A 115,343-nucleotide genomic window follows, 5' to 3' on the forward strand; every position below is an offset into this window, starting at 1 on the left:
TGGCACTGATGCAAGATGATTTGAAACGTCTACTTGCTTATTCTAGTATCAGTCAAATGGGATATCTTTTGTTTGGAATTGGTTCAATGTCTGCACTTGGTCTTACTGGTGCAGAAATGATGTATGTAACACACGGAATTGGAAAAGGCATTCTTTTCATGATGGCAGGAGTTATCATTGTTAAAGTTGGCACAAGAAGCATTTCCAAATTAGGAGGATTGGCAGGAAAGATGCCAATAACTGCAACATGTGCAGTTATTGGTGCTTTAACAATAATGGGTGTTCCTCCAACAAGTGGTTTTATGGGTGAATGGATTCTATTTTATGGTGCATTAGAAACTGCTATTGAAGAGGGATCCACACTTCGAGCAGTAACATTTGGTTTAGGTCTTGTTGCCACTGCACTTACAATGTCTTACATGCTTTGGATGTTAAAACGTGTGTTCTTTGGAAAAACTCCAGAACATTTGGAAAATGTGAAAGAAGGAAGTTGGTACATGACTGCACCCATGATGGTATTAGCAGGATTTTCAATTGTGGTTGGAATTTATCCAGACATTTTCTTGAAAACAATTATTCCATACATGAATGGAGTGTTGGGGGTTTAGATTATGGCCATTGAATCTTTAGGATTACCATTTGAAGTTGGAGCAGCAAGTGCCTGGTTAGTTTGGATTTTACCTTTTGCTGCTGCAATGATTATTCCAGGAGTTGGTAAATTATCAAAACATGCGACTGGTTATGTTGCAGTTGCATTTGCTTTGATGAGTGCATTATCTGCAGCATCTCTTCTTCCAATGGCTTTGGAGGCTCACGAAATACATGATCAAATAATGTGGATTGAGGCAATTGGTCTTAAAGCAGGTGTATTGGCAGATCCACTTTCAATAATTATGGCTAATGTGGTTGGCTGGATTTCATTCCTCATTATGATTTACAGTACTGGTTACATGAAAGGTGACAAAGACATTACAAGATTTTGGTTCTGGATGATGTTCTTTATTGGTTCAATGCAATTAATCGTATTATCTGATAATTTACTCCAAGTCTTCTTTGGTTGGGAAGGTGTGGGTCTTGCATCATATGCTTTGATTAGCTTTTGGTATCGCGATAAAAAGAAAGATCATGTTGGTGTTGAAGGACGTACAGTTCTTGGAATGTTAGATTACTATGCTCCAACACATGCCGGAATGAAGGCATTCATCATGACTAAAGTTGGTGATGTGATGATGATTGCTGGCATGCTTTTGATATTCTTGTTTGCTGGTACATTTGGATTCAAAGAATTAATGCATGAAACTGAATGGGCTACTGCAATGGCTGCTCAGGGATTATTAGTTCCTGCATTTGTTTTACTGTTCGGTGGTGCTATAGGAAAGTCAGCACAATTTCCACTAAATGAATGGCTCTTAGAAGCAATGACTGGTCCAACTGCAGTTTCTGCATTGATTCATGCAGCAACAATGGTAAAAGCAGGTGTATTCTTGGTTGCAAGAATTGGTCCACTTGTATTTGCTTTAGGTGCCGCAGGGATTATGGCTGATCAATTCTTTGAGATTGTTGCTTGGGTTGGTGCAATTACTGCATTATTACTTGCAACACAAGGTATGGTCAATAATGAAATTAAGAAAGTTCTTGCTTATTCTACTGGTTCTCAAATCGGTTACATGATGATGGCCTTGGGTGTTGCAGGACTATCTCATCAATATGTTGACGGTTATACAGCAGGATTTTTCCATTTAATTTCTCACGCAATGTTCAAGGCTTCATTATTCATGGCAGCAGGTTCATTATTACACATTGTTGGTTCTCGATTCATGAGCGATATGGGTGGATTGAGAAAACATATGAAGAAAACTTATGCGTTCATGTGGGCCGCAGGTCTTGGTCTAATGGGTGCACCATTCATCACAACAGGTTTCTGGAGTAAGGATGCAATATTTGCTGCAGTCTATACATCTGGAAATGAGTGGGCTTTACCACTTTATGTAATTGCTGTACTAACTGCAGTTATCACTGCATTTTATACAACAAGAATGATTGGATTGGTCTTCTTTGGAAAGAAGAGCAAACACATCGAAAAGATGGAAGAAGAAGGACATCACATTCATGAAGCATCGTTATCTATGTGGGTTCCATATGGTATTCTCGCAGTACTTACAATTGGTATTGGACTTATTGGATTGTCTACTGAAGAAGGATTACATCATTTGTTTACTGAATATCTTGAACATTCATTTGGTATTCATACTGAGCATGCAGCAGCTGAAGCATCAATCTTACCGGAATTCTTACAAGGACTCAATCCAGTTGCACTTGGTTCATCATTAGTAGCATTTGCTACAGGTATTGGACTTGGTTATATCTTCTATATTGGAAGATGGGTAGATCCTGTGAAATTTATTAATTCAAATATCTTCTTTTACTCAATTCACAAAGTCATCTTAAACAGATGGTATCTAAATGCCATAATCTATTGGTGTTTTGTAGTGGCGCCACTATGGTTGGCAAGAGGAGTATTTCGATACTTTGAAAAGACCGCTATCGATTACGGTATGAATGCTGGAGTCCAAAAAGCGGTCGGATGGAGTGCTAGAGTCATTCAAGGAACTCAATCTGGTGTTTCACAATCATATTTGTTCGTATTTGGAGCAGGATTACTATTCGTAGTTCTGATATTATTGATATAGGAGAATGATGAAATGTTAGAAATTACTTCAACTCCATTGGTATTAATTGCAATTTTAGGAACTGTAGGAATTCTTCTTCCAATAATTAGTATTGCAAGAAAAGAACAAGGTTCAAATTCATTTTATGCTGTAATTGCATTTGCAGCACTAATTGTATCGATGGGTTATGTTGGATACCAGTTCATCAATGACAATATCGCAGCATCTGCTCTTTTCTCTGACGATGTGATAGTTGATGATGCATTTGGTGGATTCTTTGCAATCGCAATGTTGATTGTTGCAATTTTCACCACTGTTGGCTCTTTCAACTATATGAGAAAACATAATTCTCCTGCTGTTTACTATTCGTTAATTTTACTTGCAACTATTGGTATGGTTCTAGTTGCATATTCTACAGACCTGGTAATGTTATTTGTTGCATGGGAGCTCATGAGTATTCCAACATACATTTTAGTTGGCTATATGAAAAAGAATCCAAGCTCAAATGAGGCTGCTCTGAAATATTTCTTGTTTGGTGCGTTGTCATCTGCAATTATTGTTTATGGAATTTCAATTTCTTATGGATTGACAGGTTCTACAAATATTGGAGAAGTAATTCAAGGTTATTCCACACTTGATCCCTCACTGCTACCTCTTGCACTACTTTCTGTAGGTATGTTCATTGCAGGATTTGGATTCAAAATGGGACTCGTACCATTTCATCAATGGCTTCCAGATACCTATGACGGAGCTCCTCCAACAATCACTGCATTATTAGCTGCTGCAACAAAGAAGGCTGGATTTGCTGCAACAATTAGAATTGTCGTTCTTGGAATGGTGGTTCTTAATCTTGATTGGACATTAGCTCTTGGGATTATTGCAGTAATGACTATGACTATTGGAAATGTTGCCGCAATCATGCAAAAGAGCATCTCTCGTATGTTGGCATATTCAAGTATTGCCCATGCTGGATACATTTTGATTGGACTTGCAGTTGCACCACACAGTTCTCTTGGATTACAAGGTTCTTTGTATCAGATTATGAATCACGCAGTAATGAAAGGTGCTGCATTTATTGCAATTGCAGGTATTGTTACAACACTAGCTGTAACTCATATTGATAAACTCAAAGGATTGGGAAGAAGAATGCCTATCACTGCATTAGGTTTAGTAATTGCACTCTTTGCCTTAGCTGGTGTACCGCCACTTTCAGGATTCTGGAGCAAATTAATGTTATTTGGTAGTGCATTAGATGCAAGTTCTACATTATGGTGGGCCCCATGGCTTGCAATTGCGGGTGTGCTTAACAGTGCACTATCTCTTGCTTATTATGGTTGGCTTACAAGAAAGATGTACTTTGAGGGAGAAACTGAAAAGAGAATTGCAGAACCAAAATCTATTATTGCTGTAATGATTTTTTCAACAATATTCTTGGTAGGATTTGGTGTATACCCAGAACCACTGCTTAAATTTGTAGAATTTGCAACACCTGTAATTAGTTTAGGCCTTATGCCTTAAACGAAGTAAATCTAATTAAATTATCTAGATTCATCTTTGCGTCGTTATCTGGAATCTTTCTCAAACCAGCTCTTGCTTTTTCTGAATATTCTTTTAACAACTCTTCCATTTTATTGAAAACATCTCTTGGATCGGAGCTTTTCTTGATTAGTAGATTGAATAATTTATCTTCATTTTTCCAATCTAACAAATCATCTCTAATTTGATATGCTATTCCGATGTTTTTTCCATATTCAGTTAGTGCTTCAATTTGTTCTTCTGTTCCATTTGCAATAATTGCTCCTGTTCTAGCTGCAACCTCAAATGCTGTAGCTGTTTTGTATTCAATCACTTTAAGATAATCATCAAATGTTACATCTTCGCTAGTCTCTAATCTATTTTCGATCATCTCTCCTTCACTCATAAGCATCGCAGTAGTGGCCAAATCTTTTGTTATTCTGGCATTGTCTAATCTTGATGATATAGCGAGAATTAATCCTAAAACAAAATCCCCAGTAAGCACACTTGTGTTGTATCCATATTTGATATGGAATGGATCCTTTTGTCTTCTCATTGTTTCATTATCAATAATGTCATCATGTATGATTGATTCCATGTGTAGAAATTCGATTGCACATGATGCTGCAAGTACATTTTCATCAATTTTACCCACACTCTCAGCCGATAAATTCAAAATAATAGGTCTAATTCGTTTGCCTCCATCTAAAGAATATTTCAATGGTTCAATAAATTCGGATTCTGAATATATGGCAAGCTCGTTTTCTAAAGCTTGATCTATTCTTGCAATATACTTTCCATATGTTTCAAGTAAAGGATTTATCTCGATATTTTTCCTGTCCAAGATGAGCCTGATCAAAAAACTTTTCCATTAGTAAATAAATCTTGGTGCTCCAGCCGGGATTTTCATCGTTTGATTTTGAACCCGGGATCACTGCCTTGAAAGGGCAGTATGCTTGACCGGTCTACACCACTGGAACCCATGAAAATTCTGTATTTTGACCATAAAATCTTTTGTAAACCACAAAGATTTTTTTATTGGCGATATTGGAGATGATTCATGAGTATAATAAAAAAAATTGATGAAATGATTGAAGAAAGAAGTTTACTAAAACATCCATTTTACCAAATGTGGTCTGATGGAAAATTAACACAGGAATCTCTTGCAGGTTATTCTAAAGAATATTTTCAACTTGTCAAAGCAGTTCCATCTTTCATGACTCCTATTATTGAAAAGTCCCATGATTCTGTAGTTGATGAATTAGTTGAAAATCAACGAGAAGAGTCCGAACATGTTAAATCATGGATTACTTTTGCTGGTGAACTTGGAATTTCTGAGGATGAACTCATTTCATATTCTGGAACATCCAAAACTTGTAAAGCAGTATCTGATCTGAATGTGTTGATGAACACATTTGATGGTGGAGCATGTGCTATGTATGCTTTTGAAAAAGAAATTCCAAAAATTAGCCAAACAAAACTTGATGGGTTGGCAGAATTTTATGGAATGACAAGCAATGCTGCTACTGAATATTTCAAACTTCATACAGAAGCTGACATAAGACATGCCGCATCCTGGAGAAACATACTGGAGAAATCTTCAGTAGACTCAAACAACTTGATAGAAATTGCAGACAAGTCTATCTCTGCACAAAACTTGTTGCTTGATAGCTGCTATGAAGAATATTGTTAATCTCATAACATTTTAAACCTGAGAAAAAATTCAATTGTTTAGGGCCCGTAACTCAGCTTGGTAGAGTAACCGGCTCATAACCGGTGAGCCAAGGGATCGAAGCCCTTCGGGCCCATTATTTTCCATTAGTTTTAAAATGAGCCAATACAAAATTATCTGGCTGCAATGAAGAATCAGAGTTATATCTGAATTGATGATTGGAAGGCATTTGTCTGAGCTGCCAATAATCACTTGCCGATTTGTTTTTTCACTTTTTCTAAAATAGTCACATCGATAAGACTCTGTTCGTACAGTATCTCTGTTATTTGTAAAATATTTAGAATTGAATGCATTTTAACTCCTAATTCTAACAATGCATTGTCTGCTCCCTCCATTCTGTTTACTATAACATATGCATCTTCTATGAAAATATTTACTTCTTTTAATGATTTTATTGCATTTACTACAGAACCTCCTGTAGTTGCAACATCGTCTATCATCACTACTTTCATTCCGTCGTGAATCTTCCCTTCTACTGATTTTGATGTTCCGTACTCTTTTGGTTTGCTTCTAACATAGATTAGAGGTTTGACTATTTCAATTGCCAAAGCTGATGCGATTACTAAACCTCCTGTTGGTACTGAAACAATAGAATCAAACTTGTCCAATCCAACCTCTTGTGTAATCTCATTTTCAAGATATTTTACCATTTTTCTAAATTCATGAGGATAGCTAGGAACTAATCTTAAATCTACATAATATGAGCTCTTTTTCCCACTGGCCAATGTAAAATCTCCAAATTTTATAATGCCATTTTTGTGCAAAAATGTTGCAAACTCTTTCACAAACTCCATACCAAAGTTAACTACACTGGATTTATTTTGGTTTGTATTGTGTAGTAATTATGCCTGAAATCTGGTTAAATTATGGTATTACTGATGTTGTTTTGGATATAAAGGCAGAAAATTTAGAGCAAAAAATTGATTCTGATGGCAAAATCTTGGAAGATGTACAAATCAATGATAAACTAAATACCCTTGACTTGTCAAAACCTATGGAACTTGTAGTTTTACATAATTCAAAATCTATTCAAAAAATTATTGCTTCACTATTTACTTTATGTGAACAAAAATCAAAACCATTCCCAAAAATTCTAGCTGAGAAAAGAATTCTAAATTTGGTAAAATCGGGTTTACCTGAAGGTAGTTCAATTAATGAATTTGATGATGTTGAATTTTCAAATGCTAATCTTGTATTTATGGGTGAAATGGAGTTTAATGGATTATTTGGTTATGAGACTATTTCTACACGTCTAATCAAAAAATTTGGTCATGAATCCATGTTGTCTGCATATGCAAAAAGATCAGGTAATCTTCCTGTATCAGGTCAATACCCAGAAAGCTTAACAGAAGCAAAAAAATTTACAGATAATTTTGAAATTCAAGGAATTGAAATCATTGCAAATTCTGAAGGAATAATGGATTTCACAATTGGGCATCCTTCAGAAACTATTTCATCTACAAAATTTTTAGAATCTAACTCTATCAAAGATGTTGGTAGACATAAAACAATGGTAATTAGTACCGGTAAAGACGCAAGCAATGATAATCTTGGAACTTCGCTTTCATCGCTTTGGAATTGTTCTAATGCAATTCAAAAAGATGGTCTTGCAATTTTAGTAGCTGAATGTAAGGGTGGATTAGGCTCTGATGCACTACAACAGTACATTGAAGATAGACTAAGTTTGGAGCAACTACGAAATCCTACAAAATATGTTAGTGGAATGGAAGATTTGCTTTTTCTATCAGAAATACAAAAGAATTTTCAAATTGCGCTAGTATCTATTATGCCTGAATTTTATGCCAAAAAACTTAACATGATATCTATGCAAGGCATAAAATATTCTATGGATTATATTCTTAAAACACAAGGAGCAAGACAAAAAGTTGCAGTAGTTACAGATGGCGCAAGACTTTTGTTAAGATAAAAGACTAGGCAAAAAATTTGCTGGTAATGGTGCACATAGAATTGCTAATCCAACAATTCCAATGTATGATAGTTTTCTTTTTCTTGAAAGTGGAGACACATCATCTAGTGGAGATGCACTAGGATTCTTTGAACTCATAATAAGAATTAAAATCGCCATTGGCCAATAGTTTAGCAAAACAAGAATTCCTATACTTCCAAATGTTGCATATCTGTGTAGTTTTGGACCCATTAATGTTCTTGCCATATGTCCACCATCTAATTGCCATGCTGGAAGTAAATTCAAAAATGTAATTAAAAATCCAATCCAAGCTGCAAACATAAATGGTGTCATAAGTATAACTTGTCCAAACAATTCTCCTTTACCAAACATTGCTAAACTTGCAGTCATTAGTAATGGTTCTCCAAGACTCCAATCACTTAATCTGGATTGAGCAAACAATTCATCTGCAATTACCTGATCTAGTACGGGAGCTGTATATGCTCCATAAATTGACACTATGATTGCAACTATTAATCCTGCAATAGGACCTGCTATAGCAACGTCATACAAAATTTCTCGATTGATTGTTAACCCTCTTGATTGGATAAATGCACCAAATGTTGGAATTCCATACACAGGTATGCCTGGTAGGAAATATGGCCAAGTAGTTTTTAGTCTGTGTATTTTTGCGGCAACTATGTGACCTAACTCATGAATTCCTAAAATTCCAATCACTGATAATGTGTAAAAGGCTGCCGTTTCTAGGGGCTCTCCAATATCTACAATAGAATTTGTAAATGATGTTCTGTAATACCCATCAAACATCACAAAACCGATGACAACTGCAAATAATATTCGAGGAGTCCATGCTGATTTCATTATTTTACCTTGTTTTCTAAGGGCAAATTTTTGAACAATTACAAATATCCCGTCATCTGTTTCTTCTAATTTACAAGCGTAACTCATATCTTCTAATTTTCTTGCTAGCCCTTCAAATTTTGATTTGAAATCGCTATCTTCTATTTTAAATTCTAAAGAAAATTCTTCCTTTGTAAAATCACTGACTAGAAATATAGAATTCACTAATGAAATAATTTCTTCTTGTGAAGGTTCTTCCATCTCTTTAAGGCTTGATTTTTCCATTAAATGGTCTTTTGGTTTAAAATTAAATATTGATGCTTCTAATACTAAACCATGCAAGTTATCCTTAGACAACTAGGTAATTGTAACATTAGACGAGCAGAGCCAAGCGATCTAATCTCAATTATGGAAATTAACCTGAAAACTCTTCCCGAGCACTATTCAGATTATTTCTATGAAAGTTTACTTGCAGAACTTCCTGAAGCTTTCATAGTTGCCGAAATTGGAGGAAAACCTGTTGGATATATTATGTGTAAAACTGAATTTGGTTTCTCAAATTTTAAGAAATTAGGTTTTGTAAAAAAAGGACATGTTGTGTCTATAGCTGTACTTGAAGAACATAGAAAGAAAGGTATTGGAAATGTACTTGTTGAAGAATCCGTTAATGGTGTCAACTTGAGAAAATGCGATGAATTCTATTTGGAAGTGAGATGCAGTAATAATGAGGCTGTAAGATTATATGAAAAATTAGGGTTTGTAATTAGACAACAATTAAACGCCTATTATAGAGATGGTGAAGATGCATATCTTATGGCCATTGAATTAAATTAGTTCAAAGCAATAAATAACTCACAAAAAATTCTTCGCCATGGATAAACGAAAGGGAATGGGAATTACCATTTTTGTACTTTGTATTGGTGGTTTTTTTCTCTATGCATACTTGTTGATGTTATCTGAATGGAGTCCAATTGTATTACAATTATCTGTACTAATGATTGCTGGAGGAATTTTAGGAGTTATCGCATGGATTGGATATGTTATGGCAACAACAAAATCTTCTACTGCATCTGTTACCTCAGACGACTAATCTATTTGAAAATTTTTACATCTACAACTGTTTGGTAGTATCTAGGACCTACTGCTCTTACAATTTTTGATTTTAATATTTCTGATTGTACCGGAGTGATTTTAAGATAGTGCTCTTCTGAAAGTTTTCCTGCATCTGATTTTTTATCTGCATGAATGTGTGAATAATAATGAATAATTCCACCATTCTTGGTTGTGTTAATTGCAGATTGTAAAAATTCATCTGATCTTTCAGGCAGCAACATCAATGTTCTATCTGATTTATCGATTAATTGATTTTTGATAATTTCTGATGCATCTCCGTTTATTGAAATCACTTCACCAATCATCTTGTTTAATCCAATATTTTTCTCACACAGCTTTGAAGCCACTGGATTAATGTCAATGCTGTATACCGTACATTTTTTCTTTTTTGCAGCCATTATGGAAAACATTCCAATTCCTGCAAACATGTTAGTGACTGTTTCACCATTTTGAATCAAATTGGCAATCCTTTCTCTCTCTGTAGAAAGCCTAGGTGAAAAAAATGCATTTTTGACATCAACTGTAAATTTACAGCCGAATTCTTTGTATTCTGTTTCTGTATTGTCCTCTCCTGCAAGGATCTCCAGATCTCTTGTACGAAAATCTCCCTCAACAGATGACGTTTGATAGAATACACTCCTAGCAATTTTTACCTGATCCAATAATGATTGACCAATAATCTTTTTCTTAGATAACAATGATTCTGGAATTCTTACTATGATAATATCTCCTATCTGATCAAATGCTGAAATTAACTCATCACTTTCTTTTACAGTAAGCACATCTTCTAGCACTTTTTTTAACATCCGAGTCAATGCTTGTAATAGAAATTTCCAGATGTTTTTTGATCCTTGTCTAATCTACTATCTATCTTGTTTACTCGAGGTCTAAGACTTCTTTCATCTCTTCTAAATGACATGTCTAGTGATTTTAGAAATCTATTCATGGCCTCTGCTTTTTTCATGGGTGCAGTAGCTATACCTTTTACTCCTGATTCTCCTTCAAAAATGATCATTGTATCTGAAACTAAATCCATTAATTGCAAATCATGATCAATGATTATTGCAGACTTTCCAAAAGAACGAACAAATTTTTGTATGAATTTTGCAACAGCTATTCTATCTTCTACGTCCAAAAATGCTGATGGTTCATCTAATGCATACAGATCAACTTTTTGCAATAGACATGATGCTACAGCAATTTTTTGTAATTCTCCTCCAGAAAGATTTTTGATGGACTTATTGTATAGTTTTTTAATTTTTAATGGTTCTAGTATCTGTTCTTCTTCCATACTTCCTTCAATTTGATTACCATTTGCTTTGTCTAATACTGAAATGACTTCTACATCGATATCATTTTGAAGATATTGTGGTTTGTATGCTATTTTGATTTTCTTGTCAATCTCTCCAGAATCTGGTTTTTCTACACCTGCAATCATTTTCATCATTGTTGTTTTACCAAGAGCATTAGCTCCCATTACGCCTACAACCTCTCCTTTTCTTATTTGACCCGACTCAATTGTAACAGAAAATGAAGGATATTTTTTAACTAGTTTTGGATATTTGACAATCGTATTCCCTTCTTCAAAAATATCTGTCGTTGATGACGATACATCAAAAGAAAATTTCTTGTCTCTAAACCTAACATTTTCATTTGGTAAATATCCATCAAGAAATACATTAATTCCAACTTTTGTAGATAGTATAGTTGAAACAATGCCATAAGCTGATGGTTCTCCATACAATACTTCAATATAGTCACTTAGAAAATCAAGTAATGTTAAATCATGCTCTACAACCATGACGCTTTTTCCATTTCTCGCTAAACTTTGAATCACACGAGCTACACCTGTTCTTTGAAAAACATCATTGTATGATGATGGTTCATCAAAAAAATAAAATTCTGCATCTTTTGACGCAGCGGCAGCTACAGCAATTCTTTGCAATTCTCCACCACTTAATTCATTCAAACTCTGTTCTAGAGAATTTTCTAATCCTAATTCTTTGATTAATTCTCTTGACACACCACGTTCGTCATATTTGTCAAGAAGTTCTTTTCCTGTTCCGTTAAATGCTTGTGCAATGTGATGAACTTGTTGAGGTTTTATTGATGCACGAATTTGCTTTTGTTCAATTTTTTCAAAATGTTGTTTAAGCTCTGTTCCACTGTAATGTTTTAAAATCTCATCCCACTCTGGTGGATTTTCATATCTTCCTAAGTTGGGTTTTAAATTTCCAGATAGTATGTTTACTACTGTACTTTTCCCCATTCCATTTCTTCCCAACAATCCTACAACTTCTCCTTTTTTTGGTGTAGGTAATTTGTAGAGCCTAAATGAATTTACTCCATATTGATGAATTTTATCAGTAGCTAATTCACTTGCAAGATTTACTATTGTTATGGCATCAAATGGACATACTTTGACACATATTCCACAACCATTACAAATATTCTCGTCGATCTGTGCTTTCTTTGATTCCTCATTTATGATAACACATTCTGCTCCTGATTTGTTTACTGGGCAGTATTTTATGCACTCCAAGCCACATTTTTGTGGTTGACATAGATCTTGATCTAATACAGCTACCCTATGTGTCATATTATAGTCGGGTATTTTCTTTGCTTTATACCTATTTTGAATCCTCTTCTGAATCTGGCGTTACGTTAATAGATGAGAATTTAACATTAATTTTCAAGCCGGCCATAGCGTTAGGGTGCGACCCAATCCCTTTCCGAACTTGGAAGTCAAACCTGACGTCGCTGTTGTGCTACTAAGATGCGAGAGCTCTTGGGAAGCAACAGTGCTGGCATTTTCTAATTTACAATCAATGTTTTAATATCGAATTAGTTGGATTGCTGTGAATTAAATGCCAAATTGTAGTGTTTGTGGAGAAATATGTGATAATGATATCAGATTACTAAATCACATGATGGATAAACATGGATGGAGAAATCCCAATGTTGGTACACCTGACAGAAATAGTAGAGGCTATTGATTCTATAAATTTTGTAAATAATCTAAAATTAGTCTTACACCAAAACCTGTTGCACCTTTTGGGTTATACGATTTTTCTTTTGTTGCACCCTGTATCCATGCAACTCCTGCAATATCGATATGTGTCCATGGTGTTTTTTCAACTGCATTTTTTAAAAATGCTGCAGCAGTGATAGTTCCTGCAGCTCTTCCAATACCTACATTTTTCATGTCTGCAACATCTGATTTTATCATGTCCATATAGTCTTGATTTAATGGAAGCTCCCATACTTGTTCAGTGGTTCTTTTAGAAGATTCATTGATTCTTTTTGTTAGTTTATCATCGTTTGATACAATTGCTGCTATATTAGTACCGAGTGCTACAATACATGCACCTGTGAGAGTTGCAAAATCAATAATAGCTTTTGGAGTATATTGTTTTTCTCCATATGCCAGCGCATCAGCCAGAATCAATCTACCTTCTGCATCTGTATTTAGGATCTCTGCAGTTTTTCCACTATACAATTTTATGATATCTCCCGGTCTGTATGATTCACCACTTGGCATATTTTCAACTGAAGGAATAATGCCAACAACATTGATGGGCAGTTTCAATTCTGAAACTGCCTTCATTATTCCAAGAACTGTACATCCTCCACACTTGTCAAATTTCATTTCGTCCATTTTATCTCCTGGTTTTAAAGAAATTCCACCTGTGTCAAATGTTACAGCTTTTCCTACTAACACAACAGGTTTTTCATTTCTAGGTCCATGAGTGTGTTCTAAAACAATTAACTTTGGTTCATTTTTACTTCCTTGTCCTACTGCTGAAATCCCTCCGAAACCTTTCTTTTTTAATTCCGGTTCTGAAATAACATGACATTTCATTTTATTTTTTTTTGAAATCATTTTTGCAAAATTTGCCAATGTTGTGGGAGTACATTCGTTTGGAGGTAAATTGGCAATACTTTTGGTGAATATTGCACCCTCTGATACAATCTCAGCTGTTTTGATAGCGTGTAAAATTCTACTTGATTTAGAAACTATTATTGTTAAATCTGGTGACTTTTCTGCTTTTTCTGCTTTAAATTTGTCAAATTTGTATAGTGACATTTTACAACCTTCAATGATTTGTGTAACTGAAGAAATTGAATCCATTACAAAACTTGGAGGTGTGATAATTGAAAATTCTTTTAATTTTAATTCTCTTGATTTTTGTGCAATTTTACCTGAAACATGTCTGATGGTGTCATTTGTCAAATTTTCTTTTTTACCTATTCCTGCAAGTAGAATTCTTTGAGCAGGGTTTTTTCCTGGCATTGGAATTAAGCTTATTCTTCCCAATTTTCCTTCCATGTCTTTTAAAGATTGATTAATTGCAGAAGTTGTTTTAGCATCGTATTTACCTAATCCTAAAATATTGTTAGAATTCTCTAACACAAATCCACATAGGAGACTAGTCTTTATTTTTACAGAATTTTCAGTTCTAATCTTCATAATTTATTCTGTTTTTTGCTGTGATATTTAGATTTGCTAAAAATCTATTTTTTTACTATTTATGAATAAACTTGCTGATCTTACAAATACTGCTTTGACTGCTTTACACTCCTGTTTACATTCATCATCTGATTTGATAATTGTTGGCACTTTGGTATTTTTAGTTATCATTGTTTTTATTAATGGATATAGTGCTGCTCTTCCACCATAAGCTCTTTTTTTACTAATGAACCAAAACATTTCAAGAGCCGATTCATCTAAAATCTCATTTCTTATCTTTTTTCCAAATTCTGAATAATGTCCTACTATCATGATTTTACCTCTAGCAAAAAAACTAACATATTTTGCAAATTTTGTACACAAGTAACATTGATTATCAAATAACATGATTGGGATATTTTCTTCCACTTTCATAATATTACAAAGTATGGATCGCATTAAAATTTTGCAGAAGTAGATTTTTATTCAATTTCTAAGAATAACGATCGAGATGGGGCTTAATTATTATCAAATTAAGAAGAATATTCTTAGATCTAGAAAATTAGTGATTAAAGGTACAAATGCTGCAGGCTCTGGTCATCCCGGTGGTTCTTTTTCTATGGCAGAAATTCTTGGTTGTTTGTTTAACAAATATTTGAAATTTGATCCTAAAAATCCTCAATGGGAAGATAGGGATCGTTTGGTTTTATCAAAAGGTCATGCAGCACCCGGACTGTTTTCTAATATGGCAGTTGCTGGTTATTTCCCTGAATCTGATATTGAAACTCTACGAAAATTTGGCAGTAAACTTCAGGGACATCCTGATCTCAAATGTCCTGGTGTAGAATTCTGTGGAGGTTCTTTAGGTACTGGATTATCTTATTCTGTTGGAATTGCACTGGCTGCAAAACTTGACTCTAAAAATCATCATGTTTACACAATTATTGGAGATGGAGAGTCTGATGAAGGCCAAATTTGGGAAGCTGCCATGACTGCTGCAAAATACAAAGTTGATAATCTCACTGCGTTTCTTGATAGAAATTTTATCCAACAAGATTCTTACACTGAAAAAGTCATGCCCCTTGATGAAAAATTGGAAGGAGATGATCTTTCTGAAATGTGGAAAGATGCATCACGTTGGAAAACAGGTGATAAATGGAGATCTTTTGGTTGGAATGTAATTGAAATCGATGGACACAGAATTGAACAAATCGATGCTGCCATTGCAAAAGCAAACGCAACAAAAGGAGTCCCAACCATGATAATTGCTAGAACAATTAAAGGAAAATCTGTAGAACATATGGAAGATAATCCTCAATGGCATGGAAAAGCTCCTGATTCTGATGTGGTTCCAATAATTAATCTTGAATTAGATTCACAATTTATGATTGCACCATCAATCATTGCAGGAGATATGACAAATTTAGAAAATGAAATTAAGCGATGTGTAACTGGCAGAGCAGATTATATCCATCTTGATGTCATGGATGGTCAATTTGTTCCAACAAAAACATTTGATCATAATAAAATCAAAGAGCTAAGACCACTTACAGTAATTCCATTTGATACACATCTGATGATTAATGACCCTGTGAAATATGTCAAAAACTATGTTGATGCTGGTAGTGATATAATTACAGTTCATGCTGAAGTAACAGATGAATCTAGCTTTGGAGAAATTCATGACATATTAAAACAAAATCAAGTTGGTGTTGGTTTTTCAATTAATCCTGACACTGAATTACCTGAATGGTCTTACAAATTCCTTCATTCACTTGATCAACTAATTGTTATGTCTGTAATGCCTGGAAAATCCGGTCAAAAATACATTGAAGAAACACATACAAAAATGGCAAGATTAAATTCTATATTAAAAGAACATAATTTTTCAGGCTATATTGAGGCTGATGGGGGTGTTAATCTCGAAAATATAGGATCCATATTTGCTGATGGTGCGCGTGCTTTTGTTGGAGGCGGTGCAATTATTGGTCAGCAAGATGTTCGAGATGCAATTAGATCTTTTAGATCTGAGGTTTTAATATCAAGAAGGTATGGATTACTTGCAAAAGCAAACGAACTTGGTGGAAGTGATTTAGTAAACAAATGGATTGGCTTACACATTATTGGTGAAAAGAAAGAACAAATTAGAAAAATTGCACAGGAGGCTGGATACATTTGAATGAACCAGTAATGACTGATATGCGTTCGGAATATTCTAAATCTTTAGTTCAATTAGGAAAAGAAAATCCAAATATTGTTGTTTTAGGTGCGGATACAACTGATTCACTAAAAATTTCTGCATTTGGAAAAGAATTTCCTGATAGATTTTTCAATGTTGGTATTGCTGAAGCTAATCTTGTCACAATGTCTGCTGGATTAGCTATATCTGGAAAAATTTCTTTTGCTAGTACTTATGCTATATTTTTACCAGGTAGAGCAGTTGATCAAATTCGAAACAATATTGCATATCCATCACCTCCTGGGAAAAAAGGCCTCAATGTGAAATTAGTTACATCTCACGGCGGTTTGTCAGTAGGTCCTGATGGAGGTTCACACCAACAAATTGAAGATATTGCTATAATGAGAGTCATACCTAATTTTCGAGTCTTTATCCCTGCAGATACTATTGCAGTTTCAAATTTGACTAGACTAATGGCTAGAGAGTATGGCCCATTTTACATGAGAATGGCAAGATCTACCACTCCTCTTGTTCACTCTGATTCTCAAGAATTTCAAATTGGAAAAGGAATTGTACTAAGAGATGGTTCAGATTGTACTATTGCTGCATGTGGTATTACTGTTAGACTAGCTTTAGAAGCTGCTGAATCATTACAACAAGAAGGAATCTCTTGTAGAGTTTTAGATATGTTTTCCATTAAACCAATAGATAATGAAATTTTAGAAAAAGCAGCTAGAGAAACTGGTTGTATTGTTACAACTGAAGAACATAACATCATAGGTGGAATGGGTTCTGCTGTAGCAGAATCTGTTTCTGAATCTTATCCAGTACCTATTAAGAGAATTGGAGCCCAAGATATGTTTGGTGAATCTGCACGTGACAATGAAATTCCATTACTATTGGAGAAACATGGAATAACATCTTTTAATATGGCAAAACAAGTTAAAGAAATCAGGCGCAAAAAAATATGAAGATTTTTCTTGATACTGCTAATCTTGAATCTATTAGAAAATTCAATGATATGGGCTTGTTAGATGGAATCACAACCAATCCCTCACTAATGTCAAAAGAAGGTGGTAATCCAAAAGATGCCATGGAAGAGATTACAAAAATTATCAAAGGTGATGTGAGCTTAGAAGTTGTTAGTACTGAATATTCTGGAATGATAGAAGAGGGAAAACGTCTTCGTCAATACGGAAAAAATGTTGTAGTTAAAGTTCCTATGACTCCTGATGGTCTAAAAGCATGTAAGTCATTATCTTCTGAGGGAATTCCTGTTAATGTAACTTTGATCTTTTCTGCAAATCAAGCTTTACTTGCTGCAAAATCTGGTGCAAAATATGTTAGTCCATTTATTGGAAGGTTAGATGATATTGGTCAAGATGGTATGCATCTAATTAAAGAAATCAAAGAAATTTTTTCCAATTATGATTTTGGAACTCAAATTCTTGTTGCAAGCGTTCGTCACCCAATACATGTAATCGATGCTGCAAAAATTGGAGCTGATGTTGTCACGTTACCACCTGCAGTTTTAGATAAAATGTTGGAACACCCATTAACAAAAATTGGATTAGAAAATTTCTTGAAAGATTGGGAAAAACTTAAAGCTGGAAATCCTGATATTAAAATATAACATTCACTATAAATAAAATTATAAAAATTAAAAATTAAGGTTTTGCTATCCTGAACCTTTGTTTGTACTCTTTCTTGAACTAGTTCCTCTACCTGTACTTCTAGTCATTCCTTCAGTTGAAGGTCTTTCTTTAGGTTCAGGCATATCTCCTAATCTTCTTGAACCAGTTCCGCGGCCAGTGTGAACCATTCTATTTGCTGTTGCTTTTTTTCTTGCTTCTTGGATCTTTCTGAATTCATCGCCAGACCATTTTGAAGCATCTTCGTCAACTTCAATAGTTCCTGTACCCCTGCCTGTTCTAATTCTAATTTTCCCCATACTTTAGATTAAATCCTCTGGTATTTATCTAAGCTCATTCTTGTCCAAGAAAATGATATTTTATATCTTAAATTGAAAATTTTATAAAAAATCTAGCATTTCTTAAAAATCTTAATCAAAACAATCTTAATTGATTTTCAAGTGTTATGATTAAATGAAAAACTTTCTCTATTTTATACTTCCAATAATTGCATTTACGTTGATATTATTGAATGCATTTTTTGGACATTTGATCTTTAGTTCTCCATATGATCAGGCCATTAACAAATATTCTATCTATATTCATATGCAAGAAGAATGGAACAGCTATCCTGGAAATATCATTTTTGATGTAACAAATGTTTGGTTTAATCCAAATTCTGATAAAAATATCTATTCTGCAGATCCTTCTGATATTTCCACTCTTACAAATTACAATTCAAATCAATTACAATATCAGAATGATAAACCGTATGTACAACTACAACATGAATTTAGTGCTTGTGAATCAAGCTGGAAACCAATGCTGTATAGATATGTAATTGATACAATTCGCAATAAAATTGAACTATTTCAGGGAACTCAATTAAATGATGATCCATACGTTTCAATTTTTCCTAATATTTCTGTAGGAAAACAAATTGCAGTGGAATCATATGCTCAATTCATTCCTATATGTACATACAAAGAGAATACATCATACGAGTATTCTATATCAATCAACGATGAAGATGCATGGTTTGATGTCTATTTTGTACATTCTCAAAAACAGTTTGAGAATTATCTAAATTCTGATACTTTTCATTATTATATTTCAGAAGGTTGTTCTGCTCATAATTATCAAAGTTTTAGTAGTGTTTGCAGTAATGTTGGAACTAATTCTGGACTCTTAATCATACTGCCTGATAACTTGAATCAATCTTTAACCAAAGTCCGTGTAACTCTTCATGAAATTGAATGATTACTATCTCTCAATCACTAATCCAACCTAGTTTCTTGAAATAAGCAAACATCATAATTGCAGGTATTGCTGATGCAATGATAATTATGATAAAAACTGTATATGGCCCAAGAATAAGTGAATTATTTCCAATCCCACCTGGTAAATTTACATTCATTCCGTAAAATGTTCCTATCACTGTAGATGGAATTGCTAATGTAAAGATTATAGTCAATACTGCAAGTACTTTGTTTGTTTTTTCAGTGCTTAATACAAAATCTGTGTCTTTGTAAATTTCCATAGTCTCTCTTGATTCCTCTAATGTTTCTATTACTTTGTCAATGTGATCAATTACATCATCATAGTACAATACAAGCTCTTCATCTTCAGAAAACTTTTTGACATTTCTTGCAATTTCTGCTACAAATTTCTTTAATGGATTTACAATTCTTCTTAATCTGTTAATTTCTCTTCTGAGCAATGCTATACTTCTTGCAACTGATTTTGTTTCATCAAATACTCCATCTTCTATTTCATCTAGATTTGCAATTATTTTTCTTGATGTATGTAATAGATCATCTACTAACACATCGATGATTTCATGAAGTAAAAGTCCAGATGATTTTCCAAGCAATCTTTCTTTTCTGTGTTGGTCTGAATCTGTCTTGCATATATTTACTAATTCTACTAAAGGACCAAGATCACCTTGATGTACTGTAACTAGAAAATCTTTACCTACAAATATGGATAATTGGCTGTTTTTTGATATTCCAGTTTTCTGTACTAATGGCGGGAATTGTAAAATTACAAAGAAATGATCATCATAACTATCTAATTTTGGAAGCTCAAATTTTGTCATACAGTCTTCTATGTTTAATGCATTGAAATGGTATTTTTCAGCTAATTTTTCAATATTGCTTCTATCTGGATTCTGTAAATCTATCCACACAAATTTTTCCCCTTGTATGGTCTCTATCTTATTTTCAATAGTGTCCTCTTCTGATTTTTTATGCGAACGCAATCTATTGGCAATGAACCCTTTTTTCAAGTTGAAACATACCCTAATTCAACAAATTTAAAGCGATCGCTGTTATCTCATCAAAAATTATTATCCAAAATGAAATAATCTGCTTTTAAAAATGGTATATTTCAAACTGTTTGCTATAACCAAGGTAGAAAGTAATTTACTCCAACCCATATGACACCTATTGTTATTCCCATTCCAATCCACCATAAGCGCATAATTTGGTTCGCACGTGGTTAATAATAAATCTACAGTATAATTTTCAGTAGAATCTTAAAGATTATTACTGGATAAACAAGTTTATTTTTTTGTGGCCTTCGTAGTACAGTGGTTAGTATAGAGGATTGTGGATCCTCGGACAGGAGTTCGATTCCCCTCGAGGGCCCTCTGATTTTATTTTCAGATCCCACATTTCATTCTAGAAACTCAAAATTGTTTTGAGTTTGGGGGGATCTTGTTTATGCATAGTTGGCATTTGCATGCCTTCGTTTTACATATGCATAAACTGAGTAGATCTGTTTTTCTCAATTTTGTGGACAAATCTCGTGATTCTTAAAAAATACAATTTACTAGCATCAAGAATCTACAATTGTTTTAAATAACTAATTTGATGGTTTCATATTATGTACAAGACAATTCTTGTTCCACATGCAGGAACTATTGGAGGGGATGTGGCATTAAAACATGCAATCTTTACAGCAAAATACTCTTCTTCTAAAATTATCTTACTGCATGTTGTAGAAGAAATCTCACACCCGCCATCATTTGCATTATCTTCCTCTGAGCGAGAAAAATTATTGAAAAGTATCACTAATGCAAATGATGAAATGAGAATTGCAATGATTTCTGAGATGGAAAAACGAACAAAAATATGCAAAGAAAATGGCATTGAATCTAGTGTTAAAGTAGTAATAGGTTCAGCAGCAGAAGAAATTCTTAAAGTAATTCAAAAAAATAATGTAGATCTGATAGTTATGACAAAAAGAAGAAAATTAAAAGGAATCAAAAGTCTTCTTACCCTTGGTAGTGTTTCAAGAAAGATTGTGGAAAATACATCTTGTCCTATTTTATTGATGGATGCTGAGAAAAAATGAGTCTTATCTTTGCACACATATTGATTCCCTACACTACATGTGCTAGATTTTAATTTTTAATATCATAATCACATCTATTTTGTTGGGATTTTTGACAGGTTATATCAAAGTCTGTTTTGTTATTTTAAAATATGCCAAATTTACTAGATTCCATCTCTTCTTTGATTGCAAGCTTGAATCTAGGAGATTTATTCTCAATATTTTTTGTAAGCCATGTGAGAAATTTTTTTTCTGTTCCTTTACCTTTTAATTTTTCAAAGTCTGGCCCCATCATATCTGTTAATTTCTCGATTAATGATCTATTCACACTTAATACAAAAAAATGCCATCCAAAAGCAAATTCTGAATCTGTCATCACAAAATCTTCTTGACCGTGAACCATCTCTTCTAACAGCGATAGCTGATGAGTTAGTGCTTTGCTAGTTTTGTCATAATCTACAGCAGAAACATTGATGTTAATTTTCCCGTCCATAATATAATTAAGTAAAAACAAAATAAAAGGATTACATCTATTCTTCATTTAATAGATGTTCAAAATCAATATCGAAATGCATTTTCATGATGTTGATATATGTTTGAATAGATTCTGGAATTTTATCTCCACATGCCACTCCTAATTTTTTTGCATTAATCCAAATTATTAACGTCTGTATGATGGTCAAAAATCGATCGTTTTTAATTTCAGGCGAACCTAGAGATTTGGTATATCTTTCTGCAAATTCCCATGCTGTGATAAAATCTACACACTTTACGCCAAAAATTGCTAGTAACTGATCTTGCATATTTTGTGTTTTTCTAAATGGTGTTTTATTGATAATATATGGAAAATTTACCTCATCTGGAAGACAGTCTGGAAGTGGTCCCCAAATTGTAATTATTTTTGTTCCTGGTTTGAGTCTTTCAAATTTTTCTAACATTTGATTTCTCACAGTTTCATTTGTAAACCAGAATAAAATTACAGATGCATCAGAAATATCTGATTCTTCGATATTTTGACATCTAAATTCTGCTTTGGTATTTGCAAAAACTTTTTCTGCTTGTTTTATTTTTTCTTGATTGTTATCTATACCTACAGCTTTTCTAACTTTGAATTCATTAATTGCAATCTCTATCCCTTTTTCGTTACTACAACCTAAATGATAAAAAATATCACTTTCATCCAATTTTACAAATTTAAAAATCTCTCTAAATGATTTTTCTGGTAATTGAACATCTTCACCACTCAGTAAATTACTTGGAAGAGTTTCTAGGTAATCTTCAATTTTCATTAGTTTAATTGTAATAAATGAGAATTTATTCTCTTATGCTTTCAAGTTTCGAAACTGCTTGCCATAACTGTGTTCTTACATATGAGGGTAAGTTCGGGTCTTGTGTAACGTCATCTAGTAAACTAATTGTATTTGCAGCTCTTACGGATAATGAATTTTCTTGATTATTCAGATCTGTAATCAAATCTGTTATTGATTTTTTTATTGTTTTTGGAGTTGAATTACTTGATGCAATTTGGTTTAATGTCTCTATTGCTTCCTTCATTGATTCTTTATTTTGTGCGTCGTTTGTCATTTTTACATCTTTTATTGAAATTAGTGGTATATAGTTACATCTCTACAAAAACGTTGTCTGATTCTATTACAACATTATACGATGTTAAATCTCTAATTTTTGTTGGGAATTTTAGTAATTTTCCACTCTTGCAATCAAACTCTGCTGCATGCCATCCACAAGTAATTGTACTCTCATTCAACTTGCCTTCCGATAAACTAGAGCCTGAATGAGTACAAGAGTCATCCGTTGCAAAATACTCTCCATTGATATTTGCAACTAAGATATCTCTCCCGTCTATAGACACTTTGATCATTTTTCCAGGTAGAATATCTACTGTTTTACAAGCTATAATTTTTCCCATCGAAATTTTTAACTAATCATTCTTAATATTTTTTCGTATATGAAAAAGACAGTTATTAGAGATGCTACTGTTTCTGATAAAACATCTATTTTGAAATTTTGCCAAAATACTTTTTCTTGGGGTGATTATGTGGAACATGTTTGGGATTTTTGGTTGTCTGAAGGTTATTTGTTTTTAGCTGAAAATCAAAATCAAGTTGGAATTTGTCATGCATTTTTTTCATTAAATCAAATCTGGATTGAGGGAATTCGCATCAATCCTAAAAATCGTCGTCAAAAAATTGCATCTGATCTTGTAACCCATGCTGAAAATATTGCAAAAGAAAAAAATATTTTGTTTTCTTATATGTTGATTGATACTAAAAATACTGCATCTTTTTCTATGGCTAATTCTCTAAATTATGATGTTTTTCAAACATGGAATTTTTACTCTCTTGATCCAAAAATCAACTTAAATCATAACATTTCTTTTGAGCAGACTTTTGATCTACAACTTCATCACCATTATGTCAAGTCTTGGCGTTGGTTACCAATTGACGATGCAACTATATCGTTATTGGCTGAACAAAACAGAATTATAAAATCTACTTTATCTGACAACAATTCATTTGCAATTTTAACTACTTCTGATCATTTTAATAAAACACTGATTGTTACACTGTTTTCACATTCTAATGATTCTGCATTCCAAGTATTATCATTTTTGCAAAACTATGCGATGAATAATAATTATGAACGAATTCAAATCTTAACTAAAGAAAAATTACCTCTTTTCGATTCATTAGACTATAAAATTTCATTTTATTTGATGAAAAAATCGTTAACTTAATTTGATTTTACAATTCTTATTGTATTGTTTAAAATTCCCAAATTCTCAATTTCCATTTCTACTTTATCGCCATCTTTCAAAAATACTGGGTTTGGTTTGTTTAGCATTACTCCTGCAGGCGTTCCTGTTGATATGATGTCTCCTTTTTCCAGTGTCATAACTCTGGAAATTTTTGAAATAATTTCTGGAATTTTGATGAACATATTGTTAGAATTAGAGTTCTGTCTGATTTCACCATTAATTTTGGTGGTCATCTTTAGATTTTGAGGGTCTTGTATTTCATCAACTGTAGTTATCCATGGTCCACAAGGTGCAAATGAATCAAAACTTTTTCCTCGTGTAAACTGCTTATCTTTGAATTGAATGTCTCTTGCAGATACATCATTAAATATCATGTATCCAAATACTGCATTTGCAGCATCTACTACGCTAATATTTTTGCACACTTTTCCAATGATCAAGGCTAATTCTATTTCATAATCTAATTGTGTTACAAAATCTGGACATATGATATCTGAATTTGTACCGTTTAATGTCGTTCGTGGTTTTATCACAATTGCAGGATCTTCTGGTGCTTGTAATCCTTGCTCTTTAGCATGATCTACATAATTAAATGCAAGACAGATTATTTTGTTGGGATTTGGAATTGGTGACAACAATTTGAATTTTGAAATATTTTCATCGTATGGTAAATCACTAATTTTGCTTTTAATTTCATCATACCATCCATCAAAAAGAAAATCTTTTACATTTTGAGGAATTGGTACTCCTGTCAAGTAAGTAATCTCATCTTTTGTAGATACTTGATCTCCTTTTATGAAACCATATGTTTCATTATTATCATACAACAATCGTGCTATCTTCATAATTGTTCACTTGTGTGTAAAAATTGCTTGATTTTGTGAATCTTTTCTACAATATCCAAATCTAACAAATTGAATCTCTTCCCCTTCTTTTAATTGTAGATAATGTGGTTCTGTATAAACGTCCAATTCTTCTAAACTGTCTTCATTAAATTCATCCCCATTAAACAATGTTTTAGGAATGATCATCTTTATTTCATGCGCTGTTTTCTGTGGTACCCATTGAATTTTTAGAATATCTGTCTTCTCATTGTTTTTAACAAAGTCTCCTTCCATCTCCACTCCTTGTTTAGTAATGGATACATTTCCTAAACCTAAAAGACGAATTTGCATACCTTCTTTGATACTTTGTGCATCGTCTCCTGAAATATAGAAATTTTCATCTATCTCTATGGTTCTTTTTCCCATATCTTTTATCGGATGATTTTGGATTTCGATGGAAGATACTGGTAAATTTTTTACTCTGAGTTTTTTTGCATTGTTTACCATGAACAATCTAATACTGTCTGCATCAACAAATTTTCTGTTAAACGATTCTAATGCATCAAATGGTGCTAGTGTATTTGCCTTGGTTAATCCTAATGACATGATGAATTTTCTAATTGCTTCTGGTTTTATTCCTCTTCTTCTTAATGCCTCTAAAGTTGGTAATCTTGGATCATCATACCATGAGACTTTTCCTTCTTCAATCAATGGTTTGATAATTCTTTTTGATATTGGCATTCCTTTGAATTCCAATCTAGAGAAAAACCCCTGTGCTGGTTTTCTCATGTTTAATGCATCTAAAATTGCATCAATTAGCTCTTTTCTTAACTCAAATTCTTTTGAACGAAAGGCATGGGTAACTCCGTCTATACTATCTTCTATAGCAACTGCCATGTCGTAACTTGGCCAAATTCGATATTTTTCTCCCAAAGTGTAATGTTTCTCTTCAATGATTCTAAACAAAACAGGATCTCGCATAACTGCATTATCTGCTTTCATATCTCCACGAAATCTTACAATGGCATCTCCTGGTTTGAATTTCATTTGCATCTTTTCCCAATTTTTATTATTTTTTTCAATATCTCCTGTACTACACTTGCATGATTTTCGTTCTCTTCTGTTTTTACTAATATCTTCTCTTTTACAAGTGCAAACGTATGCTTTTCCTGAATTAATTAATTCCATTCCTTTTTCATAAAATAATTCCATATCATCTGATGTATTTTTTACAACATCAAATTTTATTCCTAACCATTCCAATCCTACTTTTATGGCTGCATGATACTCCATTCTTTCTGCTTCTGGATTTGTATCGTCCATTCTTAGAATGAATTTACCACCATACATCTTTGCATATTCTGAATTAATGATAGCTGCTTTTGCATGACCGATATGAGGATAACCGTTAGGTTCTGGGGGAAATCTAGTTATGACCTTCCCTTGTTCTGCATCTTTTAGCTCTGGAAGTCCTTCTCTTTCTTCAATTTTTTCTTTAGGTGCTAAAATTTCCGGAAAATTTTCTTTAATCTCTTTTTCTTGTTCTTCCAATGATAATTGATTTACTGTTGAAACTATTTCAGAAATATCTCCAGAAATCTCTTTTACTTTGTTTCTAAATTCTGGTTTTGTTCCTAGTATTTTTCCTAAAATTATTTTATCCCTAGTTTCCCCATCATGCTCAAAAGCATTTTGGAGAGCCATTTTTCTTATTTCTTTTTTTAATTCGTCATCCATTTCTAATTCATACCTTTGACAACTATATGCTTCGTTTAACTACAAAATCTAATAATGATATCAACTCTATCCTTGCTGGACCTGAATAGGTCCCTAATGATTTTTCAGCTCTTTCTGCGTATTTTAGTGCCTGTTTTCTAACATTTTCTTCTATTCCTAAAGATCTGATGACATCTACAGCTTTATTTAGATCTTTTTTTGAAATTTTTGAATTTCCAAATGCTTTTAGAATTATTTTTTTATTGTTCCCTTTTGCTAATTTTATTGCCATTAAAATTGGAAGTGATTTCTTTCCTTCTCTTAGATCATTTCCTACTGGTTTTTTTGTAATCTTAGGATCACCCATCACTCCAATAAGATCATCAGTTATTTGAAAAGCAATTCCTAAATTTCTTCCAAATGATGAAAGATTTGAGATATCTTTTATTTTATTTGTTGCACAAATTGCTCCCATAGCACAAGACACATCAAACAACGCCGCAGTTTTCTTACCGATCATTGTAATGTATTCTGCCTGTGCTGGAATTTCTCTCTCTTCTGCCATTTTAATATCTAGTAATTGACCTTCACATACATCTACACATGCTTTTGCAAGTCTAGATACGAGTTGAGTTGTAGCATTTGTAGATAATTTAGAATCAGTTATGACTTGAAATGCTTTTGAAAATAAAACATCACCTGCAAGTATTGCAATTGGCATACCAAATTTTTTATGTACTGTAGGCACCCCATGGCGCATCTCATCATTATCCATAATATCATCATGTACTAATGTAAAGTTGTGAACCATTTCTACTGCACTCGCAGCAGGCATTGCATTAGAAACATTGCCTTTCAGAATCTGACAGCTTTTGATCACCATATACGGCCTAAGTCTTTTTCCACCATTAACGATTAGATGTCCTGCTGCATCATAGAGCTTTTTAGGATTTCCTTTTAGTTTTGAATTTAGATATTTGTTAACTGTTTTTGCATTTTGCTCCATTTGTTTAGTTTTATTCATTTACTAATCTCCATTTGTCATTTGGCAGGTGAATTTCAATTGCTTTTTGCAATTCATTATGAATTTCACTGCTCATCCATGTAGATAAGATATTTGCATATTTTTTAAGCATGGCTTTATCTGATTTATCCAATAATTTCAACGCAATAAGCATCCATGGACAATAGATTTGTGGATTAGTCTTTATCTCCAAAAGTAATTCAATTGCTGAAATCCATTTAATTTCGTCAATTTCACCTTCAATCTCTTTTAATTTTGTTGACTTGTCAATCACCCCAATTAGAGTTCCGCATATTTCATTTTCAGATCCTACATCTTTGTATGGAACATGATACTCAAATTTATGTAAATAATCTAATGTACTGTTGATTCCTAATTCTTCTGGCATTCTTCTTTCTCCAGATGAAACATACGTTTCTGATTCTCTTGGATGACTTGCAAATGTCCCATCCCAATCATTTGGCCACAACATTTTTCCTTTTGCTCTTCTTGTAAGAACTAATCTTCCATCATTATCAAACAATAGTGCAGTAAATGCTCTATGTAATTTTCCATTTGGTAAATGACACTTTACTTTCTCCTCACTACCGATAGGATTGTCATTCTCATCCACTAAAATTACAAATTCTTCAGACAATTCTTTTACCCCTAAACAATGTTCCTTCAAAGATCCTATTTTTAACCGCTTTTACAATTCTTTCTGGTTTATTTCCATTCACAAAAAATACGCTGATTCCCATCTTTGCAATTTTTGATGCTTCTTCAACTTTTCTAGTCATCCCTCCAGTTACATCCATTTTATTTTCAGATATTGATGGACGTTCACCTTGTAATTCATAAATCAGTTTTTTTGTTTTTAAATCAGAATACAATCCATCTTCATTTAGAGCAAAAATACACAATCTAGGTTTCAAGATTTTTGCAAGATGTGTCATGATTTTATCTCCAGACAAAATGTATGTTTTTTTCTGACCGTACCATAATGCATCTCCATATGTGACTGGAATCAGGTCTGAATTTGCAATTTTTGCAATTTCTTTAATTTTTTTAGTTATGGGCTTATTTCCAGACATAAAATCAGTTGGAGGAAGACAATATGGATTTAATTTATTTTTCAGTAATGAATCCAAAATAACTTTGTTTAATTCAATCATTGAATTTTTAACAGTTGCAACTCCTTTTGGATCGTATCTTTTTTCTTTTGTATGCATATCGTATTTTACAGACCAATAATGTCCATAAGACCCTCCTCCATGAACAATGATGACTGGCTCATTAATCTTCCTTAAACTTTTAGAAAGATTTTCAATTGTTTTTTTCCTGGGAGATACTGGTTTTTCTTTATTTGTAATAATGGATCCACCTAATTTTATTAGAATCATATCCTTCAAAATTATTTGATCAATTAAAAAGTATCCAGACCTTTAAAATCAATTTTAACTGCAAAACAATCAAAATTCTTATCTTTGAATTGATTCATAGTATGTTCAAGATTTGATTCATCTGTAAGAGCGTAGATACATCCTCCTCCCCCAGCACCAGTAATTTTTGCACCAAATGATTCAGTTTGACCTATTTGAATCATTTCTCTTAATTTATCATTTGAAATTCCTATAGTTTCTAAATATTCTTGATTCTCTTTTATTTTAATTCCTAATTTTTTGATGTCATTTACTTTTAATAATTTTAAGACTTCTTTAACTAATTTTGATTCCATGTTACATAGAGATGAAAATTCTGCTTCGTCTTTTTCTTTAAATTGTCTTACTTTGTCTACCACCATTTTTGTAGAGTGTTCAATGTTTGAATTGGCAATAACTAGATGGAAATTAGGCTTGGATTCTATTTTATGAAATCCTTCTTCTTTGTCATACTCCATTATGCCACCATAAGTACAAACAGTACAGTCTGCTCCAGACGTATTTTCAAAAATTGTCTTTTCTGCTTCTATTGCTAAATCAAGAATTTCTTCTTTAGATGTTTTTTTGAATAATCTGGATATTGCTGCAGCGCCTGCAACACAACATGCAGATGATGAACCTAAACCCACTCCTAATGGAATGTTTGATTCTACAACTATTTCAATTCCTGTACTTTGATTTTCTATAATTTTATTAGCTAAATAATAAAATGGTTTTAGCGGAGACTTGATTTCTGAAATTGGTTTATTTGGAGGTAATACAAGTTCACCTATATTTGATCTGATGGATATTTTTTTATCGTCAATCTTTTCTGCTGTAACGTTAATTCTTTTGTCAATTGCACACAGTATAGCTTTTACACCGTACACTACAAAATGTTCCCCAAAAAGAATTACTTTTCCTGGTGCAGAAGCTTTAGATTTCAATTGAATGCATTAATTTTTTAAATAATTTATTCGATTTCCTCTTCGGTAATCTTTGTTTCGAAATCATCAATTTCCTCTTTCATTGACTCGCCTTCTTTTAATTCACCTCTTTCGATTAAGACTTGACGTACTAATAACCAATAAACTGTTGCTAGTGCTTTTCTTCCTCGGTTGTTTGCTGGAATGATCACATCTAGATTTGATGTGATGTTATCTGTATTTGCAATTCCTATTATTGGAATTCCTGCATTTGTTGCTTCTATAATTGCTTGTTCATCTACTTGAGGGTCTGAAATTAAAACAAGTTTTGGTTCAATGTAATATGGTAATGAAGGATTAGTCAGGGTACCTGGCATGAATCTATTTAGCAGTTTTTTTGAGCCTAATGCTTCACAGAATTTTTCAATCGGCGTTTCTGCATATTGTCTACCTGAACATACTATTAGATTCTCTGTTCCTAATCTGTTGATAAATTTGGCGGCTGTTTGAATTTTTTCTAATGTAATGTCTAAATCTAACATGTAAAGTCCCTCTGGACTGGCTTTTGTGATAAACGATCTCATGAATTTTGTCTTTACTTGCGTACCCACTCTTATTCCGGTTGCTAGAACCTTCTTTTTGATATCCGTGCTCTCAGTTTGTTGGCTCATGACGATTTTAAATCTCTGCCATACCGCGTATTAAATCATGCTCTGATAGGCGTAATAATTCATTTAGCTTTGCTACTCTTTCTCCACCAACAATGCCAACTTTGAGCATTTTTGACTTTGTTGCCAAACCTATATGGGAAATTTGTGAATCTGTGGATTCTCCAGATCTATGTGATGTGATTAATCGTATGTTGTTTTTGGTTGCTTCATCTGCAAATTCTAAAGCATCAAAAAGACTTCCTGCCTGATTAACTTTTAGAATTGCGGCATTACATGATTTTTTCTCAATTGCTTTTTTCAAGATTCCTTTATTTGTCACAGTTAGATCGTCCCCTGTAATCAATGTCTTTGGAAACTTTGTAGTTAGTTCTGCCATATCTTCAAATGCTTCCTCATGAACCGCATCTTCTGCATAAATTAATTTGAATTTTTCAATAATATTTGCTGCAAAATCAATCTGTTCTCCAGTAGAATTTTCAAATCCTGCTCTACTGTATACGTATTTTGATTTTTCTTCATTCCATTGTGTTGATGATGCAAAGTCTACTCCTAATGATACTTCTTTTCCTAAAGTAAATCCTAAATTTTCACATGCTTTTGCAGAAATCTCTAATGCTTTTTGATTTTCCAATTTTGGTGCCCAACCTCCTTCATCCCCTCGTCCATTTGTGAAGCTTGGATCTTCTTTCTCCAAAACACTTCGTAATTCTTTATGAACTGATAAATTAGTTTCAATGGCGTCTTCAATTGTTTTTGAGCCTGTAGCACAAATCAATATTTCTTGAATGTCTGGAGTTCCAGGTCCTGCATGCGCTCCTCCACCTAATATGTTTCCTAAAGGAAATGGAAAATTAAATGATGATTCTGATGATAAGATTTGAAACAATGGTTTGTCTAATGCCTTTGCCGCTGATTCCATAGCTGCAATTGACACTGCAAAAGCTAATGCTCCTCCAACCTTTGAATAATTTGTTGTACCATCTAATGTTTTCAGAACATTGTGAATCGCTTTTAGATCTGATGATTCTAAACCTATAAACTTTTGAGAATTTTCTTTTAAAATTCTAAGACTTTCTTCTGGACTATTATTTGGAAAACTAACTGCTTCATATTTCCCTACGCTTGCACCGGATGGTGCACATACTCTTCCTAGAAATTTATTATCTGTTTTAACATCTACTTCTATTGTTTTACTTCCTCTACTATTGTATAGAATCCGTCCTTCAATAGAGGAAACCCTGGCCAAGTTATTCTAACTCAGATTGAACTTCTTGTTTTCTTCTCTGAATTGCTTCGTAGAATGGAATCACTTGTTGTATTGTTTCAACACTAGTCAAAAGCATTCTTCTACAACAATATCTCTCAAAACCTAAAGAATCAAGAGTTTTTGTAGGATCTTCCCCTGCTTTAATTTTATTTTGATAATCATCAAATTTATCAGCAATTAATTTTCCACATGTCAAACATCTAACTGGAATTAACACGATTGAAAAAGTAATCAAGGATTATAAAAACCATGAATGGAAGTTCTGTTGCGGGCGTCGCCCAGCCTGGCCAAAGGCGCTAGCTTGAGGGGCTAGTCTCTTAGGAGTTCGTGGGTTCAAATCCCATCGCCCGCACTGTATTTTAGATTATTTTTCTAATTTTTGTAAAATTTTGATTAGTTCTGTCCTTCTTTTCTCTTCTGTTATTACAGATCTAACATCGTCTACTAGAATTCTATTAACGTCTATTTTCCTTCTTGCCTCCTTTACAACTTTATCATATAATGAAAAAGTATACAGTTGAAGATACAAGTTCTCCATCACTTCAAAAATTCTTGTTGCTTCATCAATTTTTCCAACTCTAATTTTATCAAACACTTGCCGTTTCAATTCTCCTACACAATCAAGTAATCCTAAAACATATGATTCTGGCATAACTGCCAATTTTTTATCTGATGGTATTTCTTTTTGTTCAACAATTGCAATCAAACATGTAGCTTCTACAAATTCTTGTTCTGGGATGATCAGATATTTTCTTAATTCTCCTGTCGCTTTTTTCTTATATTTGTTTAATAATACACTTGCTTTCTTAAGATTGGTTTTTCCAGTTGTTATGTCTCCTTTATGAACTGCAATAATTGATTTACTACAGAGAATAATTATCTCTCTTGTGTTTGTAAGCAGGAATTCTCTAGCATCTTGAACTTCCCCTAAGGATTTTGCAATTTCATTCAGTGACTGCTTTACATTTTTCAATGTCATGATTATCGATGTTAAAAATCTAGGATAAAGCCGTTTGCTAAACTCTTATTTTAGATATAATTTCATGGTAGATATGGAAATTACTGTTGATCAAATGTACAATATTGAAAATAAAGGTCATGCTATGGGATTTTTAAAAAAATTCATGATGGAAAATGCTGGGGCTGCAGCAGTCAGACGTTTAATAGAAAAAGTTGGGAATGTAGAATCAAAAAATATTTTAATTTTTGCTGGATTAGGAAATAATGGAGGAGATGGATTGGTAATGGCTAGACATCTTGCTGGTCATGGGGCAAAAACAACGGTTATGCTTCTTGGTACTCCTGACAAAATTAAAACAGAAGAAAGCACTTGGAACTGGTCCATTTTAGAAAAAATGCCATCCATAAAACTAGTAACAGGAGATTCTTTTAATTTTGATTTCACTCCTGATGTGATAATTGATGGAATATTGGGTACAGGTATAACTGGTGAAATTAGAGAACCATATGCTTCTGCAATAAACTACATCAATCAAACTGATTGTTACAAATTTGCAGTTGATGTTCCATCTGGTTTAGACCCACAAACTGGATTAACTGCAAATATTTTTACAAAGTGTGATATGACCGTAACTTTTCACAAAATGAAACAAGGAATTCCTAAACGAAAAGATCTGACTGGAGAATTATTCACAGAAAAAATTGGAATCCCGCCTGAAGCTGAAGAGGGTATATTATGAAAGTACATCAAATTCAAGTTGGAAACATGCAAAATTTTTCATACATTGTTGAAGATGAGGACACCAATGAGGCAATCATCATTGATCCTTCGTGGGATTTAATAGAATTAGAAATGATAATTAAAAAAAATAATCTCAAAATAAAATACATTGTAAACACTCATCATCATTTTGATCATACCTTGGGAAATGAAGCAATGGTAGAATCTACAAATGCACCTGTTATCCAACACGAATCTTCAGAATTAAAACACGATATCACAGTAAAGAATGGAGATTTCATCGAATTTGGAAATTCAAAATTAAAGGTATTGCATACTCCAGGTCATTCGCAAGATAGTATCTGTCTTATTGGCGATGGAAAAATTTTTTCAGGTGATACCTTGTTTGTTGGAAATTGTGGTCGAATTGATTTGCCTGGAAGCAGCGTAAAAGATCTATATCATAGTCTTTTTGATGTTTTATACAATTTGGATGAAACTTTAGTCATGTATTCTGGCCATAATTATGGTCATTCTGAAACGTCTACTCTTGGGCAAGAGAAAATCACCAATCATGTAATGCAAAAACGAACTGAACAACAGTTTATTGATATGATGAGTTAGTGATTTCAATGGAAAACTTTGAATTATTTGGTAATGTTGAACAAGGGAAAATTTTTCTAGATTCAATGAAATCTAAAAGATTCCTATTTTCATTTGTAATTTCATACACTGAAACTTGTGAAGTTCCTGGAATTACATTTGCAGGTGCAGATAAGGATTCAATTCAGTTTACTCCTCCTGCAGATGCTGAATATCTTCATTATGGATATTGTAAAACAATTAATAAAATTCCAATGACTCCTGATGGTAAACCCACTCCTGGATTATTGACAAAAACTGCCTTGGAATCAGCTAGCATTCCTCACTTGGTAATTAATGCTGGAAGTAAAATTTCTCCTCAACTCCCATTTATTGATACTGGAATGTCATTTGGAAAAAATATATCCACTGATAATGCGATGACTGATTCCCAAGTCTCTCATGCTGTAGATTATGGAAGAATTGTTGGAAGAAGTATGGCATCTTTAACTGACTGTTTGATAATAGGTGAAAGTATTCCTGGTGGAACCACTACTGCATTAGCAGTACTCAAAGCATTCGGTTTTGATGCTAAAGTTAGTTCTAGCATACCAAATAATCCAATTGAATTAAAAAATCAAATTGTTAAATCTGCTCTTGAAAGATTGGATTCTGATCATCCATACAGTATTGTGGCAAAAGTCGGTGATCCTATGATTCCTTTTGTAGCTGGTATGCTAAGTTCTGCATCCAATGTGTCAAATGTAATGTTGGCAGGTGGAACTCAAATGGCAGCAGTTTTGGCATTTGCATCAAAAATTGGATTCAATGAAGACAATACCGTAATTGGGACAACATCATACATTACTAATGACAAAAGTGCAAATTTTACTAGCCTGATAAAAGAAATTGTTGATATACCTGCAATCGCTGTGAACCCTGCATTGGAAAAATCTCAACATGCTGGTTTGAAAGCATTTTCTGAAGGGTTTGCAAAGGAAGGAGTAGGAGCTGGAGGAAGCATTATTTCATCAATGATTAAAACTGGGAATAATTCTGCAAAATTTTTAGAGATGGCAGAAAAAGAATATAATCGACTATTTACTTTACAGTAACTGATTTTGCTAGATTTCTAGGATAATCTGGATCTGTATCTTTCTCAAGAGCTGCATAATACGATAAAAATTGAATTGGAATAATTTCTGAAATCGGATATAACACTTGATCAATTTTTGGCATTTCTATCCAATAATCATAAACATCACTTTCTATATCTGAAACCCCAATAATTTTTGCTCCACGAGCTTTGATTTCTCTTGCACTAGTTAATGTGTCTAAATATGTAGAATCGTTTGGATTAATTATTATCACAAATACATTTGAATCCATTAATGCGAGAGGTCCGTGTTTTAATTCTCCCCCTGGAATGCCTTCAGCATGAATGTATGTCAACTCTTTTAATTTCAAAGCTGCTTCTTTTGCAATTGGATAATTAATACCTCGTCCAAGTACATAGATATCTGAGATCTCTTTCATCTGTTTTGCAATTTCTTGTATTTTTTTTGGGTTTTCCAATATTTTTAAAATTGTTTCAGCAAACTTTTCAAAATTAATTGTTATTGTGTTGTCACTCAATTTTTGCACAATTTTGTAAAGTATGACTAATTGTGATGTAAAACTTTTTGTTGCAGCTACTCCAATTTCAGGTCCACAATTCATTCCAATTACAATATCTGCCTCACGTGCAAGTGAGGATGTCAATAAATTGACAATGGCTATGATTTTACAATTTGCCTGTTTTCCAATTTTCACTGCATCTAAAACATCTGCACTCTCTCCACTTTGAGAAACTGCTATGATGATGGAATTCTCTTCTATGCTATCTGGTGAAAATTGCAGTTCACTTGCCATGATTGGCTCTGCTTTAATTTTGGCATATTTTGAGAAAATTTGTTTTGCAATAAGTGCAGCATTATAGCTGGTTCCACTGCCTGTCACATAGATGTTTTTTGCATGCTTGATATAGTCTGCAGTTTTTTCAATTGCCTCTTGTGTTTTCTCTCCAGCTTTCAAGATTGTTTCATGCTGTTCATAAATTTCTTTTAATGTAAAATGTGCATAATCTCCTTTATACGCATCTCCGAATTCTTTAGATATTTTTGTAATTCCGTATTTTACGTGTTCTCCATTATAATCTAAAATCTGAAATTTGTTTTCTTCTAAAATTACAAAATTCCCATTCTCTAAATAAATTGCATTATCCGTATATTCGATGAATCCTAAGACATCACTTGATAGAAAGAAATCATCTTGTCCTACTCCTATGATTAATGGTTCATGAAATCTTGCTGCTGCTAGTTGCCCATTTTCAAACATTGCAACAAATGCATAATGTCCTTTAATCTCTGAAACTGTTTTTAAAATTGTCTCTTTAACATCTCCTGTCAATTCATAATATTTCTGAATCAAATTGGCAATAATTTCACTATCTGTTTCGCTTTTGAAATTATATCCTTCATCTTGTAATTGTTTTTTTAATTCTTCGAAATTTTCTATTATTCCATTATGTACAATAGCAATTTTTCCTGAATTACTTGGATGTGGATGAGCGTTAAAATCTGTTACTTTTCCATGTGTTGCCCATCTAGTGTGTCCAATACCTATTTTTCCTGGAAGTGAATCTAGTTGAATTTTTGAATTAACTTCATTAACCTTTCCAATTCCTTTCTTTAATTCAATTTGGTTGTTTGATTCTGTAGCTACCCCAACACTGTCGTATCCACGATATTCCATTCTTTTTAATCCCTTTACGATAATTGGTGCTGCATTTTTTTTTCCGTAATATCCTATAATTGAACACATGATGCTTTCTAGTTGATAATTGGGGTTATTTACTGATACGCTTATTTTTTTGATTATTCTGTTGATTTTTCTTTTTCTGATTCTTCAGTACCATCTTTGACTCCAGACTCTTCTGATTCTTCAGTATTAGCCACAACAACTGGCTTTTCTGATTTAGTTTTCTCTAATATTTCTGGAATTTTTGATTCTGGTGAAAAATGTATACTGCCTTCTTCCTCTACTGTAACTGTGTATGATGGAATGTTTACCTTTCTTTCACCAATCATGATGTGACCGTGAATTACTGCTTGTCTTGCTTGATATGGTGTTTTGAACCCAAGTTTTTTTGTTACAATGGTTTGTAATCTTCGTGATAGTAAATCATTTGCATTTAGATTAAGTACGTCATCCAATGTTGCATCGCCACTTACTAGGCCAATTCTTGCAAGTGATTTCATTAAAATTGGTTCCTTCTCTGCTCTGACTTCTTGTCCTAATGCAAGTAATGATCTAGCTTGATGTCTAACACGAGATAATTCTGTATGTGCTTTCCATAATTCTCTTTTGGTTCTTAATCCAAATGTACCTAGAATTTTTAACTCATCCATTTTTAATTCATAGTTAAGAGGTCTTTTTGGTTTTCTCCAAACTTTACGTGGATATTTTGGATCTCCCATTCAAAACACCTATGCTTTTTTCTCCGCTGCCGGCGCTGCTGCAGGTACTGCTGCCGGTGCCACTGCATCCGCTGCAGGTGCTCCTGCACTGCCTTTCTTAACAGGTGCAGCCATTCCACCTTTTGCAACTCCAATTGCACCACCTTTTCTTCCAGAAGTTCTGGTTCGCTGTCCTCTGACTTTAAGACCATTGAGGTGACGATAACCTCTCCAACTTGCAGTTATTCTTTCTCTTTCAATATCATTTCTTAATGTAAATGGAATATCTGATGTTAGCAAATGTAAATTTGCTCCTGTCTCAATGTCTTTTCTTCTATTGAGAAACCATATTGGAAAATTTCCACCAATTGGATCTGTGATTAGTTTTTCAATTTCTTGAACATTTTTTTCTGTAAGATTACCTATGTTAGAATTTGTGTTAATTTTAAGTGTATCAAGAATTGCAGTGGCAAAATTATATCCAATACCTTTGATTTGGGTCAATCCTACCAACATTTTCCTTTCTCCAGGAATGTCGTTTCCTACGATTCTGACAATATGTCGATATTCTTGTGTGCTCAAGTATTCAAAAATTCAAGGAATCCCCGATAAAAACCATGCTAGGCATCAAATTACTTGACTTTTGAAATGTCATTTATTCTGTTTTTGATATTCATGCCTAATCTTTGATATCTTTTTACGCTTAATCATCTAAAATCTTCATTACTAGTCCAGTCTTTTCCATGCACATTCCATTGATTGCATTTACAACATTTCTTAACTCCTCGTTGCACGTCAATATTTACACAAAAACAGTGTACCCCTTTTCCCGTTGGATCTCTACTGCAAAGTTTTTGCATAATTTTCTTACTGTCTTTTTCTTAATTATCTTATTGGAAAACTCCATTCAAAAAGTTATAAATTTCTAAATTCTTCATCTTTTATCCATGGATGAAACATTTGATCGAGAAAAAATAATAGATTGTATGTTTGATCCTGTAACGTCATCTATTTTAGCCGAACTTGAAGATGGAGCAAAAGATTGCTCACTTTTGGCTCAAAAATCATCAATATCTGAATCTGAAGTTCTTGAGAGACTTTCATATTTGATTGAACACGGGTTTATTTCTAAAAATTCAGATGACGGAAGATGTTTAATTAATGCAAATTCTGAGAAACTTGGAAGCATTATTGAAAATAGTGATAATTTTGATGCTGCTATTGATGGATTGGAAAAAATGGATAGCTATCTAAACTGATTTTTTCTATTTTTAATTTCATAGGCTCCAACTACGACTAATCCTATCATACCAATCATTAGAATTGATGTCGAAATAATTGAAATAATGAATTTCTTATCTGCATCGGGAAGTGGTCCAATTGCTCCTGCAACATAGATTCCTTCATCACTATAACTTTGAACTAGTAATTGATAAGTTCCAGATTCTAATACTTCGAATTCTTTTTCTATTGTGTCTTTGTTAACTTCTTGAGAAGTTATTTCATTACCTGTTGGATCTAATACTTTGACAAATACTGTATTTTCTTTAAATTCCATTACCTGAACTGCAAAAACCCCAAGTGGTGTTTTACTTGTATCTAATTCAACAGAAATTGTAACAGTTTCAGTTGTACTCACTCTTCCATTCCCTTGGTTTATTCCTTCCAATGTTACTTGATTTTCAAATATTGTTATTGCTAATCCTGTCACGATTAATAGTCCTAAAATGATCATAAATAATCCTGATTTTTGCACATATTTCAGCAGATTTTCTTTAGTTTAAACCTAATTTTTCTAAATTTATGACTCAAATAAAATTAGATTGGGCTAAAAAAGTTAGCTTAGGGTAACTTTAAATAAAGAATTTTAGTTTTTTACTATGTATTGAGAATTAGTCGTTCTTCAGTAATGATTTTGCTACTTTCATTAGTACTTGCGTTTTCAGCAATTGCAATCCTTCCAACATTTTCTGACGCTCAATCTACATCTAAAACATTTGTAACTCATTCAGGAGCAATAATACAAACATCTGGAGAAGTCATTGATCCCCTTTACACTGTATCTACTGTGGAATTTGATCCTATGGTATATCTTCGTGATTTCAATTATGGACGAGTTTCACAATTATCAGATGGCACCATAGTACGAGAATTTACAATTGTTGCCGAAGATGATAAAATTATGGAAGTTTCCCCTGGTGTATTTTACAATGTTTGGACTTTTAATGGAACTGTTCCTGGCCCTACTATTAGAGCAACAGAAGGCGATTTACTTCGAATCCATTTCATAAATAATGGTTCAAAATCTCACACAATGCATTTTCATGGAATTCATCCTGCTGGAATGGATGGAGTCTTTGAACCAGTAGGTGGCAATGGTGGACAATTTGTATATGAATTTGTAGCAGATCCTGTTGGAGTTCATCCTTATCATTGCCATGTTATGCCTCTTGAGGAACATATTGTTCATGGTCTTTATGGTGTTTTTATTGTTGATCCAAAAGAAGATCGTCTACCAGCTGATGAAATGGTTATGGTGTTAAATGGATTGGATACCGATTTTGATACTGAAAATAATTTCTATGCTGCTAACACTATTCCGTTTTATTATCAACATCATCCTATACAGATTGACACTGATGAATTAATTCGAATTTATGTTGTCAACATGGTTGAATTTGACCCTATTAACAATCTACATCTTCATGGAAATTTGTACAAATATTATCCTACAGGAACTGATCTTGTTCCATCATTTTATACAGATATGATTACTTTATCTCAAACTGAGCGTGGAATAATAGAATTTCAATATGATTATCCTGGAAAATATCTCTTTCATGCACATAAAGTTGAATTTTCAGAAAAAGGTTGGGTAGGGATTTTCCTTGTAAATGAATCAACTAAACAAGATGTACGGGAGTTAGAATATGGAACTCAGTGATAATTATTCAAAAGGAAAAATTGTTGCTAGCGGGATTATCCCTTTTATTTTTATTATTTTGATGATGGTCTATATTTTCGGTCCTGGTGCAGATTTATTAGATTTTGGAATCGTTCTTCCTGAAATTACCATAGAAAAAATAGATTTTGTTGATTCTGAAATTCAGGTCACTGTTAGAAACACAGGTCCTATTCCAGTTGAGGTGGCAATGGCTGATGTAAATGACAGAATTCAACCTGCTGCAGTTGAACCTGATAGATTTCTAGATAGGTTTGAAACCACTTTAGTTCGAATTCCATTTGAATGGAATGAGGCTGAACCCTACACTGTTGGAATTACCATTGAAGATGGAACAAGGTTTGAAAAAGAAATTGAAGCAGCTGCTCCTGCATTAGAGTTATCTTTAGATCTTGTGATATTTTTTGCAGTTATTGGCACGTATGTTGGAATAATACCAGTTATGATTGGATTGTTGTGGCTTCCATTTATCAAAAAAATTAGTAAACAAAAATATCATTTCTTTTTAGCACTAACTGCTGGTTTACTACTTTTCTTGGCAATTGATTCTATTGAAGAAGCAATTGAAGTCTCTGATGAAAATTTAGCAACAAGTTTCAATGGGACATTACTTGTAGCTACAGTCACTGTGTTGTCTTTTCTTGGATTATATTATGTTGGAAACAAACTTGTCAGTAAGGCAAACTCTTCAAAATTTACAAAACCTGTAGCTATTGCACTGATGATTTCAATTGGAATTGGATTGCATAATTTTGGTGAAGGACTTGCAATTGGTGCAGCTGTGGGTATGGGTTCGATAGCATTTAGTACTTTTTTGATTGTTGGATTTGCATTACATAACACAACTGAAGGTTTAGCAATAGCTGCTCCAATGTCGAGAGGCAAGTTGATGCTTGGAAAACTTGCCGCTATGGGAATAATTGCTGGTAGTCCTGCTATTTTTGGGGCATGGATTGGTGGCTTTGTTTATTCTCCATTCACGTCAGTGATTTTTCTTGCTATTGGAGCAGGTGCGATTTTTCAAGTAATCGTAGTTATCATGAAATGGATTCAAGAGGAAAATGACAAAAACCTCTCTAGTCTTGCTGTTGTGTCTGGATTTGCAATTGGAATGTTAGTAATGTATCTGACTAGCATCTTAGTTTAATCTGGTTCTGGATGAATTGTAATTACAGAGTTTTTAATCTCTGATCTAATTCTGTGTTCTATCTCTGATGTTAAATCATGAACCTTCTCAATCGATAATTCTTTGTCAAACGAACAATCAATATCTATTTTGAGGATATTTTCAAATTTTAACGATGATATCCTTCCAATTTTTTTAATTTCATGATATTTTTTCAATATCGTCTTAATTTTCTCTTCAGTGATTGTATCTTCGATGTTAAAACTTTCAGGAACTGTAACAAATGGTTCTAGATGAATTGTAGCATGTGTAATTTCGGGTATTTCGACTTGTATTTTTTCTTCAATACTTTCAGAAATTTTATGTGCTGATGATAAATCGATTTCTCTATCCACCATTACGTGTAAATTGGCATATGTCTTTCCTTTGGTTTTATGCGTAATAACATTATGAACTCCTTTTACACCTTCAACATTTTTTGCTATTTCTAAAATTTTTGCATCTGGTGGCACATTTTTCCAATTTGGTTCAAAATGAATTGTAACTGATGCATTAGAAATTTTCTCTTTTATATTCTCTTCAACACTGTTACTAATTTCATGAGCTTTATCAAAACTAGTATCTCCTCTTAATGATATTGTCACATCTGCAAAAATTGTATCACCTGATCTTCGCATAAGTATTGGACCTACATCTATTACTCCTTCAGTAGACAACGAAATTTCTTTTACATTTTTTACAATTTCCGGTGATATTATATCTGTCAAGTCTGATGCTGTTTTGTATACTAGTTTTACACTTAGAATTGCCAACAGTACTCCTAAAATTAATGCTGCAATAAAATCGCCAAAATATAATCCGTATGACACTAGAATAATTCCTATTATTGCAACTAATGTTGATCCAAGATCCATAAATGCATGATAGAAATCTGCTTTGAGTGTAGCGCCACCAATTTTCTTAATGGATTTTCTTAATAGTATGATTCTGAAAAAATCAATTCCAATTGTATATACACCTCCAATTATTGCAAATAATCCAGGCAATACATTGGGGGGTGGACTTTGTAATCTGTTTATTGATTCGTAAATAAAAAAACAAGCAATTAAAAAAATTGCTATTCCTCCAATTAATCCTCCTAACGATTCAATTTTTCCATGTCCGTAAGTATGTTCTGCATCTGGTGGTTTGATTGCCAATCTTGCTGCCAACAATAACACAAGAGTAACTACACTGTCCAATAGTGCATGAATACTATCAGTAATTAATGCTAGACTGTTTGAAATTAACCCAAAAACTAATTCTACTAAAAATGCTGAAAATATGGCCAAAAGCGAAATCTGTAAAACCTTGGTTCTTTGAACAAACATTTCCTTCTTTTTGATAATTTGAATCACGTATTACCGTTTTCTAAGAAGAAATGATGCGACAACGTTATTTGGGATAAAACCTCGTTTTGGTATGTTGTATGGGAAATTACTTACTTTTGTGGCCACTTTTTCAATAATATCACTAATCCCAATAATAGATGTTGAGGCATCCAGCAATCCTAACTTGTTCGTATCTGCTGAAAATTCGTATTTTGATAATCATTTTGCAGGTTCTATGGTTGTTGAAGTTGTCATAATTGATCCAAATCTTAGTGATACTGGTCAAGGAAAAGGTGAACCAGATGTTACACTTAATGGAAAATCATTACGAATGGTGCAAGCATCTGATGGTAATTGGTATGCTTATTTTGCTAATGTTGACAAAGCAAAGAAAGCAGATTCCACAGTTGGTCTTGCTGGAAAAGGTTTAGACTTTGGAGTTTTTTGTAGCAGGGATACTGCATCTTCTGTAATTGGAATAACTCTATCTGAAACTGATGGATTTGCTCTTCCACGTTCTGCAACTGGTTCTACTAATGGTGATTCTTCATTTTCTCAATGTACTGCTTCCCCTTCTGGTCCAAAATTGAATAATGTAATCCGTAATGCAAAATCAATCAACACAAATTCTAATGTCCCAACAGGTCAAATTGGATTAAATTCTAATGCGTGGCCATTGATCCAACTTTACTCATTTGACGGAATTAATATTCAATACAATCCAAGCGGTCCATCACAACAGGTTTCATTAGAATATAATGAAATTCCAAACATTTCCATGATTCTTGATAGAGACATCTATCCAAATAATGCAGATGTTTTCTTAACAATACATGATTTTCAATTAAATCAGGATCCAACTGATGAAGATTCTTGGACATTTAATATCAATTCTACATCTTCCACATTTTACCAAGCATATGATAATTCAGGTTCTAATTCTGCAAATGGCGGTTCAGGTTTAGTAGATTTGGTTCCACATCTTTCAAACATTGGTTTTGAAAATAATGGGAAACTTGGAGTGAATTTGGGATCTATTCTTAAATTACAATCAAATATTGAACAACCTAATACCAGTGCATCTGATGGAATTAAGACATATTCTAAAATTCTAACATTGGTTGAAACAGGTCCGAATTCTGGCATGTTTGATAATTCTGATAATAATGATCAGTCTATATTAGAAATTTTAAACAATGCCCCACGTGGTCAATCTGGGTCTGTCACATATAACAAAAAATCTGCATCTGTTATTACTGGTTCATCAACAGCCACTGTATCTTTGATTAGTCCTACATTGACTATTGGTAATGGAGACTCTTTGAAACCTGGAGTGAAAATACCTATAGTGTTAGTAGACTCTGATCAAAACACAAATTCTGGTTCCCGAAATGATTTGGATGCATTTAGTGATACAACAATAATTCCAACTATGCTAATTGGTGACCCCATTACTCTTGAGGCTGCATCTGATGTCCGCTTTCTCACTGATTCCATGACTGCTTTTCCTGGAACCTCAGTCGAATCAAAAATATCTGATTCAAATTCTGCCCGATTGATTGTTGATACTACCACTTTTCCAAATGGTCAATTTGAGAAAATCTCTATGAATTTAGGAATTTCTGCCTCTCAATTACAATCACGATTAATTGATTCATCCATATCTAATTCTGATGGTACAAACTGGATAAATTATGATTTAAGATCATTTTCAAATGATCTTGGCATTTCTGATTTTTCTGATACTACCATCGAATTATCCTTTGGTACAATTGGTTCATCACCTGTTACTATAGTTGATAAAGGTGATTTGACTGCACCATCTGGTTTTGTACAAATTGATGATGTTGATATTCAATCAATATTTACAAAAAGTGGTGCTGTTTTTCTTGTAATTAATTTTGATTCTACTAATGATTCCATTAATGTTGGGTCTGTCTCTAGTGAAATTAATTCTCAACCCATAATATTTGATTTTTTTTCATTTGGAATTGTAAATTCAGATGATGTGAATAATGCTATCTATCGTTTTGAATTAGAAGAGACAGGTGATGATACTTCTACTTTTGATGGTACCTTTGAATATTCTGTTGCAAATCAACTAAATATTTTAGATCCAACGTTTATTCAAACAATACAAACAATAGATGATCAAATCAAATTCATTGTTACTAACAGACTTGTTGATGATAAAGGAATTACCATTTCCTATTCTGATCTTGATGTGTCTGGTGTTTTTACAACTACTTCTACAAAATCTAATGTTAATACAAGCTCAGGTGTTTTATCTTCCAACTCACAATCATATCGTTTTGGACAACCTGTAACTATTACATTACATGATCCTGATCTTAATTTGAAAAATGATTTAGTTGATATTTATTTCACAGTTAATGATCCCAACTCTCTTAATGTTGATACTGTAGGCAAAGATGGAACTGTCTTACTTGAAGTTTTGATCAAAGATATTCGTTACAAACGCTGTACTGTTGATGGTGTTGAATATGGTGGCTTGGGTGCAAGTGGATTTACTCTTGTTGAAACTGGATCTAGCACTGGAATTTTTGAAGGAGTGTTCAAAATGCCATCAAAAATATGTAACAAAACTGGAACTGCATTAATCTCTTCAGCTGGAGGCAGTCTTGATGCAAAATATTATGATTCTAGAGATAATTCTGGTAATGCAAATACTTTCAGTTTATTGAAAAATACTCCTACTTCATTTTACAGCTCTCCACAACTTAGTGCGTATGAGATTATGAAACCAAAGTTTGGAAATATTGAAGAAATAATTCTTTTTGGAAGTATAGATAATCCTAGACGAGGGATCCCATTAGATGTAGTTATCACAACTCCTGATGGACAAACCCAAAATTTTGGTGCTACTTTGTCTAGTAGTGGAAGTTACAGATCTGTTATTTCAATTAATGAAAATTCATTGTCGGGTGTTTATAAAATAAAACTATCTCATAATGATTCTGTCATCAAGACAATTTCATTTGTAGTGTCTGATCCTGTAATCCCTAATTGGATCAAAAACAATGCAAAATGGTGGTCTTCTGGCACTGTTTCAGATTCAGAATTTGTTAAAGCAATTAAATATCTTATTGAAGAAGGATTGATCACAATTTTCCCTGGTAGTGCCATCTCTATTTCAGAACAGGGAGTCCCTAATTGGATCAAAAACAATGCAAAATGGTGGGCCAATGATCAAATATCTGATGAAGATTTTATAAAATCAATTCAATACTTGGTCAAAAAAGGTATCATTCGAATATAATCTGGTCAATTTTTATTTCGTTGAAAATATAAATACTCTCAGTTGGTGAATCAAAATGAAAATGAGGCTAGTAGGATTCTTAGCATTTGCTTTATTGTCTATATCGATTTTATCTTATGGTGTAAATGGTTCTGTTTTTGCAGACACTCATAATATTGCTCCAATTACTGTAACCTCTGATGCAAATATTATTGCCAACGGTGGAACTGTCACAATTTCTGGAAATATAAAAAATTATGATGCTTCTTCAATAACTGCTGGAGCAGTTACTTATGTAATTATTACACCTGATGAAACAGGGCGTGTTGGTATTGGTCAACTAATGCCAAAGTCTGATGGTTCTTTTACATTTAGTTTCGTGGCTGGTGGCCCACTATGGAAAACCAATGGTGATTATATTGTTGAAGTAAAATACGGCCCAGATGAGAATACTACTACAGTTAATTATGTTGGCGGAGAAGCAGTAGTTTCTACACCTCCTCCACCACCTCCACCAGATACAACACCTCCACCACCTCCACCAGATACAACACCTCCACCACCTCCACCAGTAGATGTAGATCCAATTCCAGTAGATCCAATATGTGGAAAAGGAACTGAATTAGTAAATGGTGTATGCCAAGTAATCAAAGTTACTCCTCCACCAGTTGATGATACACCTGGCTGCTTAATTGCCACTGCAACATATGGAACTGAACTAGCTCCACAAGTTCAACTACTAAGAGAAATTCGAGACAATACATTATTCAGTACCTCATCTGGTACAACATTCATGAGCGGATTTAACACAATTTACTATTCATTTGCACCAACAGTTTCAGACTGGGAAAGAGAAAATCCTATGTTTAAAGAAATGGTAAAGACTGCTATCACTCCAATGCTTTCAACATTGTCAATAATGTCATTAGCTAATGAAGGTTCAGAAGCAGAAGTTTTAGGATTGGGTATTTCTGTAATCACACTTAACTTGGGAATGTATATTGCAGCACCTGCATTAATTGGATTCAAAGTTAACAAATATCTAAAATCTAGAAAATAATCCAATTTTATTCTAGTAAGTTATTATACTGAAACTCATTATGATATTTTATGCATATTGAGTATGAGGAATTTGAAAGTGTTGAAGATATTCTAATGTATATGGCTTCAGCTGCACCACCCATGAAAAACACAATGCCAATCAACTCTTACAAAGGCTATGTGATGTCATTTATTCCACTCAGTCCTGCAACTGGAGAAACTTATCTTATGCTTTATGCGAAAGGTTCACTAGAACCTGGAATTTATGAATTTGATGTAGCATCAAAATCATTCAAAAAAGTTACAAGTATTGAAAGAGCAGACAAGGTATACTTTATCTCACTTACACCAAAGCGTAATACTATCGCAGATATTGCTATTGAAAATCTATAATTTCTTTGTTTGAATTTTAGGTGCAGATACTGATCTGCTTCTTGCATATTTGTCAATGATCTCATCTGGAGTTCTACCGTTAAACAGATCCTTACATAATCCTCGAAGGTATCTCATTATTGCCCAAGTTCCTGCTTTGAGAATTCCATACATGAATACCTTCATTGGTGGCCCATATGTCTTGTTTCTGAGAATAATTGGGATGATATCATTAATGACACGTAAGTTATTTTCCCAGCATTTCCAAAACAATGTAAATTGTGCTTCATTTAAATTTCCAAAATGCATTGAATTCTTTTCACTAAAATCTTGGTAAAGTAATGGTGCAACTAAACCTCTAAAATTCATCTCTCTAAAATCACTCATCATATCAATCGTGTATTGTATGTCATCAGGTGTTTCATCAGGCCAGCCAATGATGATTGTTGCTGCTGGGAACCAATGGTTTTCATTTAGAATTTTTGCGCCTTCTCTTACCACACTACCCCATTCTTCTGGTGCGAAAGGTTTTGTTTTAACACCAAGATGTTTTTTTACCATTGCTGGTGCTACAGTTTCAATTCCTAGATTGGTTGCAAGCCATCTTCCTGTTTTATCTTGTTCATTAACCTGAGAAATTTGTTGCATTAGAATAGGATCTGCTGCAACCGCAGAGAATGTCATATGTGTTGTTCCAACAAAATTTGCTCCTAATCCTTTAAGACCTTTCCATAAATCCACAATGGCATCTCTGTTTGGAATAAAATCTCTATTGTCACATCCGTACAATAACATTTCATCAGAATGTAACCATATTGAATCGAATCCATAATCTAAATTAGTTTTAGCTTCATGCTGTAATCTGTCTAATGGAAGATCTTTCTTTGATCTCTTGTTTACATCACAAAAGTCACATCCTCTTCCACATCCTCTCATTGCCTCAATCAATGAATTGATTGTAGGTCCTTCAATCACTGGAATGTTTTCTAGATTTCTTACAAAACAATGCATTAATTCCGGCGCATCATTTTTTTCTAAATCTTGGAACAAGTCTACAGCTAATTCATCTGCTTCACCAACAACAACTGTGTCAATTCCATGTATTTTCATTCTATCTGATTTAGCTAATTCCCATGCACCGTTACCGCCAACAACAACTTTGAAATCATACTGTTTTTTGAGCTGGATAATACTGGCACACATTTTCTTGAATTTCATGGCAACATAGGATAATTTTTCTGGAGACATTGTTGTTGTAACTGGAGCCATACCTAATGGATCCATCACATTAATTCCTACAACTTTGGTATCAGGCCCAATAGATTTATGTAACATTTCAGGATGTGCAAGGAAAACATCTTCTCTTCTGTATCCTCCTTGAAGTAGTGAGCTTTCTATTCTTCTTAGTCCTACTTGGGCTACTTTGACTTCTCCTGTGATTGGGTCTGTTTCAACTGATGGACAAAACACTTTATCAAAAACCCACTCTGGAAGTACTTCGTATGGTCCACATGCAATAAATCCATATAGAAAATTTCCTCTATAATTCGTCATTAAACTACGATCAGCAGTTAGTACCACACGTTTGCCAGCCAATTATCAAACTTCGCTTAAGTATGTTATATATCATTTACGAGGATACATTATTTGTATATTCTAATTAGAAATGTTTTTCCTATTTGCTCTGTTTGCAATGTTTGCTGCTATTCCTCCAGCTGCTATTCCATTATCTATATTCACAACTGATAAACCCAAAGAACAACTTTGAAGCATTGATGCAAGAGCTGCAATGCCCTTTTCTCCATATCCGTATCCTACTGATGTGGGTATTCCTATGATTGGTATGTCTACCAATGTGGATACTAGAGTAGCTAATGCGCCTTCCATCCCTGCTGCTACAATAATACAATCCACGTCTTCATTTATCATTTCTTTCAAAACTGGAAATATTCTCTGAATGCCTGCAACTCCTACATCATATCTTGTTATGCATTTACAATTCATTGCTTCACACATCAATCTGGACTCTTCAGCCACTCCTATGTCTGATGTGCCAGCAGTAATTATTCCAACTTTTCCACCATGAAATTTTATTGGTTTTTTAAATAACAACAGCGATGATGAATTTTTTCCAGTTCTAATTTTCACTTTTAGTTTCTTTGCAAATGATAATATTTTTGGATAATCTTCTTTTTTTATTCTTGATATGATGACAGAATTTGTTTTTTCAAGAATTTTTTTTAAGATTTTTTTATTTTCGTCTAATTCTTTTGTTTCTGCAAAGATTACTTCTGGAATTCCTCTTCGTTTCCTTCGATTAATATCAATTTTAGCAAATCCTTCTATCTCTTCAATCGAATATAATGACAAAAGTTTTTTTGCATTATTTATCGAAGTTTTTCCTGCTTTTAATGACTCTAATATCTCATGAATTTCCATGATGCCCTTGTTCCACTGGTCTACAAAAAGGCTTAGATTTCAATACCTGAGATGGCACCTTTCACACTTTCAACTGCCTTTTCAAATACTTGTCTTTCTGCATCATTTAGATCCAATTCAATAATTTTCTCTACTCCCTTCCTTCCAATTATTGCAGGAACTCCTATTGAAACATTTGAGTGTCCATACTCTCCATCAAGATATGTTGCCACTGGTATGACTTGTTTTCTATCTCTTACAACTGATTCAACAATTGCAGAAATTGCATTTCCTGGAGCATGTACTGTTGCTCCCTTTAATTCAATTACTTTAGCTGCAACTTGTTTTGTATTTTGAACCAACTCATCTAATTTTTCTTTTGGAAGAAAAGATGACAATGGAATTCCTGATACTGATGAAAATCTTGGTAATGGTAGCATATTTTCTCCATGTTCGCCAATGACTAGTGCTCGTATAGAATCTCGTGAATGACCAGTTGCTTCATGAATGAATTGCCTGAATCTTGATAAATCTAACATTCCTCCCATTCCAAACACTCTACTTCTGTCAAACCCTGATACTTTGTAAGTGATGTAAGCCATTGGATCAAGTGGATTTGTAACTGGAATTATCATTGAATTATCTGCATATTTTTTAATATTCTCAACAACACTTTTCACGATTGACGCATTAATTTTTAAAAGATCCATTCTTGTCATTCCTGGTTTTCGTCCAGATCCTGCAACTACTACCACTACATTTGATCCTTTCATATCTGCAAAATCATTTGATCCTTTTACTTCTACATCTATTCCTTGTTCTGATAACATGTGATTGATATCCATTGCTTCTCCTTGTGGAAGTCCTTCTGCTACATCTAATAACAAAATCTGGTCATCTAATCGTTTTAATGCAGAGAATAATGCTGCATCTCCACCCACCTTACCAGAACCAATTATTGTAATCATGAAAAACGAGGTTAATTTTCAATAATTAAATCTAATGAAATTCATCAGGTATTAGTCGAATTTATAAGTATTTTTGATAATTTTCAATTATGGTCGTTATAATTGATCCACAGATTGCTGGAATCTCTGGAGATATGCTTCTTTGTTCTTTGGTAGATTTAGGAGCTGATCAAAACAAGATAATTAATGGTATTAAAGAATCAGAAAAATTCTTTTCAAATTCAACCATCAAAAAAATCGCTTTTGAAAAAATTCAAAAACATGGAGTTCAAGCTTTTCAACTAATTTTAGAAATTGATGAGAATTTTCATGAAAAAAAAGGCTCTGAGATAAAAAAAGCAATTACTGACTCTGTATCTAGAATTGGATTGTCTGAAAAAGCAAAATCTTTTGCAGAATCTTGTATTAACACGTTGATATCTTCCGAGTCTAAAATTCATGGAATTCCAGAAGAGTCTGTTCATTTTCATGAAGCCTCTAGTATTGATACTTTAGTTGATATTGTTGGGATAGCTATTGCTTTGGAGGATTTAGGTTTGTTTGATGAAACGATTGTATGTCTACCTGTTTCAGTAGGTGGAGGTTCTGTAACATTCTCGCATGGTACAATGTCTAATCCTGCAAGTGCAATTCTTGAGATTTTTAAAAATTCAAACTTGATTATCAAAGGAAATGATACAAATGAAGAACTTACCACTCCTACTGGTGCATGTATTTTGGTAAATTTGACCCATCAATCTGTTCAGTTTTACCCTTCTATCAAAGTTAATTCAATTGGTTATGGTGCTGGACAAAAAGATTTTCAAACTTTTTCTAATGTCTTGAAAATTATTCGAGGAACTGAAAATTATTTCAAAACTGATTCAGTCAAGATACTTGAAACAAATGTAGATGATGTTTCAGGTGAAATATTGGGAAATCTTATTGAGAAAATAATGGAAAAAGGCGCTTTGGATGTTTCTATCTATAACGGAATAACAAAAAAAGGTAGACCTACACATCTTGTATCTGTTATTTGCACTGATGCAAATATTGATAAAATCACTGACACTCTAGTACTAGAAACTGGAACATTAGGGATTAGAATTTCTACTTCTGATAGGTTTATTGTTCCTAGATCAATTCATAGTATTAATGTCACTTTGAATGGTGATTCATTTCAAGTACATTACAAAAAATTTGTTTTTAAAGATAAAATAAATTTTAAAATAGAATTTGATGATCTAAAAACAATATCAAACATAATTAATAAATCAATTAAAGAAACAGATCTTTTATTACGAAAAGAGATTGAAAAATTGGAGAATAAAGATGACAAATCTTGATGAATTAATATGTTGGTTTGAAAATAAAAATAAGGTCTTTGTTGCACTTTCTGGTGGTGTTGATAGTGCCCTTGTCGCATATGCTGCATTTCAAAAACTAGGAAATTCTGCTATTGCTGTTACTGCTGACTACAAAACTTTGTCCGAAGAAGAACTTTACACATCAAAAAAAATCTGCTCTGAAATAGGTATTCAACAACTTTTTTTGGATTATAGTGAACTTGAAAATGAAGAATTTGTTAAAAATGATTCAAATCGATGTTTCCATTGTAGGATGGAATTAGGAGAACATCTGATAGCTCTGGCAAAAGATCATAGTGTTGAGATTATTGTTGATGGTACCAATCTTGATGATTTAGGTGATTACAGGCCTGGAATTGAAGCATTAAAACAAAATGGAATTAGAAGTCCGCTTGTAGAGACTCATTTCTCAAAATCTAAAATCAGAGAGACCGCCAAAATGATAGGATTATCTGTATTTGATAAACCATCAAATTCCTGTCTTGCATCTAGAATTCCATGGGGACAACGAGTTACTGCTGAAAAACTAACTAGAATAGAATTTGGAGAAACTATTGTAAAACAAATTACTAATGTAAAACAAGTCAGAGTTCGTGATCTTAACGGTTCTGCAAAAATTGAAGTTGAAAAAAACATGATATCTGTATTTGATGAAATTATATTCAAACAAATAACTGAAAAATTAAAGATGATTGGATTTACTTCAGTTGAAATTGATCAAGAAGGTTACAAACCAGGAAAAATCAATGTGATTGCAGATTGATCTATTTGGATAATGCAGCTTCTACACAAATACATGAAGAAGTTCTAAATTCAATGTTACCCTATCTTAAAGAACAATATGGGAATCCTTCATCGATCCATAGATATGGTAGATTGGCTCATAAAGCTGTTGAAAAAGCTAGAAAACAAATCGCATTACTAATCAACGCAGATCCTTCTGAAATTTTAATCACTTCTGGAGGTACAGAGTCAAACAATACAGTGTTGAATGGAATCAAAATAAAAAATAATTCTAAAATCATTACATCTTCAATTGAACATGATGCAATTTTAGAACCCTGTAAAAAATTATCTAAAAATGGTATTAATGTGGATTATTTACATGTGGATAAATTTGGTTCTATAATTCCATCAGAATTAAAAAATCATCTGTCTGAAAATACTTGTCTGGTTTCAATCATGTATGCAAATAATGAGGTTGGAACTATTCAGAGAATTTCTGAAATCGCTAAAATATGTAATGAGGAAAAAATCCCACTCCACACTGATGCTGTTCAGGCAGTAGGTAAAATTCCTATTGATGTTAAAGAATTAGGTATAGATTTTCTCTCAATTTCTTCACACAAACTTTATGGTCCTAAAGGAATTGGTGCATTATACATTAAAAATGGCTTAGAAATTGATCCTGTAATTTTAGGTGGTGGTCAAGAATCTGGCTTGCGTTCTGGTACTGAAAATGTTGCCAATATTGTTGGGTTTGGTAAGGCGTGTGAACTTGCTAAAAATAATCTAACTGAAAATATAACTTACATGAAAAAACTCCGAGATCTTCTTATTGAAAAAGTACTGAACGAAATACCAGAAGTGACTTTGAATGGTGATCCTCAATTAAGATTACCCAATAATGCTCATTTTACATTTCTTGGTGTAAATGGTGAGGATCTAATAATCAAACTTGATGAATATGGTATTGCAGCTTCTACAGGTTCTGCATGTTCTGTTAATACTCAGAGGGCTTCACATGTCTTACAAGCTATGGGTTTTTCACATGAACAAATCACTGGTTCTTTAAGACTAACTGTGGGAATTTTCAATAACGAACATGAAATCAATCAAACAGTAAATTCTCTAAAAAAAATAGTTGAAGAATTAAGATCATTTTCTCCATTCAAAGAAAAATATTCCTTTGTTTCTAAAATTTAGATGTTAATTTGAAATTTATTTCTTGCAACTAACACTGTAACCATGATTCCTACAATTAAAATCATCATTGTAATTGCGCCAAATTCAGGAATAACATACGTGCCAATAATTTCAATATCTGAATCCCCCCGTTCAAAATTAATTGTGATTGTTCTGGATTCTGTATATCCACTACCTGATTCGTCATAATCAACTTCTATTGCATCAATTAGAATTATGAATTTGTCATCTTTACCATCTTGTTTCTCTGCTCCTATGAATTCTCTTGGTAATTCTAATGTAATTACTCCTTCATCTGTTGATTCAATTTGAACTATTAATGCAAAAATCTCTTCATCTATTAGCATGTCCTTAACAGTGCCTCCTTTGATGGTATACTTTACATCAAACGTACCGCTACTCCCTGCATCTACATCAAAATTTTCTGTAGTTAGGATCACTGCTGATTTTGGAGAATAACTAAATTCTGCTTCTGCAATGTTTCCATCACCATATGATGCTCTAACTGTGTAATTTCCAGATTTTTTCCATAATGGTCCTTCTGCAATCACTGTATGAGAATAACTTCCATCTTGTGCTACAATAACTTGTGCAATATCTATTAGATTACCTTCCGAAAAAAGTTGTAATGTAATTGGTGTATTGCCTACAACAATAGATACATTTCCTGAAATTACAATTGTATCTCCTTCATCGTAATTATTATCGTCTGTTTGCACACTAACTTCTAGAGTTTGTGCCACTGCATTTACTGTTCCAGTAGATATTGCTAATAATACTATGATGCCATAAAATATCCTAAAATCCACAAACTTTTCAATGCGCATTTGTATATTTCCTTTACTATTAAAAAATGAAAAAATGAAAAAGTTGTGTGATTTAATATCTTGGCATAATGCTAAGTCTTGATTTTGCAGATACTGCAATTATTGATATAATTGCTACTGCTAGAATCATGGCTGCGATTGCACCAAATTCTGGAATCACATAGGTACCAATTATTTCAATTTTTTCAGCGCCTGCTGGGAACATGACTGTCACTTTGTTTGCGACAATTTCTTTATCATCCCATTCTTCACCGTCGACTAATACCATAAAGATACCGTCTATGATTGTTTTTGATGGAGTTATTGTTAGTTGTCCATCTTCTTTAGCGTTGATGCTAATGACAATTGAATTATCATTAGTATTGATAGTTGCACCAGTTACCGTTCCACCTGAAATGCTAAATGGTACACAATTATCACCTATGGTGATTTCATTTGTACTGCACATTTTACTTGGCGTTTCCCCTGTTACAACTCCACCACTTAGTTCAACTTGGACACTGTTACTTTTTTCAGTACTGCCATAGTTTACTCTAATGGTGTAGGTACCATCGTATTTCCACATTCCACCTGCTGTGTTTAACGTTGTCTTGAAACTACCATCATCTGCTACATTGACTTGATCAATTGTAACAATGGAGTTTAAAGGACTCACAACAGTTATTGTAATTGGGAATCCAGAAGTATTTGCTACTTGGCCTTCTACCATAATCTTGTCATTATGACCATAATCTGTTTTATCTGTCCAAACAGATACTGGGATGTCTTTAAGCAACATTTGCCTTGCTGCCTCTTTGGCATCCTCTGTGGTACATCCAACACATGCTTGTGGAAGATCTGCGGCATATGCTGATGACACGGTTAAGGTACCGACTGCAGTCAAAAGGGCTAGTAGCGCGAACGACGTACGGTTGTTCATCTTGTAGCGAATTACATACGTCTCTATTTATGTATATTTAAAAATAGAAAAAAGTTGTGAATTTAGTATCTTGGCATAATGCTAAGTCTTGATTTTGCAGATACTGCAATTATTGATATAATTGCTACTGCTAGAATCATGGCTGCGATTGCACCAAATTCTGGTACTACAACTCCGTCTTTGATATCTATTCCAGTCGAAGCAGTGTATTTTGGATCGTCAAATTGTTGAGCAGTCACAGTGTATAAACCGTCTTGTTTCCATAATGATCCTCCTACAATGATATTTGCAGCGAATTCTCCATCAAGCATTGGCGATATTTGAGCTACTTTTACCACATTTCCATTTGGTGCTATAACTTTTAATGTGATATCTTGACTCACTCTATCAGTTTTTCCGGTAACCTCAAACATTGTAGAACCTGCCTCTGCAATTATTGCATCGAGCATAAGTCCTGCATCTGTTGCAGCATTGTTTGTATTTTGTATAAAGATTCCTGATTCTAAATTAGATTCAGATACAGAAGTTCTTTCAGTCAAACCGTTTGTTACTCCAACAAGAACTTTTAGTGTGTATAATGAATTATTTCCTATACCTTGCATTGCAGTAATTTGATAAAGCCCATTCTCAGTCCATGTTGGTCCGACTTTGAATTCTTTTACAAAATTACCATTATCTGGTGTAAGTTGACCAACAGTCACTACTTTTCCACTTGGGGATGTTACTTTCAATGTAACATCTGTGAGACTGGAAACTGTTTTACCTGTAAGGGTAATTGTGTCTGAGCCTTTATCAGCTGTGGCTGTGATCATCATTCCTTGACTTTGAGCAAAAGCATCTTGTTGAATTGAGGTCATTGAAACTAATGACAGTGCCATTAGGGCTATTGCCATTGATGTCGTAGAACGTTTAAAATTCATCCTATTCTCAACCAACATTATTGCTATTTATGTATATTTAAAAATGGTTCTGTGTAATCTATGGGGTTTGATTTAAGATCTGAGATCTAATACACTTACTTAAAAATAGAAAAAAGATGAAATTTAGTATCTTGGTATAATACTAAGTTTTGATTTTGCAGATACTGCAATTATTGATATAATTGCTACTGCTAGAATCATGGCTGCGATTGCACCAAATTCTGGGACTACAAAGGTACCAATTATTTCAATTTCTTCAGTTCCAGCAGGGAATTCTATGGTGATTGTTCTGTCTGTTGCTGTAGTTATTTCATCAAAGTCTGCAGCTTCTTCTTGGTCAATTAAGACGAAGACTTCAACATCAACACCATCCTCTACTGAATCGAATACAGTTCTAGGAATTGTTAGGGTTAACACACCATCCTCAGTAGCGTCAATAGAAATGATTAGTGATTTTGCATCAAAATCAGGTATGATATTTAGTAATTTTCCACCTGTTATTGAATAACCTATCAGATCTTTGGCTCCTTCTACTAGTACTGTTTTATCCGTTACATTAGACAACCCGCCTTTTGGTGGAGTCACTGTTGATCCACTAAAGTCAAATGATGTTGTCGCTGAACGGTTTTCTGTTCCATATTGAACTGTAATTGTGTATGATCCTTCTGATTTCATTAATCCGCCACCAGCTGTAAACTCAGTACTGAATTTTTTATCAGCACTAACTGTAACTTGTGCAATTGATACCAAGTTTCCATTAGGAGCCTTGACAATCACACTTACTGGGGTTTGTGAATACAGATCTCTCACTGTTCCTGATACTGTGACAACCTCTCCTTCTGAATAGGATGATTTGTCTGTAGTAACAACAATTGAGCTTTGTATTTGTCCAAATACGGGTGTAGCACCAATACTTGCAATTAAAATTGCAGATAAGGCAAACACCATTAGATGAGCTTTCATCATTTCTACGCCTGAATTTATACTATTTAAGGTTGTGAAAAAAATTATTGACAAAATAGAAAAAAGACAGCTTTTTGGCAAATTTCAAATTACATATATATTAACCCGAGCGTGAATTTTTGACAGTTTGTGTGTATTATTTTCTATTACATTTAATGTTCGACATGGAGTAATTGTAAATGGCAACTAAGAAAAATCAAGTTCTAGTACCTGATCATGTATATGTTCCACCACATGAGATTATTACTAAACAAGAAGCTGAAGAAGTTTTAAAAAAATATAATTGTAGACCCACAGAGTTACCGCTAATCTTTGTTAATGATCCTGCAATTATGGGACTGGGTGTAAAACCCGGAGATATGATAAAGATCACCCGAGTAAGTCCAACTGCTGGTGAAAGCCTCTATTACAGATATGTGGTGGAAGTCTAAATGGCAGATCCTTCAACTAAGCGTTGGCCAGTAATTCAAGATATTTTAAAACGTGAAGGTATTGCACGTCAACATCTAAATTCTTTTGATGAATTTTTAGAAAGAGGACTTCAAAGTATCATTAATGAAGTCGGACAAATTGATATTGAAAATGCAGAATATCCTTACAAAATCCAATTAGGTAAAGTTAAACTTCAGCAACCTAGAATGATGGAACTTGATGGTTCAATCACTCATATCACTCCAGCTGAAGCACGATTAAGAAATGTTTCTTACTCTGCACCTGTTATGATGGAGGCAAGTGTTGTAGAAGATGGAAAAATCTTAGAGTCTAGATTTGTACATATTGGAGATGTTCCAGTAATGGCAAAATCTAATGCTTGTATATTGCATAATTTCTCTACTCAAAAATTAATTGAGCATGGTGAAGATCCAAATGATCCTGGTGGTTATTTTATCATAAATGGTTCAGAGAGAGTTATCGTAGGATTAGAGGATCTCTCTTACAACAAAATAATTGTTGATAGAGAAACTGTTGGTGGCAACATTGTTTTCAAAGCTAAAGTGTATTCTTCAATTGTTGGTTATCGAGCAAAACTAGAACTTGTTATGAAAAGTGATGGATTGATTGTTGCCAGAATTCCTGGATCTCCAGTTGATATTCCAGTTGTCACATTAATGAGAGCTCTTGGATTAGAATCTGATAGAGAAATTGCTTCTGTGGTTTCACTAGTTGATGAAATTCAAGATGAATTAGAAGGCTCCTTTGAAAAAGCAGGTGATGTACCAACATCTAAAGATGCTATTGTCTATATCAGTAAAAGAATTGCCCCTGGAATGTTAGAGGAATTCCAAATAAAACGTGCTGAAACTCTGCTTGATTGGGGGTTGTTACCTCATTTGGGTAAACATCCTGAAAATAGAAAAGAAAAAGCACAATTCTTGGGTGAGGCAGCTTGTAAGCTATTAGAGCTAAAACTTGGCTGGATCACTCCTGACGATAAAGATCATTATGGAAATAAAGTAATCAAATTTGCAGGACAAATGTTAGCAGATCTGTTTAGAACTGCATTTAGAAATTTGGTAAGAGACATGAAATATCAATTAGAAAGATCAGGCCAAAAACGTGGAATTAATGCAGTTGCTGCAGCAATTCGTCCCGGAATAATTACTGACAAACTAAACAATGCTATTGCAACCGGAAACTGGGGTAGAGGACGTGTTGGTGTTACACAATTACTTGATAGGACCAACTATCTTTCAACAATTAGTCATCTTCGAAGAATTCAATCTCCACTTAGTAGGACACAACCAAACTTTGAGGCAAGAGATTTACACTCAACACACTTTGGAAGAATTTGTCCTAGTGAGACTCCTGAAGGATCAAATTGTGGTTTGGTAAAAAACTTGGCACTATCTGGAATTATTTCAGTTAATGTTCCATCTGAAGAGATTGTGGAAAAACTCTATGATCTTGGAACGGTTCATTTTTTTGATGCAAAAGAAGATTTGAAAAAAGATGGAACTAGAATATTTGTAGATGGCCGTCTTATTGGATATTACAAAGATGGTGCAGAATTAGCTGACTCTCTTAGAGAACTTAGAAGAAATTCTAAGATTCACCCACATGTTGGAATATCATTCCACAAATCTGAAATTGAAGGTTCAACAAAAAGACTGTACGTTAATTGTAATGCAGGAAGAGTCTTACGACCATTAATTATTATTAAAGATAACAAACCCCTACTAACTGCGGAATTACTAGATAAAATTTCTAAAAAATTACTCTCTTGGACTGATCTCTTGAGAATGGGTGTTTTAGAAATGATTGATGCAAATGAAGAAGAAAATTGCTATGTTACTTTGGATGAAAAAGATTCAAAGAAACACACTCACTTGGAAGTATTCCCACCAGCCATTCTAGGTGCAGGTGCTTCAATAATTCCTTATCCTGAACACAATCAATCTCCAAGAAATACTTATGAATCTGCAATGGCAAAACAGAGTTTAGGATTTTCTACACCTATGATGAATACCAGTACTTATGTTAGACAACACTTTATGCTATATCCACAAGTTCCAATTGTTAATACAAAAGCAATGAAACTTTTAGGATTAGAAGATAGACCTGCAGGTCAGAACTGTATTGTTGCAGTATTACCATTTGATGGTTATAACATTGAAGATGCTATTGTGTTAAGTAAAGCATCAGTTGACAGAGGACTGGGTAGAACATTTTTCTATAGAATTTATGATGCTGAAGCAAAACAATATCCAGGCGGAATGCGTGATACTTTTGAAATTCCTAATGCTGAAGACAACATCAGAGGTTACAAAGGAGAGCGCGCATATAGATTACTAGAAGATGATGGAGTAGTTGCATCTGAAGCTCCAGTTAAAGGTGGAGATATTCTAATCGGAAAAACTAGCCCTCCTAGATTTATGGAAGAGTATAGAGAATTCGAATCATCTGGTCCATACAGACGAGATACTTCTATTGGTGTGAGACCTTCTGAAACTGGAGTTATTGATACTGTAGTTATGACTCAATCTAACGAAGGTGGAAAAATGTATAAAATTAGAGCAAGAGATATGAGAGTTCCTGAAATTGGTGATAAATTTGCATCAAGACATGGACAAAAAGGTGTATTGGGAATTTTAGCTAAAGCAGAAGACTTGCCATACACTGCAAATGGAATGTCCCCTGATGTTTTGATTAATCCTCATGCATTCCCTTCAAGAATGACTGTTGGTATGATGATGGAATCTATCTGTGGTAAAGCTGCAGCATTCCGTGGAACAAGATTTGATGGCTCTGCATTTGTTGGAGAAAAAATGGATGAAGTTAAAGAAGTGATGGATGCACATGATTTCAAATATTCTGGTAAAGAAATAATGTATGATGGAAGAACTGGAAAATCATTCCCAGTTGAAGTTTTCATTGGCGTTGTATATTATCAAAAACTACATCACATGGTTGCAGATAAAATTCATGCAAGAGCACGTGGACAAGTTCAGATGTTGACTAAACAACCAACTGAAGGAAGAGCAAGAGGTGGTGGATTAAGATTTGGTGAAATGGAGAGGGACTGTTTAATTGCTTATGGTGCTTCTATGATTCTAAAAGATAGATTATTAGATGAATCTGACAAGTCTGATATCTTTGTATGTGAAAGATGTGGATTAGTTGCATATCATGATGTTAAACAAAGAAAATATGTTTGCAGAGTTTGTGGTGATAAAGCTAAAGTTTCATCCGTGTCTGTAGCATATGCGTTCAAGTTACTCTTACAAGAAATGCAGAGTCTTAATGTTGCACCTCGTTTGTTAATCAAGGAGAAAATCTGATATGTCTGTTCAAGCAATTAAAGCAATTGATGGAATTCGATTTTCAGTATGGTCTCCAACTGAAATTAGGAAATACTCTGTAGCTGAAATAACTGCTCCTGAAACATATGATGAAGATGGAATGCCAGTTCAAGGAGGTCTCATGGATGGCAGACTTGGCACACTTGAACCCGGACAGAAATGTCTTACCTGTGGAAATACTGCAGCAAGATGTCCTGGACATTTTGGACACATTGAACTTGCAGAACCAATTTTACATATTGCATTTATTGATAATATTTACAAATTGTTACAATCTACATGTCGTTCTTGTGGTAGACTCAAAGTACCTCAAGAAGATCTAGATGCATTCCAAAAAATTAAAGATAAACATGCTGCTTACACTGTAATTTCACAAAAACGTATACCTGAAAAAATCATCGAAAAAGCTAAAAAAGCTAAAGAATGCCCTCACTGTGGAAAAACACAATATGAGTTAGTATTTACAAAACCAACTATTTTTGTAGAGAAAACAGAAATCGGCGAACATAGACTATTGCCAATTACAATTAGAGAACGTTTTTCACAAATTATTGATTCTGATTTACAATTATTATCATATGATCCTGGTACTGCAAGACCTGAATGGTTCATTCTGCAAGCATTACCTGTCCCACCTGTAACTGTGAGACCATCAATTATACTTGAAACTGGTATTAGATCCGAAGATGATTTAACTCACAAAATGGTAGATATCATTAGGGTTAATCAACGACTAAAAGAAAGTAAAGAAGCTGGAACTCCTCCATTAATTGTTCAAGATTTAGTTGACTTGTTACAATATCATTCTACAACATATTTTGACAATGAGGTTTCTGGAATTCCACAAGCTCATCATCGTTCTGGACGTCCTCTCAAAACATTAACTCAGAGATTAAAAGGAAAAGAAGGAAGATTTAGAGGTTCATTGTCTGGAAAGAGAGTAGATTTTTCCAGTAGAACTGTAATCTCACCAGATCCTAATTTGGATTTATCTGAAGTAGGAGTACCTGAACAGGTTGCAATGAAATTGACCATTCCTGAAATTGTTACTGAATGGAATATTGATAGAATGAGAAAACTGGTAATTAACGGACCTGAAAAATTCCCAGGTGTCAACTACATCGTCAGACCTGATGGTGTAAAGATTAGATTAGATTTTGTAGAAGACCGTTCTGTAATAGCTGAAACACTTGAGATTGGATATTTAATTGAAAGACATCTTGCAGATGGAGACATTGTTATGTTTAACAGACAACCATCCCTTCACCAAATGTCTATCATGGCTCATTATGTGAGAGTACTTCCTGGTAAAACTTTCAGATTGCATCCTTCTGTTTGTCCACCATACAATGCAGATTTTGATGGTGATGAAATGAACTTACACGTTCCTCAAAGTGAGGAGGCTAGAGCTGAAGCAATTCTTTTAATGCGAGTTCAAGATCAATTAATCTCACCAAGATATGGCGGTCCAATCATTGGAGCATTAAGAGACTTTGTAACTGGTGCATATCTTCTTACTAAAGACGACACAACTCTATCTGTCCAAGAATTTTCTAATTTTGCAATGCTTGGTGGTTATTCTGATCCACTTCCAAAACCTGCTACTAAAACAAAAGATGGTCCTGCATATACTGGAAAACAATTATTCTCATTATTTCTACCAAAAGATTTCAACTATGTTCTTACATCAAAATGGTCTAAAGGAACAAACGGTCCACAAAAGGACGTTGTAATTAAAAATGGTGAACTAATCAGCGGTGTCATTGATAAAACATCTATTGGTGCAGAAGAACCAGAAAGTGTCTTACACAGAATTACTAAAGATTACGGTAATGCTGTTGGCAAAAACTTCTTGAATTCTATTCTGATTATGGTTAAACAATTCATCACTCATTATGGTTTCAGTTATGGTTATGGTGATCTTGAAGTACCAGAAAAAAATGTACAACAAATTCTCGATGATATTCAGGAAACATATGATATTGTATCTGATTTAACTGATCAATACAAGAAAGGAACCCTCAAACTAACAAGAGGTATGAAAGCTGAAGAAGCTTTAGAAGCATACATTGTCAATGAATTAGGTAAAGCAAGAGAAAAGGCAGGAGCTACTGCAAATGATTCTTTAGATAATAATAACGCTGGAAAAATTATGGCTACTACTGGTGCTAGAGGTTCAGCACTCAACGTGGGTCAGATGGCAGGTGCATTGGGTCAACAATCAAGACGAGGAAATAGAATGAATGATGGTTATAGTAATCGCGCATTAACACATTTTCAAGAACATGATAGTAACCCTGATGCACATGGTTTCGTAAAATCCAATTACAGAACAGGTCTATCTGCTTTAGAATTTTTCTTCCATGCTATGGGTGGTCGTGAAGGATTAGTCGATACTGCAGTTAGAACCCAACAAAGTGGTTACATGCAACGTAGATTGATTAACGCATTAGAACACATTAGATTAGAATATGATGGAACCGTTAGAGATCCACATGGTCATATCGTTCAATTCCTCTATGGTGAAGATGGAATTGATGTACAAAAGAGTGATCATGGCGAAGCATTTAATCCAAGTAGACTAGCTGAATCTCAAACCATCATTGATTCTGGTAAGAAGGCAACCAAAGAAGAGATAGAAGTTCTTACTAAAAAATACACTAAGACATTTAATCCAAGATTGACATCACTCGTAACTGATGCATTAGAAAAATCTAATCTAAGTAAAGATGGTGTTGAAGCTGTATGTAAAAAAGGATTACTGCTTTACAATAAAGCAAAAGTAGAACCTGGTCAAGCAGTTGGCATCATCACTGCTCAATCAATTGGGGAACCAGGAACTCAGATGACTTTGAGAACTTTCCACTTTGCAGGAATTAAAGAACGAAACGTTACATTGGGTTTGCCAAGATTAATTGAATTAGTAGATGCGAGAAAGAAACCTGTTACTCCAACTATGGATATCTATCTTGATAATGAATCAAAGAAATCACGAGAAAAAGCAATTGAAATTGCAAGAAATGTATTGCAAACTAAAGTTAGTGCTCTGATTGCTAATAGTGAAACAGATTACTCTACAAATATTAAATTAATTTTGAGTCCAAATAGACTAAAAGAAAGAGGTTGCTCAATTGCAGAAGTAGAAGCAGCACTTTCATCAAATAAAAAATTCAAACTAGAAGTAACAGGAGAACTAATTACATTAAATCTTGCTGAGGAATCTGATACTGCAACTGCAATTGCAATTAGAAACAAAGTTCTCAATACCACTGTTAAAGGAGTTCCAGATATAGAACGAGTTACACTAGTTCAAAAAGATGATGAATGGGTTATCCAAACAACAGGTTCTAACATTGCCAAAGTACTTGAAGTAAAGGGAATTGATAAAAGAAATGTTAGAACAAACAATGTCTTTGAAATTGCAGGTACTTTAGGTATAGAAGCCGCAAGAAATTCATTGATTGACGAACTAAATCATACTTTGGGAGATCAAGGATTAGAAGTTGATAATAGATACATCATGTTGGTATCTGACCTGATGTGCTCTAGAGGATACATGCAACAAATTGGTAGACATGGAATTGCTGGAACAAAAGATAGTGTTCTAGCAAGAGCCGCATTCGAAATTACCGTACCAACAATTGCACATGCTGCACTTGCTGGTGAGATTGAACAGTTGAAAGGTATCACTGAAAATGTTATTGTTGGTAGTAACATTCCAATTGGAAGTGGTACTGTTGACTTGTACATGCAAGTCTCCAAAAAGAAGTGACTTGTACGATAGTTTTTATACCTGAAAATCGTATTTTCCTTCGTGTTTAAGGCAAATCCAGAAATCCAAAAGAAAGTAGATGAAATCCGCAAGGATCCAGACACTGTTGACTGGATTGCAACCATAAATTCTGAGAGTGCTAAAATTAATTATGAAAAACATCTGGCAGAGTATCTCATTTACAGAAAACTAACAATTCCAAAATTGGTTGCCAGTTTTAAAAAAGATGAAAACAAGGAAATCAAAAACGTACAGTCTTTTACAAACCACATGCTAAAGCGACTAGCTGGAGGTACTGTTGCAAACTATGTATCTGCAATTAAAAGCAGAATGCAATATGATGGTATTCCTTTTACCCGAAATGTAAAGATTCCAAACAGAACATATCATCCAACTGTTGAAAATGAAGTAATCCCAACAAAGGATCAAATCATTTCATTTCTAAGAAATGGAAAACATGCAACTCAGGTGATTATATCTCTTATTGCTTTTACAGGATTTAGATTTAACGTAATTGCAGATTTGAGGATAAAGGATTTTCCCGAAATGCAAATAACTGAAAACAATGAGGTGGTCTTTGAAAAAATACCAACTAGGGTTAAAGTTAGAAAGGAACTAAGCAAAAATGGCAAAGCATACCAATCCTTTCTAATTGAAACAGGTTGCATGATATTGAAAAATTCGCTAGAAATCAGAATGACAAAAGGCGAAAAACTAGATTCAGAAAGCTTACTTGTTCCAACTGAATGTGAAAATACCACTGTAAGACAAAGGGCAAAAGCAATATCTAGAAGACTAAACACGGTATTTGAAAAAGTAGAGTATGGTTCAAGACCATATTCTTTAAAGAATTTCTTTGCAACTGCATTGCTTAATTCTGGTTTGGAACAAAACCTGCAAACATTTTACATGGGTCATACTGGTCCAGTTCAGAATGTGTACAGTCTTCAAAGACAACAACCAACAGAGCAAGTTGAAAAAATGAGAACTCTCTTCAAAGAAAAAATTCAGCCCAACCTAATCCCTCAAGAAAACAATGTTGATGCAACTGTAAGAAATGAGTTTAAGAAATTTGCAAAGGCGATGGGGGTTGAAGTTTCTGAGGATGCAAACTCTGATGAGACGATAGAGGAGATTGCCCTTTTGTACAAATCCGCATTACACGATATTTCTAGTCGTGAAAAGAAGCCTAAAATCAGCCAAAAACGAATAACTGAAGCCGAACTTGATTCTCATCTGAATGATGGTTGGGAATTACATTCAACATTACCTAGTGGTGACATTGTAGTAAAACTATCTGCTTAATTATGAAATCGCCCTTCTGATATTTTTTCGATATTTATTTCTGAATCTTTTTGTTTTCTCTTTGCTGTAGATATTCTAAAAAATGTGTTCTTGATGTGATATTTGAATTAATGATTTCGAACAAAGTCATTTTGCTAGATCTTTTTCTTGTTTTATTATCATAATTTATTGAATTGATTTTTCTGATTAATCCATAAAAGATCAAGAAAATAAGCAGTTCCATTTTCAATGGAAAAAGAGAACAAACAGAATAACTAAGAGATTTGCTTTATGGTTTCATTTAATTCCCTATTAACTTTTGTCTGAAACTTCCTCTTATTTTTGATCCATTCATCATACTGCTTTCCTATAGAATTTGTTTTAGAAAATATTCTCTTTTGTAATCTTTCATTATTACTCAATAAACGAAATTGAATAGTATAATACCAATAAGAAATTTCATCTCTATACAGTTCATCTTTTGTTACAAATCCATTTTGATATAACTCATCCAAAGACTCTGTCACAAACTTATCTTGAGGACTTTTGTAAACAGTTGCTTCAACATGTTTCTTGGATGAATATAGAAAATCTGTATTTACTAACATATCCCCCTCTTCTAGAATAGTTCCATACAAATCTCCATTGGCTAATAATTCAAGTGCATCTATCTCTCCTGATCTGTTTTCGTCATCTACACTACCAAGAATTTTTTCCAAATCATCCCAATTTTCAAAAATAAGTGGTAGATAATCTTTATAATTTTTTTTAATATGTTTAATTATCGCAGATTTTTGCAACTTATCATTATCTCTATCTTCAAAAACAGAAAAAATATGCATCGCATAAAAAACCCCAAATAATGTTAAACGAAATTTACTGTCAAGTTTACTTGGCTTTGAAATAGCACCAATTCTAACGATTTTTCTATTAATCAGTCCCTCTATTTTCTTCTTTTTATCCCCTTGAATTACTGTACGGCACATGCCATCCAAAGATTTTCTTCTTTTTTTACTCAACGTTCCATGATGTGAAACAATTTCTGAAATTGAGCATGAACCATGTTCGCATAGAATGCTGAGAATGTTCAAAAGATGTTTCTGATTGGGTTTACTCCATGACACATGTGAAAAATTGGCCAATTTTATTCGCTCATTGTTTATTGGAAGTCTATAATCATGATCCATTTTGTACATGATGTATCTATAATGATCCAGAAATAGCAATATACACTAATGATGTATAATGTATAATAACTTTCTTAGTTCTCTTAATTATATGAAATCTCAAATTTCCCTGAGTTTGGATGACGATCTTGTTCAAACTATAGAAAAATTAAGACATGGTGATCTTCCGCGGTCACTAGTTTATGCCAGGTTATTGAAAACAGCGATTCCGCTATATAAGGAGGAGGTGTAACAATGAACGTCCCAGAAATTGTCGAGAAAATTAACGATTTATACCACACCCTGAAAAATACTAATGATCCTTCAGACATCGCCAATAAAATCAATTCTGTTTTGATTTTTGGTGATAATGTTTCTACTGATCTACTACGTGCTGCTTGGAATCAGTTTGCGCATCAAAGAGGTATCAAAAATGGATAACGCTGACTCTGCTTCTGTGTCATGTCCAAACCCCAGAGTAATTATGAACATTCAGTTATCTGATAAACTTAAACGAGATTATCTTCCTGATATTGTTTTTAATGATGGATTTGTCTGTCTTTATTGTGAGATTTCTCTAGTGGGAATAAAATATGTATATGAACATCTAGATGACGATCCTACCAACAATATAAGAGAAAATATTGCATTGTCATGTCAGTCATGCAACAACAAAAAACCTTCCAGTACAACAATGAAACAGATTGCACTAACCAAGAAAGCAGAGAATGAAAAGAGGAACTATACGCGCGGGAGAGCGAGAGAGGTTGCTTCTCCTTCTCTCAAGCCTGAGCTTGACATTAATCAGACCAATTTTGATATTGCTTCTCAGTATCTTTCTGAAGTTGTTGCTACAGATGGTTGTATCGAGTTCAAAACTGCTTTGGATTCCATAACCATGCGCTGCAAGACTCAGACTGGAACTGGTAGCCAGACTGCTGTTCGTCGCTATCTTGATGCTCTGGTATCATCCGAGGGAAAATTCATGGTTGTTCAAAACTCTGAAAAGCGACGGGTAATTGTTCTGAGGGAGGGAAATTGATGAGTACAATAGAATCAGATGGGGCTATCGATGAAAACGAGGCCAATCTATGCCAATCTATGCCAGATAAATCCCAAAAATCTGGTCCATGGACTAAACATGATAAAGAAGCAAGAAGAAATGAGGTCTATAGGTTACATTTCGACTATGATTTCTCTGCCCGTAGGATTTCTGATCTGATGAAAGTCAACCGTAATACTGTCAACAGAGATCTGCGTTTCTGGTATTCTGAAATTTTGGATAGCAGTAGAATTCTCGAACCAGAACTAATAGTAGAAGTTAACCTTGAAAGATTGAAAATTCAGTATGCTAGACTGAGAGAATCTCTTGATAAAACAGATTCTGAGGAGATCAAAAATAAAATTGAACGATTGATGCTTGATGTTGTCTCTAAGATCAATTACACCGTTCAAAGAAGGGCAGAATCCCACGTGAGAATAAAGAATATGGTTGTAGAAGACATCAATAAATGGATGGAAGAAAACAGAAAAGACACACGCTATATGACTCTCTTTGATAAATTCAAGTTGTCATCAAATGCTCGCAAAAAAATTGAAAAAATAATGGAAGATGATGCAAAGAAAGGAGACCCCGATTTTAATTGACATATTCTCTAGTTGCTAGTCTCGCATTTGATTTGGCGTTGGCAATACACCGCAAAGTATCAGAAGAAATCCCTAGCGTTGTGCAACGGACCCGTGCAAATCTTTGTGAGGATATAACAGAGTACAGTCTGAGCTACGCAGTTTCCGAGGACCGTGATCCTTTCTGCGTTCTGTGCATATCCGTATCCCAGTTCGAACCGCCGGAATTGTTTTTTGAGGTTGATGTTGACTACGAATCCCACTGCATCGAAGATCAGCACAAGCCAAGAACCTACGACGCATGGATAACTGATTATGCGGACAAATGGCCTGTCATGACAAACGGGTTTGTAGATTATTTAGGTACTGATGAAAACGAAAAAATTCATCTTGACAAACACACAGCAAAGCAGCGTTTGAATGTAAGGTACCATGTGACGGGTAATGCAGTTGGCGAGATAGACGGTTACCGCGATATCTGTGGATTTGATGAAGTTGCAAACACTGTATGTCCCTACATAAAATCATTGTATGATCTTTTTAACGATTCATCCAGATGAGAAAAAATTATCTTTTGATCTTGGTGATGCGTTTTTTATGGCATTACATCATTTGAAGACAAGTGAGTGGTATTGGGTGAGTGGGTGATAGATGAGGATCTATTAAAATTAAGAATATGATGTGCTTTTAAAGAAATTTTGTAACATACAACAAATGATAACAAACAAAACTTTTGAAGAATTATCCGAGGATGAGATCAGATATGTTCTCTCTCTAAGATGCGTCGATGTAAAGGACTATCTTCTTAAAATTCATGGAAAAACATGTTTCGATGGATTTATCAAAAGATTTGTAAACTGCAGAACTCAGAATTTAACTCCTGCCAAAGTAACAGCACAGAATGAAGCATTTCAACAGTATCTTACCTCTCGAAGTGCAGGATTTTAAAAAATACAAAAAATATCAAAGAATTAGACGATTTTGAAGTGGAGGATGATTCAAAAGAGTTGCAACTGCAGAAAAACTGGTATCGTATGCAGGGCTTGTACCATCTCACATAGTGGAGAACTGCCAAAAGGAGAGGAATCACATTACAATTTACCCAGAGATGATTTGATTATCAAAATACGATAATGTCGAGGGGTTAACAAGGGTTAATGATTTTACAATAAAATGACTAATTTTATGTAAGATTAAACAATCTTAACCCCAAAAATTGTAATTTTTTTAACTTTATATTGAGCATTGTGAGTAGCTATATCATGCAAGATCAAAAACTGGGGGGGACTGATTTCAAATGACATATTCTCTAGTTGCTAGTCTCGCATTTGATTTGATCTTGGCAATTAATGATAAAATAGTTAGAGAAATTCCAAATGTCACGTACTGGGCTGATGTAGAAGATGTATCAGCAAACAGTGTAGAGTGCAGTATATCTTACAGCCTACCTGAACACGGTGCATTTTGCACATTGGATATCTCAGTCACTCAAGATAATCCAGACGAAGTATATTTTGGTGTACATGCCGAGTTAAACGAATTTGATTTTGAAGAATCTGACTTGCATGTAATTAATATCGAAGATTCTATGTTGGAACTCTATCCGTTAAGACCAATCATGACCCAAGGGATAACTCGTTATTTTGAAAGTGATGAGAATGGAGAATATAGTCCAAGCAGATCTGTTGCAAAACGTACTTTCACTGTAAAATTTATGGCATTGTCAAAATCCATCAAAACACAAGACAACATCACCAATTACAGATTTGATGAAATGTCTGAAAGGGTATTTCCTTACATCAAATCATTGTATGATGTTTTTAAAATTATTCATCCAAACTAAAAATTAGGAAGTATTTTATCCAAAGCTTATCTGGAAAAGTGATTCACTCTTTTTCTTTCAGTTGAGATAACCCGTATTCCAGCCCGTGAGATCTGTTGGCAAACTTTTTTGTTTTGATCTTCTGATCAAGCCACTTTACAAGATCTGAATCAAGCGTGATACTCAACTTTACCTTTGACAAAGACATGACAAAGTAAGATGCAGTAGCATTTAACAAGGAGTGAGATAATATGCTTCTTAGTAGGATGATGATGACATTTGTTTTGTTATTTGCTTTACTTTTAACTATCCCAATTTTTGCTGAAGCACAAATTGACCTCCGAACTGAAACATTGGTTGTTAAATTATACCACGAACCTATTGATCCAAATATCAAAACCAAGATAACCGTAAATTTTATCAATCCTCAAACACAAAAAGTTCAAGAGCATATTGATTATACCATTTCAGTTTCAAAAGATGGAGAAACTGTCTTTGGACCAATTCCTCTAACACACACATCCACAGGTTCTGTAACAATACCAATCGAGTTTAATCGCGATGACGGAGTATATTCTCTGGATGTGGATGTGACAGGAATTTTATTCCAACCCATTTCTACAGAAACATTTTCGTTTGACATTGTAGTGGGTAAAACTTTCAACTCAACAGAAAAATCTAATTCATCCCAATCAAAAGAATTTGAAATAACTTCTGAATCACCAATTTTTCCTAGATTTCTTCCACTACCAGAACTAAGCCCAGAGGAGAAAGCAGAAGAAATAGTGAAATCGTACTATTCATATTCTTTCGGCTATCTAGCACTAAACAATACCGATTCACAACGATTATCTGATGTATTTGATGCCTATGTACCTAAGGTAGCCGAAAAAATCCCTAAAGAGGCATTCATCAATTCTGTATATCTTGCATCTGATGAATTAGATATGCTTGACCGTATACTTGACAGTGCTGGACTTAGAGAGGAATTTTATGCAGATTATGTTGGGGTATGGAAAGATATTGCTAACAACAAGTTAGAATTGTTGGATTCTTTTGAAACAAAAAAGAAAAAAGAAATAGATGAATTAGAAATAGGTAACACACTAAAGGAAAGTTATATTTCTAGAATTACTCAAATAACTAAAATTCAAAAAAATGATTTTGCAAGTCAGGTGGCAAAAACCATTGAACCTTTTGAAGAAAAATCAAATTCAAACGTTATCCAAAATAAAATACAAGATGAAATTTTGGATCAATCAAAAGGAGGTGGCTGCCTAATTGCCACTGCAACATATGGTAGTGAGCTAGCGCCACAGGTACAACAACTACGAGAACTAAGAGACAATCAATTACTTCAAACAGAATCCGGAACTAATTTTATGGAATCCTTTAACCACGTTTACTATTCATTTAGTCCAACTATGGCAGACTGGGAAAGAGAAAATCCAGTATTCAAAGAGGCAGTCAAGATCACACTTGTTCCATTACTCACATCCCTTTCAGTTCTAAACAATGTGAATATGGATTCAGAAAGTACGGTATTGGGATATGGAATTAGTTTGATTCTGCTAAATGTGGGAATGTATTTTGTTGCACCATTTGTTGTGATTCGTACAATTAGAAAAAAACTCTAAATCCTCAAGTTATTACAAAATAGCCAATGCATGATCTAATGATTTCACAACTTTGCAGGATCTTGAAATTCTTCTCTTAACTGTACTTCCAAAACAATAACGTTTCACAGTCAGATGAGCAATTTGAGTGCGAGATTCCTTCAGATTAAACTTTTTAAACAAAAAAGCGGTGTCCTAGTGAGTGGCTTCATTTTCTAGGGAACTGGAACACATTTGCTTCATGCTGGAGGCAAACGGCTACAGAATAAGGAATGGGATGATGCCCCTAGATGACTTCAGGCTTTTCCTGACCCCTCCTGGATTTGAAGTTGAAAGCGAGGAGGTCTTCAAGCTGAAGGGCACCGACACGGTGAGTTGTGCAGCTCAAATAATTATGGGTGGAGAAATCCGGAACACGTTCTACAGCCAAGATGAGCATACGCGTTCCAAGTTCCAAAAACTACTTGAAAGCGCACCGAGCGTTCGCGAACTGGATTTTTTTGAAGTTACAGATGACGGAAAAGATTTTGTGGTTTCGATCCGAGCAGAGTTTCCAATTGTTAATCTGTCGGAGGATGTATTCGCAGATGCGATGGACCGGTTGAACTTGGCAGGTGGCTCCGTAGAGGATCTCATCAACACATACTTTGATAAACTAGTTCACAGCTGAACGTAATCGCAAATTTTTCTCATGGGGCAAGAACCGCACTTTGGGCTTCTCGCGGTGCACACCTCCCCTGCAAAATCCAGGATCGCGTAGTTGAACTCCCTTCCCCTTCCTTTTGGCGGAAGCGACTCTGCAAACTCCCACAGCATTTTGCCTGTCCTCTCTCTGGAGTTTTTTGCATCTACAGAAAAAACTCTTTTCAGAACGCGCAGTATGTTGACATCCAGCATTGACACGTCGTGATCAAAGGCAAAGCACAGAACTGCATTTGCAGTGTAAGGCCCAACTCCTGGGAGCGATAGGAGATCTTTTTTTGTTCCAGGAACTTTCCCGCTAAACTCTGAGATAATTTTTTTTGAAAGTTGCTTGAGGTGTTTGGAGCGAGTGTTTTCCAGACCTAGCGGCTTCAGAACTTTTTTGAGCTTTCGCAAATCTGCTTCTCTGATTTCTTCAAAGCTTTTGAAATTTCTAGTAATTGAACTCCACTCCGCTGCAACCTGCTTCCTGGTTGTTTTTTTTAAAAGGACTTCTGACAGGAGAACTTTGTACCTGCTCTTCGAGTTCCTCCACTGGTACAGCGAATCAAAATTATTTTTCTTTCTCCATATCAAAAGTATTTTCGAAAAACAAGATTGCTTTTTTTTGATATGATCTTTCAACCAACTAAAACCGAATTACATCTCTAATCTGCATTTCTTTTTCTTGGTAATCTTGGTATACTTGGCGCTGTTTTAATCTGAAAGAAGAAAAAATTCCGTGTGATAAAGTACTCCGACAAGATCACCGTTGATGGCAAGAAGTACGATGCGGTTCTCCTTAAAGCCGAAAAAAAAGACGGCCCCGAGATGAAGAGGCTGTACGGCGCCTGGCTTGAGCTGAAGATGGGCCTCACAAAATTTGAATCGCGAGCACCCAACTTGCCTGAGGGGATATCCGAGGGGGCCTTTTCCTTAGAGTTTGATTGCCCCAGAGTGCTGTATGTCAAGGGCACATCTGGTTCATACGATTGCTACAACCCAAAAACTCACGAGAGAATCCAGATTAAAGCTACGACAATCAGGTACGATCTGACGAGCTTTGGCCCAGAATCTGTTTGGGACGCTCTCTACTTTTTGGACTTCTACAGAGATGGGAAGTTCGACTGCAAGTACGACGTGTACAAAATTCCAAACGATTTAATTTACAACTTTCAGATTAACAAAACTCAAACTTTCCGCGACCAGCAAAAGCAGAAAAGAAGACCCAGGTTTGGTTTGAAGAAAAGCATCATTGAGGCCAACAAAATCAAGCCGATTAAAACGTGCACAGTCGGTTAAGATGGCAGTTACAAAAAAAATCATCCACAAAGTCACCGATGATGAAGTGAAGCAGTGCTGGGAGTTTGGTCTGAAGTATTTTTTAGATGATACAAAATCCACCCAGAACAGAACTGGAGGTCAGAACAGGGGAGTTGGCGGCGTCCTTGATTCTTTCATGAACAAGATTGTTGAAATCGCAGTATGCAAGGAACTCTCAAAATTAAACAAATCTATCGATTGTTTGCCTGACTTTGAGATTCACGCACTCAACAAAGGAAAAACCGAACCCGACGTATACAAGATTGTTGAAAAAAAATACAAGAAAGAAAGAAATCCTAACGTCTACGTTGAAATTAAAAACATATCCGATGCTGATAACTGGCTAGGTCCAAAAGCAGATGAGATCGAATCTATACAAAACAACGACTACAAAATAACTGATACGAAGAAAATGTTCTACGTTTATGGGGAACTCGTAGATTCAAAACACGATTCCAACAAGAGGCATTCCAGCATCTTGGGTGCGTACATGAAAAAATTGATTCCAGGAGATCCCGTTTTGATGAATTTCCATGATGTTTCTGACTTGTCAGTTGAGATCAAGTATGTTTTTTCTGTACACGACATTCAGAAACTTGGAGTGTCATTTCCGAAAGGCGGGTACATGGTGAGCCCAGAAATTTTTGTTGAACCTGCGGCTAAAACGAAAATTAGAATCAGAAACAATATGAAGTCGGGCCAATACAAAAAAATGAATGTTGGCAACAAAACCCTTCCCAAAGAGACTGGTGCTTTTTTGACAAAAGCTGGTAGAGAGAAAACTCGTTTACCGTACCCTAAATCATTTGGTGACATAAAGTTCAAAGGCAAAATAGAAATGCATGAGGAAAAGCTCTCATCGCTGGTCAACCATTTCTTCTACTGCTTAAACGATGTTGCTATTTCAAGTGATGTGCTAGGAGATTGGAATTTCAAAAAAGGAGATGTGCAGAACTACAGGATCACTTACTCTGGACGGGATCCTGAACTGATAAAGAACAACACATTTGTCGCAAGAAGGAATCAAAAGATTACAGACAGGCTGGGCGCTATCAGGCTGGCAGAAATAGCAAAAAGCATTTAATCCGTTAATACTTGGTAATCTTGGTATACTTGGCTTTCTTAATATGCTTATTTCTGCAAGTCACCACAAATGGGCAAAGCATTAGGCTCCTCAAAGGTAACTGTAAGGTTTCAGGTCACCGTCCCAGAAGAGGTGCGAAACAAGCTGAAGGTGAAGGATGGTGACACACTGGTTTTCGTTGAGGACGGAAAGAGGATCTACATCAGCACAGAGTTTTAGATCAGCACTACCTCTAATTATGAGCTACAGGGGTACGATGTAAAAGATGAAGAAATCTGATCACCGTTACAAAATTGCAACTCTGTTTTCAGGAGCAGGCGGTTTGGATTCTGGGTTTACAAAAACTGGAAAGTTCGAAAGCCAAATTGCAAACGACATACTTCCTGCCCCTGCGGAAACCTACTCGAAGAACCACCACACAGAAATTCAAAGCGTAGATGAGTTCAATGAAACCCCAAAACTCCCGTGCTACATTGTTGGCGATGTGAGCAAGGTGGACTTTACACCGTTAAAAGACATTGACTGCGTGATAGGGGGTCCACCATGCCAGGATTTTTCCCAAGTGAGGGGAAGCAGAGAAGAAATTGGAATCCACATGACGCGTGGAAAGCTGTACTCGCACTTTATCCGAGCTCTGACAAGAGCTGAGCCAAAAATTTTTGTCTTTGAAAACGTTCCAGGCCTTGTAAGCTCCAATGGCGGAATGGCCTACAAGACGATCACCGAAGACTTTGAGAACCTCAACGTCAGGTGGTCTGAAATAAAAAACAAAATAAAGAAAGGCCCGTCGTCTGCAAAAAACTACTTTCTGATCTTTAACGATATAGTGAACTCCTCTGACATCGGCGTACCTCAAAAAAGGAAGAGGCTGATCATCGTTGGCGTGAGAAAAGATCTGATCAAACCGTCTGATGAAGGTGACCTCGCTAAAAAATCAAAAGAGATTCTAAAGGGTGAAAAATCACTCCTCGGCAAATACCCCATCACTGCAATGGAGGCGTTTGAAGGAAAAACCGTTCCGGAGATATCTTCCAAGTACTCTGAGTTAATGGAGGAGTACCGCGGAATCGAAAAAGAGGTTGGAACCCCTGAGGCCTTCGCTTGGAAATCAAAAGTATGGGACAAGCTCACTTTTGACGCTGTTGAAGACTACCTCACTGCCAACGCAATCACACCTAAAGATGATGGTGAGGTTGAAGTTGCCTTTGAGGATCACAAAAAAGTTCTGAAAGAACTTGGGTACTATGGAAAACCTCTAGCAGGTATGAAGTTTGAAGATGAAAGCAACGAAATTCCTAACGAAGGTTCTGGAGTGAAAAGTAGGATGGAGCACATCCCTCCTAACATGAACTACCTGTTTGTAAACGGAACCGAGTGGAAAGTGAAAGGAACGATGAGCAATATCTACAGAAGGTCTCATCCGCTGAAACCCGGCTACACCGTGATGGCTTACGGCGGTGGTGGCACTTGGAGCTACCACTACGAAAAAGGAAGGAGCATGCTGACAAACCGCGAGAGAGCGAGGCTTCAGACTTTTCCAGACGATTACATGTTTGAGGGAAACCGCTCGCAGGTCAGAACTCAGATAGGAGAAGCAGTTCCAGTTAGATTAGGAACCAAGCTTGCCGAAATTACTCTTACTGTTTTAGAAAGTATAAAGAGCAACTATGCGGTATAAAAAATAAAACCACGTTCACTCATTAACTCGAACCTTTCTGACCCATTCGTGATGCTTCACCGCTTTTAATTTTGTTAAACGCGTCAAGAACTTCATCATCTGTTGATCCATCACTAGATTCTAAAGGAATTCCCTTCTCTAATTTTTCTAATTCATTTTTAACAAAATCAAATACATTGATTTTCCCAATGGCTACACATGGCATGTTATTTTCCTCACAACCTTTTTTGTTTTCCACATCAGCTGTAATTAAGATCATTTCATTATCCCGTGCATAATTTAGAACAGAAAAATCACTTTGTAGTTTTTTGCCGCTGTTGATTAATTTCTTCACACTTTGAACTTCAAAATATCCTGCTTCAATTAGTTTCTCATCTAATCCATCATACATTTCATCAACTAAAATCTTCAACAGTATTGTTTGATTTGATATTGTTTTTAAAGAATTATGATGAAAATAGGATTACATCACAAAATGATCATTTGTTAATTCAATCAAAAAAAAATAATTGGTGTTGCTGATGGTTTTAGTAAAACCTGACTAGTTATTGTCTCGATCTTTTCCTGATGGCTTCCTGTGGTTTTTTGAAGGGTATCCTGCTTTTCCCATGTCATTCACCTCCTTTTTCATAAAATCGATTTGGACTTCACAAATCATAATAGACTATATTTTGAAATGGTATTCGTGAGTCAATTTAATGAAAAACCTACCAGAAAATACCTTTTTGAGGTAGGTTGATCCATAACATTGGTAGTATATATGGAAACCACACTTACAGACAGGCAAATAGAAATTCTAAAAATAATTGAAAGGAATCCCGGAATCAAACATAACAAACTGATCAAAATAATTGTTGAGCAAAAAAAGTTAATGGCAAAAAAAACCCTTGAGAAAAATATTAATGAACTGATAACAGACCATCATGTCAAATTTCACAAATATAAAAAAGAAAAACAATATTTTAGAAATGAAGAGGGTGTATCTGAAAAAGATATTGATAAACAACTTGAAGAATTATTTTGTAGAATATTTGATGACATATCCGAATTAAAAAAGAATTTTAAAAACAACGAGTATTATGTCAAAATACGTTTGGCACATTATCTTTTCAGATGGATGGAAGAATTTTCACATACAAAACGTACTATTGAAAGAGAATCATATGAAACTGACGTAATGGATATGTCTGAAGAAGAAGAAATTTTAGAGGAAATAAAAAAAATCATCAAAGAAAAAGACATTGATTGGCAAGATCAGTTGTACAAATACTATGGTGAATCATGTGAAATTATGAGTGATCTATCAAAAATGAAAAACCAATATGCAAAACTACAATTAATGATTAGAAAGCATGGCACATCAAAAAAACGTAACGAGTTGAGCTTAAAACTAACTCAATTAATTCATGATATGGGTGACAAATTCACTAATTTAGAAATGAATTTGAAAGAACTTAAGAAGACTAAACAACATTCTTGATTTTTGTTGAAATGCAGGAAGCGTTAGATGTTATAAAGGTAAGATGAATCAAGTATGGATAAATCTGATTTGAATTTTTTTAAACGGTTTTGTCCGTGATTAAGAGTTTGTAGTATCCAAAGGATTTCTTTTTGTAATTAAACTCCACTTCTTTTTTCTCAGAATCAATTATTCCACTTTGTTCATCATTTTGATCAACAGGTGCATTCTTGATCACATTATCTACCCATTCAGATCCATTTTCTCCCGCATCCAGATCAGTCCAAACTGGAATCAATACAGAAAGAATATTTTTTACAATGGGCAATGAATGGGTGGTCGGCACAATCCCGTTTTCATTTGATAGAAATACACTTGTCTGGAAAAAATTGTCAAACTTTGAAGTATGAAATACATCTGGTTTTCCATAGTAGAATGTCAAATCTCCAATATTGCCATCGGTTTTGTGAATGATTTTATATGTTTGAAATGTGGCACCGTTTTCTAGTTTTGAGCTGAGATCTTTATCAAATTTCACAGTAAATTCTTGTTCTATCTGTTTCAAGTTGTCTAAAACAAACTGTTTTCTAGTTTCAAAGTCTGATTTTATTTCAGTTCTTTGGACATTATCAATTTCTGTCTCTGAATTCAGTTTATCTGAAGTCTGATTTTTTATATCTTGAAATTGTTCATTTTGATTTATTTTTTCCGTACCTTTTTCCACATTGGAAAAGAATACAGCTCCTCCTATTAGGGCTAATCCAACTACAATTACCACTACGGCGATGATTGTTTTCATTTACTATGAATTTTCCAAATTTTAGGAACTTAAAGATTTACGCCAACACAGCGTGTTTTCCTTCCCAAATCAAGGGCTTTGCCTTTTTACTGATTGTAGATAAACTAGTTGACACCAATTCATCTCTTGGTTTAACGTATCTTGTATGAAATTAGTTAACTTGTATAAAACACACATGTGGAAAAATTACTATCATTTCCAAAAGGTTTAAAGCTGATGATCATCGATGTCAGCTGTGGCAAAAAAATTTACAGTTAACGATGTTGTCTGCGCCGACAGCAAAACACTTTCTAAATTCATCGAACCTAACAGCGTTGCTCTAACCGTAACCTCTCCGCCGTACGGAAACGCGATAAACTACTCGCAGCATGTTAAAAACCAAAAATCTGGAAAGGGAAAAGAGTACCGAGGAAACGTTGGAGGTTCGCTTGAAGATTACCTGACAGAGATGCAGGGGATTTTCTCTGAGGTGAAAAAAGTTACAATGCCTGGTGGCTTCTGTTGCATAGTGATAGCAGATGAGCTATCCGAGGGAGTTTTGATTCCACTGCCAAGTCTTCTCATCTCAAAGCTCGTGGATCTTCAAGATGAGGAAGAGGGGTGGCACTTGCGCGACATGATTATCTGGAACAAGGTGACTGCTGGTAGAAGCGGTGCTGGCAACAGGTTCGGGCAGTTCGTGAAAATTCCTGTCCCAACAAGGTACAGGGCAAACATAATGCACGAGTACATTATAGTCCTCCAAAAGGGAAAGAAGGGCAGATTCCTGCTAAAAGAAACAGAACCAAAGGTTCCGCTAAACAGAGCAATGAAGAGGCAGGTTGCGCTTTCAGTCTGGGACATCACACCGGTTCCTCCAAACGTAATCAATCACCCCGCAGTTTTTCCAGAGCAGATTCCGTGGAGGTTGATTCAGATGTACACGAAAGCAGGAGATGTTGTTTTAGACCCTATGTGCGGAAGCGGTCAGACGGTGAAAGTTGCCAACCACCTGAAGCGAAAGTACATCGGGGTAGACATTCGAAAATCGTACGCGACTCTTGCAAAGAAGAGAGCAAAGGACAATCTTATGCTCTCCAACTTTATGATCCCTCTTTACTTCCCAGTCAAATGGGTTGACACTGTGCAGTCCGGGAAAAAAGGAGATGCCCACATTGACGTTGAGGATCACGTTCCAAAGGGCTTCAATCTGGAGTTCCAAAAAGTTTCAAGAGATGCTGAGAAGGAAACGGACACAACTCACATCTACTACAAAAATAAATCTGGAGATTACCTCTGTTGCGTTATCGGCGCATCGCAGGAGCCTTACATGATGAAAGTTGGAAACCCAAAGAAGGCAAGCTCACCTCTGAGAAAAATTCTCAAAGAACTTCCAGACACATTTGATCTTGTAGATGTTAAAAAAATTATTCCAGACGGAATACCAGACGATCCTTACTCTTTAGTTTCACTGGTAGATGTTTTGGAGCACGTAAAAAACGTCAAGAGAAAAACAAGATCGCTGACAAAAGTTGTTTACGAAAAAACAAAGTGAATTGAAAAAGCGAATCACTCGATGTAGTGCGGTTTTTTAGGATTGTAGTTCCTGTCATCGCCTTTCGCCCTGTACACTGATTTCTCAACCCTGTCGATCTTCCCTTTGATGCACATCCTTGACAGAATTGAGCGGGCGTTTCTGTTGGTCATCCCCAGGTTCTTGCACACGTCCTCAACTGACTGCGGTCCGCCGTACTCCTCCTCTGACTGCAGGAGCTTCATGACTCTTGCGCCGGTTCCTAGAGTTTCAAAGAGTGCTTTAGACATTGAATTTTCTAGAAACTAACCACGGATAATTCTATCGATACGTGCTGTGAACGTTTGGGATCCTATTGAAATAGGCTCGTGAGATTAAGAAAATATGAAGTTAGACAGCACTCAGATGAAAGCAGTTGAGCACAAAGGGTCACCTCTCCTGGTTACAGCTGGGCCTGGAAGTGGAAAAACACGCGTGATTACTGAGAGGGTAAAGTTTCTTGTAAGGGACGGCCTTGACCCATCAGAAATTCTCTGCTTGACCTTTTCAGAAAAAGCTGCAAGCGAGCTGAGGGGAAGGCTGGAGGATGACGATGAGATCAAAGGAAAGTACGATCTCTCTGAAATGCAGATCAGCACCTACCACGCTTTTTGCAGGAGCCTCCTTTTGGAGAATACAACTGCGACCGGTCTTGGGATGAAAGGTGGCGTGCTAGACCGCTCAGTGTTCTTGGTGTGGGGTGTTCAGAATATAGACAAGTTTGGGTTTGACAGACACGTTGTAATTGGAAACAACGCGTACGACTTAATCGAGAAGATGGTTGACGGCATCAGCGTTTTCAACCAGGAACTAATCTCTCCTGATGAACTGAAAAAGTACGTCTATAAAAAACTCAAGGAAGAATCATCGATAGCAGATGTGGATGAGTTTGATTACCTGCATCAGATGGATAACCTTGTAAAAATTTACAAAAAGTACGTAGAGTTCAAAAAGAAAATTGACGTGATGGACTACGATGATCTGATCGTGGAGGCAAACAGGCTTTTGGAAAACAAAGATCAACCACACGTGCTAAAGAGAGTTCAGGAAAAGTTCAAGCACGTTTTGATCGATGAGTTTCAGGACAACAACTTTGCGCAGTTTGCGTTGGTCAAAAAAATTGCAAAAGGCGGAAACGTAACTGCGGTAGGTGATGCTGATCAAAACATCTACCGGTTCCAAGGAGCTTACACTCAAATCTTTGAAGATTTTAAGAAAACTTTTCCAGACTACGATGAGATATCCCTTAGAAAAAATTTCAGAAACCCAAAAAGCGTGATCAATCTGTCCGGACAGCTTTTAGCACAAGATCCTTTACGAGACACAAAAAATATCGAACATACAAAAAAAGAAGATAGCAAAGTCAACGTGGTGGAGTGCTCCTCTGAAATTGCGCAAGCAGAGTTCATCAAAAACAAAATCGGCGAACTGATGAAGAAAAACCCTGGATACTCTTTCAGGGATTTTGCAATTCTTTCCAGAAAACAGCAGGATGGTCTGAACATAGCGAAAATACTTGCATCTGATGGCATTCCTGTAAAGTACGTGGGTAAATCCAGGATACACGGTTCTCCCAGTGCTCAAGTTCTCTTTGCGTTCCTGAGGATCATTGCAGATCCGATGAAATCCATGACCAGCATCGTGAGGCTACTTGAGGAGTACGGCATCACGCCTCAGAACATCTCAAAAATTAACCGAGAAGCAGGAGTTAGGGCTAGGGGTAAAACTGATGGTGATTACGCGTTTGATGTTCTCTCCGATTTGAAAGTAGAGCACCTGACGCAGAAAACTCAGATTCGAGAACTGTTTGAAACGATTAACGAATTCATCAAACTTTCAAAGGACCGTACACCTTCACAGGTGATCTACAAAATTATCCGAAACAAAACTGACATCTACAAAAAAATATCAAACGACGATTCAATCGAGAGCTTTGTTGAGCGCTCTGTTCTGAACAACGTGCTGAACAACGCGTACGACTTTGAAAAGATAAACTCCGAGGTAACTGTAAAGGAATTCTTGGAGTTTACCGAACAGCTCAACCAGTTCGATGTTGAAACAAAGAGGGACATGTCCGGTGATGATGCGGTGCAGGTTTCTACGATTCACAAAAGCAAGGGGCTGGAGTTTGAAGTTGTGTTTATCGCAGATGTTGCAACTAACAGGATGCCGATTAAGTACTCTGAAAAATCATTTTACGTGCCACAGCAAATTGCAAAGGGAGTAATTCCAAGTGCAACGCCAAAGATAGAGCACACTAGGGAGGAGAGGAGAATTTTGTACGTTGGCATGACGCGAACTATCAGCCACCTCTTCTTGATGTACCCAACGCAGTACGAGGACAGGTCAAAAGCAAACAAGGCATCAAAATTTCTTGAGGCACTAAAACCTAAAGAAAACGATAACGTTATCTTTGTAAAGTACGATTCAAACTCTAACGAAAACATCTCCGCGCCGGTTGATGTCTTTGACGTGATCAAAAATGAGTACATCGAAAAGGCTCTGAAGAATCTTCACTCTGATCAGTACCAAAGCGCAATTCAAAAAATAATTGAAATTGCAAAGATTGATTTTTACAAAAAGAACAAATCTTCTGATGGTTTTTCTTACGATGGACTGCTAAAGTATGAGCCGGATCCTCTAACCGATGAAAGGTTAGCCGGCACTGACCCAATCGAGATGGGGTACGAAAATCAAAAACTGTCCTTCTCAAAGTTTGATGACTACTCAAAGTGCCCAAAGATGTTCTGGTACAAGCACGTGCTGAACGCACTGCCTGCAAATCAGGAGGCAAACGCCCTGTACAAAGGAACAGTGTTCCACAAAATTGTGGAGGGTGTTGACAATCCTGAAATGCCTGAAAAGAAAGGAGACTTGAGATCTCTCATGTCAGAGCTCGAATTAAACTGGGATCAATCAAACTACCTGCAGAGCTCGGTTCAAAAAGAAGCTGAAGACAAGCAATCGCTAGTACCTGCACTCAAATCTTACTACAACTGGAACAGCAAGAACAAAAATACCGTAACTGATGTTGAGCTAAAGTTTTCAACTCATATCGGCGGTTTTCAGGTTAACGGAAAAATTGACAGAATTGAAAAAACGCCTGAGGGGGATTTTGTGATCATAGATTACAAAACGGGAGGCAAGAACAAGAAAGTTGAAAAAGTTGAGGAGAGCCTACAGCTAAACATGTACTGCATTGCACTGCAGGAGCACAGAAAGTACGGCAAGCTACCGAAGACTGCCTCCTTCTTTTACGTTGAAAAAGAAGAGGGGCAACAGTTTTTCGATTACGATGTATCGCAATCTAACGTTGATACTGCAAAACAAGTTTTACAAACTCTTACCGAGTCAATTAAGAACAAGGAGTTTGATGCGACTCCGCAGTCCTTTACGTGCAAGTACTGTGATTACAACGATATTTGCAAGGATGCAGAAGTTTGATCTTGAGGAGCGGACCACTTTGAGTGTCATCCCCGATGCAGGAATATTGTTTCTCTGGAAGTATGATGTGATTCATTGCTAGGCAAAATTTCTCTGAGAAAATTTGAACCAAAAACTTCTAAGACAAAAAAAGATGTCGCAAGGAAGATAGATCTCCGAAACAAAATTAGAAGATCAAAATCTAACATACCTCAGATAAGAGAAAACTGTAAGGGCAAGAAAGTAACCTTGAAGATAAAGTTTCGACTCAGCAAGCAACGAGAGGAAAACGTGAGCAAATACCGCAAGGATCTTGACAACATGCTGAAAATTGTACTTGATGTTCTTCCAGAGTACATGGACAACAACCAAACCAACAAGGGATTGGGGTTAATAGACAATGATGAATCTGTGTATGAAATCAAAGCTGAAAAAGTATTTGTAGACACTGATGCGGATCAGGGAATTGATATTGAGATAAGCAAAGCAGTTATCCGAAAAAACAGAACTAGGTAGAATTCACAATGCAAATACTTTAGTGAACATCTGAAGAATATTTTTTGTAGCCCGGTAGTGTAGCGGTCAAGCATAGAGGCCTTTGAAGCCTTTGACCCCAGTTCGAGTCTGGGCCGGGCTACCCTCTCAAGTTTTAAAGCGGGTTCAAGTAAAAACTCAGGACGCGATGAAGAATCAGAGTTATATCTGAAATGGATGATTGGAAGGCATTTGACTGAGCAGTCTTAACTTTTAAAATATTGTAAAATGTACGATAATTTCAACTAGAATTTCTCAAAATTATGGATTTAGTTTTAATTAATGAAATTTCATCAACTTTTTTTTCGCATGGATGTAAATTGATTGAGTTTTGTACTGTTTGTTAAATCTCAGGAACTTGAACCTACTAGGCAATTCACTATGAGAGAATTAATTACACAAATTTTATCATTTTAAAACAAATAAAATAAAAAATAGAAAATTAAACTGGAATTCTTGCTTTGACGTCAGCAGGAATGATAGTTATTTTTCCATTTTCATCTTGTTCTACGAGAACAATTCCACCATCTTCAAGAGCAGATTTTTCGAACATTTCTCTTGGTATTGCGATTCTTCTACCAGCGAGAATTTTTTGTGCTGTTTGATTCATACTACTTCATCTTCCAAGAAATTGTATTTCTTATTAAAATTTTGTATTTTATACAAAATTGTAACATCATTTTGATCGACTTTCATACTACTTTTCATACTTGGTCAATTAGGTTAACAGATATATATCAATTTGTAATAACTCCAAATTGTAATGATCCATAGGCATGAAGTACAAACAGCACAATGGAGCGAAACTAGTATAATCAGAACAGATGGTTTGGAAGAATTCCGAGAAAAACCAGAGTTTGGAAATCGTCATGCCATATTCCAACCAAATTTAAATTGGGGAGAAATTCATTATGATGAACATAATGCACTAGATTTTCCTAATGGAACATTAGATCACTTAGCAAAATACACTGAAGAAAAAACAGGCATTCCAGAAAAATGGGCAAAAGGAGGATTAATTCTAGGGGGAGTACTTGCAGGAATTTTTCTACTGAAGGGACTCGGAGGAAAATAATATGTCGGTTTCCATTAAACAAAAGAATGGGAATCGATATGGAACATTTGACATAATGGGAATCAAAGGAAGTTTTCCCAATCAAGTCATTACATCAACCAATCTTAATCATGCAAAATTTGTGCACTCATCAAAATTTGATTTTAAAACACAATTTCTAGAAATAGTAGAAAGACACCCTAAACAGATTATTTCAGATAAAGATTATAGAAATAGAAGACAAAAAATCATCTCCGAAATTATTGAACAAAATTCTGATAAATTATGCACTTTAGTAATCAGTGGTGCTAAATCCATGAGTATCCAAAAAGATAAAAACATCGCCTTAATTGAATTTCAAAAAGAATGTGGCTTTAAATTAATTAAAGCATTTTTTAAAACTAGTCGAAATGCTTTAGAAAATTTTAAAGAATACATCACACTCATACCTAAAGAATGTAAGATAGTTCCAGTGATAGATGAAAATCTTAATCATTCAATTTTCAAATTACTCTATTCAAACTCTCTCGGTAGAGGATTAGAAATAATTGGATTTTTTGGCAGAGAACCAAAAGCAACTAATGAAGATAATAAACTGAATTTACAGTATATCTCAAGTAGAGAAGGTGATCAAATAATCCGATTAGTTTCATCCATCAAAAAATCTTTTGGTGGAGTGGTTAGCTCGTTAGTATACCATCAATATGGATTTGATACTTATTCATTCATTACAAGATTTGGAAATCCAAATATCCCAGTCATCGAACTTAAAGCACTGCATCAATTTCATTTTAAACCACTTACATATTCAAGTGGATTGACTTGTGTTATAACTAAAAATAATCTCCATACCGTCGCAAACATATATCTTAAACAAAATCGCTCTTCTGTGCCTATTTCAATACATGATATTCGTAAATTAAATGAAGAATTTGCCACTTTACATGAAAAATACTCAAAAGAGGAATTAGAACAAATCATCAAAGAGAAAAATTAATTCTGATTAACAACTTCAGAAATAGCCGATAAACCGATCTTTAATTTCATATTATAAAGAGCATCTATTCTTGTACCAAATAGAGATTTACGATTTTGTTTAAAATGTTTACATTCATCAACAACACATTTACAACTTTTTTGTTGAACGAAATCTTTTAAAAAATAATCTATTTCTTTATCTAATTTTCTAAACTCAGATTTCCATTGATGGTATGTATTATTTTTTGTATCGTCCATATCATGTGAAAATCACCGTGATCTAGATCTTGGGTGGTTACACAAAATTGATCATTACAGTAAAAACGCATCTAATTTTTATAGAAATAAGTTAAAAGGTAATTTTAATATCTAAAAATTATGTTCAGTTTTCCAACCATTCCATAAGTGATAGGCAGTTTCAACTTGTTCAGGGGAAAAATTGTCTTTGATGATGCCAACTTTAGCAAGCAAAGATTCTTGTGTAATTCCAGGTGTATTATTGTGAACATAATCCAAGGTCGCAGACAATTCAAGCTCATCACGAGTCCAAGTAGATAATTCTGCAAACAAGTCTACAGTTCTCTGAGTTTTATCTTCATCACACACATTATCCACAAACTCAGTAACAAATCGAGAACCATTTTGGGTTAGCTCATATTGATAAGGACCAAATCCAGGACGTGTTTCTTCTAATAATTCACCTCTAACAGTTTTCAATGTTGAAGCAAGATTTCTAGAATAAGGACCATAATAATGAAGACTATAATCGCCTACATCCCATCCAAGATATCTATCTGCAAAATAAATCATTTTTTGCAATTTAGTTCTACCAATATCATGATTTTCAACGCTTTGAATTGCCAAACATAAAAGACCCATACTTTCAATCAGTGTATTCATAACTTCTTATCCCCTTTACTCAACCTAATCAAGTTATTATTTATTCTAAGTGCCAACAATTTGTTTGACTCCAGGTAAAACTTCTTCGGGAATAAAAATACGGATCTTTTTATTTTCTATCTCACTTAATGTCTTAATGACTTTAGATCTACTGGAAATTTCTTGTAATTTATTATCATTAGGAGTCATAATGTGCCCAATTGGTGAAAAACCACCGTCTTCAAGCTCTTCTGGATTATACATATCGTATGCAGATTTTTCATAATTATCTTCAATATAATAATAATCTTCAGAAAATCCAGCTGTTTTGACCAATTCAGGCAATTTTCCAATTTGGATTGCTCCTAGTTTAGTGTATTTTTCAGTAGAAAGAGAAACAGAAGATAAACGACGTCTCTCTAAAATGCGGATAGACAGATCTTTCAATATATCATCATTAGAATTTGTCCACTTATGAAATAATGCAGTACAGGAACTATCATCCATCTCATAAAGAAGTTCAGGAGTAGTTTTTGTATTAATATCCATTACACTGCTTAAATTAGTAATACTGTCATCTAATTTGGCAGCTCGTTTAAACACATTCTGAAGTAATAATTCCATACATCTAGAAAGTTTATGAAAGTAAACACCTTCGTACATCAAATGTCTACCTAAAATATAATTTTCAATAGCACCTATACCTTTATGATTAATGATGGCAGTGTCATTGAATGGATCTTTAGAATCCCCATGCCATATTTCCATAGTGTTAGCTATACGGTAAAGATCAATTCTACCGTAGTTTACACCAGTGAAATATGAATCTCTCATAAGGTAATCCAATCTGTCAGCATCAAGTTGACTACTGACTAGCTGAGACACTAATCGCCATTCTTTAGAATCAATGTGATTAATTAAATCACATACAGAGTGTGGATCAATACCATATTTTTTTAGAATGTCTGAGACTTCAGTATTAGTAATAATTGAACATGTCATTTCTTCATGAATAAATTTACCAACTGCTTTATCCAATATGCCTTCTGAAGCATGTGAAAAAGGGCCATGGCCTACATCGTGCAGTAATGCAGTAATTGCCCCAATCATACGTTTATTTTCTAAATCTGGAAAAACATTTTCTTCTTTTCTAGTGATGGCATCAAAAAGAATCAAAAATACATGCATGACTCCCAAACAATGAGCAAATCTACTATGTGTAGCGTTAGGATAAACATTTGAAGTTGGACCTAGTTGAGCTAATCGTCGTAATCGTTGAAAATATTTTGACTCAACTAACTCTTCGATGACAGGGTACACAGAAATATTGATGAATCCATGAATCGGATCCATAATCATAGTCTCTTTTTTTGTCAATCTTAAAGTAAGAACATATGTATTTGATTATTAAGTTATCATCTAATAATCAATCAAAAATATGCCCAATACTACATCATAAATAAAATAGGATCCTCATGGTTCTGTAGCTTTGTAGCTTTTGAGATGTTCTTTAAATAATATTTTGACGTCTTTTTTTTATGGACATTGAAAAATTACTTGAAAGAGCAGAAGAGCTTGGACATACTGTAGCACCGTTCAGTGTGGGGGAAAGGGAAAGCGCAGTAGAGCTCATTTTCACAACGTACCAAAAACCTCTGGAGGTTGGATTTGTAAAATCAATTTTATCTCAGGCTGGCATAGACGCACCGAATCTCAACAACACGCTTCACATGATGAAGAGGGCTGGTAAGATTAAGAACGTGAGCCGTGGAGTGTACAAGGCAACGGCGACAGAACCCAACATCGTTAACGCAAGAGTTCACAAAAAATTCCTCGACAGCATGGGACAGATGTTTGCTCTGAAAAAAGAAATCTCTCAGAGGGAAGACGACATTGAGAAACTGCAGGGTAAAGTGGATGATATGCGCCGTGAGAAGCGAGCGTTCAAGCAAACATCAGATGAAGTTTAACTCATCTTTTTTTACTGCTGTATCTGTTAGATTTTATGATTGACGTGGTAACCAGATGCGACTGGGTAAAGGAAGGCATCCACCAAAAGTACCACGACACCGAGTGGGGAGTTCCTCTACATCGCGACAGAAAACTCTTCGAGTTCTTGTTGCTTGGCGGTGCGCAAGCTGGTCTTTCCTGGATAACCATCCTGAAAAGAAGGGATGCGTATCGAAAAGCCTTTGACAACTTTGATCCGGAAAAAATCTGCAAGTACAAAAAAGGTGACGTGAATTCCATCTTGAAAGACGAAGAAATAATCCGGAACAGAAAGAAGGTGGAATCGTTTGTGAACAACGCAAAGAGATTTCTCGAGGTGAAAGATGAGTTTGGAAAGTTTGATAGTTACATCTGGGGGTTGGTTGGTTGTAAAACTAAAGTGAACAAATTCAAAACTTGGAACGATATTCCTACCGTGAGTCGAGAATCTGAGGAGATGAGTGTGGATTTGAAGAAAAGGGGATTTACATTTATGGGGCCCACAATATGCTACGCCTTCATGCAGACAGCTGGAATGGTAAATGATCATATTGTAACCTGCTATAGACACAAGCAAGTGGGCAAGATCTAATTTTTCAAGAGTTTCAGAACTAAGTTGAACACGGGTTGCATGAATGAATTTAGCATTATCTGTTTAGTTTCGTTTTCGCTAATTGGGTACGCTACACCTTCTTAATTTCTACTTTTTCCTCATTGTCCATATCTGCAGAGCATGGTATGTCAAATTCAATCTATTCACTTTATAATGTAGTAAGAGATGTTTCCAAAAAATTTAGAGATTTTTGTAAATTTATGACATATTTTTTCCTTAATGAAATACTTTCTTTTTCAAATTTTTTATACTCATTAACTATCTTTTTTAAAATAACAGGATCAGGATTGGGAATCAGAATTTTTTTTAAATTATTTTTATTAATTGAAGGCATAATTGATCCTGTCAAATATTTAATCAATTGATATTGCCCGTATTTAGATATGAGAAATAATTTAATAAATTCACGCCAATATTGATCCGATATGTCTAGTTTGATAAAACCTGTACTTCCTACAGTGCCGTTATACTTCTTAGATACCTGAAAAATGGAATTAAGAGAACCTCCCAATGTGGGAATCAAAAGATCATTTGTTTGTAACATTAATTTGGCACGAGAAGGTGAATCTTCTCCCGATATAGAACTAAAAGAAATAACTTCATTTGTTTCAGTATCGATATCTTGTAATTGTATATATTTAAAATAATTTTTCAAGAAAATACTTTTGGGATTTATCTTATCTGTGGGAAATTTAGATTTTTGTTGAAGGGTAACAACGTCAAATTTCCCTTCATGTAGATTGGTTTCTAATTTTTCATAAATTGGACTATGATGTCTTACATCTAATCTATCAGAAGGTAGTTGTTTTGAAAAAATAAGATCTGCCGATTCATCAATTTCAGTTAAACCTAATCTTACTTGCATATCTGAAAAGAATTTTGTTCGAATTAAAGAAATTTCTTCTAAAATTTTATTATTTTTTTTCCTAGCATTCAAAATTTCTTTGACAATTTTAGTTTCTAATTTTTCTGAAATATGGGGGATTTCTATTGTTTTGATATCTTCAAGATGTAAGTCTGGTGTCCCAATCCCTTTATTCCTCCTTTCAGTTTGTAATAGCCCAAATTTACTATTGAGAAACATTTCGACAAAATATGGGCTGTACTGTGGAAGTAATCTAATCAGTGCAATTGAAACATAGATGTGAAGGGGCCGGTCTTGATCCACTACAGCAGCTTCACGTGGTCCTACTCCAATTTTGCGTATTAAAATATCTCCTTTGATTGTTTGAGTTTTTTTATTTTCTTCATGAAATTCAACAGAAACATGTTTAGATCTGTCATAATTGATATTTCCAATAGTCACATCTCCTTTTTGAAGGAAAGGAATTCCTACTTCAACAAAGCTAGGTGTTTGATGTGGTCCATCTTTTACTAGAACTGACATGTTTTCAATTGAATCCAAAGAAAAAGATTTTCTTAAAAATTTTAGATTCTGAAGATATTCTGGTTTGTAATAATGCACATCTATTCTTTTATCAAATTCTAATTCTTTTAAATTAATGATAAAAATGAGAGGATCTTTTAAAATATTTTTCATTTTACAACACTAAAATCATTATATGCATCTAAAACTGTTGGCAGATCATTTTTTGAGATTTCTTTTCCCTGTGCATCATATCCTATATTGTTGATATTTGCCATGAAAATTTTATAATCTTTGATTTGTTCCCCTTCTGCATATTTTCTTAAAAATAAAATAGATGTTTTAACTCCTGTACCGTATGGAGTAAATGTAAGATTAGGTAAAGAAATAATGGCATTTATTTGACATTTTTCTTTAATATAATCCCGAACGTATTTGGATTTAGAATTACTTAGTATTCCATCAGGTATAATTATTGCAATTCGTCCCGTTCCTGGTTTCACTAAATCAATACAACGTTCTAAAAAGAGTATTTCGGTTTTTTGAGATACTCTAATTTTTTTATTTTTATTTTTTCCTAAATGATATGTTTTCACATATGGCTTATCTTTAGATTTTATTGATCCTCCAAAAGGAGGATTAGTCATTAATAATGAAAATTTATTTTTATGAATATCTTTTTTAGGATCAAATTTTTGAAAATCTTTCAGTGCATCCCCCTCTTCAATATTTGTATGCCCATCGTTATGCAAAATCATATTCATCATCGAGATAACTGATAATTGTGCATTAAGTTCTATTCCATACACATTTAATTTTGCAAAATCTTTCCATCGATCGTTAGCATTTTTTTCACCTAATTTTTCAATTAAATCTATTCTAACTTGATCAATGGTATTTGAAAGAAATCCTCCTGATCCGCATGCAGGATCAATTATTACGTCGTCTTCAGTGGGCTTCATCATATCTACAATAAACCTTACAATTTGACGAGGGGTAAAATATTGGCCCATCTGTCCTCTAAAAACACCTCCTAGGAATTTCTCAAATGCTAATCCTTTTGCATCTAAATCTGTTTCATGCAAAGATATGCCTTGCAATATTTGCACAATGTTGTAGATAATGGTATTATCTACCTTAATTGGTTCTTTGAAAACATCATCGTCTTTAATGTTGGCGCGTTTATAAATCTCCTTTATTCTAAGTCCAACATCTTTGGCAGATTCATGAGTTCCTAACTGAAATCCATAATAACTATTGCGAGAAGTTAAAAATCTTTCATCATATATTTTTGCAAACATCAATTTACTCATTTCATCAAACGCCTCAGCTGGATTTCTTTTTCCATCTTCCCAAAGTATGTTATGGCATTGATCAAATTTTTTGAGCAATTCTTCTAAATTGACAATTTTAATTTCATTTTTTGGATGTTCTTTTTGATAAAGATATTTTAGTTCTTTTCCATAATTTATGGGGATATCTGCAACTACATTTTTTATTCTTTCAGTAGATGCAAATTCAGATACATTATAAGCAGTTCTTATAGTTCCAGATATTGCCATACAATATTTTACACGTAAACTATTTGCATTGCCAAAAGCTTGTTCAATTGATTGTGAATACTCCGCAGGTGTAATGCCATCTTTTTTTATTTCAATTACAATATAGGGCACGGTTTCTTCACTTTTACTATAAACAACAATATCTGCAAAATCTGACGGAGTTCTTCTTGGAACTACCACTTCAAAATTAATGTGCTTAGGTGAATATCGATAATTTGAAATTAATTCTACATAAACTGCTCCTCTAACTATTTCTTCTGGATGTAAAAGGTATTCTTTTCCTTGATCAACATAATTAACTTTATTTTTATTAATTTTGAAGTATTTTTTTTCAAGTCCATTAATGAATAAATTTTTTATAGATATTGGAAGAGATTGATGATTGGGAAAAGCATCCTCAAATTGTCTTTGATAATCTCTACTACTCATGATGTCATTCCCAAATCACATCAAATTTATTTTTATAAAAACCATTAATTGCTGAAATATTTCTTGTAATGACCCGCCAATTCCGCTTCTTTGACCCTGGGGGAATTGAATTTTTCAGTGCCTCAGCCAACACAAGTTGAGACAACTATACCACCTCCACCAAATAACCCACAACCAACTGAGGCTCAACACGCTTAAGTTCACATAAATCAAAATAGTTCGTGAATGCAAGTTGACTCAAAAACCTGAAGATGAAGCAAAAAAAATCTTAGAAGTCGTTGACAAGTACTTTCCAAAAATCTTTGATGGCAAACAGTCAATCACCTGGTTAAGAAAACACACAACACAGGGAGGACAGATACAACAGCGAACCAGGCTACAAAAAGTGGTTTGATGAATACTATCCAGATTACTCCTCGATTTATGAGGCAGTAGGTAAAATGCAGCCTGTTCCAGAATGGATAAAAAATAACGCCAAATGGTGGACAGAAGGAAAGATTTCTGAGGACGAATTTGTAAAGGGGTTGGAATACCTGGTTAAGGAAAAAATTGTTAATGTAAATTAGATGGAAATTTATGAATATGGCCAACAAAAATCCTAACAATTTAAGAAATTCACTCGTGTATATTCTAGGAATTACATATGTCGTATGTGTGGCGATAATTGCATTAGTAAATCACTTCACTTCTCTTAACACTGTTGAAATTGAAAATGGACAATGGCTGGATATTCAAAATTGGGTTTCGATGGTTGTTACTTTGATAATCCCACTGGGCGTAGCAATTGTTTTTTGGAAATATTCTCACTTTCATCAGAAAGAATCATCTGATATTTTGAAAGAATCTACAATTCGTAGAAATAAAAAGCGAGATATAATATTTCCACGAATTGCACTCCATCTTGATCTTACAAAACAATATCTTGATGAGAAAAATTTTGAATTAGCTAATCAAAGATTTGTACAAGCAATTTCTATGATCTTTGCTTTTGAAGAATCTCTTGATTCTGATGAATTAAATAATTTAGTTGAAGTTTTAGAGGTTGGGAAAGTGTTTAGCGAAAATAAAGGTTATTTTCCTATGCTAAGTCAAGGCGTATTTCCATCTGTATTTACTTCAATTCCTGCAAATATCGCCACTTTTTCACCTCAACTAGAATCTCAAATTCTGTATTTTTCAAACCCTCCAAAAAAACTAGAGATGTGTTATTGTGGAAATGAACTACCATGCGACATTCATGCGAATCAACCATCGAAAAAACTAGACTGAGTCGTTCTTCCTGAATCTCCTCTTTGAAAATGCCTAAACGTGACACAATATTTCTGGCATTCACATGATCTAAGAAAAGATAAAAACAACATATCCCAAGTTATGAGTATATGAAGTATCTGTTGTTTCCTCTCCTTTTGCTTCTCTCTGTTTCACTCCCATTAGCGTTTTCAGACGCTGAACAGCAAATGGAATTTGACCAAAAGATTGAAGTAGCGTTAACTCAAGTTAGAGCGATTTCTGATATTTTAGAAAATGACTATTTGACTTCTGATGCTCTTGCTATCTCACACAGTGTTGAATCCGTAAACAAAATGCTGAAATCTGAACTATCTAGCATGACCTCATCTGATGTTGTAAAGAACAAGGAAAGCGTATCTAAACTAGTCGAACTTCAGCAAGAGTACATCGACATACAAAATTCTGTGAGATCTACACTTGACTCTGAAGATCTGTCGCCTGAAACACTGACTAATTTAACTAATTTGTCGGACACTGCAAAAACATCTGAAATTGCAATTGTTGAATTTATTGCAAGTGGTTACGCTGACGCTGCCCCTGCAAAAATTTTTCCCTCTGTTCAAAAGATAACTTTGACCTACTACATCAATGACGGTTTCAAAAATCTATACGGAGCAGATGCCCAGCCTGTGAAATTTTCTCTTATCAACTCCACGAATGTTCAGCCCAAAGACCTATCCGTGGTGTTTACCGAGCTCATCAACAGGGATGAAGTTCGTTTTGTGGGGTCAACATCTGATACCAAGTACAATGATCAAAAACTACACATATCAAAAAGCTCACGTGGGATAACTCACATCTCGTACGATGTATTTGGAGAGAAAAATTCTGGATTCAAGTACGAGGGAACATACGTTGGAAAAATCTACATAACTGGTAGTAATTTTGACACTCAAGCAATTGACGTAGAGATAACCGCAAAGGAAAATCCTTGGAATTTATTCTACATCGCCTGGATTGGCATAGGCCTATCTGCTCTGGCTGGTTTTGGTTTCACAGTACATGAGAAAAGATCTCAGAAAAAAAGCAAAGATCAGACTGACAGCGAAATCATAGGCATCATCAATCTATACATCGAAAGGTGGAACGGATTGAGCACACTATTGCAAAGTAATAACTGGTCAGCAATTTGCAAAATGGCTACCCAAACTATTAACAACGTAATATCTAAACGAGATAAGCTAAAGCTGAATCCTGACGATGTAGATGTCAAGTGGTTTGAGAGATTTGATTCTGAAATAGATAAGAAGATTATTCATGGCATGGAGTTAATGAAATCCACTGAAACTCTTGATGTCATATTAAAGCCAAACGATGCAGACAACATTGCTACTTTTCCATCTGAAAAACAGGAGTTAATTCGTGCAATGATGGCGGCAAGAACGCAATCTGCAAAAGACCAAATCAAAGAAAAAGCAAAGTCTGAATTCAATGGAAAGAAAGTCTTCTACTTTGTTTCCACGGCTATCATAGCACTACCCTCATCTGTCTTTTTGGCTGACACATTTGTTGGAGCTTCCTGGCTAAACTATGCGATATTCTTTGCAACCGGATTTGGCATCTACAGAATTCAAGATATTGCGACTGCCCTGTATCCAAAAAAGAGTTAAGCGAATAATTCACTAACGTATTTTCTGCTACATGTTGACTGACACAACTGGTATCCAAGATAGATTTGAAAATGCCTAAATATGGTAGAATCAGGTCGGAATTGTAGAAAAATTGCTCGATCTTTTAGACATTTCATTTAACAAGTATACGGAAACTAACCACTTGTACATGCAAGTAAGTAAGAAAAAATAGGAGTAATAGTTAGAATTAGGTAATACTTATGGCAGATGAAATTTCAACTTTAATGAATAATAGCAAAGACAAAGTAATTTTGCTTAGATTGAGAAATACTCAAACTATCCAAGGCATCCTCAAGGATTTTGACATTCATATGAATTTGACACTAGAAGATGCAGAAGATGTCTCTGATGAAAAACACGTGGGCATAGGAAAAATTTTGTTACGTGGTGATAATATTTTGGCAGTTTCGCTTCCTGAAGAAGAATCCTAAAACTTTTCATTAAACATTAAATTCGTTATGTACTAATTTTTAACATGCCCTTATTTTTGCTACTTTTGTCATTGATTATCTTTCCTGCATTTGGAGAATCAATTCCTAATTATGATGACCCTTACTCTCCAATTTTTACCGATAAACCCGTTTACACTTGGACTGATAAAATCAAAATGACCATAATATCGCCAAGCTGGAATACTGACACACATTTGATTGATTCAATTGGAAATACTGAAGATCATCCAATCAAAATTGCTGCTTCTGATTATTTTCTGAAACCCTATAGATTCACTGAAACAGATGTAAATTCAGGAATCTTCACTGCAGAAGTTGTGCTTACTGGTTTTTCTCATGATGTAGATGGTGATGGTAAAACAGATACCACTCCTAGAACATTTGGCAACGGTCCTACTAGTGGATTTTTAGAAGTCGATAGAGATTCTGCAATAACTATTTCGTTTGAATTTGCAAATGGAGTTGTATTGACCAAATCTGTTCCTGTAAGTTGGAATCTTGGCACAATTGATTTTTTAAATGAACCTATTTTTTCAGAGAACTCTGTAACAATTCGTATAGTTGATGCAGATATGAATTTGAATCCTGAAGCAATAGATCATCTGCAAATACATGTTATATCAGATTCTGATGTTGCAGGGATAACTGTGAATGCAATCGAAACATCCGAAAATTCTGGATATTTTGTTGCCGTTGTTTCATTATCTCAAAATTCACCATCCAGTGGAAATAGACTCTATGTTTTATCTGGAGATGAAATATCTGCTAAATACAATGATCACACATTACCAAAACCGTTTTCAAAGTCAGATAATTTAGAAATTAAAACCTCTACAAGTGTTGATTCGTCTATACCACCACTTGAACGACTGAATAATTCTCCTCCTAAATTCTCAGATAGTTTTGGTAAAACTTTAGAATCGTTTTCATCAAATGTTCAAATGCAAATAGTTGGAACAATTAAAAATGATCATAACTTTAAACAAAAATTTGTTTACATCTTTCAAGTAAAAAATACAAATAATTACATTGAATCTATTTCGTGGATTCAAGGTGAAATATCTCCTCAACAAAGTTTAGATGTTTCTCAATCTTGGATCCCTCCAAAATCTGGGATGTATGAAGTTGAAACATTTGTCTGGAATTCATTTGATGATCCTATGACACTTTCTCCCTCGATGTCCACTGTGATCTCAGTTGGATGAAAAGTATGATTCCTACGTGATTATTAAATAGAAAATTACGTTTTTACACGTGTGTTAGGATATCTGTTAGGGATTATAGTAGTGTCAACCGTACTATCTCCGTTACTTTTCACAGATGTTTTTGCAGATTCATTTACTGTAAATTTTGACAATTCATCATATGATTTGGGTGATTCACTAACTGTTTCAGGTAATATTTTAGAAATTAGTATGCCTGTCATTGCAATGAGTATCTATGATCCCGATGGAAAAATATTGTCTGCTAACAACTTGGAAATTTCTTCTGAAAAAACATTCAGTAAAACTATTTCACTAGATTCTCCATTTTATGAAAAAACTGGTAAATATCTGATAAAGTTCGACTATGGGCAACTTTCTCAGAATCATTATTTTGTAATTGAGAGTGAAGTTGTAGAGTCTGAAACTTTGACTGATGTGTTTGATGAACCTGAAATTCTTCTTCTTTACACTGAGCAAAAACACTACACTGATAAAGACATAATCAAAATAGCTGGATTAATTTCAGCATTAGATTCTCCAACTGTATTAATTGGAATTTATGATCCTTTTGGAATGCCCGCTGGATTTTATTTTGCACCTGTTGATTCTAACTTGGAATTTTCTACAAGCTTTCTTGTAAAGGCTGGAGTAAATTTTAGAGTTGATGGGATATATTCAATAAAAGCACATTATGCAGAAACTGAAGCAACATCTTTTTTTGAATATTCAGAAATTACTCAAAATGATGATACAACACAAAATCCTACAAATGACACACCAAAAGAATCCACCGATGATAATTCATCCATAATAAATGATGATACAACACAAAATCCTACAAATGACACACCAAAAGAATCCAGTTCTGAAAATAACTCTTCAATAATTAATACTGAAAAAACTAATTCAGATTATAACACTCCAATAAAAAATAATTCTGAAGTTATTGTTAAAAAAATAAACAGTTTATCTGACAAAGAACCTGAAATAATCTCAGAAAAAATTGCATATCCACCTAAAATAAAAAAACAAAATAATTTGACTGTCGAGGATATTGAATTGGGCGTATTACTTAATCAAATTAATTTAAAGTGTGATTCCAGTATTTACGCTGACACTATTTCATATTATGATGGGATGGGCCCCGCTTTGTATCGATTATGTAAGTTTGACAGTTCGTTGAATTTTTTTAATGAATCCTTGTCCGATAACCCTTACGATGTGGAAATTCTTGTCAACAAAGGTTCAACTCTAGGAAAACTTGGTTATTATTCTGAAGCGATACTGTACTATGATCAAGCTATTCATATCAATCCTGATTTCTTGCCTGCAAAAAACAACAAAGCAAATGCCCTTGCCATGTTAGAACATTTTGACGATGCTGTTTTATTGTATAATGAGATATTGGAACAAAATCCTAACTATAGCACAGCCAAGAACAATCTCGACATTGTTTTATCAAAAAATTCAAATTTTTCTAATGGATCATCAGAATCAAATATTAAAAATGTGGACTATTCTGAATTATCTCTATCTAAAAAACTTACTTCACAAAATCTCGAAATAACTGATGCAAATTCTGAAAAATTGAAACCTAGTAATTTTTTAGATGAAATAGGTACTGTATTTTCAACTTTGGGTTCTCTGTTTGGTTTTCTAAACTAATTTTTAATTATTATACTCTCAATTTTTCAATAAACCTATAAAGCCCTATCAAGACGATCGACATAAGGAAACCACATGAGTAAGATACTTGAAAAATCATTAAGGGATGCTCGTAAAGAAGATAAATTGACAATGGGCACTAAACAAGTTTTAAACTCTGTAAAAAATTCTAAGCTGATTGTATTGTCTCAATCCATTAAGAAAAAAACATTTGAGCAAATTGAATCCGATGCAAAAAAAGAAAAAATACCTTTGGTTAACTTTCAAGGAACATCAGTCGCATTAGGCAGATTATGCGGCTTACAATTCAGAATTTCGACAATTTCATTTACTTCTTTAGACGATGCAAGCATCAAATCAATTTTAAAAGATACAACAGTTGAGGAAAAAAATGATTAATTGCATTTTATTTAATGAAAGTTTAAATGAGACATTTTTTGTTCGGAGTTAAATAGGAATTCTAATGACACAATCCATAAAACTTTCAACTGATCAAATGCGAATGATGTCTCTCTTTCAAAATGTTACAGGTGCAACTGCTCGTGATTGTGTAGAAGATGAAAAACAGGATAGAGTAATTTTTGTAGTTAATTCTGGTAAGATGGGGCTTGCAATTGGTAAAGGTGGCATTCATATCAAATCACTACAAAATATTGTTAAACGAAATGTTGAATTGGTAGAATTTGATGACGATCCAGTAAAATTTCTCTCCAACTTGCTAAATTCTAAACTAATTTCTGAAGTAAAAATAAATAAACGAGCTGATGGAACAAAACAGGCAATAGTTATGGTAGATCCAAGAAAAAAAGGAATTGTGGTTGGAAGAGAAGGTAGGAATGCAGAGAAAGCACGATTACTTGCAAAACGATATTTTGATATTAGTAGTGTATTGATTAATAGCCCTGAACGTGCAACCTTGGAGATGTAGTGTATGAGAAAATCACCACTTGGATTATTTGCTGGCAGAGTTCTTACAACTAAAAAGAAGAGACAGAGATGGGCAATCTCTACTTACAAAAGAAGAAAATTAGGCATTGATAAAAAATCTGATCCTCTTGGAGGTGCACCACAAGCTCGTGGTATTGTTTTAGAAAAAGTTGGTATTGCAGCAAAACAGCCAAACTCCGCTGTTAGAAAATGTGTTCGAGTTCAACTAATTAAAAACGGAAAAACAGTTACAGCATTTTTACCAAGAGACGGTGCAATGAACTTTATTGATGAACATGATGAAGTACACATTCAAGGTATGGGTGCAACTCAAGGTGGTGCAATGGGAGATATTCCTGGAGTTAGATTCAAAGTTTTCAAAGTTAACGGTACATCCCTTCATGAATTAGTAATTGGTAAGAAGGAGAAACCAAGGAGATAGAAATGGCTGAAACAAAAAATCTATTATTATTCAGAAAATGGGATCTATCCAATATTGAAGTTAAAGATCCTGGATTAAAATCTGCAATATCTTTGAAAAAACAAATCTTACCTTATACATATGGCCGTTCAGCACTAAAAAGATTCAACAAAGCTGAGGTTAACATTGTTGAAAGATTAATCAACAAGACAATGCACTTTGGAAAAAAATATTCCAAGAATACTGGTCGAATGACTGGTAAGAAAGCTAAATTACTTAACACCGTAAAAACTGCTTTTGATATTATTGCATTAAAGACTGGTCAAAATCCAGTTGAGATTCTAGTACGAGCAGTAGAATTTTCTGCACCAAATGAGGATACAACTAGAATAGTGTATGGTGGCACTGTTTACCATGTTTCAGTAGATGTTGCTCCAATTAGACGAGTCGATTTAGCTTTAAAATTTATTGCGGACGCTATCAAAGAATCTACTTTTTCAAATCCAAAACCAATTGAAGAACATATGGCTGAACAATTAATGCTTGCAGCAGCAAATGATCCTAACGCTCCTTCTGTAAAGAAAAAGAACGAGTTAGAGCGTATCGCACAAGCATCTAGATAGAAATTTTTCCAGTAGCCCGAGGCAGATTCGAACTGCCGTCTCCGCCTATCCACTCTTGAGATCCAGAGGGCAGAATCCTTGACCGCTAGACTATCGGGCTACTAGAAGAAATTTTGATGTTTTAGCATATATTCATTTGTTGTTCTATATGATATTTTTTGAAAAATTATTTTATTCTAACTTCATGTATAGCAGTTGCATAATCACATTCTGCTTTTAATCTCATATATGGAATTAATCTGAAATGAATTGAATAAATGTCTCTTTCTTTTAACAAAATTCCTTTTTGTATTAACGAAACTAATCCTCTTGATGCAATCGTAATTGTAATATTTTTCTTCTCGCATATTTGTTCTCGTTTCATTTGAAATTGTTTTAATGAAAATGCAACATCATTAATTTCTAAAATTAAAGGCCAAATTATCTCACTCCATACAAATCTTCGATTCTCTGTGGCTGAGGCATATTTTCCTTTTTCACTCAACATTAATAACATCTGCAAAAGATGTTATAACTTAATAGTTGTCTCAAAATGAAATTGAAGAATCATTGAATTTATTAGAAAAAGATTGGGATGTTGATCCAATTCTTCGAAAATTCATGTTGGGTAAAATTACCGACATATCTGACTATCCAATTAAAGTCAAAGATGTTGTTTTTCATGTGCCTTATCTTAACTCTGAAAAAAAATTTATCTTGTGGAAATGTTTTTGGCCTGATTGCCATAATTGTTGTGACAGGCAAGGCAGACTTCCATTAACCTCTGATGATTTGATTATTATCGGTAGGGGCTTGAAATACAAAAAATCATCAGATTTCATAAAAAATGAAACTTTGACTGTAACGTATCAGGAACCTGGCCCTTCAGGTCAATTAACTACAATGACTACCATTAATTTGAAAAGAAAATTAAATGAAACTGAATCTGATGATGGGACTCATATCTCATGTAGGTTTTTAGATGATAAAGGAGGTTGTAGTATGCATCCAGATAGACCTGGAGTATGCTATCTATACCCATTTTCAAGTTGGCTTGAAAATGAAAAAGGAAAAGCACGGGTACACGCAACTTATCAATTTACTGGTGACTGTCCAGGATTTTATCTTGCAGAGACATTGGATTCTATGAAAGAGGAATTCAAAGAATATTCTAAAACAATTTATGATTACAACATGGCTTCAAACAGAACCAATCGAGAAGGATTTGGGTCAGTTAGTTTTAGTTAGGCTTTAGCTACTTTTATCAAATCTGCTATCTTGATGTTCATACCAAATCTATCTTCATTCTTTTTCATGTATCTAAATATTGCAATAAAATCTGGCAATGCTTTGAGAAAACTAAAGTCTTTTTGAATTTTAGCTCTTACAAAATTAAATACTTTGGCATACACTTTGTAATGTTTTTCTATTGCTTTCTCATATGCTTTGAAATCATGCATGTTCTCCAAGAAAATTTCTACACACTGCATTGATGGAATTATGCCTTCACCTAATAATGCATACACTGTTCCAATTGACTCTCCTACTCCTACTACTTTTCCTGAATAGTAGGGTTTGCATTTATCTGGAGTTGCCAATCTAATTGGGCGTCCTTTAGTTGCAATCACTTTTCCTCCGTGCTTTTGTAAAAATTCATCGGTTGCTTTGATGTGATTTTTATTGTAATCCCCAGCTCCAATATGTGCACATTTTTCACCTAATGGGAAATACCAAAAGTATCCTGACATTCCTGGAAATGGTTCAATGTAAAAGTCATCATATGGTACGCCATTCTCATACTCCACTTTGTATTCATATGTGGGTAAGAAAAAATCTTCTTTTAACTTGGGGAGATAAACTCGGTTAAAACCCGTACAATCTACAATCATGTCATACTCTTTTTCCAGATCCTCTAATTTTGGCGCTTGACCGTAAACTATCTTGGAATCCTTTATGAAATCTTTAATCAATCCTAGTTTGTTATATGTGCACAATCCTTTCAATCCGATATCAAATTTTACATCATCATTCATTTTGACATGCATATTTTTTCCATCATGGATTAGAAAATCATCAAAGTTCCTACCTGTCTTCTTGCAAAAATCTTCTAGCACCGGTTTGATGGTTCCCCATGCACAAATTGAATCATGTTTTTCTTCAACGTTTCTTTCATATCCGACAACTTCGTGTTCTGAATCTTTTAGTCTGGCCATAAGATAAGAGCCTGCTACACCCATGCCCATTACTGCTATCTTCAAGATATTCAGAAATCGAATCACGCCTAATAAATACACTATCTGAAAATCATGCTAGTGCATTTTCATTAGTAGGAAAAAGTAGTGTTAGTTAAATATCGAAATTACATATTTAATTTGAAAAGGTAGTCTCTCGTCTGATTACAACATGTTTCAGACCTTAAGACAATCACTGTCATCAGAAAACACTCGTTTCTGATCTTAAGTGAAGAGCTGTCATCAACATCCATTGTGGGTTTGATCTTAAGCTCAATTTACCTTTTTTATTCAATTAAATTTGGTAATATTTTTAGAAAAAATATGGATATATTTGAGGCAATAAAGACGAGACGTTCTGTTAAAAGTTTTGATAAAAACTATAAAATGACAAAAGATGAAATTCATCAACTTCTTGAATTAGCAATTTTATCTCCCACATCGTACAACATTCAAAATTGGAGGTTTGTCACTACTACTGATCAAACAATTAAAAATAAACTATCTGAATTATCTCATGGTCAGCAACAAGTATCTGATGCATCACTTGTAATAATTTTATGTGCTGATTTGAACTCTTGGAATAAAGAGCCTGAGAGATATTGGGCAAACATATCTGACGAATCACGTAATGCACTGATTGCTTCACTTAGAAATTCCTATAATGGTAAATTAGAACAACAACGCGATGAAGCAATGCGTTCATGTGGCATGGCTGCTCAAACTATAATGCTTGCAGCAAAATCTATGGGATATGATACTTGTCCTATGAAGGGATTTGATTATAATTCTGTTGGAAAGATGATTAACCTACCTGATGATCATATCATATCTATGATGGTTGTGGTGGGAAAAAAGCTTAAAGATGCGTCTCCTAGGGGTGGTCAATTACCACTAGCTGATGTTGTTTTTGAGAATAGTTTCAAAAATATGTAATATTTTAAAATGATCTTCATTTATTATCTATGATATCTTGAAGATGTTATGGGCATAGATGAGGCAATTAAGAAGCTAGAGGTTTCTAACCAAGGCATAAATGTAATTTTGGAGAATCTTGATGAACAACTTACAGATTTACGCTCAGATCCTAGGTTAGAAGGATTAGTGGATGACTTGGAGAATCTGTTTTATGCCTATCTTAAAACATGGATTAAGAGTAATACTGAGATTATTGATATTTTGAATAAAGAGAAAAAATAGATTTATTCGTTAAACATATTTTTACTATCTGCTAATCTATTTTGTCTATCATTAGATGTTCTTCCAATTCATTACTCAATCAAAATTGCTGGCTTGAATGGTCTTGCATGTCTAGCTTTTCCTTTTGGATCATAGATGTTCTCATCTGATTCAGAATACACTGAAATTTCTACTCCGAATTCTTTCTTACCTATACTGGCTAGTTCTTTTGAGAGAAATTCTTTTTCATCAAATTCTGCAGATTCCAACTTCATGGTTTTGATTTCTTCAGATTCTGAATGCAAGTCCTTGATTACTTTTTGTATGTAATCTGGCATTTTTTTAGCTTCTGAAGTTTGAGAATCTGCAATGAGTTCTTTCATTATAACTCCCATGTTGTTTTGACCTCCTACCATCATACTGAGTATCTTGCGATACACTGTTGACTTCAATTCATCAGAATTTACATAAATTACAATTTTTTGTGGAGTTATTTTTGTAACTTTGAGAATGTTTACAATGTCATCTATAGTTGATTTGAGTAACTCTTCGGATTGAATTGATGTTGCATTGACATTTTCTTTAGAGTATTGCGGCCATTGTGATTTTGAAACTAAATCGGTTCCTCCAAGTTTTTCCCACATCTCTTCAGCTATATGTGGTGCAAATGGAGACAGCATTGCAACACGAGCTGAATTTATTTGATGTAATATTCCTGAAATATCTTCTCTTCCTTTGGCTTTGACTCTTTTTGCATACCAGCTTAAATCCGATTCAAATGTGAACAAAATATCATGTAGTGCTTCACGTAATCTCATCTTCTCAACTGCTTCTGTGATTTCAGCTATTTTGTTCTGGGTTTTAGATAGAATCCATCTATCTTCTGCTTGTAATTCAGGAATTGGACTTTTTTTGAGCCTAGAACACTCTTCTAACAAGGACTCTAATTTGTTTTGAATCCCAAATACCGATTCCATGTTAAAATCAGCATCTTGAAGTAATTCAGCTGACGAAATAATTGCTAATCTGATTGGGTCTGCCCCATGTTCTCTAATTGCAGTACGTAAGGGAATGATGTTTCCCATACTCTTACTCATCTTAGCACCATTCATCATCACACTACCATTAACCACAATTTCTCGTGGCCACAATTTTTTATCAAATATTGCAACGTGATTCAAAACAAAAAATGACAAGTGGTTCTGTACCAGATCTCTGCCTGAATGTCTTGAATCAACTGGATAAAAGTAAGTAAATTCTTTTTTCATTGTATTGATAATCTCTTCAGAAAGTTTGGAAGTACTTGCAACTAATGATGTATCTCCTTTATCTAACAAAACATAATCAAAGAACTCTTTGGTGAGATTCTCAGGTTGTACGGTTTCATCATTTACAAATCGTGAAAGTGTATAGTATGCCATGTAAATTACACTATCAGACAATGACTCTACAATCCAATCCTTATCCCATGGTAGTTTAGTTCCTAATCCTTGCTGTCTTGCACAAGCTCGTTCATGTAACCAATCAATTACCTCTTTGAATTCTGTTTTGATATTGTTTGGTAGAATATTCATATCATCAAAACAATTACGAGCCAGTTCTTTCCACTCTTCATCCCCATAATTGAGAAACCATTGATTGTTCAATACTTTGACAACACACTCTGCTCCACAACGACAACGTACTGGAGCATTCTCAAGCACTGGGAATTTTTCCAAATAATTATTCTCTTCTAACCATGCTCTTACTTTGTCTCGTCCAAACTGCACTTTTTCATTATTGAATTTGTCACATTTTTCATTAAGTTTTCCATCTGTAAATTCTTTGAGATACAATTCTTTTGTGGCCTCTTCTAATTTGGAGTCTGATTGGTCTGACACTCCTAATTTTTCACAAATTTGTTTTGCTGGAATGGCATCATATCCTTCAGTAATTATAATGGGTATGGGTTCAATTTGAGATGCTAATTCATAGTTTTTAGCCTTCAAATCCATTAGTGCTTGGTAATCTTTTGGTGCATGAGCAGGTACTGACATTACTAATCCTGTACCCATGCCGGGCTCTACAAAATCAGCTGGTAAAATTAAAATCTCAGCACCACTATGTGGCGCTGTAGCTGATTTTCCAATCAATTCTTTTCCTGAAATATCCCCAATTATTGAAACCTCTTTTTCAAAGAACTTTATTTTATGTACACACTCTTCAGATACTATCCATTTTTCATTATCAACTGCAACTTTTTTGTATGTTACGTTTGGATTAGCCCACAAATTTGTAACTCCAAAAATCGTTTCAGGTCTTAGAGTTGTAATTGGAAAAATAAATTCATCAAACTTAAATTTGACTAGGAAATTTTTATCATCAATTTTTGGTTCTACATCTCCCATTGTATCATGTTGTGATACTGGGTTTTGATCCTTAGGACACCATCCGACTGGATGGGATCCTTGAATGATTCTACCTTTCTCTTTGAGTGTTGTAATTTGCCATTCAATAAACTTTTGATAACCTGGGTCTATAGTTGTAAATTCTCTACGCCAATCAATGGAGTAACCCATCTCAATCATTCCAGATTTAATTTCTTCATGAAAATAATCTGCAATCTTTATTGGTTCAACAAATGTTTTAATATCTTCTTCTGGAACGTGGTAAATATTTCGTAACCCATCAAGAATTTCCTTTTCTCCTGCTTCAATTCTTTTTGCCATGCCAAGTACCGGCGTTCCAGTATAGTGGAATCCCATTGGAAACAGTACATTGTATCCTTGCATTCGATAAAATCTTGCATGCACATCAGCTAATGTGTATGTTCTACCATGTCCAATATGTTGTGGGGAGTTTGGATATGGATATGCAACTGTGATGAATTTTTTTAGTTTCTCATTTGGGTTTGTCTCAAAGTCTTTTGATTCGGCCCATTTTCTCTGCCATTTTGTTTCTATTTCATTCCAGTTTATTGTCATAATGTTATCCTAAAATCATTGATTTTGCTTTGGTTATTGCCTCGTCTTTTTTAGATGTGTCTTTTCCTCCACCTTGAGCAAATTTTGTATCACCACCACCAGACCCCCCTAAAATTGAGGCTATTTCCTTAGCTATCTCACCCGAATTTACACCTGATTCTTCTCCTGCATGCACCATAATTCTAACAGTTGGCCCTGATTCAAAAATTCCACAAAATGCGGCTTTACTATCTTTGGCAACTAGTTTCTTTCCAAAGTTTTGATGGAAATAATCATCATAATTTTCACTTGCAGTAAAGCAGAGTTTATCTTTTACAGTAATACCTTCAATATCTCCTGATTCTCCAGATAAGATCTTTTCTAATAATATTGGAATGTATTCTCTAGCTTTTTGTTTATTTTCATCCCTTTGTTTTTCTAATGCTTGTTTTGCAATTTGCTCTTCTGCTCGTTTCTTTGAATTCGCTTCTTGTTGTTTAACATACTCAAACGCAGTAGGGCCTGAAACAAACTCTAGACGTACAACTCCGTCTTGAATTCTTTTAGTCTTTGTAATTTTGATTAGTTCTATGTCTCCAGTTTTCTTTACATGTGTTCCGCCACAAGCTTCAATATCTTTATCTTCTATTGATACAATTCGTACAGATTTTACTGGAACTACTCCACCTTGATAAATTCTAAATCCATATTTTTGTTCAGCAGTACCTCTATCAAAATATTCTATGTTTACAGGATAATTCTGTTTAACCATTGCATTAGATTCATCTTCAATTTGTTTTACTTGTTCATCAGTTAGTGAAGAGTGATGTGTGATGTCTAATCTTGCATGATCTGCTTCTTTGAAAGCTGAATGCTGCCAAATCCATGATCCTAAAATTTTTCGAGATGATGTATTTAGAATGTGTGTGCTTGTATGGTTTTTGGTAATATTTGCTCGTCTAGTTTCGTCGACTTTGCATGAAACTATTTCTCCTTCTTTTGGCACTCCTCCTTCAAGTCTGTGAACGATAATGTTTGCATGTTTATCTACATTAATCACATTGAATCCTGCTATGTTGCCATGGTCTGGTTCTTGTCCTCCTCCTCGTGCATAAAATGAAGTTCTATCTAATACCACTTGGTCATCAAAGACTTTGATTACTTTGGCCTCAAACTCCATTGGATCATCTTTGTAAAATAGAGTCTCAGTTTCAGGTAGCTCATCTAGTGGAAGCTCTGCTATTGCCTTTTTCTTTTCAGACTGGTGTAAATCAGATAATTTAGAATAAAATGATGATGGGATCTCTGAAATCGCATCAACTTCTTTGAGATATTCTGGCGTGATACCATCTGATTCGTATAATGTGATCAGTTCATCTACACTAGGTGTACCTTTACCTCGAATTTTTTCTGCTTTCTTCTTCATGTGTACCTTTGATTCTTCATATCTTGCTGATTCTATTTTGAGAATTTGTTTGACATCTTCTCTTTTCTCATCAAGCTCTGGATATGTGTCTCTGAGATAGTCAATATGCGTGTCAATCAAATCATCTATGTCAAGACTGAGGTTGAGTTTGCTAATTGTTGCATTGATTCTTCGTAACATCATTCTTAGGTTATATCCGCCACCTACATTACTTGGTAAAGCTCCATCAGTAATTGCAAATATCAAAGTTCGAAGATGATCTGCAATCAAATATATTCCTTCTAAAGGCATGATCATTTTGTTTAGTTGATCATCTGATAATCCTGCTTTCTTTATTGCATGACGTCTGACCTCATTAAGATCTTCAAAATTATCTAATGCCTTTGCAATTTCTGTAAAGTATTTTCTTAATACTTCTGAATCAGAATCAATTCCAATTTTCTCAAATAATTTTTGATTGATTGGGCCAAAACAACAATCGTATGCAGTTGGTGTTCCCATTGTAATCCATGCAAATCTTTCTAATCCTGCACCCATGTCTATAACTCTTTGATCAAGTGTAGTATGTTTACCTAGTTCTCCTTGAAATTCTGTAAACACTGCATTTCCTAGTTCTAAACCTCTGACAAAATATTCCAGTGATGGACCAAAAGATCCTCCTCCTGCCCACACATCTTCAACAAATACAACTTCTTCTTTTTTTATGCCAAATTGATCTGTTAATAATCTAAAATCTAAATCCACACATTCATCTTTCCAATACCCCTGTGCATCTGGAATGCTATGTTGGCCAATCATACAGAAACTTGAAAAGTGTCTACCTGTAACTCCTACATTTTCTAAATCTTTGAATCTCAAACAGGTTTGTGGCACTACCAATGGATTTGCAGGAAATTCAAATACTACTTTAGAACCCATTATTCTTTGAAAATCCACAATTGACGCAATTGTAAAAAACAAATCATCTCGCCATCTGCATACCACTGGATATCTACTAACTGATGTGTGATTATTTTTTACGAAAAACTCTTCTACTTGTTTCCAAGATTGCGTGTAATCAAATCTCTTTGAAGTTGGTGGTTCACCAATGAATGAGTACGTATCGTCTGCGTCATCCGGGCATAAATTTCGTCCTGCATTTAGAGTCCAAAAAAATCTGCCGCATTTTGAGCATGCCTTTCTAACAAAACCTTGCTCTTGGAATAATTTTACCCTGTAATATCTGTCAGGATCGGATGAAAATTCTTTTAAGATCTCTTTTTTATCCAACGTTGAGCCTGCTTTCATCCGATATTAAGAATTGTCGTTCACTACATTGAGATCAGAATTTATCATGTGATATTTTTTTATACTAGTTTTATTCTGCACAATTATGAAATGTCAATGCAATACTGACAGATTGTGCATGTTTCATTATGTGGCAAAATACCCTGATTCCATAAAGCCAAAGAACTGATTTCTCAAATCTGAGACCTCGTGGAATTTTCTTTCTATTTTCAATAGACTAACCTTCTGATGTCGGTTTTTTACAATGGAAATAATTGGTGACTATTATGTCCGATTTGATAGTAATAAATACAATACATAATGTCTTCTATTCATGTTTGGTAAAAAACCTGTTTTAAAGGAAGGAACTCCTGTTTTCTCAATTAAAAAAAATGGTGATTTCAATGATTTTATTTTTGGGATGGTTACTGGGATAGATGGAAAAAAAGTTGGAGTTAGCGGTGTAATTGTTAATCCAGTTGGTTTGAAAAATAAAATAGCGCAAGGAAAGACAGGTGAACGATCACAAGAAATACTTGAACATCCAACACCAGATAATGTGGTGTTAGCTTTAGTGTATAGAGTTGAACATGAAAATTTTGCTGATGTATTAGATCTTGATACTGATAAATGTGATATTCTTCCTCCAAAAATTTATGCAATGTTAGATGGTTGGATTCGTGAATCTTTACCTGAATTCATTAATACTGTTTTATCTTTACCGTCAGGTTCTGAAAGAGATGAAGCAAAACGAGTTTTACGACATAGAATGGATACTTTGACTGATACCCATCTAAAACGAACATTATATTCTGTTTGTCGAAGTCTCAAAATTTTGAACTGATTTTCAATTTTTATGCATAACTTCTGCATAGTTTTATATTATGCCCTAAGAAAATCTCGATACAATGGAATATGTTTACGCTGCTTTACTTCTTCACAAGCTAGAAAAAGAAGTTAACGAAGCCAATATCAGCTCAGTTGTTAAAGCATCTGGTGCTGATGTTAATGAAGCTCAAGTTAAAGCACTAGTAGCAGCCTTAGCCGATGTAAATATCGATGAGGCAGTTAAAGCCGCACCTGTAGCAGTTGCAGCAGCAGCCGCACCAGCAGCAGCCGCTGAAGCAAAGGAAGAAAAACCTAAAGATACAGGTAAAAGCGAAGAAGCAGCCATGGAAGGATTGTCTTCTCTATTCGGCTAAACAACTTTACTTTTTTCAATTTAATTTTGATTTTTATTTTTGTTAATCTTAATTAGGACTTGTATTGCAATTTTGTTAATTGGTAGATTTCGCTTTTCCAATAGATGGCTTCATTAGTCTTCTTGATTATTTGGGTACGATAGCTTTTGCAGTTACAGGTGCAGCAAAGGCAATTTCACATAAAGCTGATATTTTTGGAATTATTGTTTTAGCAACTGTTGTAGGTGTGTCTGGCGGTATAACTCGTGATGTGATTTTTGGACGATTTCCAACTGCTTTTTCAGATCCAATCTATGTTACTATTTCTGTTATTACTGGAGTAACCATGTTTTTTCTTTACTCTAAACTAAAAAAACAAATGAATGTATGGTTAATTTTTGATGCAGTAGGGTTAGGTGTTTTCTCAATTATTGGTTCATCAATAGCATATCAAATAATTGGATTGAATTTTTTACCTATGCTTTTTGCAGGAATAATTACTGCGATAGGTGGAGGAATTCTCAGAGATGTGTTTGTAAGAGAAATTCCAATTGTGTTTGTAAAAGAGGTTTATGCAGTTGCAAGTATTGTTGGAATCACAATCTTCTATGTGTTTCTTTCATCTGGTATAGATATACAAATCGCATCTGTTATTGGAATCGCATTTACTACTGGTATTAGATTGCTTGCAATGAAGTATAATTGGAATTTACCTAAAGTACAAGAAACTTAGGCTGGTGTGTAATCTTTTGCTTGATTCGCAACGGATTTTGCTTGAGCATTTGCTTTTTGCAAAATTTGCTCTTTTGTCTCATCTGTCATAAATCCTGATTCAATAGATAATGAACGAGCATATTGTGAAGCTTTGCTGAGAATTTGTGAGATATTATCTGCAGTAATGTATGCTGCTTCGATTGATAACGAAACTGCTTCTTGGTGTGCTTGTGAAAATTGTGATCTTATCTTCTCAACATCAATTATCATCTCTGCTTCTACATATTTTTTGCCTTCTTCTAGTGCTGTAAACAGTGAAATTCCTGCTTCTACTGGCTTGATATCTAATTTACCTAAAAGTGATGCTAATTTTTCATTAATTATTCCACCTCTTAATACTGGTGTACTATCTTTTGAAATCCAAATTGTTCCTTGATCTATTTTAGTTGGAATTCCTGCTTCTTTGAATTCTGTGAGCATTGGACCTGGTGCAATACCTGTGTTTTTTGCAGGAACCACGATGTCTATACTTGCAATATCTCCTCCTCTTGCACCCATCATGATTTTATTTTTGGCTAGGAGGACGTTAAGCTTGAATGGCGACATGTTTGTAAACATGAACATACATTGCCCTGTCAGTTCTTTGGCAATCTCTTTAATTCCTGGAATGTCTAGTTTGTCTAATGCTATTTTTGCAACTTTGTCTTTGATACAAATAATCTCCACTTCATCTTTGAGAGTTTTTCTTAAAGGTAAGATCTGACTTGAACGAACCTTATTCGTTTTGATAATTGCAATTACTTTGTATTTTTTTGGAAGCTCTTGTAATTGTTGATACATCTGAGTTTTCTTTTTAGGATATGTAGTTCTATTTTCATGCATGTTTCTTCTTTGCCTCTTGGATTTCTTTAATTGGTTTACCCATTGTCGTCTTTATGATGATTCTTCTCATGTTCTTCTCTCCGTTTGGTAATTTTTTTTCAATTGCACTTAGTACTGCATGTGCATTAATTGCCAAATCTGCATCTTCCATGGTTTCGTCACCAATTTTACATGATGTTGATAATGATGCTCTTGTTCTAACTTTAATTGATGATCTAAATCTTTGTAAAAATGCCTCGATTGATGCATCAAATGGTACTGGTGTTGGCATTTTTCCTCTAGGACCTAAAAATTGACCCAAAGTTTTTCCGACTGTTGGCATCACTTTGGTATCTGCTAAAAAGAAATCATATTTGTTAATGAATTTTCGAGATTCTCTTTTGTTAGTTGCAAATTTATCCAATTCTGCAGATCCAATAACTGAATCTGCTTTTGCTTTTTTTGCTTTTTCACTCATATCTCCTGTAGCCATCACACAAACTGTTGCAGGTGAATTTGTCTTTGGTAGCTGGACTACCTCATTTAATGCAAAGCCTTTCTTTACATCGATATCTTTGAAACTCATAATCAGCTCTATTGACTGCTTAAACTTTTTTTGTTTAGTGGCTGTTTTTGCTTTTTTAATCATCTCAGCAAGATGAGCTTCGGTAATCATTACGAACATTTT

Annotated in this window: 120 protein-coding genes, 6 tRNA genes and 1 rRNA gene (1 of these 127 only partly in view); 72 read left to right on the top strand and 55 right to left on the bottom strand. The window is 34.4% G+C overall.

Annotated elements, in window-relative coordinates; all coding sequences use genetic code 11:
• The 3 genes in view from WDZ98_RS04960 to WDZ98_RS04970 are tightly spaced (at most 12 nt apart) and all read left to right on the top strand, a layout consistent with a single transcriptional unit that may run on beyond the window.
• Positions 1-608: the 3' end of a NuoM family protein gene (locus WDZ98_RS04960; protein WP_368059365.1), read on the top strand. The gene continues 946 nt to the left of window position 1, outside the view; 608 of the gene's 1,554 nt are visible here — the last part of the coding sequence; the start codon falls outside the window, past its left edge; it ends in the stop codon at positions 606-608.
• Positions 609-611: 3 nt separating this feature from the next.
• Positions 612-2,690: an NADH-quinone oxidoreductase subunit L gene (locus WDZ98_RS04965; protein WP_368059363.1), complete on the top strand. Its 2,079-nt coding sequence runs from the start codon at positions 612-614 to the stop codon at positions 2,688-2,690.
• 12 nt (positions 2,691-2,702) lie between these two features.
• The gene (locus WDZ98_RS04970; protein ID WP_368059361.1) at positions 2,703-4,187 is read left to right on the top strand and encodes an NADH-quinone oxidoreductase subunit N; all 1,485 of its coding nucleotides are present in this window, start codon (positions 2,703-2,705) and stop codon (positions 4,185-4,187) included.
• Here the strand turns inward: WDZ98_RS04970 and WDZ98_RS04975 are convergent.
• Both WDZ98_RS04975 and WDZ98_RS04980 read right to left on the bottom strand, forming a co-directional pair.
• A complete protein-coding gene (locus WDZ98_RS04975) occupies positions 4,177-5,028 on the bottom strand; it encodes a polyprenyl synthetase family protein (RefSeq protein WP_368059359.1) in 852 nt (283 codons plus the stop codon). The genes WDZ98_RS04970 and WDZ98_RS04975 overlap by 11 nt on opposite strands.
• Positions 5,029-5,070: 42 nt before the next feature.
• A tRNA-Glu gene (locus WDZ98_RS04980) sits at positions 5,071-5,164 on the bottom strand.
• An 80-nt stretch (positions 5,165-5,244) separates the two neighbouring features.
• On the opposite strand from WDZ98_RS04980, the gene WDZ98_RS04985 reads away from it, so the two are divergent.
• Positions 5,245-5,877, top strand: a complete 633-nt coding sequence (locus tag WDZ98_RS04985) for a TenA family transcriptional regulator (RefSeq protein ID WP_368059357.1) — start codon at positions 5,245-5,247, stop codon at positions 5,875-5,877.
• A 41-nt stretch (positions 5,878-5,918) separates the two neighbouring features.
• Positions 5,919-5,992, top strand: a tRNA-Ile gene (locus WDZ98_RS04990).
• Positions 5,993-6,104: 112 nt separating this feature from the next.
• Here the strand turns inward: WDZ98_RS04990 and pyrE are convergent.
• Positions 6,105-6,710, bottom strand: a complete 606-nt coding sequence (gene pyrE, locus WDZ98_RS04995; RefSeq protein WP_368059355.1) for an orotate phosphoribosyltransferase — start codon at positions 6,708-6,710, stop codon at positions 6,105-6,107.
• A 50-nt stretch (positions 6,711-6,760) separates the two neighbouring features.
• On the opposite strand from pyrE, the gene WDZ98_RS05000 reads away from it, so the two are divergent.
• Complete coding sequence (locus tag WDZ98_RS05000; protein WP_368059353.1) at positions 6,761-7,843, top strand: transcriptional regulator; 1,083 nt, start codon at positions 6,761-6,763, stop codon at positions 7,841-7,843.
• Here the strand turns inward: WDZ98_RS05000 and WDZ98_RS05005 are convergent.
• On the bottom strand, positions 7,835-8,944 hold the full coding sequence (locus WDZ98_RS05005; protein ID WP_368059488.1) for a site-2 protease family protein: 1,110 nt from the start codon (positions 8,942-8,944) through the stop codon (positions 7,835-7,837). The two genes, WDZ98_RS05000 and WDZ98_RS05005, sit on opposite strands and share 9 nt — an antisense overlap.
• 75 nt (positions 8,945-9,019) lie before the next feature.
• Here WDZ98_RS05005 and WDZ98_RS05010 point away from each other — a divergent pair, with 75 nt between their 5' ends.
• Together WDZ98_RS05010 and WDZ98_RS05015 are read left to right on the top strand one after the other, a co-directional pair.
• On the top strand, positions 9,020-9,517 hold the full coding sequence (locus WDZ98_RS05010) for a GNAT family N-acetyltransferase (RefSeq protein WP_368059351.1): 498 nt from the start codon (positions 9,020-9,022) through the stop codon (positions 9,515-9,517).
• A gap of 37 nt (positions 9,518-9,554) precedes the next feature.
• Positions 9,555-9,773 carry a transcriptional regulator gene (locus WDZ98_RS05015; RefSeq protein ID WP_368059349.1) on the top strand — a complete coding sequence of 73 codons (219 nt, stop codon included), beginning with the start codon at positions 9,555-9,557 and terminating at the stop codon, positions 9,771-9,773.
• Between the two features lies 1 nt (position 9,774).
• Here WDZ98_RS05015 and WDZ98_RS05020 read toward each other — a convergent pair whose 3' ends face one another.
• Together WDZ98_RS05020 and WDZ98_RS05025 are read right to left on the bottom strand one after the other, a co-directional pair.
• Complete coding sequence (locus tag WDZ98_RS05020; RefSeq protein WP_368059486.1) at positions 9,775-10,602, bottom strand: class I SAM-dependent methyltransferase family protein; 828 nt, start codon at positions 10,600-10,602, stop codon at positions 9,775-9,777.
• A gap of 5 nt (positions 10,603-10,607) precedes the next feature.
• Positions 10,608-12,395 (bottom strand): ribosome biogenesis/translation initiation ATPase RLI, encoded by a 1,788-nt coding sequence (locus WDZ98_RS05025; RefSeq protein ID WP_368059347.1) that lies wholly within the window; start codon positions 12,393-12,395, stop codon positions 10,608-10,610.
• A gap of 94 nt (positions 12,396-12,489) precedes the next feature.
• On the opposite strand from WDZ98_RS05025, the gene rrf reads away from it, so the two are divergent.
• Together rrf and WDZ98_RS05035 are read left to right on the top strand one after the other, a co-directional pair.
• Positions 12,490-12,609: ribosomal RNA gene (rrf, locus tag WDZ98_RS05030) — 5S ribosomal RNA — on the top strand.
• A 54-nt stretch (positions 12,610-12,663) separates the two neighbouring features.
• Positions 12,664-12,792 (top strand): hypothetical protein, encoded by a 129-nt coding sequence (locus WDZ98_RS05035; protein WP_368059345.1) that lies wholly within the window; start codon positions 12,664-12,666, stop codon positions 12,790-12,792.
• 2 nt (positions 12,793-12,794) lie between these two features.
• Here WDZ98_RS05035 and WDZ98_RS05040 read toward each other — a convergent pair whose 3' ends face one another.
• Positions 12,795-14,267, bottom strand: a complete 1,473-nt coding sequence (locus WDZ98_RS05040; protein WP_368059343.1) for a leucyl aminopeptidase — start codon at positions 14,265-14,267, stop codon at positions 12,795-12,797.
• Positions 14,268-14,303: 36 nt separating this feature from the next.
• Positions 14,304-14,681, bottom strand: a complete 378-nt coding sequence (locus WDZ98_RS05045) for a hypothetical protein (RefSeq protein WP_368059341.1) — start codon at positions 14,679-14,681, stop codon at positions 14,304-14,306.
• A gap of 76 nt (positions 14,682-14,757) precedes the next feature.
• Here WDZ98_RS05045 and WDZ98_RS05050 point away from each other — a divergent pair, with 76 nt between their 5' ends.
• From WDZ98_RS05050 to fsa, 3 genes are read left to right on the top strand one after another with little or no spacing between them, the layout of a single operon-like run.
• Positions 14,758-16,425: a ribulose-phosphate 3-epimerase gene (locus WDZ98_RS05050; protein WP_368059339.1), complete on the top strand. Its 1,668-nt coding sequence runs from the start codon at positions 14,758-14,760 to the stop codon at positions 16,423-16,425.
• Entirely contained in the window at positions 16,422-17,396 is a 975-nt protein-coding gene (locus WDZ98_RS05055) for a transketolase family protein (RefSeq protein WP_368059337.1), read from the top strand. Before WDZ98_RS05050 ends, WDZ98_RS05055 begins: the two co-directional genes overlap by 4 nt.
• A complete protein-coding gene (fsa, locus tag WDZ98_RS05060) occupies positions 17,393-18,058 on the top strand; it encodes a fructose-6-phosphate aldolase (RefSeq protein ID WP_368059335.1) in 666 nt (221 codons plus the stop codon). The genes WDZ98_RS05055 and fsa overlap by 4 nt, the downstream gene beginning before the upstream one ends.
• 45 nt (positions 18,059-18,103) lie before the next feature.
• On the opposite strand, the gene WDZ98_RS05065 is transcribed toward fsa, so the two are convergent.
• Entirely contained in the window at positions 18,104-18,376 is a 273-nt protein-coding gene (locus WDZ98_RS05065; protein ID WP_368059333.1) for a hypothetical protein, read from the bottom strand.
• 154 nt (positions 18,377-18,530) lie between these two features.
• On the opposite strand from WDZ98_RS05065, the gene WDZ98_RS05070 reads away from it, so the two are divergent.
• Positions 18,531-19,316, top strand: a complete 786-nt coding sequence (locus WDZ98_RS05070; RefSeq protein WP_368059331.1) for a hypothetical protein — start codon at positions 18,531-18,533, stop codon at positions 19,314-19,316.
• A 10-nt stretch (positions 19,317-19,326) separates the two neighbouring features.
• On the opposite strand, the gene WDZ98_RS05075 is transcribed toward WDZ98_RS05070, so the two are convergent.
• Positions 19,327-20,343 carry a magnesium transporter CorA family protein gene (locus WDZ98_RS05075; protein ID WP_368059329.1) on the bottom strand — a complete coding sequence of 339 codons (1,017 nt, stop codon included), beginning with the start codon at positions 20,341-20,343 and terminating at the stop codon, positions 19,327-19,329.
• 289 nt (positions 20,344-20,632) lie between these two features.
• On the opposite strand from WDZ98_RS05075, the gene WDZ98_RS05080 reads away from it, so the two are divergent.
• Together WDZ98_RS05080 and WDZ98_RS05085 are read left to right on the top strand one after the other, a co-directional pair.
• A tRNA-His gene (locus WDZ98_RS05080) sits at positions 20,633-20,704 on the top strand.
• 238 nt (positions 20,705-20,942) lie between these two features.
• Positions 20,943-21,413: a universal stress protein gene (locus tag WDZ98_RS05085; protein ID WP_368059327.1), complete on the top strand. Its 471-nt coding sequence runs from the start codon at positions 20,943-20,945 to the stop codon at positions 21,411-21,413.
• Between the two features lie 124 nt (positions 21,414-21,537).
• On the opposite strand, the gene WDZ98_RS05090 is transcribed toward WDZ98_RS05085, so the two are convergent.
• The 4 genes from WDZ98_RS05090 to WDZ98_RS05105 are packed head-to-tail and all read right to left on the bottom strand — an operon-like array spanning position 21,538 to position 23,319.
• Positions 21,538-21,885, bottom strand: a complete 348-nt coding sequence (locus tag WDZ98_RS05090) for a hypothetical protein (protein WP_368059325.1) — start codon at positions 21,883-21,885, stop codon at positions 21,538-21,540.
• 37 nt (positions 21,886-21,922) lie between these two features.
• Positions 21,923-22,681, bottom strand: coding sequence for an SAM-dependent methyltransferase (locus WDZ98_RS05095; protein WP_368059323.1), 759 nt, complete (start codon positions 22,679-22,681; stop codon positions 21,923-21,925).
• 25 nt (positions 22,682-22,706) lie between these two features.
• Entirely contained in the window at positions 22,707-22,976 is a 270-nt protein-coding gene (locus WDZ98_RS05100; protein WP_368059321.1) for a UPF0147 family protein, read from the bottom strand.
• A gap of 34 nt (positions 22,977-23,010) precedes the next feature.
• Positions 23,011-23,319 carry a Rieske (2Fe-2S) protein gene (locus WDZ98_RS05105; RefSeq protein ID WP_368059319.1) on the bottom strand — a complete coding sequence of 103 codons (309 nt, stop codon included), beginning with the start codon at positions 23,317-23,319 and terminating at the stop codon, positions 23,011-23,013.
• Positions 23,320-23,358: 39 nt separating this feature from the next.
• On the opposite strand from WDZ98_RS05105, the gene WDZ98_RS05110 reads away from it, so the two are divergent.
• On the top strand, positions 23,359-24,147 hold the full coding sequence (locus tag WDZ98_RS05110) for a GNAT family N-acetyltransferase (protein WP_368059317.1): 789 nt from the start codon (positions 23,359-23,361) through the stop codon (positions 24,145-24,147).
• On the opposite strand, the gene WDZ98_RS05115 is transcribed toward WDZ98_RS05110, so the two are convergent.
• From WDZ98_RS05115 to WDZ98_RS05155, 9 genes are read right to left on the bottom strand one after another with little or no spacing between them, the layout of a single operon-like run.
• Positions 24,144-25,013: a fumarylacetoacetate hydrolase family protein gene (locus tag WDZ98_RS05115; protein ID WP_368059315.1), complete on the bottom strand. Its 870-nt coding sequence runs from the start codon at positions 25,011-25,013 to the stop codon at positions 24,144-24,146. The genes WDZ98_RS05110 and WDZ98_RS05115 overlap by 4 nt on opposite strands.
• Before the next feature lie 6 nt (positions 25,014-25,019).
• On the bottom strand, positions 25,020-26,729 hold the full coding sequence (locus WDZ98_RS05120) for a glutamate--tRNA ligase (RefSeq protein ID WP_368059313.1): 1,710 nt from the start codon (positions 26,727-26,729) through the stop codon (positions 25,020-25,022).
• A gap of 22 nt (positions 26,730-26,751) precedes the next feature.
• A complete protein-coding gene (locus WDZ98_RS05125; RefSeq protein ID WP_368059311.1) occupies positions 26,752-27,732 on the bottom strand; it encodes a polyprenyl synthetase family protein in 981 nt (326 codons plus the stop codon).
• Positions 27,725-28,369 carry an isopentenyl-diphosphate Delta-isomerase gene (gene idi, locus WDZ98_RS05130; protein ID WP_368059309.1) on the bottom strand — a complete coding sequence of 215 codons (645 nt, stop codon included), beginning with the start codon at positions 28,367-28,369 and terminating at the stop codon, positions 27,725-27,727. The genes WDZ98_RS05125 and idi overlap by 8 nt, the downstream gene beginning before the upstream one ends.
• Positions 28,362-29,114, bottom strand: coding sequence for an isopentenyl phosphate kinase (locus tag WDZ98_RS05135; protein WP_368059307.1), 753 nt, complete (start codon positions 29,112-29,114; stop codon positions 28,362-28,364). The genes idi and WDZ98_RS05135 overlap by 8 nt, the downstream gene beginning before the upstream one ends.
• 23 nt (positions 29,115-29,137) lie before the next feature.
• Entirely contained in the window at positions 29,138-30,079 is a 942-nt protein-coding gene (gene mvk / locus WDZ98_RS05140; RefSeq protein WP_368059305.1) for a mevalonate kinase, read from the bottom strand.
• A 26-nt stretch (positions 30,080-30,105) separates the two neighbouring features.
• Positions 30,106-30,729, bottom strand: a complete 624-nt coding sequence (rpsB, locus tag WDZ98_RS05145) for a 30S ribosomal protein S2 (protein ID WP_368059303.1) — start codon at positions 30,727-30,729, stop codon at positions 30,106-30,108.
• A gap of 7 nt (positions 30,730-30,736) precedes the next feature.
• Positions 30,737-31,975, bottom strand: coding sequence for an enolase (locus WDZ98_RS05150; RefSeq protein WP_368059301.1), 1,239 nt, complete (start codon positions 31,973-31,975; stop codon positions 30,737-30,739).
• 1 nt (position 31,976) lies between these two features.
• Positions 31,977-32,213 carry a DNA-directed RNA polymerase subunit N gene (locus WDZ98_RS05155; RefSeq protein WP_368059299.1) on the bottom strand — a complete coding sequence of 79 codons (237 nt, stop codon included), beginning with the start codon at positions 32,211-32,213 and terminating at the stop codon, positions 31,977-31,979.
• A 50-nt stretch (positions 32,214-32,263) separates the two neighbouring features.
• Here WDZ98_RS05155 and WDZ98_RS05160 point away from each other — a divergent pair.
• Positions 32,264-32,348: transfer RNA gene (locus WDZ98_RS05160), tRNA-Leu, on the top strand.
• A 12-nt stretch (positions 32,349-32,360) separates the two neighbouring features.
• Here the strand turns inward: WDZ98_RS05160 and WDZ98_RS05165 are convergent.
• Complete coding sequence (locus tag WDZ98_RS05165) at positions 32,361-32,975, bottom strand: RNA-binding protein (protein ID WP_368059297.1); 615 nt, start codon at positions 32,973-32,975, stop codon at positions 32,361-32,363.
• Between the two features lie 73 nt (positions 32,976-33,048).
• On the opposite strand from WDZ98_RS05165, the gene WDZ98_RS05170 reads away from it, so the two are divergent.
• The 3 genes from WDZ98_RS05170 to cobT are packed head-to-tail and all read left to right on the top strand — an operon-like array spanning position 33,049 to position 35,374.
• Positions 33,049-33,696, top strand: a complete 648-nt coding sequence (locus tag WDZ98_RS05170; protein ID WP_368059295.1) for an NAD(P)H-hydrate epimerase — start codon at positions 33,049-33,051, stop codon at positions 33,694-33,696.
• Complete coding sequence (locus WDZ98_RS05175; RefSeq protein ID WP_368059293.1) at positions 33,693-34,301, top strand: MBL fold metallo-hydrolase; 609 nt, start codon at positions 33,693-33,695, stop codon at positions 34,299-34,301. Before WDZ98_RS05170 ends, WDZ98_RS05175 begins: the two co-directional genes overlap by 4 nt.
• A gap of 8 nt (positions 34,302-34,309) precedes the next feature.
• Positions 34,310-35,374: a nicotinate mononucleotide-dependent phosphoribosyltransferase CobT gene (gene cobT / locus WDZ98_RS05180; RefSeq protein WP_368059291.1), complete on the top strand. Its 1,065-nt coding sequence runs from the start codon at positions 34,310-34,312 to the stop codon at positions 35,372-35,374.
• On the opposite strand, the gene glmS is transcribed toward cobT, so the two are convergent.
• The 3 genes from glmS to WDZ98_RS05195 are packed head-to-tail and all read right to left on the bottom strand — an operon-like array spanning position 35,361 to position 38,338.
• Positions 35,361-37,121, bottom strand: a complete 1,761-nt coding sequence (glmS, locus tag WDZ98_RS05185; protein WP_368059289.1) for a glutamine--fructose-6-phosphate transaminase (isomerizing) — start codon at positions 37,119-37,121, stop codon at positions 35,361-35,363. The two genes, cobT and glmS, sit on opposite strands and share 14 nt — an antisense overlap.
• A gap of 53 nt (positions 37,122-37,174) precedes the next feature.
• Positions 37,175-37,777, bottom strand: a complete 603-nt coding sequence (locus WDZ98_RS05190; protein ID WP_368059287.1) for a 30S ribosomal protein S4 — start codon at positions 37,775-37,777, stop codon at positions 37,175-37,177.
• A 9-nt stretch (positions 37,778-37,786) separates the two neighbouring features.
• Positions 37,787-38,338 (bottom strand): 30S ribosomal protein S13, encoded by a 552-nt coding sequence (locus WDZ98_RS05195; protein WP_368059285.1) that lies wholly within the window; start codon positions 38,336-38,338, stop codon positions 37,787-37,789.
• A 365-nt stretch (positions 38,339-38,703) separates the two neighbouring features.
• On the opposite strand from WDZ98_RS05195, the gene WDZ98_RS05200 reads away from it, so the two are divergent.
• Positions 38,704-39,015 (top strand): hypothetical protein, encoded by a 312-nt coding sequence (locus tag WDZ98_RS05200; RefSeq protein WP_368059283.1) that lies wholly within the window; start codon positions 38,704-38,706, stop codon positions 39,013-39,015.
• On the opposite strand, the gene WDZ98_RS05205 is transcribed toward WDZ98_RS05200, so the two are convergent.
• Complete coding sequence (locus WDZ98_RS05205; RefSeq protein WP_368059281.1) at positions 39,003-39,512, bottom strand: hypothetical protein; 510 nt, start codon at positions 39,510-39,512, stop codon at positions 39,003-39,005. The two genes, WDZ98_RS05200 and WDZ98_RS05205, sit on opposite strands and share 13 nt — an antisense overlap.
• Before the next feature lie 153 nt (positions 39,513-39,665).
• Between WDZ98_RS05205 and WDZ98_RS05210 the strand changes: the two genes are divergently transcribed.
• Complete coding sequence (locus tag WDZ98_RS05210) at positions 39,666-40,700, top strand: multicopper oxidase domain-containing protein (protein ID WP_368059484.1); 1,035 nt, start codon at positions 39,666-39,668, stop codon at positions 40,698-40,700.
• Positions 40,687-41,865 (top strand): ZIP family metal transporter, encoded by a 1,179-nt coding sequence (locus WDZ98_RS05215; RefSeq protein ID WP_368059279.1) that lies wholly within the window; start codon positions 40,687-40,689, stop codon positions 41,863-41,865. Before WDZ98_RS05210 ends, WDZ98_RS05215 begins: the two co-directional genes overlap by 14 nt.
• Here WDZ98_RS05215 and WDZ98_RS05220 read toward each other — a convergent pair.
• Positions 41,862-43,214, bottom strand: coding sequence for a cation-efflux pump (locus tag WDZ98_RS05220; RefSeq protein ID WP_368059482.1), 1,353 nt, complete (start codon positions 43,212-43,214; stop codon positions 41,862-41,864). The genes WDZ98_RS05215 and WDZ98_RS05220 overlap by 4 nt on opposite strands.
• A 91-nt stretch (positions 43,215-43,305) precedes the next feature.
• On the opposite strand from WDZ98_RS05220, the gene WDZ98_RS05225 reads away from it, so the two are divergent.
• From WDZ98_RS05225 to WDZ98_RS05235, 3 genes are read left to right on the top strand one after another with little or no spacing between them, the layout of a single operon-like run.
• Positions 43,306-46,494: a peptidase gene (locus WDZ98_RS05225; RefSeq protein ID WP_368059277.1), complete on the top strand. Its 3,189-nt coding sequence runs from the start codon at positions 43,306-43,308 to the stop codon at positions 46,492-46,494.
• A gap of 55 nt (positions 46,495-46,549) precedes the next feature.
• Positions 46,550-47,533, top strand: a complete 984-nt coding sequence (locus tag WDZ98_RS05230) for a CFI-box-CTERM domain-containing protein (RefSeq protein WP_368059275.1) — start codon at positions 46,550-46,552, stop codon at positions 47,531-47,533.
• A 50-nt stretch (positions 47,534-47,583) separates the two neighbouring features.
• The gene (locus WDZ98_RS05235) at positions 47,584-47,907 is read left to right on the top strand and encodes a hypothetical protein (protein WP_368059273.1); all 324 of its coding nucleotides are present in this window, start codon (positions 47,584-47,586) and stop codon (positions 47,905-47,907) included.
• On the opposite strand, the gene WDZ98_RS05240 is transcribed toward WDZ98_RS05235, so the two are convergent.
• Genes WDZ98_RS05240 through WDZ98_RS05250 form a run of 3 tightly spaced genes read right to left on the bottom strand, consistent with a single transcriptional unit; the run spans position 47,902 to position 51,272 of the window.
• On the bottom strand, positions 47,902-49,482 hold the full coding sequence (locus WDZ98_RS05240; RefSeq protein ID WP_368059271.1) for a radical SAM protein: 1,581 nt from the start codon (positions 49,480-49,482) through the stop codon (positions 47,902-47,904). The genes WDZ98_RS05235 and WDZ98_RS05240 overlap by 6 nt on opposite strands.
• A 60-nt stretch (positions 49,483-49,542) precedes the next feature.
• Positions 49,543-50,325, bottom strand: a complete 783-nt coding sequence (gene larB, locus WDZ98_RS05245) for a nickel pincer cofactor biosynthesis protein LarB (protein WP_368059269.1) — start codon at positions 50,323-50,325, stop codon at positions 49,543-49,545.
• A 32-nt stretch (positions 50,326-50,357) separates the two neighbouring features.
• The gene (locus tag WDZ98_RS05250; RefSeq protein WP_368059267.1) at positions 50,358-51,272 is read right to left on the bottom strand and encodes a malate dehydrogenase; all 915 of its coding nucleotides are present in this window, start codon (positions 51,270-51,272) and stop codon (positions 50,358-50,360) included.
• An 89-nt stretch (positions 51,273-51,361) separates the two neighbouring features.
• On the opposite strand from WDZ98_RS05250, the gene larC reads away from it, so the two are divergent.
• From larC to WDZ98_RS05265, 3 genes are read left to right on the top strand one after another with little or no spacing between them, the layout of a single operon-like run.
• Positions 51,362-52,597 (top strand): nickel pincer cofactor biosynthesis protein LarC, encoded by a 1,236-nt coding sequence (gene larC, locus WDZ98_RS05255; protein ID WP_368059265.1) that lies wholly within the window; start codon positions 51,362-51,364, stop codon positions 52,595-52,597.
• On the top strand, positions 52,584-53,381 hold the full coding sequence (larE, locus tag WDZ98_RS05260) for an ATP-dependent sacrificial sulfur transferase LarE (protein ID WP_368059263.1): 798 nt from the start codon (positions 52,584-52,586) through the stop codon (positions 53,379-53,381). The genes larC and larE overlap by 14 nt, the downstream gene beginning before the upstream one ends.
• Positions 53,378-54,544, top strand: a complete 1,167-nt coding sequence (locus WDZ98_RS05265) for a cysteine desulfurase family protein (protein WP_368059261.1) — start codon at positions 53,378-53,380, stop codon at positions 54,542-54,544. The genes larE and WDZ98_RS05265 overlap by 4 nt, the downstream gene beginning before the upstream one ends.
• On the opposite strand, the gene WDZ98_RS05270 is transcribed toward WDZ98_RS05265, so the two are convergent.
• The 4 genes from WDZ98_RS05270 to WDZ98_RS05285 all read right to left on the bottom strand — a co-directional run bounded on the left by WDZ98_RS05270 (position 54,541) and on the right by WDZ98_RS05285 (position 58,173).
• Positions 54,541-55,353 (bottom strand): PEFG-CTERM sorting domain-containing protein, encoded by an 813-nt coding sequence (locus tag WDZ98_RS05270; protein ID WP_368060934.1) that lies wholly within the window; start codon positions 55,351-55,353, stop codon positions 54,541-54,543. The two genes, WDZ98_RS05265 and WDZ98_RS05270, sit on opposite strands and share 4 nt — an antisense overlap.
• A gap of 70 nt (positions 55,354-55,423) precedes the next feature.
• Positions 55,424-56,230 carry a PEFG-CTERM sorting domain-containing protein gene (locus WDZ98_RS05275; protein ID WP_368060949.1) on the bottom strand — a complete coding sequence of 269 codons (807 nt, stop codon included), beginning with the start codon at positions 56,228-56,230 and terminating at the stop codon, positions 55,424-55,426.
• A 122-nt stretch (positions 56,231-56,352) separates the two neighbouring features.
• On the bottom strand, positions 56,353-57,210 hold the full coding sequence (locus WDZ98_RS05280; RefSeq protein ID WP_368059255.1) for a PEFG-CTERM sorting domain-containing protein: 858 nt from the start codon (positions 57,208-57,210) through the stop codon (positions 56,353-56,355).
• Positions 57,211-57,333: 123 nt separating this feature from the next.
• Complete coding sequence (locus WDZ98_RS05285) at positions 57,334-58,173, bottom strand: PEFG-CTERM sorting domain-containing protein (protein ID WP_368059253.1); 840 nt, start codon at positions 58,171-58,173, stop codon at positions 57,334-57,336.
• Positions 58,174-58,352: 179 nt separating this feature from the next.
• Here WDZ98_RS05285 and WDZ98_RS05290 point away from each other — a divergent pair, with 179 nt between their 5' ends.
• Genes WDZ98_RS05290 through WDZ98_RS05305 form a run of 4 tightly spaced genes read left to right on the top strand, consistent with a single transcriptional unit; the run spans position 58,353 to position 67,050 of the window.
• On the top strand, positions 58,353-58,604 hold the full coding sequence (locus tag WDZ98_RS05290) for a DNA-directed RNA polymerase subunit H (RefSeq protein WP_368059251.1): 252 nt from the start codon (positions 58,353-58,355) through the stop codon (positions 58,602-58,604).
• Positions 58,605-61,952, top strand: a complete 3,348-nt coding sequence (locus WDZ98_RS05295) for a DNA-directed RNA polymerase subunit B (RefSeq protein ID WP_368059249.1) — start codon at positions 58,605-58,607, stop codon at positions 61,950-61,952.
• A 1-nt stretch (position 61,953) separates the two neighbouring features.
• Complete coding sequence (locus WDZ98_RS05300) at positions 61,954-65,745, top strand: DNA-directed RNA polymerase subunit A' (protein WP_368059247.1); 3,792 nt, start codon at positions 61,954-61,956, stop codon at positions 65,743-65,745.
• A 42-nt stretch (positions 65,746-65,787) separates the two neighbouring features.
• On the top strand, positions 65,788-67,050 hold the full coding sequence (locus WDZ98_RS05305; RefSeq protein ID WP_368059245.1) for a hypothetical protein: 1,263 nt from the start codon (positions 65,788-65,790) through the stop codon (positions 67,048-67,050).
• 254 nt (positions 67,051-67,304) lie between these two features.
• Here the strand turns inward: WDZ98_RS05305 and WDZ98_RS05310 are convergent, their stop codons facing one another.
• Entirely contained in the window at positions 67,305-68,048 is a 744-nt protein-coding gene (locus WDZ98_RS05310; protein ID WP_368059243.1) for a hypothetical protein, read from the bottom strand.
• Between the two features lie 402 nt (positions 68,049-68,450).
• Between WDZ98_RS05310 and WDZ98_RS05315 the strand changes: the two genes are divergently transcribed.
• From WDZ98_RS05315 to WDZ98_RS05350, 8 genes are all read left to right on the top strand, one after another.
• Positions 68,451-68,636 (top strand): hypothetical protein, encoded by a 186-nt coding sequence (locus WDZ98_RS05315; protein ID WP_368059241.1) that lies wholly within the window; start codon positions 68,451-68,453, stop codon positions 68,634-68,636.
• Positions 68,629-69,237, top strand: a complete 609-nt coding sequence (locus WDZ98_RS05320) for an HNH endonuclease signature motif containing protein (protein ID WP_368059239.1) — start codon at positions 68,629-68,631, stop codon at positions 69,235-69,237. The genes WDZ98_RS05315 and WDZ98_RS05320 overlap by 8 nt, the downstream gene beginning before the upstream one ends.
• On the top strand, positions 69,237-69,842 hold the full coding sequence (locus WDZ98_RS05325) for a hypothetical protein (protein ID WP_368059237.1): 606 nt from the start codon (positions 69,237-69,239) through the stop codon (positions 69,840-69,842). Before WDZ98_RS05320 ends, WDZ98_RS05325 begins: the two co-directional genes overlap by 1 nt.
• The gene (locus WDZ98_RS05330) at positions 69,839-70,381 is read left to right on the top strand and encodes a hypothetical protein (RefSeq protein ID WP_368059235.1); all 543 of its coding nucleotides are present in this window, start codon (positions 69,839-69,841) and stop codon (positions 70,379-70,381) included. The genes WDZ98_RS05325 and WDZ98_RS05330 overlap by 4 nt, the downstream gene beginning before the upstream one ends.
• A 154-nt stretch (positions 70,382-70,535) precedes the next feature.
• Positions 70,536-70,769 carry a hypothetical protein gene (locus WDZ98_RS05335; protein ID WP_368059233.1) on the top strand — a complete coding sequence of 78 codons (234 nt, stop codon included), beginning with the start codon at positions 70,536-70,538 and terminating at the stop codon, positions 70,767-70,769.
• 349 nt (positions 70,770-71,118) lie between these two features.
• Entirely contained in the window at positions 71,119-71,664 is a 546-nt protein-coding gene (locus tag WDZ98_RS05340) for a hypothetical protein (protein WP_368059231.1), read from the top strand.
• A gap of 230 nt (positions 71,665-71,894) precedes the next feature.
• The gene (locus WDZ98_RS05345; RefSeq protein ID WP_368059229.1) at positions 71,895-73,280 is read left to right on the top strand and encodes a CFI-box-CTERM domain-containing protein; all 1,386 of its coding nucleotides are present in this window, start codon (positions 71,895-71,897) and stop codon (positions 73,278-73,280) included.
• A gap of 181 nt (positions 73,281-73,461) precedes the next feature.
• Positions 73,462-73,929: a hypothetical protein gene (locus tag WDZ98_RS05350; protein ID WP_368059227.1), complete on the top strand. Its 468-nt coding sequence runs from the start codon at positions 73,462-73,464 to the stop codon at positions 73,927-73,929.
• Here the strand turns inward: WDZ98_RS05350 and WDZ98_RS05355 are convergent.
• The gene (locus WDZ98_RS05355) at positions 73,920-74,585 is read right to left on the bottom strand and encodes a hypothetical protein (protein ID WP_368059225.1); all 666 of its coding nucleotides are present in this window, start codon (positions 74,583-74,585) and stop codon (positions 73,920-73,922) included. The genes WDZ98_RS05350 and WDZ98_RS05355 overlap by 10 nt on opposite strands.
• A gap of 99 nt (positions 74,586-74,684) precedes the next feature.
• On the opposite strand from WDZ98_RS05355, the gene WDZ98_RS05360 reads away from it, so the two are divergent.
• The 4 genes from WDZ98_RS05360 to WDZ98_RS05375 all read left to right on the top strand — a co-directional run bounded on the left by WDZ98_RS05360 (position 74,685) and on the right by WDZ98_RS05375 (position 78,025).
• The gene (locus WDZ98_RS05360) at positions 74,685-75,242 is read left to right on the top strand and encodes a Bsp6I family type II restriction endonuclease (protein ID WP_368059223.1); all 558 of its coding nucleotides are present in this window, start codon (positions 74,685-74,687) and stop codon (positions 75,240-75,242) included.
• A gap of 1 nt (position 75,243) precedes the next feature.
• Positions 75,244-76,347, top strand: coding sequence for a hypothetical protein (locus WDZ98_RS05365; RefSeq protein WP_368059221.1), 1,104 nt, complete (start codon positions 75,244-75,246; stop codon positions 76,345-76,347).
• Positions 76,348-76,416: 69 nt separating this feature from the next.
• Positions 76,417-76,566, top strand: a complete 150-nt coding sequence (locus tag WDZ98_RS05370) for an AbrB/MazE/SpoVT family DNA-binding domain-containing protein (protein WP_368059219.1) — start codon at positions 76,417-76,419, stop codon at positions 76,564-76,566.
• Between the two features lie 46 nt (positions 76,567-76,612).
• Positions 76,613-78,025 (top strand): DNA cytosine methyltransferase, encoded by a 1,413-nt coding sequence (locus WDZ98_RS05375; protein ID WP_368059217.1) that lies wholly within the window; start codon positions 76,613-76,615, stop codon positions 78,023-78,025.
• A gap of 22 nt (positions 78,026-78,047) precedes the next feature.
• Here WDZ98_RS05375 and WDZ98_RS05380 read toward each other — a convergent pair whose 3' ends face one another.
• Positions 78,048-78,437 (bottom strand): DUF5615 family PIN-like protein, encoded by a 390-nt coding sequence (locus WDZ98_RS05380; protein WP_368059215.1) that lies wholly within the window; start codon positions 78,435-78,437, stop codon positions 78,048-78,050.
• Between the two features lie 348 nt (positions 78,438-78,785).
• Here WDZ98_RS05380 and WDZ98_RS05385 point away from each other — a divergent pair, with 348 nt between their 5' ends.
• The gene (locus WDZ98_RS05385) at positions 78,786-79,505 is read left to right on the top strand and encodes a hypothetical protein (RefSeq protein WP_368059213.1); all 720 of its coding nucleotides are present in this window, start codon (positions 78,786-78,788) and stop codon (positions 79,503-79,505) included.
• Positions 79,506-79,584: 79 nt separating this feature from the next.
• Here WDZ98_RS05385 and WDZ98_RS05390 read toward each other — a convergent pair whose 3' ends face one another.
• Positions 79,585-80,283: a hypothetical protein gene (locus WDZ98_RS05390; RefSeq protein ID WP_368059211.1), complete on the bottom strand. Its 699-nt coding sequence runs from the start codon at positions 80,281-80,283 to the stop codon at positions 79,585-79,587.
• A gap of 235 nt (positions 80,284-80,518) precedes the next feature.
• Between WDZ98_RS05390 and WDZ98_RS05395 the strand changes: the two genes are divergently transcribed.
• Positions 80,519-81,817 (top strand): site-specific DNA-methyltransferase, encoded by a 1,299-nt coding sequence (locus WDZ98_RS05395; RefSeq protein ID WP_368060936.1) that lies wholly within the window; start codon positions 80,519-80,521, stop codon positions 81,815-81,817.
• Between the two features lie 14 nt (positions 81,818-81,831).
• Here WDZ98_RS05395 and WDZ98_RS05400 read toward each other — a convergent pair whose 3' ends face one another.
• Entirely contained in the window at positions 81,832-82,086 is a 255-nt protein-coding gene (locus tag WDZ98_RS05400; RefSeq protein WP_368059207.1) for a hypothetical protein, read from the bottom strand.
• 94 nt (positions 82,087-82,180) lie between these two features.
• Between WDZ98_RS05400 and WDZ98_RS05405 the strand changes: the two genes are divergently transcribed.
• From WDZ98_RS05405 to WDZ98_RS05415, 3 genes are all read left to right on the top strand, one after another.
• Positions 82,181-85,279: an ATP-dependent helicase gene (locus tag WDZ98_RS05405; RefSeq protein ID WP_368059205.1), complete on the top strand. Its 3,099-nt coding sequence runs from the start codon at positions 82,181-82,183 to the stop codon at positions 85,277-85,279.
• Between the two features lie 75 nt (positions 85,280-85,354).
• On the top strand, positions 85,355-85,774 hold the full coding sequence (locus WDZ98_RS05410) for a hypothetical protein (protein ID WP_368059203.1): 420 nt from the start codon (positions 85,355-85,357) through the stop codon (positions 85,772-85,774).
• A gap of 48 nt (positions 85,775-85,822) precedes the next feature.
• A tRNA-Gln gene (locus WDZ98_RS05415) sits at positions 85,823-85,895 on the top strand.
• Between the two features lie 339 nt (positions 85,896-86,234).
• On the opposite strand, the gene WDZ98_RS05420 is transcribed toward WDZ98_RS05415, so the two are convergent.
• Positions 86,235-86,402 carry a hypothetical protein gene (locus WDZ98_RS05420; protein ID WP_368059201.1) on the bottom strand — a complete coding sequence of 56 codons (168 nt, stop codon included), beginning with the start codon at positions 86,400-86,402 and terminating at the stop codon, positions 86,235-86,237.
• A 153-nt stretch (positions 86,403-86,555) separates the two neighbouring features.
• Between WDZ98_RS05420 and WDZ98_RS05425 the strand changes: the two genes are divergently transcribed.
• Positions 86,556-86,867: a hypothetical protein gene (locus WDZ98_RS05425; protein ID WP_368059199.1), complete on the top strand. Its 312-nt coding sequence runs from the start codon at positions 86,556-86,558 to the stop codon at positions 86,865-86,867.
• A 1-nt stretch (position 86,868) separates the two neighbouring features.
• Positions 86,869-87,843: a hypothetical protein gene (locus WDZ98_RS05430; RefSeq protein ID WP_368059197.1), complete on the top strand. Its 975-nt coding sequence runs from the start codon at positions 86,869-86,871 to the stop codon at positions 87,841-87,843.
• Here the strand turns inward: WDZ98_RS05430 and WDZ98_RS05435 are convergent.
• The 3 genes from WDZ98_RS05435 to WDZ98_RS05445 all read right to left on the bottom strand — a co-directional run bounded on the left by WDZ98_RS05435 (position 87,840) and on the right by WDZ98_RS05445 (position 90,080).
• Entirely contained in the window at positions 87,840-88,082 is a 243-nt protein-coding gene (locus WDZ98_RS05435) for a hypothetical protein (RefSeq protein ID WP_368059195.1), read from the bottom strand. The genes WDZ98_RS05430 and WDZ98_RS05435 overlap by 4 nt on opposite strands.
• Positions 88,083-88,193: 111 nt before the next feature.
• Positions 88,194-88,724: a hypothetical protein gene (locus WDZ98_RS05440; RefSeq protein ID WP_368059193.1), complete on the bottom strand. Its 531-nt coding sequence runs from the start codon at positions 88,722-88,724 to the stop codon at positions 88,194-88,196.
• A 45-nt stretch (positions 88,725-88,769) separates the two neighbouring features.
• Complete coding sequence (locus WDZ98_RS05445) at positions 88,770-90,080, bottom strand: HD domain-containing protein (RefSeq protein ID WP_368059191.1); 1,311 nt, start codon at positions 90,078-90,080, stop codon at positions 88,770-88,772.
• Between the two features lie 161 nt (positions 90,081-90,241).
• Here WDZ98_RS05445 and WDZ98_RS05450 point away from each other — a divergent pair, with 161 nt between their 5' ends.
• Both WDZ98_RS05450 and WDZ98_RS05455 read left to right on the top strand, forming a co-directional pair.
• On the top strand, positions 90,242-90,673 hold the full coding sequence (locus tag WDZ98_RS05450; RefSeq protein WP_368059189.1) for a hypothetical protein: 432 nt from the start codon (positions 90,242-90,244) through the stop codon (positions 90,671-90,673).
• Between the two features lie 44 nt (positions 90,674-90,717).
• Positions 90,718-91,284 carry a DNA-3-methyladenine glycosylase I gene (locus WDZ98_RS05455; RefSeq protein ID WP_368059480.1) on the top strand — a complete coding sequence of 189 codons (567 nt, stop codon included), beginning with the start codon at positions 90,718-90,720 and terminating at the stop codon, positions 91,282-91,284.
• 169 nt (positions 91,285-91,453) lie between these two features.
• Here WDZ98_RS05455 and WDZ98_RS05460 read toward each other — a convergent pair whose 3' ends face one another.
• The 3 genes from WDZ98_RS05460 to WDZ98_RS05470 are packed head-to-tail and all read right to left on the bottom strand — an operon-like array spanning position 91,454 to position 94,807.
• A complete protein-coding gene (locus WDZ98_RS05460; RefSeq protein ID WP_368059187.1) occupies positions 91,454-92,845 on the bottom strand; it encodes a hypothetical protein in 1,392 nt (463 codons plus the stop codon).
• Positions 92,842-94,662 (bottom strand): restriction endonuclease subunit M, encoded by a 1,821-nt coding sequence (locus WDZ98_RS05465; protein ID WP_368059185.1) that lies wholly within the window; start codon positions 94,660-94,662, stop codon positions 92,842-92,844. Before WDZ98_RS05465 ends, WDZ98_RS05460 begins: the two co-directional genes overlap by 4 nt.
• Before the next feature lie 4 nt (positions 94,663-94,666).
• Entirely contained in the window at positions 94,667-94,807 is a 141-nt protein-coding gene (locus WDZ98_RS05470) for a hypothetical protein (RefSeq protein WP_368059183.1), read from the bottom strand.
• An 87-nt stretch (positions 94,808-94,894) separates the two neighbouring features.
• Here WDZ98_RS05470 and WDZ98_RS05475 point away from each other — a divergent pair, with 87 nt between their 5' ends.
• The 11 genes from WDZ98_RS05475 to WDZ98_RS05525 all read left to right on the top strand — a co-directional run bounded on the left by WDZ98_RS05475 (position 94,895) and on the right by WDZ98_RS05525 (position 102,876).
• Complete coding sequence (locus WDZ98_RS05475; RefSeq protein WP_368059181.1) at positions 94,895-95,056, top strand: hypothetical protein; 162 nt, start codon at positions 94,895-94,897, stop codon at positions 95,054-95,056.
• Positions 95,057-95,102: 46 nt separating this feature from the next.
• Positions 95,103-95,228 carry a hypothetical protein gene (locus tag WDZ98_RS05480; protein ID WP_368059179.1) on the top strand — a complete coding sequence of 42 codons (126 nt, stop codon included), beginning with the start codon at positions 95,103-95,105 and terminating at the stop codon, positions 95,226-95,228.
• A gap of 16 nt (positions 95,229-95,244) precedes the next feature.
• Positions 95,245-95,931 (top strand): hypothetical protein, encoded by a 687-nt coding sequence (locus WDZ98_RS05485; RefSeq protein ID WP_368059177.1) that lies wholly within the window; start codon positions 95,245-95,247, stop codon positions 95,929-95,931.
• Positions 95,932-96,041: 110 nt separating this feature from the next.
• Entirely contained in the window at positions 96,042-97,562 is a 1,521-nt protein-coding gene (locus WDZ98_RS05490) for a hypothetical protein (protein ID WP_368059175.1), read from the top strand.
• 221 nt (positions 97,563-97,783) lie between these two features.
• Positions 97,784-98,014, top strand: coding sequence for an LSM domain-containing protein (locus WDZ98_RS05495; protein WP_368059173.1), 231 nt, complete (start codon positions 97,784-97,786; stop codon positions 98,012-98,014).
• Positions 98,015-98,058: 44 nt separating this feature from the next.
• Positions 98,059-99,240 (top strand): hypothetical protein, encoded by a 1,182-nt coding sequence (locus WDZ98_RS05500; protein WP_368059171.1) that lies wholly within the window; start codon positions 98,059-98,061, stop codon positions 99,238-99,240.
• Between the two features lie 81 nt (positions 99,241-99,321).
• Positions 99,322-100,905 (top strand): tetratricopeptide repeat protein, encoded by a 1,584-nt coding sequence (locus WDZ98_RS05505; RefSeq protein ID WP_368059169.1) that lies wholly within the window; start codon positions 99,322-99,324, stop codon positions 100,903-100,905.
• A gap of 75 nt (positions 100,906-100,980) precedes the next feature.
• Entirely contained in the window at positions 100,981-101,304 is a 324-nt protein-coding gene (locus tag WDZ98_RS05510; RefSeq protein WP_368059167.1) for a ribosomal L7Ae/L30e/S12e/Gadd45 family protein, read from the top strand.
• A 64-nt stretch (positions 101,305-101,368) separates the two neighbouring features.
• A complete protein-coding gene (locus tag WDZ98_RS05515) occupies positions 101,369-101,833 on the top strand; it encodes a NusA-like transcription termination signal-binding factor (RefSeq protein WP_368059165.1) in 465 nt (154 codons plus the stop codon).
• A gap of 3 nt (positions 101,834-101,836) precedes the next feature.
• Positions 101,837-102,274, top strand: coding sequence for a 30S ribosomal protein S12 (locus tag WDZ98_RS05520; protein WP_368059163.1), 438 nt, complete (start codon positions 101,837-101,839; stop codon positions 102,272-102,274).
• Between the two features lie 2 nt (positions 102,275-102,276).
• On the top strand, positions 102,277-102,876 hold the full coding sequence (locus WDZ98_RS05525) for a 30S ribosomal protein S7 (protein ID WP_368059161.1): 600 nt from the start codon (positions 102,277-102,279) through the stop codon (positions 102,874-102,876).
• Positions 102,877-102,888: 12 nt separating this feature from the next.
• Here the strand turns inward: WDZ98_RS05525 and WDZ98_RS05530 are convergent.
• Positions 102,889-102,976, bottom strand: a tRNA-Gln gene (locus tag WDZ98_RS05530).
• 66 nt (positions 102,977-103,042) lie between these two features.
• On the bottom strand, positions 103,043-103,363 hold the full coding sequence (locus WDZ98_RS05535; RefSeq protein ID WP_368059159.1) for a hypothetical protein: 321 nt from the start codon (positions 103,361-103,363) through the stop codon (positions 103,043-103,045).
• A 35-nt stretch (positions 103,364-103,398) separates the two neighbouring features.
• Here WDZ98_RS05535 and WDZ98_RS05540 point away from each other — a divergent pair, with 35 nt between their 5' ends.
• Positions 103,399-104,103: a YkgJ family cysteine cluster protein gene (locus WDZ98_RS05540; protein ID WP_368059157.1), complete on the top strand. Its 705-nt coding sequence runs from the start codon at positions 103,399-103,401 to the stop codon at positions 104,101-104,103.
• Here the strand turns inward: WDZ98_RS05540 and WDZ98_RS05545 are convergent.
• Positions 104,100-105,113, bottom strand: coding sequence for an NAD(P)/FAD-dependent oxidoreductase (locus WDZ98_RS05545; protein ID WP_368059155.1), 1,014 nt, complete (start codon positions 105,111-105,113; stop codon positions 104,100-104,102). The two genes, WDZ98_RS05540 and WDZ98_RS05545, sit on opposite strands and share 4 nt — an antisense overlap.
• 228 nt (positions 105,114-105,341) lie before the next feature.
• Here WDZ98_RS05545 and WDZ98_RS05550 point away from each other — a divergent pair, with 228 nt between their 5' ends.
• Both WDZ98_RS05550 and WDZ98_RS05555 read left to right on the top strand, forming a co-directional pair.
• A complete protein-coding gene (locus WDZ98_RS05550) occupies positions 105,342-106,022 on the top strand; it encodes a nitroreductase family protein (protein ID WP_368059153.1) in 681 nt (226 codons plus the stop codon).
• A gap of 48 nt (positions 106,023-106,070) precedes the next feature.
• The gene (locus WDZ98_RS05555) at positions 106,071-106,286 is read left to right on the top strand and encodes a hypothetical protein (RefSeq protein ID WP_368059151.1); all 216 of its coding nucleotides are present in this window, start codon (positions 106,071-106,073) and stop codon (positions 106,284-106,286) included.
• 71 nt (positions 106,287-106,357) lie between these two features.
• Here WDZ98_RS05555 and leuS read toward each other — a convergent pair whose 3' ends face one another.
• Both leuS and alaS read right to left on the bottom strand, forming a co-directional pair.
• On the bottom strand, positions 106,358-109,228 hold the full coding sequence (gene leuS / locus WDZ98_RS05560) for a leucine--tRNA ligase (protein WP_368059149.1): 2,871 nt from the start codon (positions 109,226-109,228) through the stop codon (positions 106,358-106,360).
• A 4-nt stretch (positions 109,229-109,232) separates the two neighbouring features.
• Complete coding sequence (gene alaS, locus WDZ98_RS05565; RefSeq protein ID WP_368059147.1) at positions 109,233-111,902, bottom strand: alanine--tRNA ligase; 2,670 nt, start codon at positions 111,900-111,902, stop codon at positions 109,233-109,235.
• Positions 111,903-112,233: 331 nt separating this feature from the next.
• Here alaS and WDZ98_RS05570 point away from each other — a divergent pair, with 331 nt between their 5' ends.
• The 3 genes from WDZ98_RS05570 (at position 112,234) to WDZ98_RS05580 (ending at position 113,813) form a co-directional block, all read left to right on the top strand.
• Complete coding sequence (locus tag WDZ98_RS05570) at positions 112,234-112,743, top strand: hypothetical protein (protein WP_368059145.1); 510 nt, start codon at positions 112,234-112,236, stop codon at positions 112,741-112,743.
• A 64-nt stretch (positions 112,744-112,807) separates the two neighbouring features.
• A complete protein-coding gene (gene rpl12p, locus WDZ98_RS05575) occupies positions 112,808-113,101 on the top strand; it encodes a 50S ribosomal protein P1 (RefSeq protein ID WP_368059143.1) in 294 nt (97 codons plus the stop codon).
• Between the two features lie 79 nt (positions 113,102-113,180).
• The gene (locus tag WDZ98_RS05580) at positions 113,181-113,813 is read left to right on the top strand and encodes a trimeric intracellular cation channel family protein (RefSeq protein ID WP_368059141.1); all 633 of its coding nucleotides are present in this window, start codon (positions 113,181-113,183) and stop codon (positions 113,811-113,813) included.
• On the opposite strand, the gene WDZ98_RS05585 is transcribed toward WDZ98_RS05580, so the two are convergent.
• Both WDZ98_RS05585 and WDZ98_RS05590 read right to left on the bottom strand, forming a co-directional pair.
• Positions 113,810-114,676: a 50S ribosomal protein L10 gene (locus WDZ98_RS05585; RefSeq protein WP_368059139.1), complete on the bottom strand. Its 867-nt coding sequence runs from the start codon at positions 114,674-114,676 to the stop codon at positions 113,810-113,812. The two genes, WDZ98_RS05580 and WDZ98_RS05585, sit on opposite strands and share 4 nt — an antisense overlap.
• Positions 114,669-115,331, bottom strand: coding sequence for a 50S ribosomal protein L1 (locus WDZ98_RS05590; protein WP_368059137.1), 663 nt, complete (start codon positions 115,329-115,331; stop codon positions 114,669-114,671). The genes WDZ98_RS05585 and WDZ98_RS05590 overlap by 8 nt, the downstream gene beginning before the upstream one ends.
• Between the last annotated feature and the right edge of the window lie 12 nt (positions 115,332-115,343).

The sequence above is a fragment of the Candidatus Nitrosopumilus sp. genome (assembly GCF_040878665.1).
Lineage (GTDB): Archaea > Thermoproteota > Nitrososphaeria > Nitrososphaerales > Nitrosopumilaceae > Nitrosopumilus.

What these genes read in the sequence shown, in the direction of transcription:
- WDZ98_RS05165 (WP_368059297.1), bottom strand. Translation starts at nt 32,975, where the DNA reads ATGACATTGAAAAATGTAAAGCAGTCACTGAATGAAATTGCAAAATCC.
- WDZ98_RS05555 (WP_368059151.1), top strand. Translation starts at nt 106,071, where the DNA reads ATGGGCATAGATGAGGCAATTAAGAAGCTAGAGGTTTCTAACCAAGGC.
- WDZ98_RS05250 (WP_368059267.1), bottom strand. Translation starts at nt 51,272, where the DNA reads ATGATTACAATAATTGGTTCTGGTAAGGTGGGTGGAGATGCAGCATTA.
- WDZ98_RS04965 (WP_368059363.1), top strand. Translation starts at nt 612, where the DNA reads ATGGCCATTGAATCTTTAGGATTACCATTTGAAGTTGGAGCAGCAAGT.
- WDZ98_RS05510 (WP_368059167.1), top strand. Translation starts at nt 100,981, where the DNA reads ATGAGTAAGATACTTGAAAAATCATTAAGGGATGCTCGTAAAGAAGAT.
- WDZ98_RS05280 (WP_368059255.1), bottom strand. Translation starts at nt 57,210, where the DNA reads ATGAATTTTAAACGTTCTACGACATCAATGGCAATAGCCCTAATGGCA.
- WDZ98_RS05485 (WP_368059177.1), top strand. Translation starts at nt 95,245, where the DNA reads ATGGCCAACAAAAATCCTAACAATTTAAGAAATTCACTCGTGTATATT.
- WDZ98_RS05235 (WP_368059273.1), top strand. Translation starts at nt 47,584, where the DNA reads ATGCATATTGAGTATGAGGAATTTGAAAGTGTTGAAGATATTCTAATG.
- WDZ98_RS05480 (WP_368059179.1), top strand. Translation starts at nt 95,103, where the DNA reads ATGCAGCCTGTTCCAGAATGGATAAAAAATAACGCCAAATGGTGGACA.
- WDZ98_RS05125 (WP_368059311.1), bottom strand. Translation starts at nt 27,732, where the DNA reads ATGAATAAAACTAAACAAATGGAGCAAAATGCAAAAACAGTTAACAAA.
- WDZ98_RS05535 (WP_368059159.1), bottom strand. Translation starts at nt 103,363, where the DNA reads ATGTTGAGTGAAAAAGGAAAATATGCCTCAGCCACAGAGAATCGAAGA.
- WDZ98_RS05420 (WP_368059201.1), bottom strand. Translation starts at nt 86,402, where the DNA reads ATGAATCAAACAGCACAAAAAATTCTCGCTGGTAGAAGAATCGCAATA.
- WDZ98_RS05005 (WP_368059488.1), bottom strand. Translation starts at nt 8,944, where the DNA reads ATGGAAGAACCTTCACAAGAAGAAATTATTTCATTAGTGAATTCTATA.
- WDZ98_RS05430 (WP_368059197.1), top strand. Translation starts at nt 86,869, where the DNA reads ATGTCGGTTTCCATTAAACAAAAGAATGGGAATCGATATGGAACATTT.
- WDZ98_RS05365 (WP_368059221.1), top strand. Translation starts at nt 75,244, where the DNA reads ATGGCAGTTACAAAAAAAATCATCCACAAAGTCACCGATGATGAAGTG.
- WDZ98_RS05285 (WP_368059253.1), bottom strand. Translation starts at nt 58,173, where the DNA reads ATGAAAGCTCATCTAATGGTGTTTGCCTTATCTGCAATTTTAATTGCA.
- WDZ98_RS05315 (WP_368059241.1), top strand. Translation starts at nt 68,451, where the DNA reads ATGAACGTCCCAGAAATTGTCGAGAAAATTAACGATTTATACCACACC.
- WDZ98_RS05210 (WP_368059484.1), top strand. Translation starts at nt 39,666, where the DNA reads ATGATTTTGCTACTTTCATTAGTACTTGCGTTTTCAGCAATTGCAATC.
- WDZ98_RS05295 (WP_368059249.1), top strand. Translation starts at nt 58,605, where the DNA reads ATGGCAGATCCTTCAACTAAGCGTTGGCCAGTAATTCAAGATATTTTA.
- WDZ98_RS05105 (WP_368059319.1), bottom strand. Translation starts at nt 23,319, where the DNA reads ATGGGAAAAATTATAGCTTGTAAAACAGTAGATATTCTACCTGGAAAA.
- WDZ98_RS05170 (WP_368059295.1), top strand. Translation starts at nt 33,049, where the DNA reads ATGGAAATTACTGTTGATCAAATGTACAATATTGAAAATAAAGGTCAT.
- WDZ98_RS05525 (WP_368059161.1), top strand. Translation starts at nt 102,277, where the DNA reads ATGGCTGAAACAAAAAATCTATTATTATTCAGAAAATGGGATCTATCC.
- WDZ98_RS05200 (WP_368059283.1), top strand. Translation starts at nt 38,704, where the DNA reads ATGGATGAAACATTTGATCGAGAAAAAATAATAGATTGTATGTTTGAT.
- WDZ98_RS05495 (WP_368059173.1), top strand. Translation starts at nt 97,784, where the DNA reads ATGGCAGATGAAATTTCAACTTTAATGAATAATAGCAAAGACAAAGTA.
- WDZ98_RS05500 (WP_368059171.1), top strand. Translation starts at nt 98,059, where the DNA reads ATGCCCTTATTTTTGCTACTTTTGTCATTGATTATCTTTCCTGCATTT.
- WDZ98_RS05435 (WP_368059195.1), bottom strand. Translation starts at nt 88,082, where the DNA reads ATGGACGATACAAAAAATAATACATACCATCAATGGAAATCTGAGTTT.
- WDZ98_RS05190 (WP_368059287.1), bottom strand. Translation starts at nt 37,777, where the DNA reads ATGGGAGATCCAAAATATCCACGTAAAGTTTGGAGAAAACCAAAAAGA.
- WDZ98_RS05465 (WP_368059185.1), bottom strand. Translation starts at nt 94,662, where the DNA reads ATGAGTAGTAGAGATTATCAAAGACAATTTGAGGATGCTTTTCCCAAT.
- WDZ98_RS05115 (WP_368059315.1), bottom strand. Translation starts at nt 25,013, where the DNA reads ATGAAGATAGCACGATTGTTGTATGATAATAATGAAACATATGGTTTC.
- glmS (WP_368059289.1), bottom strand. Translation starts at nt 37,121, where the DNA reads ATGTGTTCAATTATAGGATATTACGGAAAAAAAAATGCAGCACCAATT.
- WDZ98_RS05015 (WP_368059349.1), top strand. Translation starts at nt 9,555, where the DNA reads ATGGATAAACGAAAGGGAATGGGAATTACCATTTTTGTACTTTGTATT.
- WDZ98_RS05400 (WP_368059207.1), bottom strand. Translation starts at nt 82,086, where the DNA reads ATGTCTAAAGCACTCTTTGAAACTCTAGGAACCGGCGCAAGAGTCATG.
- WDZ98_RS05375 (WP_368059217.1), top strand. Translation starts at nt 76,613, where the DNA reads ATGAAGAAATCTGATCACCGTTACAAAATTGCAACTCTGTTTTCAGGA.
- WDZ98_RS05405 (WP_368059205.1), top strand. Translation starts at nt 82,181, where the DNA reads ATGAAGTTAGACAGCACTCAGATGAAAGCAGTTGAGCACAAAGGGTCA.
- WDZ98_RS05490 (WP_368059175.1), top strand. Translation starts at nt 96,042, where the DNA reads ATGAAGTATCTGTTGTTTCCTCTCCTTTTGCTTCTCTCTGTTTCACTC.
- rpsB (WP_368059303.1), bottom strand. Translation starts at nt 30,729, where the DNA reads ATGAGCCAACAAACTGAGAGCACGGATATCAAAAAGAAGGTTCTAGCA.
- leuS (WP_368059149.1), bottom strand. Translation starts at nt 109,228, where the DNA reads ATGACAATAAACTGGAATGAAATAGAAACAAAATGGCAGAGAAAATGG.
- WDZ98_RS05515 (WP_368059165.1), top strand. Translation starts at nt 101,369, where the DNA reads ATGACACAATCCATAAAACTTTCAACTGATCAAATGCGAATGATGTCT.
- WDZ98_RS05385 (WP_368059213.1), top strand. Translation starts at nt 78,786, where the DNA reads ATGGAAACCACACTTACAGACAGGCAAATAGAAATTCTAAAAATAATT.
- WDZ98_RS05045 (WP_368059341.1), bottom strand. Translation starts at nt 14,681, where the DNA reads ATGAAAGTGGAAGAAAATATCCCAATCATGTTATTTGATAATCAATGT.
- WDZ98_RS05585 (WP_368059139.1), bottom strand. Translation starts at nt 114,676, where the DNA reads ATGCATGAAAATAGAACTACATATCCTAAAAAGAAAACTCAGATGTAT.
- WDZ98_RS05000 (WP_368059353.1), top strand. Translation starts at nt 6,761, where the DNA reads ATGCCTGAAATCTGGTTAAATTATGGTATTACTGATGTTGTTTTGGAT.
- WDZ98_RS05570 (WP_368059145.1), top strand. Translation starts at nt 112,234, where the DNA reads ATGTTTGGTAAAAAACCTGTTTTAAAGGAAGGAACTCCTGTTTTCTCA.
- WDZ98_RS05050 (WP_368059339.1), top strand. Translation starts at nt 14,758, where the DNA reads ATGGGGCTTAATTATTATCAAATTAAGAAGAATATTCTTAGATCTAGA.
- WDZ98_RS05520 (WP_368059163.1), top strand. Translation starts at nt 101,837, where the DNA reads ATGAGAAAATCACCACTTGGATTATTTGCTGGCAGAGTTCTTACAACT.
- WDZ98_RS05135 (WP_368059307.1), bottom strand. Translation starts at nt 29,114, where the DNA reads ATGATTCTAATAAAATTAGGTGGATCCATTATTACAAATAAAGAAAAA.
- WDZ98_RS05335 (WP_368059233.1), top strand. Translation starts at nt 70,536, where the DNA reads ATGATAACAAACAAAACTTTTGAAGAATTATCCGAGGATGAGATCAGA.
- WDZ98_RS05020 (WP_368059486.1), bottom strand. Translation starts at nt 10,602, where the DNA reads ATGTTAAAAAAAGTGCTAGAAGATGTGCTTACTGTAAAAGAAAGTGAT.
- WDZ98_RS05225 (WP_368059277.1), top strand. Translation starts at nt 43,306, where the DNA reads ATGTTGTATGGGAAATTACTTACTTTTGTGGCCACTTTTTCAATAATA.
- WDZ98_RS05290 (WP_368059251.1), top strand. Translation starts at nt 58,353, where the DNA reads ATGGCAACTAAGAAAAATCAAGTTCTAGTACCTGATCATGTATATGTT.
- WDZ98_RS05065 (WP_368059333.1), bottom strand. Translation starts at nt 18,376, where the DNA reads ATGGGGAAAATTAGAATTAGAACAGGCAGGGGTACAGGAACTATTGAA.
- WDZ98_RS05035 (WP_368059345.1), top strand. Translation starts at nt 12,664, where the DNA reads ATGCCAAATTGTAGTGTTTGTGGAGAAATATGTGATAATGATATCAGA.
- WDZ98_RS05220 (WP_368059482.1), bottom strand. Translation starts at nt 43,214, where the DNA reads ATGTTTGTTCAAAGAACCAAGGTTTTACAGATTTCGCTTTTGGCCATA.
- WDZ98_RS05440 (WP_368059193.1), bottom strand. Translation starts at nt 88,724, where the DNA reads ATGAATACACTGATTGAAAGTATGGGTCTTTTATGTTTGGCAATTCAA.
- WDZ98_RS05085 (WP_368059327.1), top strand. Translation starts at nt 20,943, where the DNA reads ATGTACAAGACAATTCTTGTTCCACATGCAGGAACTATTGGAGGGGAT.
- WDZ98_RS05450 (WP_368059189.1), top strand. Translation starts at nt 90,242, where the DNA reads ATGGACATTGAAAAATTACTTGAAAGAGCAGAAGAGCTTGGACATACT.
- WDZ98_RS05370 (WP_368059219.1), top strand. Translation starts at nt 76,417, where the DNA reads ATGGGCAAAGCATTAGGCTCCTCAAAGGTAACTGTAAGGTTTCAGGTC.
- rpl12p (WP_368059143.1), top strand. Translation starts at nt 112,808, where the DNA reads ATGGAATATGTTTACGCTGCTTTACTTCTTCACAAGCTAGAAAAAGAA.
- WDZ98_RS05040 (WP_368059343.1), bottom strand. Translation starts at nt 14,267, where the DNA reads ATGAAGATTAGAACTGAAAATTCTGTAAAAATAAAGACTAGTCTCCTA.
- WDZ98_RS05590 (WP_368059137.1), bottom strand. Translation starts at nt 115,331, where the DNA reads ATGATTACCGAAGCTCATCTTGCTGAGATGATTAAAAAAGCAAAAACA.
- WDZ98_RS05300 (WP_368059247.1), top strand. Translation starts at nt 61,954, where the DNA reads ATGTCTGTTCAAGCAATTAAAGCAATTGATGGAATTCGATTTTCAGTA.
- WDZ98_RS05120 (WP_368059313.1), bottom strand. Translation starts at nt 26,729, where the DNA reads ATGGATGACGAATTAAAAAAAGAAATAAGAAAAATGGCTCTCCAAAAT.
- larE (WP_368059263.1), top strand. Translation starts at nt 52,584, where the DNA reads ATGACAAATCTTGATGAATTAATATGTTGGTTTGAAAATAAAAATAAG.
- WDZ98_RS05320 (WP_368059239.1), top strand. Translation starts at nt 68,629, where the DNA reads ATGGATAACGCTGACTCTGCTTCTGTGTCATGTCCAAACCCCAGAGTA.
- WDZ98_RS05095 (WP_368059323.1), bottom strand. Translation starts at nt 22,681, where the DNA reads ATGAAAATTGAAGATTACCTAGAAACTCTTCCAAGTAATTTACTGAGT.
- pyrE (WP_368059355.1), bottom strand. Translation starts at nt 6,710, where the DNA reads ATGGAGTTTGTGAAAGAGTTTGCAACATTTTTGCACAAAAATGGCATT.
- larB (WP_368059269.1), bottom strand. Translation starts at nt 50,325, where the DNA reads ATGGAAATTCATGAGATATTAGAGTCATTAAAAGCAGGAAAAACTTCG.
- fsa (WP_368059335.1), top strand. Translation starts at nt 17,393, where the DNA reads ATGAAGATTTTTCTTGATACTGCTAATCTTGAATCTATTAGAAAATTC.
- WDZ98_RS04985 (WP_368059357.1), top strand. Translation starts at nt 5,245, where the DNA reads ATGAGTATAATAAAAAAAATTGATGAAATGATTGAAGAAAGAAGTTTA.
- cobT (WP_368059291.1), top strand. Translation starts at nt 34,310, where the DNA reads ATGGAAAACTTTGAATTATTTGGTAATGTTGAACAAGGGAAAATTTTT.
- WDZ98_RS05425 (WP_368059199.1), top strand. Translation starts at nt 86,556, where the DNA reads ATGATCCATAGGCATGAAGTACAAACAGCACAATGGAGCGAAACTAGT.
- WDZ98_RS05340 (WP_368059231.1), top strand. Translation starts at nt 71,119, where the DNA reads ATGACATATTCTCTAGTTGCTAGTCTCGCATTTGATTTGATCTTGGCA.
- WDZ98_RS04970 (WP_368059361.1), top strand. Translation starts at nt 2,703, where the DNA reads ATGTTAGAAATTACTTCAACTCCATTGGTATTAATTGCAATTTTAGGA.
- WDZ98_RS05010 (WP_368059351.1), top strand. Translation starts at nt 9,020, where the DNA reads ATGCAAGTTATCCTTAGACAACTAGGTAATTGTAACATTAGACGAGCA.
- WDZ98_RS05325 (WP_368059237.1), top strand. Translation starts at nt 69,237, where the DNA reads ATGAGTACAATAGAATCAGATGGGGCTATCGATGAAAACGAGGCCAAT.
- larC (WP_368059265.1), top strand. Translation starts at nt 51,362, where the DNA reads ATGGTCGTTATAATTGATCCACAGATTGCTGGAATCTCTGGAGATATG.
- WDZ98_RS05110 (WP_368059317.1), top strand. Translation starts at nt 23,359, where the DNA reads ATGAAAAAGACAGTTATTAGAGATGCTACTGTTTCTGATAAAACATCT.
- WDZ98_RS05025 (WP_368059347.1), bottom strand. Translation starts at nt 12,395, where the DNA reads ATGACACATAGGGTAGCTGTATTAGATCAAGATCTATGTCAACCACAA.
- WDZ98_RS05175 (WP_368059293.1), top strand. Translation starts at nt 33,693, where the DNA reads ATGAAAGTACATCAAATTCAAGTTGGAAACATGCAAAATTTTTCATAC.
- WDZ98_RS05460 (WP_368059187.1), bottom strand. Translation starts at nt 92,845, where the DNA reads ATGAAAAATATTTTAAAAGATCCTCTCATTTTTATCATTAATTTAAAA.
- WDZ98_RS05090 (WP_368059325.1), bottom strand. Translation starts at nt 21,885, where the DNA reads ATGGACGGGAAAATTAACATCAATGTTTCTGCTGTAGATTATGACAAA.
- WDZ98_RS05070 (WP_368059331.1), top strand. Translation starts at nt 18,531, where the DNA reads ATGAAAAACTTTCTCTATTTTATACTTCCAATAATTGCATTTACGTTG.
- WDZ98_RS05100 (WP_368059321.1), bottom strand. Translation starts at nt 22,976, where the DNA reads ATGACAAACGACGCACAAAATAAAGAATCAATGAAGGAAGCAATAGAG.
- WDZ98_RS05390 (WP_368059211.1), bottom strand. Translation starts at nt 80,283, where the DNA reads ATGAAAACAATCATCGCCGTAGTGGTAATTGTAGTTGGATTAGCCCTA.
- WDZ98_RS05345 (WP_368059229.1), top strand. Translation starts at nt 71,895, where the DNA reads ATGCTTCTTAGTAGGATGATGATGACATTTGTTTTGTTATTTGCTTTA.
- WDZ98_RS05215 (WP_368059279.1), top strand. Translation starts at nt 40,687, where the DNA reads ATGGAACTCAGTGATAATTATTCAAAAGGAAAAATTGTTGCTAGCGGG.
- WDZ98_RS05230 (WP_368059275.1), top strand. Translation starts at nt 46,550, where the DNA reads ATGAAAATGAGGCTAGTAGGATTCTTAGCATTTGCTTTATTGTCTATA.